The sequence below is a fragment of the Vibrio nitrifigilis genome (genome assembly GCF_015686695.1).
Taxonomy (GTDB): Bacteria; Pseudomonadota; Gammaproteobacteria; order Enterobacterales; family Vibrionaceae; genus Vibrio; species Vibrio nitrifigilis.
On sequence record NZ_JADPMR010000001.1, the window covers coordinates 576,716 to 692,058 of the forward strand.

111 protein-coding genes and 2 pseudogenes (2 of these 113 running past the window's edge) are annotated in these 115,343 nt (G+C 43.4%); 86 read left to right on the plus strand and 27 right to left on the minus strand.

From position 1 onward, the window contains the following. A protein-coding gene (gene bepA, locus I1A42_RS02620; protein ID WP_196122574.1) for a beta-barrel assembly-enhancing protease crosses the window boundary here: on the minus strand, window positions 1-627 show its beginning. It extends 840 nt beyond the left edge of the window; only the first 627 of its 1,467 coding nucleotides appear in the window; its start codon is at window positions 625-627; its stop codon lies beyond the left edge, outside the window. A gap of 482 nt (window positions 628-1,109) precedes the next feature. On the opposite strand from bepA, the gene I1A42_RS02625 reads away from it, so the two are divergent. After that, entirely contained in the window at window positions 1,110-2,180 is a 1,071-nt protein-coding gene (locus I1A42_RS02625) for an AI-2E family transporter (RefSeq protein ID WP_196122575.1), read from the plus strand. Between the two features lie 163 nt (window positions 2,181-2,343). Beyond that, complete coding sequence (locus tag I1A42_RS02630; protein ID WP_161153351.1) at window positions 2,344-4,215, plus strand: methyl-accepting chemotaxis protein; 1,872 nt, start codon at window positions 2,344-2,346, stop codon at window positions 4,213-4,215. Between the two features lie 87 nt (window positions 4,216-4,302). Here I1A42_RS02630 and bcp read toward each other — a convergent pair whose 3' ends face one another. Both bcp and I1A42_RS02640 read right to left on the minus strand, forming a co-directional pair. After that, the gene (gene bcp / locus I1A42_RS02635; RefSeq protein WP_196123765.1) at window positions 4,303-4,776 is read right to left on the minus strand and encodes a thioredoxin-dependent thiol peroxidase; all 474 of its coding nucleotides are present in this window, start codon (window positions 4,774-4,776) and stop codon (window positions 4,303-4,305) included. Between the two features lie 13 nt (window positions 4,777-4,789). Beyond that, window positions 4,790-5,332, minus strand: a complete 543-nt coding sequence (locus tag I1A42_RS02640; protein WP_161153352.1) for a glycine cleavage system protein R — start codon at window positions 5,330-5,332, stop codon at window positions 4,790-4,792. 280 nt (window positions 5,333-5,612) lie between these two features. Between I1A42_RS02640 and dapA the strand changes: the two genes are divergently transcribed. Continuing rightward, window positions 5,613-6,488 carry a 4-hydroxy-tetrahydrodipicolinate synthase gene (gene dapA / locus I1A42_RS02645; RefSeq protein ID WP_196122576.1) on the plus strand — a complete coding sequence of 292 codons (876 nt, stop codon included), beginning with the start codon at window positions 5,613-5,615 and terminating at the stop codon, window positions 6,486-6,488. A 69-nt stretch (window positions 6,489-6,557) separates the two neighbouring features. After that, window positions 6,558-7,595 carry an outer membrane protein assembly factor BamC gene (bamC, locus tag I1A42_RS02650; protein ID WP_196122577.1) on the plus strand — a complete coding sequence of 346 codons (1,038 nt, stop codon included), beginning with the start codon at window positions 6,558-6,560 and terminating at the stop codon, window positions 7,593-7,595. A gap of 45 nt (window positions 7,596-7,640) precedes the next feature. On the opposite strand, the gene I1A42_RS02655 is transcribed toward bamC, so the two are convergent. The 4 genes from I1A42_RS02655 to I1A42_RS02670 all read right to left on the minus strand — a co-directional run bounded on the left by I1A42_RS02655 (window position 7,641) and on the right by I1A42_RS02670 (window position 10,155). Beyond that, window positions 7,641-7,889, minus strand: a complete 249-nt coding sequence (locus I1A42_RS02655; protein WP_196122578.1) for a DUF2897 family protein — start codon at window positions 7,887-7,889, stop codon at window positions 7,641-7,643. A gap of 28 nt (window positions 7,890-7,917) precedes the next feature. After that, window positions 7,918-8,592: a M15 family metallopeptidase gene (locus I1A42_RS02660; RefSeq protein ID WP_196122579.1), complete on the minus strand. Its 675-nt coding sequence runs from the start codon at window positions 8,590-8,592 to the stop codon at window positions 7,918-7,920. Between the two features lie 64 nt (window positions 8,593-8,656). Beyond that, the gene (dapE, locus tag I1A42_RS02665) at window positions 8,657-9,793 is read right to left on the minus strand and encodes a succinyl-diaminopimelate desuccinylase (RefSeq protein ID WP_196122580.1); all 1,137 of its coding nucleotides are present in this window, start codon (window positions 9,791-9,793) and stop codon (window positions 8,657-8,659) included. Between the two features lie 14 nt (window positions 9,794-9,807). Then, window positions 9,808-10,155 (minus strand): ArsC family reductase, encoded by a 348-nt coding sequence (locus tag I1A42_RS02670; RefSeq protein ID WP_196122581.1) that lies wholly within the window; start codon window positions 10,153-10,155, stop codon window positions 9,808-9,810. A gap of 324 nt (window positions 10,156-10,479) precedes the next feature. On the opposite strand from I1A42_RS02670, the gene I1A42_RS02675 reads away from it, so the two are divergent. Beyond that, complete coding sequence (locus I1A42_RS02675; RefSeq protein WP_161153359.1) at window positions 10,480-10,767, plus strand: winged helix-turn-helix domain-containing protein; 288 nt, start codon at window positions 10,480-10,482, stop codon at window positions 10,765-10,767. Window positions 10,768-10,810: 43 nt separating this feature from the next. Here the strand turns inward: I1A42_RS02675 and I1A42_RS02680 are convergent, their stop codons facing one another. Then, a complete protein-coding gene (locus tag I1A42_RS02680; RefSeq protein ID WP_196122582.1) occupies window positions 10,811-11,164 on the minus strand; it encodes a DUF2956 domain-containing protein in 354 nt (117 codons plus the stop codon). A 241-nt stretch (window positions 11,165-11,405) separates the two neighbouring features. Here I1A42_RS02680 and I1A42_RS02685 point away from each other — a divergent pair, with 241 nt between their 5' ends. Further along, on the plus strand, window positions 11,406-11,873 hold the full coding sequence (locus I1A42_RS02685) for a DUF2919 domain-containing protein (RefSeq protein WP_196122583.1): 468 nt from the start codon (window positions 11,406-11,408) through the stop codon (window positions 11,871-11,873). A 110-nt stretch (window positions 11,874-11,983) separates the two neighbouring features. Continuing rightward, entirely contained in the window at window positions 11,984-12,889 is a 906-nt protein-coding gene (locus tag I1A42_RS02690) for a Dyp-type peroxidase (protein ID WP_196122584.1), read from the plus strand. Between the two features lie 87 nt (window positions 12,890-12,976). On the opposite strand, the gene I1A42_RS02695 is transcribed toward I1A42_RS02690, so the two are convergent. Next, entirely contained in the window at window positions 12,977-14,107 is a 1,131-nt protein-coding gene (locus I1A42_RS02695) for a flagellin (RefSeq protein ID WP_196122585.1), read from the minus strand. Window positions 14,108-14,550: 443 nt separating this feature from the next. Here I1A42_RS02695 and I1A42_RS02700 point away from each other — a divergent pair, with 443 nt between their 5' ends. The 25 genes and pseudogenes from I1A42_RS02700 (at window position 14,551) to flhB (ending at window position 39,686) form a co-directional block, all read left to right on the plus strand. Further along, window positions 14,551-15,684: a flagellin gene (locus tag I1A42_RS02700; RefSeq protein ID WP_161153364.1), complete on the plus strand. Its 1,134-nt coding sequence runs from the start codon at window positions 14,551-14,553 to the stop codon at window positions 15,682-15,684. A 438-nt stretch (window positions 15,685-16,122) separates the two neighbouring features. Next, a complete protein-coding gene (locus I1A42_RS02705) occupies window positions 16,123-17,256 on the plus strand; it encodes a flagellin (RefSeq protein ID WP_161153365.1) in 1,134 nt (377 codons plus the stop codon). A 228-nt stretch (window positions 17,257-17,484) separates the two neighbouring features. Then, window positions 17,485-18,615 (plus strand): flagellin, encoded by a 1,131-nt coding sequence (locus tag I1A42_RS02710; protein ID WP_161153366.1) that lies wholly within the window; start codon window positions 17,485-17,487, stop codon window positions 18,613-18,615. 72 nt (window positions 18,616-18,687) lie between these two features. After that, window positions 18,688-19,149, plus strand: coding sequence for a flagellar protein FlaG (flaG, locus tag I1A42_RS02715; protein WP_161153367.1), 462 nt, complete (start codon window positions 18,688-18,690; stop codon window positions 19,147-19,149). A gap of 20 nt (window positions 19,150-19,169) precedes the next feature. Then, window positions 19,170-21,149, plus strand: coding sequence for a flagellar filament capping protein FliD (gene fliD, locus I1A42_RS02720; protein ID WP_161153368.1), 1,980 nt, complete (start codon window positions 19,170-19,172; stop codon window positions 21,147-21,149). Between the two features lies 1 nt (window position 21,150). Continuing rightward, window positions 21,151-21,456, plus strand: a complete 306-nt coding sequence (locus I1A42_RS02725; RefSeq protein WP_161153369.1) for a flagellar protein FliT — start codon at window positions 21,151-21,153, stop codon at window positions 21,454-21,456. A gap of 11 nt (window positions 21,457-21,467) precedes the next feature. Next, entirely contained in the window at window positions 21,468-21,866 is a 399-nt protein-coding gene (gene fliS / locus I1A42_RS02730) for a flagellar export chaperone FliS (RefSeq protein ID WP_161153370.1), read from the plus strand. 239 nt (window positions 21,867-22,105) lie between these two features. Continuing rightward, window positions 22,106-23,578 (plus strand): sigma-54 dependent transcriptional regulator, encoded by a 1,473-nt coding sequence (locus I1A42_RS02735; RefSeq protein ID WP_161153371.1) that lies wholly within the window; start codon window positions 22,106-22,108, stop codon window positions 23,576-23,578. A 142-nt stretch (window positions 23,579-23,720) separates the two neighbouring features. Further along, entirely contained in the window at window positions 23,721-24,773 is a 1,053-nt protein-coding gene (locus I1A42_RS02740; protein ID WP_161153525.1) for a sensor histidine kinase, read from the plus strand. Next, the gene (locus I1A42_RS02745; RefSeq protein ID WP_161153372.1) at window positions 24,773-26,215 is read left to right on the plus strand and encodes a sigma-54-dependent transcriptional regulator; all 1,443 of its coding nucleotides are present in this window, start codon (window positions 24,773-24,775) and stop codon (window positions 26,213-26,215) included. The genes I1A42_RS02740 and I1A42_RS02745 overlap by 1 nt, the downstream gene beginning before the upstream one ends. Before the next feature lie 104 nt (window positions 26,216-26,319). Further along, window positions 26,320-26,631: a flagellar hook-basal body complex protein FliE gene (gene fliE, locus I1A42_RS02750; RefSeq protein ID WP_161153373.1), complete on the plus strand. Its 312-nt coding sequence runs from the start codon at window positions 26,320-26,322 to the stop codon at window positions 26,629-26,631. 73 nt (window positions 26,632-26,704) lie between these two features. Beyond that, complete coding sequence (gene fliF, locus I1A42_RS02755) at window positions 26,705-28,402, plus strand: flagellar basal-body MS-ring/collar protein FliF (RefSeq protein WP_202436324.1); 1,698 nt, start codon at window positions 26,705-26,707, stop codon at window positions 28,400-28,402. Further along, window positions 28,395-29,441, plus strand: a complete 1,047-nt coding sequence (gene fliG, locus I1A42_RS02760) for a flagellar motor switch protein FliG (RefSeq protein WP_161153375.1) — start codon at window positions 28,395-28,397, stop codon at window positions 29,439-29,441. The genes fliF and fliG overlap by 8 nt, the downstream gene beginning before the upstream one ends. A gap of 63 nt (window positions 29,442-29,504) precedes the next feature. Beyond that, window positions 29,505-30,311, plus strand: a complete 807-nt coding sequence (gene fliH, locus I1A42_RS02765) for a flagellar assembly protein FliH (protein WP_196123766.1) — start codon at window positions 29,505-29,507, stop codon at window positions 30,309-30,311. Continuing rightward, entirely contained in the window at window positions 30,311-31,639 is a 1,329-nt protein-coding gene (gene fliI, locus I1A42_RS02770; RefSeq protein ID WP_161153376.1) for a flagellar protein export ATPase FliI, read from the plus strand. The genes fliH and fliI overlap by 1 nt, the downstream gene beginning before the upstream one ends. 43 nt (window positions 31,640-31,682) lie before the next feature. Continuing rightward, a complete protein-coding gene (fliJ, locus tag I1A42_RS02775; RefSeq protein ID WP_161153377.1) occupies window positions 31,683-32,132 on the plus strand; it encodes a flagellar export protein FliJ in 450 nt (149 codons plus the stop codon). Window positions 32,133-32,339: 207 nt separating this feature from the next. Continuing rightward, on the plus strand, window positions 32,340-34,172 hold the full coding sequence (locus I1A42_RS02780) for a flagellar hook-length control protein FliK (RefSeq protein WP_230389330.1): 1,833 nt from the start codon (window positions 32,340-32,342) through the stop codon (window positions 34,170-34,172). A 46-nt stretch (window positions 34,173-34,218) separates the two neighbouring features. Beyond that, window positions 34,219-34,716: a flagellar basal body-associated protein FliL gene (fliL, locus tag I1A42_RS02785; protein ID WP_196122587.1), complete on the plus strand. Its 498-nt coding sequence runs from the start codon at window positions 34,219-34,221 to the stop codon at window positions 34,714-34,716. 7 nt (window positions 34,717-34,723) lie between these two features. Continuing rightward, window positions 34,724-35,785: a flagellar motor switch protein FliM gene (gene fliM, locus I1A42_RS02790; protein WP_161153380.1), complete on the plus strand. Its 1,062-nt coding sequence runs from the start codon at window positions 34,724-34,726 to the stop codon at window positions 35,783-35,785. A 17-nt stretch (window positions 35,786-35,802) separates the two neighbouring features. Then, window positions 35,803-36,213: a flagellar motor switch protein FliN gene (gene fliN / locus I1A42_RS02795; RefSeq protein ID WP_161153381.1), complete on the plus strand. Its 411-nt coding sequence runs from the start codon at window positions 35,803-35,805 to the stop codon at window positions 36,211-36,213. Between the two features lie 3 nt (window positions 36,214-36,216). Further along, entirely contained in the window at window positions 36,217-36,609 is a 393-nt protein-coding gene (gene fliO / locus I1A42_RS02800; protein WP_196122588.1) for a flagellar biosynthetic protein FliO, read from the plus strand. 187 nt (window positions 36,610-36,796) lie between these two features. Continuing rightward, window positions 36,797-37,471, plus strand: a pseudogene (gene fliP / locus I1A42_RS02805) (flagellar type III secretion system pore protein FliP); the annotation flags it as partial. A gap of 13 nt (window positions 37,472-37,484) precedes the next feature. Beyond that, entirely contained in the window at window positions 37,485-37,754 is a 270-nt protein-coding gene (gene fliQ / locus I1A42_RS02810; protein ID WP_161153384.1) for a flagellar biosynthesis protein FliQ, read from the plus strand. Between the two features lie 9 nt (window positions 37,755-37,763). Beyond that, the gene (gene fliR, locus I1A42_RS02815; RefSeq protein ID WP_161153385.1) at window positions 37,764-38,546 is read left to right on the plus strand and encodes a flagellar biosynthetic protein FliR; all 783 of its coding nucleotides are present in this window, start codon (window positions 37,764-37,766) and stop codon (window positions 38,544-38,546) included. Window positions 38,547-38,555: 9 nt separating this feature from the next. Then, complete coding sequence (gene flhB, locus I1A42_RS02820; protein WP_161153386.1) at window positions 38,556-39,686, plus strand: flagellar biosynthesis protein FlhB; 1,131 nt, start codon at window positions 38,556-38,558, stop codon at window positions 39,684-39,686. A gap of 11 nt (window positions 39,687-39,697) precedes the next feature. On the opposite strand, the gene smrB is transcribed toward flhB, so the two are convergent. After that, window positions 39,698-40,252 carry an endonuclease SmrB gene (gene smrB, locus I1A42_RS02825; protein ID WP_161153387.1) on the minus strand — a complete coding sequence of 185 codons (555 nt, stop codon included), beginning with the start codon at window positions 40,250-40,252 and terminating at the stop codon, window positions 39,698-39,700. Window positions 40,253-40,315: 63 nt separating this feature from the next. Here smrB and prmB point away from each other — a divergent pair, with 63 nt between their 5' ends. The 7 genes from prmB (at window position 40,316) to I1A42_RS02860 (ending at window position 47,674) form a co-directional block, all read left to right on the plus strand. Then, the gene (gene prmB / locus I1A42_RS02830; protein ID WP_196122590.1) at window positions 40,316-41,248 is read left to right on the plus strand and encodes a 50S ribosomal protein L3 N(5)-glutamine methyltransferase; all 933 of its coding nucleotides are present in this window, start codon (window positions 40,316-40,318) and stop codon (window positions 41,246-41,248) included. A 194-nt stretch (window positions 41,249-41,442) separates the two neighbouring features. Continuing rightward, on the plus strand, window positions 41,443-42,528 hold the full coding sequence (gene aroC / locus I1A42_RS02835; protein WP_161153389.1) for a chorismate synthase: 1,086 nt from the start codon (window positions 41,443-41,445) through the stop codon (window positions 42,526-42,528). A gap of 124 nt (window positions 42,529-42,652) precedes the next feature. Next, window positions 42,653-43,183, plus strand: a complete 531-nt coding sequence (locus I1A42_RS02840; protein ID WP_161153390.1) for an elongation factor P hydroxylase — start codon at window positions 42,653-42,655, stop codon at window positions 43,181-43,183. 31 nt (window positions 43,184-43,214) lie between these two features. After that, on the plus strand, window positions 43,215-43,484 hold the full coding sequence (locus tag I1A42_RS02845) for a YfcL family protein (RefSeq protein ID WP_196122591.1): 270 nt from the start codon (window positions 43,215-43,217) through the stop codon (window positions 43,482-43,484). A gap of 212 nt (window positions 43,485-43,696) precedes the next feature. Further along, window positions 43,697-44,224 (plus strand): NADPH-dependent FMN reductase, encoded by a 528-nt coding sequence (locus I1A42_RS02850; protein ID WP_161153392.1) that lies wholly within the window; start codon window positions 43,697-43,699, stop codon window positions 44,222-44,224. 390 nt (window positions 44,225-44,614) lie between these two features. After that, window positions 44,615-45,550: a TAXI family TRAP transporter solute-binding subunit gene (locus I1A42_RS02855; protein WP_196122592.1), complete on the plus strand. Its 936-nt coding sequence runs from the start codon at window positions 44,615-44,617 to the stop codon at window positions 45,548-45,550. Window positions 45,551-45,778: 228 nt separating this feature from the next. Beyond that, window positions 45,779-47,674, plus strand: a complete 1,896-nt coding sequence (locus I1A42_RS02860; RefSeq protein WP_196122593.1) for a TRAP transporter permease — start codon at window positions 45,779-45,781, stop codon at window positions 47,672-47,674. Window positions 47,675-47,724: 50 nt separating this feature from the next. Here the strand turns inward: I1A42_RS02860 and mnmC are convergent, their stop codons facing one another. After that, window positions 47,725-49,737, minus strand: a complete 2,013-nt coding sequence (mnmC, locus tag I1A42_RS02865) for a bifunctional tRNA (5-methylaminomethyl-2-thiouridine)(34)-methyltransferase MnmD/FAD-dependent 5-carboxymethylaminomethyl-2-thiouridine(34) oxidoreductase MnmC (protein WP_196122594.1) — start codon at window positions 49,735-49,737, stop codon at window positions 47,725-47,727. Between the two features lie 127 nt (window positions 49,738-49,864). Here mnmC and fabB point away from each other — a divergent pair, with 127 nt between their 5' ends. The 3 genes from fabB to I1A42_RS02880 all read left to right on the plus strand — a co-directional run bounded on the left by fabB (window position 49,865) and on the right by I1A42_RS02880 (window position 53,375). Next, entirely contained in the window at window positions 49,865-51,076 is a 1,212-nt protein-coding gene (gene fabB / locus I1A42_RS02870; RefSeq protein ID WP_196122595.1) for a beta-ketoacyl-ACP synthase I, read from the plus strand. A 155-nt stretch (window positions 51,077-51,231) separates the two neighbouring features. Continuing rightward, the gene (locus tag I1A42_RS02875; RefSeq protein ID WP_196122596.1) at window positions 51,232-52,362 is read left to right on the plus strand and encodes a 4-phosphoerythronate dehydrogenase; all 1,131 of its coding nucleotides are present in this window, start codon (window positions 51,232-51,234) and stop codon (window positions 52,360-52,362) included. Then, on the plus strand, window positions 52,362-53,375 hold the full coding sequence (locus I1A42_RS02880) for an aspartate-semialdehyde dehydrogenase (RefSeq protein ID WP_161153398.1): 1,014 nt from the start codon (window positions 52,362-52,364) through the stop codon (window positions 53,373-53,375). The genes I1A42_RS02875 and I1A42_RS02880 overlap by 1 nt, the downstream gene beginning before the upstream one ends. 47 nt (window positions 53,376-53,422) lie before the next feature. On the opposite strand, the gene fcrX is transcribed toward I1A42_RS02880, so the two are convergent. Continuing rightward, window positions 53,423-53,872 carry a ferric iron uptake transcriptional regulator FcrX gene (gene fcrX / locus I1A42_RS02885; protein ID WP_161153399.1) on the minus strand — a complete coding sequence of 150 codons (450 nt, stop codon included), beginning with the start codon at window positions 53,870-53,872 and terminating at the stop codon, window positions 53,423-53,425. 601 nt (window positions 53,873-54,473) lie between these two features. Next, window positions 54,474-55,373 carry a LysR family transcriptional regulator gene (locus I1A42_RS02890; protein WP_196122597.1) on the minus strand — a complete coding sequence of 300 codons (900 nt, stop codon included), beginning with the start codon at window positions 55,371-55,373 and terminating at the stop codon, window positions 54,474-54,476. A gap of 127 nt (window positions 55,374-55,500) precedes the next feature. On the opposite strand from I1A42_RS02890, the gene I1A42_RS02895 reads away from it, so the two are divergent. Both I1A42_RS02895 and I1A42_RS02900 read left to right on the plus strand, forming a co-directional pair. Continuing rightward, on the plus strand, window positions 55,501-55,920 hold the full coding sequence (locus tag I1A42_RS02895; RefSeq protein WP_161153401.1) for a CidA/LrgA family protein: 420 nt from the start codon (window positions 55,501-55,503) through the stop codon (window positions 55,918-55,920). 1 nt (window position 55,921) lies between these two features. Further along, window positions 55,922-56,620: an LrgB family protein gene (locus tag I1A42_RS02900; RefSeq protein WP_161153402.1), complete on the plus strand. Its 699-nt coding sequence runs from the start codon at window positions 55,922-55,924 to the stop codon at window positions 56,618-56,620. 63 nt (window positions 56,621-56,683) lie between these two features. Here I1A42_RS02900 and fldA read toward each other — a convergent pair whose 3' ends face one another. Further along, window positions 56,684-57,211 carry a flavodoxin FldA gene (gene fldA, locus I1A42_RS02905; RefSeq protein WP_196122598.1) on the minus strand — a complete coding sequence of 176 codons (528 nt, stop codon included), beginning with the start codon at window positions 57,209-57,211 and terminating at the stop codon, window positions 56,684-56,686. 354 nt (window positions 57,212-57,565) lie between these two features. Then, window positions 57,566-58,333: an alpha/beta fold hydrolase gene (locus I1A42_RS02910; protein WP_196122599.1), complete on the minus strand. Its 768-nt coding sequence runs from the start codon at window positions 58,331-58,333 to the stop codon at window positions 57,566-57,568. Between the two features lie 92 nt (window positions 58,334-58,425). Between I1A42_RS02910 and seqA the strand changes: the two genes are divergently transcribed. Next, window positions 58,426-58,980 carry a replication initiation negative regulator SeqA gene (gene seqA, locus I1A42_RS02915; protein WP_196122600.1) on the plus strand — a complete coding sequence of 185 codons (555 nt, stop codon included), beginning with the start codon at window positions 58,426-58,428 and terminating at the stop codon, window positions 58,978-58,980. A gap of 110 nt (window positions 58,981-59,090) precedes the next feature. Continuing rightward, a complete protein-coding gene (gene pgm / locus I1A42_RS02920) occupies window positions 59,091-60,740 on the plus strand; it encodes a phosphoglucomutase (alpha-D-glucose-1,6-bisphosphate-dependent) (RefSeq protein ID WP_196122601.1) in 1,650 nt (549 codons plus the stop codon). A gap of 57 nt (window positions 60,741-60,797) precedes the next feature. Here pgm and I1A42_RS02925 read toward each other — a convergent pair whose 3' ends face one another. Beyond that, the gene (locus I1A42_RS02925; protein ID WP_196123767.1) at window positions 60,798-61,559 is read right to left on the minus strand and encodes a DUF1853 family protein; all 762 of its coding nucleotides are present in this window, start codon (window positions 61,557-61,559) and stop codon (window positions 60,798-60,800) included. A gap of 75 nt (window positions 61,560-61,634) precedes the next feature. Here I1A42_RS02925 and I1A42_RS02930 point away from each other — a divergent pair, with 75 nt between their 5' ends. Next, the gene (locus tag I1A42_RS02930) at window positions 61,635-62,393 is read left to right on the plus strand and encodes a Nif3-like dinuclear metal center hexameric protein (protein ID WP_196122602.1); all 759 of its coding nucleotides are present in this window, start codon (window positions 61,635-61,637) and stop codon (window positions 62,391-62,393) included. Between the two features lie 114 nt (window positions 62,394-62,507). Here I1A42_RS02930 and I1A42_RS02935 read toward each other — a convergent pair whose 3' ends face one another. Continuing rightward, window positions 62,508-63,800 (minus strand): citrate synthase, encoded by a 1,293-nt coding sequence (locus I1A42_RS02935; protein ID WP_161153408.1) that lies wholly within the window; start codon window positions 63,798-63,800, stop codon window positions 62,508-62,510. A 399-nt stretch (window positions 63,801-64,199) separates the two neighbouring features. Here I1A42_RS02935 and sdhC point away from each other — a divergent pair, with 399 nt between their 5' ends. The 8 genes from sdhC (at window position 64,200) to sucD (ending at window position 73,794) form a co-directional block, all read left to right on the plus strand. After that, window positions 64,200-64,592, plus strand: a complete 393-nt coding sequence (gene sdhC, locus I1A42_RS02940; RefSeq protein WP_196122603.1) for a succinate dehydrogenase cytochrome b556 subunit — start codon at window positions 64,200-64,202, stop codon at window positions 64,590-64,592. Beyond that, window positions 64,586-64,930 carry a succinate dehydrogenase, hydrophobic membrane anchor protein gene (gene sdhD, locus I1A42_RS02945; protein WP_161153410.1) on the plus strand — a complete coding sequence of 115 codons (345 nt, stop codon included), beginning with the start codon at window positions 64,586-64,588 and terminating at the stop codon, window positions 64,928-64,930. Before sdhC ends, sdhD begins: the two co-directional genes overlap by 7 nt. Beyond that, window positions 64,931-66,697, plus strand: coding sequence for a succinate dehydrogenase flavoprotein subunit (gene sdhA, locus I1A42_RS02950; RefSeq protein WP_161153411.1), 1,767 nt, complete (start codon window positions 64,931-64,933; stop codon window positions 66,695-66,697). It begins immediately after the preceding gene. 14 nt (window positions 66,698-66,711) lie between these two features. Then, window positions 66,712-67,425: a succinate dehydrogenase iron-sulfur subunit gene (locus I1A42_RS02955; protein ID WP_161153412.1), complete on the plus strand. Its 714-nt coding sequence runs from the start codon at window positions 66,712-66,714 to the stop codon at window positions 67,423-67,425. Window positions 67,426-67,536: 111 nt separating this feature from the next. Beyond that, on the plus strand, window positions 67,537-70,347 hold the full coding sequence (gene sucA / locus I1A42_RS02960) for a 2-oxoglutarate dehydrogenase E1 component (protein WP_196123768.1): 2,811 nt from the start codon (window positions 67,537-67,539) through the stop codon (window positions 70,345-70,347). A gap of 28 nt (window positions 70,348-70,375) precedes the next feature. Beyond that, window positions 70,376-71,587: a 2-oxoglutarate dehydrogenase complex dihydrolipoyllysine-residue succinyltransferase gene (gene odhB / locus I1A42_RS02965; RefSeq protein ID WP_161153413.1), complete on the plus strand. Its 1,212-nt coding sequence runs from the start codon at window positions 70,376-70,378 to the stop codon at window positions 71,585-71,587. A gap of 168 nt (window positions 71,588-71,755) precedes the next feature. After that, window positions 71,756-72,922: an ADP-forming succinate--CoA ligase subunit beta gene (gene sucC / locus I1A42_RS02970; protein WP_161153414.1), complete on the plus strand. Its 1,167-nt coding sequence runs from the start codon at window positions 71,756-71,758 to the stop codon at window positions 72,920-72,922. Beyond that, window positions 72,922-73,794: a succinate--CoA ligase subunit alpha gene (gene sucD, locus I1A42_RS02975; RefSeq protein ID WP_196122604.1), complete on the plus strand. Its 873-nt coding sequence runs from the start codon at window positions 72,922-72,924 to the stop codon at window positions 73,792-73,794. Before sucC ends, sucD begins: the two co-directional genes overlap by 1 nt. A gap of 62 nt (window positions 73,795-73,856) precedes the next feature. Here sucD and znuB read toward each other — a convergent pair whose 3' ends face one another. Then, a complete protein-coding gene (gene znuB / locus I1A42_RS02980; RefSeq protein WP_161153529.1) occupies window positions 73,857-74,642 on the minus strand; it encodes a zinc ABC transporter permease subunit ZnuB in 786 nt (261 codons plus the stop codon). Next, window positions 74,635-75,423 (minus strand): zinc ABC transporter ATP-binding protein ZnuC, encoded by a 789-nt coding sequence (znuC, locus tag I1A42_RS02985; protein WP_196122605.1) that lies wholly within the window; start codon window positions 75,421-75,423, stop codon window positions 74,635-74,637. Before znuC ends, znuB begins: the two co-directional genes overlap by 8 nt. A gap of 79 nt (window positions 75,424-75,502) precedes the next feature. Here znuC and znuA point away from each other — a divergent pair, with 79 nt between their 5' ends. From znuA to I1A42_RS03005, 4 genes are all read left to right on the plus strand, one after another. After that, window positions 75,503-76,390, plus strand: a complete 888-nt coding sequence (gene znuA, locus I1A42_RS02990) for a zinc ABC transporter substrate-binding protein ZnuA (RefSeq protein WP_196122606.1) — start codon at window positions 75,503-75,505, stop codon at window positions 76,388-76,390. Between the two features lie 224 nt (window positions 76,391-76,614). After that, a complete protein-coding gene (locus I1A42_RS02995; RefSeq protein WP_161153418.1) occupies window positions 76,615-76,842 on the plus strand; it encodes a FeoA family protein in 228 nt (75 codons plus the stop codon). Then, entirely contained in the window at window positions 76,842-79,115 is a 2,274-nt protein-coding gene (gene feoB / locus I1A42_RS03000; RefSeq protein WP_196122607.1) for a Fe(2+) transporter permease subunit FeoB, read from the plus strand. Before I1A42_RS02995 ends, feoB begins: the two co-directional genes overlap by 1 nt. Next, a complete protein-coding gene (locus I1A42_RS03005; protein WP_161153420.1) occupies window positions 79,112-79,345 on the plus strand; it encodes a FeoC-like transcriptional regulator in 234 nt (77 codons plus the stop codon). The genes feoB and I1A42_RS03005 overlap by 4 nt, the downstream gene beginning before the upstream one ends. 69 nt (window positions 79,346-79,414) lie before the next feature. Here I1A42_RS03005 and I1A42_RS03010 read toward each other — a convergent pair whose 3' ends face one another. After that, window positions 79,415-79,840: an HIT family protein gene (locus tag I1A42_RS03010; protein ID WP_161153421.1), complete on the minus strand. Its 426-nt coding sequence runs from the start codon at window positions 79,838-79,840 to the stop codon at window positions 79,415-79,417. Window positions 79,841-79,952: 112 nt separating this feature from the next. Next, window positions 79,953-81,683: an arginine--tRNA ligase gene (gene argS / locus I1A42_RS03015; protein WP_196122608.1), complete on the minus strand. Its 1,731-nt coding sequence runs from the start codon at window positions 81,681-81,683 to the stop codon at window positions 79,953-79,955. A 311-nt stretch (window positions 81,684-81,994) separates the two neighbouring features. Between argS and I1A42_RS03020 the strand changes: the two genes are divergently transcribed. Continuing rightward, window positions 81,995-82,588, plus strand: coding sequence for a VOC family protein (locus tag I1A42_RS03020; protein WP_196122609.1), 594 nt, complete (start codon window positions 81,995-81,997; stop codon window positions 82,586-82,588). On the opposite strand, the gene I1A42_RS03025 is transcribed toward I1A42_RS03020, so the two are convergent. Beyond that, window positions 82,585-85,362 carry an insulinase family protein gene (locus I1A42_RS03025; RefSeq protein ID WP_196122610.1) on the minus strand — a complete coding sequence of 926 codons (2,778 nt, stop codon included), beginning with the start codon at window positions 85,360-85,362 and terminating at the stop codon, window positions 82,585-82,587. The genes I1A42_RS03020 and I1A42_RS03025 overlap by 4 nt on opposite strands. A 684-nt stretch (window positions 85,363-86,046) precedes the next feature. Here I1A42_RS03025 and sixA point away from each other — a divergent pair. From sixA to I1A42_RS03140, 23 genes and pseudogenes are all read left to right on the plus strand, one after another. Continuing rightward, window positions 86,047-86,514, plus strand: coding sequence for a phosphohistidine phosphatase SixA (gene sixA / locus I1A42_RS03030; protein WP_161153425.1), 468 nt, complete (start codon window positions 86,047-86,049; stop codon window positions 86,512-86,514). A 225-nt stretch (window positions 86,515-86,739) separates the two neighbouring features. Next, window positions 86,740-88,836 carry a flagellar biosynthesis protein FlhA gene (flhA, locus tag I1A42_RS03035; RefSeq protein WP_161153426.1) on the plus strand — a complete coding sequence of 699 codons (2,097 nt, stop codon included), beginning with the start codon at window positions 86,740-86,742 and terminating at the stop codon, window positions 88,834-88,836. 284 nt (window positions 88,837-89,120) lie between these two features. Then, window positions 89,121-90,368 (plus strand): annotated as a pseudogene (gene flhF, locus I1A42_RS03040) (flagellar biosynthesis protein FlhF); the annotation flags it as partial. A 12-nt stretch (window positions 90,369-90,380) separates the two neighbouring features. Beyond that, complete coding sequence (locus I1A42_RS03045) at window positions 90,381-91,268, plus strand: MinD/ParA family protein (RefSeq protein ID WP_161153428.1); 888 nt, start codon at window positions 90,381-90,383, stop codon at window positions 91,266-91,268. Then, window positions 91,261-91,995 carry an RNA polymerase sigma factor FliA gene (locus I1A42_RS03050; RefSeq protein ID WP_196122611.1) on the plus strand — a complete coding sequence of 245 codons (735 nt, stop codon included), beginning with the start codon at window positions 91,261-91,263 and terminating at the stop codon, window positions 91,993-91,995. Before I1A42_RS03045 ends, I1A42_RS03050 begins: the two co-directional genes overlap by 8 nt. 45 nt (window positions 91,996-92,040) lie before the next feature. Continuing rightward, window positions 92,041-92,409, plus strand: a complete 369-nt coding sequence (gene cheY / locus I1A42_RS03055) for a chemotaxis response regulator CheY (RefSeq protein ID WP_161153530.1) — start codon at window positions 92,041-92,043, stop codon at window positions 92,407-92,409. Window positions 92,410-92,525: 116 nt separating this feature from the next. Continuing rightward, a complete protein-coding gene (locus tag I1A42_RS03060; RefSeq protein ID WP_196122613.1) occupies window positions 92,526-93,281 on the plus strand; it encodes a protein phosphatase CheZ in 756 nt (251 codons plus the stop codon). A 9-nt stretch (window positions 93,282-93,290) separates the two neighbouring features. Next, window positions 93,291-95,573, plus strand: coding sequence for a chemotaxis protein CheA (locus I1A42_RS03065; protein ID WP_196122614.1), 2,283 nt, complete (start codon window positions 93,291-93,293; stop codon window positions 95,571-95,573). 28 nt (window positions 95,574-95,601) lie between these two features. After that, complete coding sequence (locus I1A42_RS03070) at window positions 95,602-96,750, plus strand: protein-glutamate methylesterase/protein-glutamine glutaminase (protein WP_196122615.1); 1,149 nt, start codon at window positions 95,602-95,604, stop codon at window positions 96,748-96,750. A 9-nt stretch (window positions 96,751-96,759) separates the two neighbouring features. After that, the gene (locus tag I1A42_RS03075; protein ID WP_161153433.1) at window positions 96,760-97,536 is read left to right on the plus strand and encodes a ParA family protein; all 777 of its coding nucleotides are present in this window, start codon (window positions 96,760-96,762) and stop codon (window positions 97,534-97,536) included. Continuing rightward, the gene (locus tag I1A42_RS03080; RefSeq protein ID WP_196122616.1) at window positions 97,529-98,608 is read left to right on the plus strand and encodes a chemotaxis protein CheW; all 1,080 of its coding nucleotides are present in this window, start codon (window positions 97,529-97,531) and stop codon (window positions 98,606-98,608) included. Before I1A42_RS03075 ends, I1A42_RS03080 begins: the two co-directional genes overlap by 8 nt. A gap of 35 nt (window positions 98,609-98,643) precedes the next feature. Beyond that, window positions 98,644-99,138, plus strand: a complete 495-nt coding sequence (locus I1A42_RS03085) for a chemotaxis protein CheW (protein ID WP_161153435.1) — start codon at window positions 98,644-98,646, stop codon at window positions 99,136-99,138. After that, on the plus strand, window positions 99,138-99,638 hold the full coding sequence (locus I1A42_RS03090) for a DUF2802 domain-containing protein (RefSeq protein ID WP_161153436.1): 501 nt from the start codon (window positions 99,138-99,140) through the stop codon (window positions 99,636-99,638). The genes I1A42_RS03085 and I1A42_RS03090 overlap by 1 nt, the downstream gene beginning before the upstream one ends. A 382-nt stretch (window positions 99,639-100,020) precedes the next feature. Further along, a complete protein-coding gene (gene ccmA, locus I1A42_RS03095; RefSeq protein ID WP_161153437.1) occupies window positions 100,021-100,644 on the plus strand; it encodes a cytochrome c biogenesis heme-transporting ATPase CcmA in 624 nt (207 codons plus the stop codon). Continuing rightward, window positions 100,641-101,309: a heme exporter protein CcmB gene (ccmB, locus tag I1A42_RS03100; RefSeq protein WP_161153438.1), complete on the plus strand. Its 669-nt coding sequence runs from the start codon at window positions 100,641-100,643 to the stop codon at window positions 101,307-101,309. Before ccmA ends, ccmB begins: the two co-directional genes overlap by 4 nt. Window positions 101,310-101,430: 121 nt before the next feature. Beyond that, entirely contained in the window at window positions 101,431-102,177 is a 747-nt protein-coding gene (locus I1A42_RS03105; protein WP_161153439.1) for a heme ABC transporter permease, read from the plus strand. 1 nt (window position 102,178) lies between these two features. Next, window positions 102,179-102,385, plus strand: a complete 207-nt coding sequence (gene ccmD / locus I1A42_RS03110) for a heme exporter protein CcmD (RefSeq protein WP_161153440.1) — start codon at window positions 102,179-102,181, stop codon at window positions 102,383-102,385. Next, a complete protein-coding gene (gene ccmE / locus I1A42_RS03115) occupies window positions 102,382-102,861 on the plus strand; it encodes a cytochrome c maturation protein CcmE (RefSeq protein ID WP_161153441.1) in 480 nt (159 codons plus the stop codon). The genes ccmD and ccmE overlap by 4 nt, the downstream gene beginning before the upstream one ends. After that, window positions 102,861-104,819 carry a heme lyase CcmF/NrfE family subunit gene (locus I1A42_RS03120; RefSeq protein WP_161153442.1) on the plus strand — a complete coding sequence of 653 codons (1,959 nt, stop codon included), beginning with the start codon at window positions 102,861-102,863 and terminating at the stop codon, window positions 104,817-104,819. Before ccmE ends, I1A42_RS03120 begins: the two co-directional genes overlap by 1 nt. Then, a complete protein-coding gene (locus tag I1A42_RS03125; RefSeq protein WP_196122618.1) occupies window positions 104,816-105,370 on the plus strand; it encodes a DsbE family thiol:disulfide interchange protein in 555 nt (184 codons plus the stop codon). Before I1A42_RS03120 ends, I1A42_RS03125 begins: the two co-directional genes overlap by 4 nt. Then, a complete protein-coding gene (locus I1A42_RS03130; protein WP_161153444.1) occupies window positions 105,367-105,846 on the plus strand; it encodes a cytochrome c-type biogenesis protein in 480 nt (159 codons plus the stop codon). Before I1A42_RS03125 ends, I1A42_RS03130 begins: the two co-directional genes overlap by 4 nt. Continuing rightward, the gene (ccmI, locus tag I1A42_RS03135) at window positions 105,843-107,057 is read left to right on the plus strand and encodes a c-type cytochrome biogenesis protein CcmI (RefSeq protein ID WP_161153445.1); all 1,215 of its coding nucleotides are present in this window, start codon (window positions 105,843-105,845) and stop codon (window positions 107,055-107,057) included. Before I1A42_RS03130 ends, ccmI begins: the two co-directional genes overlap by 4 nt. Window positions 107,058-107,140: 83 nt before the next feature. Next, window positions 107,141-107,887, plus strand: coding sequence for an MlaA family lipoprotein (locus I1A42_RS03140; protein ID WP_161153446.1), 747 nt, complete (start codon window positions 107,141-107,143; stop codon window positions 107,885-107,887). A gap of 25 nt (window positions 107,888-107,912) precedes the next feature. On the opposite strand, the gene I1A42_RS03145 is transcribed toward I1A42_RS03140, so the two are convergent. The 3 genes from I1A42_RS03145 to sodB form a co-directional block, all read right to left on the minus strand. Beyond that, the gene (locus I1A42_RS03145) at window positions 107,913-108,581 is read right to left on the minus strand and encodes an SDR family oxidoreductase (protein ID WP_196122619.1); all 669 of its coding nucleotides are present in this window, start codon (window positions 108,579-108,581) and stop codon (window positions 107,913-107,915) included. Between the two features lie 266 nt (window positions 108,582-108,847). Next, window positions 108,848-109,351: a VC2046/SO_2500 family protein gene (locus I1A42_RS03150; RefSeq protein ID WP_196122620.1), complete on the minus strand. Its 504-nt coding sequence runs from the start codon at window positions 109,349-109,351 to the stop codon at window positions 108,848-108,850. A 159-nt stretch (window positions 109,352-109,510) separates the two neighbouring features. Then, window positions 109,511-110,092: a superoxide dismutase [Fe] gene (gene sodB, locus I1A42_RS03155; RefSeq protein ID WP_161153449.1), complete on the minus strand. Its 582-nt coding sequence runs from the start codon at window positions 110,090-110,092 to the stop codon at window positions 109,511-109,513. Window positions 110,093-110,501: 409 nt separating this feature from the next. Between sodB and I1A42_RS03160 the strand changes: the two genes are divergently transcribed. Together I1A42_RS03160 and I1A42_RS03165 are read left to right on the plus strand one after the other, a co-directional pair. Continuing rightward, window positions 110,502-110,840: a Grx4 family monothiol glutaredoxin gene (locus I1A42_RS03160; protein ID WP_161153450.1), complete on the plus strand. Its 339-nt coding sequence runs from the start codon at window positions 110,502-110,504 to the stop codon at window positions 110,838-110,840. Between the two features lie 88 nt (window positions 110,841-110,928). After that, window positions 110,929-112,908 (plus strand): DNA topoisomerase III, encoded by a 1,980-nt coding sequence (locus tag I1A42_RS03165; protein ID WP_196122621.1) that lies wholly within the window; start codon window positions 110,929-110,931, stop codon window positions 112,906-112,908. A gap of 45 nt (window positions 112,909-112,953) precedes the next feature. On the opposite strand, the gene I1A42_RS03170 is transcribed toward I1A42_RS03165, so the two are convergent. Further along, entirely contained in the window at window positions 112,954-113,640 is a 687-nt protein-coding gene (locus I1A42_RS03170) for an SDR family oxidoreductase (protein ID WP_196122622.1), read from the minus strand. Window positions 113,641-113,783: 143 nt separating this feature from the next. On the opposite strand from I1A42_RS03170, the gene I1A42_RS03175 reads away from it, so the two are divergent. Then, window positions 113,784-114,722, plus strand: coding sequence for a histone deacetylase family protein (locus I1A42_RS03175; protein ID WP_196122623.1), 939 nt, complete (start codon window positions 113,784-113,786; stop codon window positions 114,720-114,722). On the opposite strand, the gene I1A42_RS03180 is transcribed toward I1A42_RS03175, so the two are convergent. After that, window positions 114,712-115,343: the final stretch of an HD-GYP domain-containing protein gene (locus I1A42_RS03180; RefSeq protein ID WP_230389331.1), read on the minus strand. The gene runs 769 nt beyond the window's last position; only the last 632 of its 1,401 coding nucleotides appear in the window; the start codon falls outside the window, past its right edge; it ends in the stop codon at window positions 114,712-114,714. The genes I1A42_RS03175 and I1A42_RS03180 overlap by 11 nt on opposite strands.

Consider the following 115,343-nt stretch of genomic DNA (forward strand, 5'->3'; position numbering starts at 1 on the left):
CATGCCAAAACGGTCGGCTTCTTTTTCATAAGCTCGAGTATAGTTCAGTTTGCCTTGCAGGCTGCCAGCAGTGGTTGCCGTTATCGCCGCGATACCTGCCGTTGGTGCGGCAATAGCGAGCAATAATGAACCAGCCAAAGCTGCAATGGTCGCGGGCGTTTGTTTCGCTTGATCTTCCATGCTGCGGGCAAGATGGCGTTGAGTGACATGGGATATTTCATGGGCCATCACCGATGCTAATTCACTTTCAGATTGGGTATAAAGAAATAAACCGGAATGTAGCGCCACGTAGCCGCCAAAAAAAGCGAAAGCATTAATTTCTTGATCGTTAATCAAAAAGAAATGGAAAGGAGTTTTTACGTTTTGTGCATGAGAGACTAAGCGATGACCCAGAGTATCGACATATTCACTCATGACCGGATCATTAATGACTGGCTGAGTACCTCGAATAATACGCATATACGCATCACCGTATTGTAGCTCTTGGTCTATCGAAAGCGTTGCTCCTGCAACAGTACCTATGTCAGGCAACTCATTTCCTTCAGCGTAGCTCAGCATTGGGTTGAGCGAGCAAAATGCAGTTGCCGTGTATAAACTGAGCAAAGAACGGGTACGTTTGGCAAACATAATTATGGGTATAGCTCCTCATCGAACTCTATTTTTTGACACTATGCAACCGTAAAGGTTTCTTTGCTTTTTTACAAAGCACTTTCCTACGATATCGCTTAGGTGCTTTACGTTTAAAAAGATCGCTTAGACCTAACATATCATAATGATTAATCGTTACTTTTGCTTAAATTCTTTTTGAAATTCAGACATAACGTGACTCATATCATTGGTTTACTATACGTGGGGCTGTACTTTTAAATATCAATGAGGAGTCAATAAAGTTTCCTCAATCATCTTTGTCATATTCGCTCACGATTTAGTGCTTTACTCACTAATGATTTATTTCATAATCGGAAAGCCTCTGCCCGTCTAACTACTGGCACTGTGATTAGCGCAACGCTATGCTTCTTGAAAGAAAACCAGCACAACGATGTTGTGGGTTATCTGATCCCATTGTGTAGCATTCCCCAAGTATTTACATTTAAAGGAGTTAGGGATTCATGTTTGAAATGGTGAGTCGTTGGTATCAACGGCGTTTTTCCGATCCCAATGCTGTCAGTCTCATTGCCATTCTGCTATTCGGATTTATTGTTATCTACTTTTTTGGTGATTTGATAGCACCTTTACTCGTTGCCGTTGTGCTTGCTTATTTACTTGAATGGCCTGTGGTACAGCTGCGCCGTCTAAAATTGCCGCGGACTGTAGCAGTTGTGTTGGTGTTACTGCTTTTTATAGGTGTGATGTTAATTGCGCTGTTAGGACTGGTACCTACCATGTGGAAGCAGATCGCGAATTTGGTTAATGATATTCCATCAATGTATAACGGGCTGCAAAAATTTATCGCGACGATTCCCCAACGTTATCCAGAACTAGCGGATTTAGATATCGTAGAACCCATAATGAATAACGCAAAAGACAAGGCGTTAGGGGTCGGTGAATCGATTGTCACTGAATCTCTCTCATCATTAGTCAGTATTGCCACATTAGCGATTTATCTGATTTTAGTGCCTTTATTGGTGTTCTTTTTTCTTAAAGATAAAAACCAAATGATGGGATCTGTGAGTAAATTGATGCCTCGGAATCGAGTGCTCGCTAAACAAGTCTGGGTAGAAATGAACCAACAAATTTCTAACTATATCCGTGGTAAGGTATTGGAAATTCTCATTGTTGGTCTTGTCAGCTATGTTACTTTTGCGGTGCTTGATTTGCGTTACTCGGTACTTTTGGCCGTGGCGGTTGGTCTATCGGTATTAATTCCGTACATAGGGGCCGCTGCGGTGACGGTACCTGTTGCGATTGTTGGTTTATTCCAATGGGGCATGAGTCCTGAATTTTATACTCTGTTGGTGGCCTATGGAATTATTCAAGCGCTAGATGGAAACGTGCTTGTGCCTATCTTATTTTCTGAAGCCGTTAATCTCCATCCCGTGGCTATTATCGCAGCGGTACTGATTTTTGGTGGGCTATGGGGTTTTTGGGGGGTATTTTTTGCTATTCCACTCGCAACCTTAGTCAAAGCTGTTTGGCATGCGTTACCCGCTCAGGATGATGAGGTGGCTAATACACCGTGATCTTGACCGAGTACATCGCACCATCCACTCAGTTTGATGCGAATAATTCGTAAATTATTGTCATTTCATTCAAGTATTTGCATAACCTTGCCGATAGTACTTAACGGTGAGCTAATAATGCGCGCGAGAACTAAATTAGGATAGTAAGTTGTAGAGGGAATATATGAAATTTAGTCAAAAAATCGTTGCTGCTTCGTCAGTATTGCTATTAGTAACAATAGCTTTACTGTCGATTCAGCAGTTGTCGACTGTGCGGACTCAAGTTGAGTCATTGGTAAATACAAGTTTGAAAGAGATGGTTAATGGGGTAGAAAACACCATTAGCTCTGAAATGCAAAGCAAGAAATCGATGGCCCAAGCGGCTACAGAAATATTAGCTATTGATCCTACCAATCGTGATTATGTTAAAAATGTGATTGAAAAGCCGACGTTAAAAAGTAACTTTCTTGCCATAGGGTTAGGTTACCAAAGCGATGGTAAAACGGTCGAAAATGATGATGGATGGGTTCCAGCAGCAGATTATGATCCTCGTGTTCGTCCTTGGTATAAGGATGCTAAAAATGCAGGTAAGATAACAATTACCCAGCCTTATCTTGATATGTCGACCAAAAAAATGATCATATCAATCAGCACTCCAGTGGAAAAAGATGGGCAATATATCGGTTCGATGTTTTATGACCTAGAGTTGAGTAAGCTTGCGAAATTAGTCAATTCTGTGAATCTATTTGATGCCGGCTACCTTTTCCTTATCACTTCTAATGGTACCACAATTGCTCATCCTGATATTAAAAACAATGGTAAAAACGTCAGCGAATATTTACCTGGTGTGAAGGTTCAACAGGGCTCACAAGAGGTCACTCTCAACGGTAATAAGTATCTGGTTGGTTTAACGCCTATCCCATCAGAAGGATGGTATGTGGGTTCTATTGTGGATGAGTCGGTCGCTTTTTCTGCATTAAGCAAATTGAGAAATAGCTCAATTATTTATGCTGTTATCGCGTTAGTGATTAGTGTTGTTTGCTTGACGTTACTGATTCGTTTCTTGATGCGACCTCTGGTTGTATTACGTGATGCGATTAAAGATGTGGCATCTGGGCACGGTGATTTAACTCAGCGTATCGATACCAACACGGATCCAGAATTTGCCGAACTTGCCGAAGGTTTTAACACCTTTAATGGTACCTTGCAGCAACTTATCCAGCAATCCAAAGCGATTGGTCAAGAAATTATTCATGGTACAGAGCAAACGCTGCAGGGCTCTCGGCAATCAGTAGATGCTTTACAACAACAGTTACAAGAACTTGAACAGCTTGCAACGGCAATGCATGAAATGTCAGTGACGGCGACGCAGGTGGCAGGTAATGCTCAAAGTGCGGCCTCCGCAGCTAAAGAAGCGGATATTGCAACTGAAGAGGGAACCAATGTGGTAAATGATACCACTCGTTCTATCGATGAATTGTCCGCCCGCATTGATCAAGCTGTTGAAGAAGTTCATGGCCTTGAATCCGCGACAGCTAACATTGAAACTATTTTGAAAGTGATCAGTGAAATTGCTGAGCAGACTAACCTTCTTGCGCTTAATGCGGCGATCGAAGCCGCTCGAGCGGGAGAATCTGGGCGTGGATTTGCCGTCGTAGCTGATGAGGTCCGAACTTTAGCATCACGAACTCAACAGTCGACGACGGAAATAAAAACAATGATTGAACAGCTGCAAGCTGGAGCTAGTTCAGTTTCTGTTGCGATGAATGAGAGTAAAACGACTGCTATCGATGCTGTTGAGAAATCAAAACTAGCAGATACGGCATTACAAACGATACGAGCGGCTATTTCTCAAATCAATGATATGAACATTCAAATTGCTTCAGCGGCAGAAGAGCAAAGTTTAGTCGCGGAAGAAATTAATAATAACACTGTGAAGATTAAAGATTTATCTACTCAAGTTGCGGATATCGCTGAAGGGTCCAACGTGTCCTTAGAAGCTCAAACGGAAAATGTCCGAGAGCAAGCGGCGATCATGAGTAAATTTATTGTGTAATCTTGATTCATTTTTCAATAAAAACGTCGCCAATTGGCGACGTTTCTTTTGAATAACTATTCATTTTTTATGATGAGTGATTAGTTGTTATTTGGTTCCCTGGTTAAGGTAGTCGAGAACAACTTCATGGTGAGTTTTCGTTTTGAATTTATTAAACACATGTTCAATCTCACCTTGCTCATTAATTAAAAAGCTGATGCGATGTAAGCCATCATAGACTTTGCCCATGAACTTTTTTTCACCCCAAACGCCAAATTTTTCAGCGACTGCATGGTCTTCATCAGAAAGAAGCGTGAAGTTTAGGTTATCGCGTTCAATAAATTTTCCTAAGCGTTTTACTGGATCGATACTGACACCAAGTACGACCACGTTCAGTTCGTCGAGCTCTGCTTTTACATCACGCATGCCTTGAGCTTGAACGGTACAACCTGGCGTCATTGCTTTCGGGTAAAAATAAAGTAGAACTTTTTTACCAGGAAAATCGCTTAAAGATATCGCCTTTCCGTCTTGGTCTGGGAGAGAAAAAGCTGGAGCTTTATCTCCTGCTTGCAGTGTATTCATCATGCTTCCTTTATTACTGACTATTTTTAATGAAATTTAAAGAGCCTTGTACATTGAGAGTGTCACATAACTGACCGAACTCCTCCTGTAACTGCATTAAGTTATACTCGCCGTCCACTTTTGCAGTAATTGCAATATGGAATTGATCGGTGGTGCTAGATACTTTATCTTTGTTGATGGTTTGGGCACTCAGGGATTCCATTCCAATATTTTGATTTGCAAAGAAATTTGTGAATTTTTCAGTTAAGCCTGGTTTATCTTCAGATTCGATAAAGACTTCAACTAAATAACTATTATCTAGGCTTTCATGCGGCGTTGTACGTTTCATCATTGTGATCAGATCATGCTCTTGGCCTAGAAGAGGCAGTCTAGTTTCGATACGTGACAGGGCGCTAGGGCTCCCTGAGACTAACATGATTAGCGTAAATTCCTTTCCAAACAACGCAATACGGCTATCGACGATATTTAGCTCTGATTGCGTGACGAGCCGGACTATTTCGTTACAAATGCCGGGGCGGTCTGTCCCTACCGCAGTAATCACTAAGTGTTGAGTCATGCTATTTCTTCACAATGTCTTTTTCGTTAATGTTATCACACCTGATGTATAGGGAAAGCGCGAGCAAAAGGCTTTTTAGTTTCGCTTTGCATCAAAATGGCATAAGACTGACATTGACTACAAGCCTTTGTTAATTAAGTATGTTAAAACAGTATTCTTGCTTTAGTTCTAACATCTGATAAATATTCATAAAAATGGTCTGTTTAAGCGTGTTTAATCTCTTGTGTTGCACAACGACGATGCAGTACCATGCAGAGAGTATTCATCTAGGGAGATAGACATGTTTTCAGGAAGTATCGTAGCGTTAATTACCCCCTTTACCTCAGCTGGCGAAGTGGATTATGCAGACCTCAAGAAGTTGGTCGAATATCATATCGCTTCGGGGACTGACGCTATTGTTTCTGTAGGGACGACAGGTGAATCTGCCACTCTGACCGTTGAAGAGCATGTCAAAGTCGTAGAAAAAACCGTGGAGTTTGCTGCAGGGCGTATTCCAGTGATTGCTGGAACTGGCGCTAATGCAACACATGAAGCTGTAGAGTTTTCTCGTTTGCTTGATAAAACGGGCATTGCCGCGTATTTAAGTGTGACCCCTTACTACAATAAGCCAACTCAAGAAGGTTTGTTCTTGCACTATCAGGCGATCGCTCAGGGCACTGATATCCCAATTATTCTATACAATGTACCAGGTCGTACTGGTGTTGATATGAAGCCAGAAACGGTGGCTCGTTTATCTGAAATTAACAATATTATTGGTTTGAAAGATGCAACGGGTGATTTGAGCCGTGTATCGCTACATCGTGAAATGTGTGACAAAGATTTTCTTTTGTTCAGTGGCGATGATGCAACGGGTTTAGATTCTATTAAATTAGGCGGTAACGGCGTTATCTCTGTTACCAACAATATTGCAGCAAAAGATATGGCGACAATGGTCCATGCCGCACTCAATGGTAACAATGCTGAAGCCGATGCAATAAACCAACGCTTAATGGCTCTACACAAAGGTTTATTCGTTGAATCAAGCCCTATCCCTGTAAAATGGGCTGCCCACAAGTTAGGTTTGATTTCAAATGGTGATCTACGTCTACCTTTGACGGAACTATCTGAACTAGCTCGACCAACTGTTGCCGAAGCGATTACCGCTGCCAAAATTTAATTATTGAGGCACTTTCGATTACAATGCCGAGGTATCAATTCTGTACCTCGGCTATTTTTAGGAGTTTCAATGAAGTTTTCGCGTCAGCTAGTTATTAGCTCACTAGCTGTGTTAGTGTTAAGCGCTTGTTCAAGCACCCCAGCAGAACGCCGTCAAGCAAAAGACGATTATGCCTATTTGGATGCCAAAGATTTTCATCAGTGGGCGATGCCAGAAGGTACTACTATCCATTTCTACCCTGATTATCAAATCCCACAAGGTAACTACCATGGTAGCGTAGGCGATAAAGTAGATATTCGTCCTCCGCAACAGATCCTCGAATTAATTCCTGGAGCTCGCGCGGAAGTGTCGAATGGCGATGCTTTGTTATGGATGGTTCGTCAAGATGAAGCGGATAAAGTGTGGAACACAACCAAACAAGCACTAACAGATAATAAAGTTCCTATGGTGAAAACCACGGATACTTTGTTAGAAACGGCATGGGTTCGTTGGGTTTCTAAGGATGAAGACGGTGAAATTGATGCTCGTTATCAAATTTCTCGTGTTCAAGCGAATCATCGCTTTGGGATCAAAGTGCACTTAGTTGATTTTCGTAGTGAAGGTACGCAAAAAACACCAAGTCCTGAGTATAAATCACGCTATACGGCCTATATGGCTAATATGATCACCACTCGTTATGATTCAGATTTACGTCATGAAGAGATGCGTAAAGCGCAGCGTTTAGTGAAACATATTCCAATTACGTTTGGTTACGATCGTAGTGGTTTGCCTGTGATGATAGCTCGTGCTGAGTATGATGTTTTCTGGCAGCGTTTACCGCAAATCCTAACACCAATGGGCTTCAATATTACTGACCGTAACCGTTCTCAAGGTACGGTAAAAGTGAAGTATAACGAACCGGATAGCGATTTCTGGACAGCACATAATACTCAACCTATTGATCTTGATTCTGGAGAGTACACCTTACTGTTAGGTGATTTAGGTAACCGTACATCGATAAACCTTACCGACTCAAAAGGTAAGCCAGTTAAAGAAGACATTTTGAAAGCACTAGTACCGCTTTGGTCTTCTGTGGTGGCTAAATCTCCAGCGCCTGCTGAAAAATAATTGCCATCGAAGTGATAGAAAAAGGATGCTTGTTTGCATCCTTTTTTATTGCTTATTCTTTGATGATGTTTCGTCGTTGTTTAATTGTTCGTGTGTTTTCTGCTCACTGTTCACTGATTCTGTTTGGTGTCCATCACATCGTTCTTTGTCTAACTGATTGAGACGGTCGAGGTCTTTTTTCTTCATGAATTCTTCGTATTTTATTTGTGAAGTGTATTTCAACGCCGCTATGTTTCCTACGATCACACAAATCACGACAATACTGATAACCCATGGGTTAAATAGTAAATCCATTTAGAATCACCTGAGCTTAAGGGAAAGCCTAATCGCTAATATTGACAATATACTGATTGTAGATCGAGGGTAGCTGATTAAGGATTGCTTGTTGTCCCAAAATTGGCGTTAAAGAGATCTGTTGAGTGAGCATCTCAAGCGAAAAGTTTTGCAGATAATGCGTTGCGGTTGCTCGATGGCTAATATGCCAAGGTTCAAATGCTACTCCATGGTTTTTTCCTTGAAATGGAAAGAAGAAACCATATTGTGCCGCATGTTGTTTTAACCATAGATAGAAGGAGTGTTGATGTCCGTTAAGGTACTCTTCTGGTTCTAGGTTTAACGTAACCCCGTCAGGTAGGGCATCTTTGTCAAATACATCAAAGTCAGATCCCCAATGATGCCGACTTGCGCCAGGTAAAGCAGACCAACGTAAAATCGCTTGAATCTGTTCTTCTTCACTGAGCGAATGAATATCGATAGGGTGGCTATTTTCATCCAGCACCGCCAGTTCACCAGACATTTTGCGATTCCAAATGGATAATTGGCGCTCAAATGAACGAAAACCACTAGCAATATGGAAATTGAAGCCATCGTTTAATGCGGCTTGGCGAAGATGGTGTAAATCGTCAGCAACACTAGATGCGACTAAAAAAGTTTTTTGGCCTATCTGTTCAGGTTGCAAATGGGTGTCTGTTTGACCTGTCAATTGCTTTGGTGTCATGACGTTACCGTTTATAGAATCAAAGAAAGCCCAAGTTATCGGAAAAGATAACTTGGGTCATTCATTACTTAGCCAATAAATGGTTAAGAGTATGTTGGTACATATCCGTCAGTTTCTCAAGGTCTTCAACTTTAACGCACTCATTGACCTTGTGTATGGTGGCGTTCACAGGACCAAGCTCGACAACTTGAGCTCCCATGCGAGCGATAAAGCGACCATCTGATGTTCCGCCTGTGGTCAGTAACTGAGGTGCTTCTTCATTGACTTCTGTCACGCCGCTCACCACAGATTTCAGTAAAGAACCTTGGTCAGTTAAAAATGGGTGGCCGCTTAGGGTCCATTTCAGGTCATAATCCAACGCATGTTTATCGAGAATAGCGTGAACTTTTTCTTTTATCGCCACATCAGTGAGTTCGGTGCTAAAGCGGAAATTGAACTGAACGTCACATTCCCCAGGAACCACGTTAGAAGCGCCTGTGCCAGCATGAAGGTTAGGAATTTGAAAACTGGTTGGAGGAAAGTAGTCATTCCCCTTATCCCATTCTGTTGTTGCGAGTTCAGCTAATGCAGGTAGGGCATGATGAACAGGGTTTTTTGCCAAGTGTGGATAAGCAACGTGACCTTGTACCCCTTTCACTTTTAAGTCACCAGTAATTGAACCACGACGACCATTTTTTACCACATCGCCGACATAGTTGGTGCTGGATGGTTCACCCACAATGCACATATCAATGGGTTCATTGCGAGCCATTAGAGTATCCACGACGCGAGTGGTGCCGTTAATGAATGGACCTTCTTCATCTGAGGTAATTAGGAAGGCGATTGATCCATTATGATCAGGATGCTCGGCAATAAATCGCTCGACTGCAACGATCATACAAGCAAGGGAGCCTTTCATATCTGCAGCGCCCCGGCCATGCAGCATACCGTCAATGACAGTGGGCTCAAATGGGGCGGTATCCCAGTGATCGAGATTACCCGCGGGTACGACATCAGTGTGGCCAGCAAAGGCAAATAATGGCGCTTGTGTGCCACGGCGGGCCCAAAAGTTGGTGGTATCTTCAAATACCATGACTTCTATTTCAAAGCCTAAAGCTTTGAGACGCTCAATCATTACTTGTTGGCAACCCGCATCTTCAGGTGTTACTGATTTACGGCTAATGAGGTCTTTGGCGAGAGCCAATACAGGGCTGTCCGTCATCCTTGAATTCCTTGTTAAGCAAAAATAGAAGAGTATTGTTCAGGTTTAAAACCAAGGTGTAGATCATTGTTAACGCGTAAAATAGGGCGTTTGATCATCGCGGGTTTTTCCACGAGTAGTGCAACAGCATTAGTTTCATTCAACGATTCTTTTTGTTCAGCTGTCAGTTGGCGGTAAGTCGTGCCACGTTTGTTTAAAACATTTTCCCAGCCAAGGTTTGAACAAAACTCCGCGACCATATCTGCATCCACACCTTGCTTACGGTAATCATGGAATTGATAGTCGATGCCTGCTTGTTCTAGCCATTTACGTGCTTTTTTTATGGTATCGCAGTTTGGGATGCCATACATGGTAATACTCATAATTATCCTTGTGAGACTGAATTATTATGCCCCTAGCAGATGTTGCTGCCGGGTGTTACTTATTTGGGTAAATCCTAACAGGAAGCAGGCCATGTGACAAAGTCTATCCCCACGGTTGTTTGGTTATTAATGCTTAACTTGAGGCGAATAAAATTGCATTAATAGCCGCTTTACATAGCATCACCAAAACATTCCACGTGATAATCAAGGCTGAGGCACAAATTTTACGATAAAGACCCTATCGATCGTAGAGTTATTGATCAATCTCAACACTCTGAAAATTAAAACAGAAATAATGGGTGCTGCACAACTTAGGAGGTATCAATGGAATTGAGTCCAGTTTTTGCGAGGCGACTGTATTTAGCATTGTTGGTTGAGAGCCTTGAACGACCAAATGTGCCCAAGTTGATTGAAAAGACCGGTTGGCCACGTCGTACTATTCAAGACGTGATTAAAGCATTACCGGGTATTGGTATTGAGCTCATGTTTGTTCAAGATGGGCGGCGTCATAACGATGGCTATTATCAATTATCAGATTGGGGACCATTCGATAGTCAATGGGTGCTAGACCGTAGAGGTGATATTGCAGAAAGCCTTGGATTCAGAGCATAAAAAGCCAGCCCATGCTGGCTTTTTCTTATTAAACAGCACTAATTTAGGCTTTGTTTATTAACAGGTAAGCGATAAAACCAACCCAGCTTATTGCCAATAAAGCCCATGGTAGGAAGCGACTACGTTGTGAAGCGTGTTGCGGATCTATATCTTGCTGAGTGGTCGCATTAGAATCTATCGCTTGTTCTATCTGTTTTTGTTTTTGAGCTCTTTTTTTGGCTTTATCTGCCTGTCTACTTTTCTCCTTTTGCTGTTTTTTATAAAGAGCAATGCCTTTTTCTATTCCTTGAGCAATCAATTTGGTTTGTTCTTTCGTTTGTCCTGGTTTCTGTGTTGCTTTGGCGATTTGTGCTGCTTCATTTTGCGTTTCAACAGAGGGGACTGACTTGTTTTTCATAAGATTATCCAATTGAATAGTAAATGTATCAGTGCTGAATCCTGCAGCTTAAGATTATCTGGGGATACAATATTTTTCTTTATAGATTAACATGATACCTATTCCTAAGTAACAGTAGAATGAGGTTACTTGGCGGATAATACATAGCAGTTTCTCGTGGAAGCCAAGAGATAGTTATATTTGGCATAGAAATTAACCACATGAAATGGTAATAAGTATTGTTAAAATCATTAGGTGGTTAGTGAAATATTCAATTGATAGATATAATGCGGATGGTTATCTCAGTCCGCCGATTTGGTTGTGGCTAGGGTGGGGTTGGTTAGCAAAAGCTTGGGTTGTACTTGTTATGGCTGGAGTAAGCCGAGATACAGGATCTCAATTATTAGAGTTGTTCTATCCACAAAAGGGTCATTTATACATAGAGTTAGTACTTGGGTTGCCCTCGTTGGTATACATGTGGTTGGTGCATTTGAGGGGGCCTGATAGACAAGCTTTGACCCATTTTATCCAAGCTTCGGCGAAGCCTATTACAATTATCATCACGCTAGTGCAATTTGGAATAGGCGTCTACACCATCTTGTTACACTATGGTCAGTTTTATTGGTTTAGTGGGCTTTCCTTAATGCTACTTTTGTGGTTTGGAATGTATTTACAACAAAGTCGAGTTGTTAAGGTTTGTTTTACTGGGCCATTTAAAGAAAAGGGATAGTCACCAACGTCATTCGGACTCCACTAATAAATGATGTTAGGTGACCATATTTATTTATTGCTATGACGAATGGCAATAAACACTGAAAGCAATATAAGTGAGCACACTCAATGTCACAATCACAGTCTGCAATCCTGCCGGAAGCAGGTCCTTTTGCATTATATGCAATGTTTAATATCACACAGAACCGAACTAAGGTGCTGGATAAGTTACAAGCATTACCTCGTTTGGTTGAAGAATTGAATCAACAACAGCCGGGTGCCAACTTGGTGGTGTCTATTTCATTTTCTCACGCGTTTTGGCAGCATCTAAATGCGCCTATGCCTCCTGAGTTGGTTGATTTTCCTCAGTTGGGCAGTGATAAGGTAACGGCACCTACTACCGAGATGGATTTCTTAATTCACTGTCATTCTACTCGCCATGATTTACTGTTTTATGTTTTACGCAATTGCTTATCTGACATCGCTGATGACGTTGATGTGGTTGATGAGGTTTATGGGTACCGTTATCTCGATTCGAGAGATATGACGGGCTTTATTGATGGAACAGAAAACCCTAAAAATGAAAAACGCCAAGAAGTCGCCATTGTTCCGGAAGGTGAATTCGCTGGTGGTAGTTATGTCATGGTTCAGCGTTATATTCATAACTTACCTGCGTGGAACCGTTTAAATATGTCTGCTCAAGAAAAGGTGATTGGAAGAACTAAACCTGATTCGGTTGAGCTAGATAATGTTCCACCGGCATCTCATGTTGGCCGTGTCGATATTAAAGAAGATGGCAAAGGCTTAAAAATTCTTCGTCATAGTTTGCCATATGGCTCAGTAACCGGTGATCACGGCTTATTATTCATTGCCTATTGTAATACTCTGCATAATTTCCAAGTGATGTTAAATAGCATGTTTGGTGAGTCTGATGGTAAAACTGACCAAATGCTTCGTTTTACTACTCCGGTAACAGGGGCTTACTTTTTTGCTCCATCACAAGAGATGTTAAATTCATTAGCGATTGAATCGTAAGATTGTGGTTGAATTAGATGATGAAAACAAAGGGCTCATTGGAGCCCTTTATTTTTTGGATAGCAAATATGTCGGATAGTAGCTAATTTAACGTAATAGACCTAATGCTGCCTGAGGTAACTGTTTCGCTTGCGCCAGAATAGCGCTTGATGCTTGCGATAAAATCTGGTCTTTAGTCATATCTGTGGTTGTCTTGGCAAAATCTGTATCACGAATCCGGCCATTGGAAGCGATGATATTTTCATTAATTTTAGTTAAATTATTGATGGTGTGGTCAAACCTGTTTTGTAATGCACCGAGCTGCCCTCGTTGCTGATCCACAAATTTAAGCGCGGCATCAATGACGCCAACAGCTTGCTGTGCTCCACCAACAGTCGTGACTTGAATGTCATTGACCGTTGTATCTTTACCTTGTTTGATGCCTAGTTCATCCGCTAATGACCCAGTAATTTTTACTGAGCCGTTTACGTTACTATTACCAGCAAATAATTGCAGTTGGCCATGCTCGTTAACTGACGCTTGTAACTGGTCGGTTTGTCCATTGATATAAGAGGCAAGCTCTTCAATGTTATCCCCTTTTTTAGCTGAAATGTTAATGGTTTGGGCTCGGTCGCCTCCGCCTAAAGTGATAGACAAGTCATTTTTACCACTAGAAACTTCCCAGTCTTGATCGGCTTCTTTCGTCGCTTGAAAGGTTTTTCCTCCCATCATTGCGACGTCTGAACCCATATTCTCCAGATGCAAATGTACTGCAGTACCGCCATCATTACCGATTTGGAATGATTTGGTCCCATAGGTGCCATTGAGTAATAAATCACCAGCAAAGGTAGTAGTTTTGGCAATATGATTTATTTCGTTATTAATTGCGGTAACATCTTGCTGAATTGCTTTACGGTCATCTTGAGAGTTTGAACCATTGGAGGCTTGTAATGATAAATCGCGCATGTTTCTTAGCAATTGGCTTGTTTCATCTAATGCACCATCGGCCGTTTGAGCAACAGAAATACCGTTGTGCGCATTCTGTATCGCCATATTTAAGCCACTACTTTGTTCCATAAGGCGATTAGATATTTGTAACCCAGCGGCATCGTCTGTTGCATTGTTTATGCGGTTACCTGAGGCTAATTTTTCCATGGCAGCCTCTTGACTACCACTTGATTTATTTAAATAGCGCTGGGCGTTTAGGGCAGCAACGTTACTGCGTATCCCGATAGTCACTTTCTAATTACTCCGACATATATTCATTTGATACACGGAATCCCCTGTATCAAAAATAATTAACGTATGATGTACCCATAATTAGCGGAGAGATTAAGGAAACCTTTAGTAATAAAACTTAAAAAATAGCATTTAAGTTCTGTTTGATTGAAAAATGCTCAAAATTAGTGATTTAAATACCTAACATATTAAATAATAATCATAATAAATAAATATTTACTTAATTAGTGTTTGGTTTTTTAGGAGGTGTTGCGCGATATTTTGTCGAGGTTATATATAAAATAAGTTGCTTTGTGTTATTTATATTAGAAAGGGCTTATTTTTACAGGTAAGAGAAAATAAGGCTTTTCTCGTCACAATAATCAAGTTTTTTCTAAAGTTTTTCTTGTTAGGCACGATAAGAGAATTAATGAGATTACTCTCTTATATAGTGCGGATAGCTTATGGCCATTACGGTAAATACGAACGTGGCAGCATTAGTCGCACAGAGACATCTTGCAAATTCAACGAATCTGTTAAATCAGTCGTTGGAGCGCTTATCTTCGGGTAGCCGTATTAACAGTGCTAAAGATGATGCGGCGGGCTTACAGATTTCTAACCGTTTAGAAACTCAGATGAGCGGGCTGGATGTGGCTGTACGGAATGCCAATGATGGAATATCGATTATGCAGACTGCTGAGGGGGCGATGAAAGAGTCGACGAACCTGTTGCAACGTATGCGTGATCTCTCTTTACAGGCTGCTAACGGTTCAAATAGTGATGATGACCGTCAATCTTTACAAGAAGAAATGGCGGCCCTTAATGATGAAATGAATCGAATTGCTGAAACAACATCATTTGGTGGACGGAAGTTATTAAATGGTTTATTTGGCTCTCCATCATTTCAAATTGGTGCTGGAAGTGGCGAAGCGGTTCAAATACCACTGAATAATATGCGAACTGACAGCATTAATATGGGTGGTTTTAGTTACATTGCAAAAAATGAAGCGGACAAGGGTTGGCGCGTCGAATCCGGGCAAAATCAGTTAACCATTCATTATACCGACGCGAAGGGACACTCCCAGACCATTAATATCAGTGCTAAAGCGGGTGATGATATTGAGCAAGTAGCGACTTATATTAATGGTCAAACTGACAAAATTTCTGCTTCTGTCAATCAACATGGGCAGTTACAGATTTATATGGCAGGGGCGAAAACCTCCGGTACGTTGTCATTTAGTGGTAGTTTAGCGAGTCAGCTTGATATGGGACTGGCAGGGTATGAATCTGTAAACAATATCGACATTACGTCCGTTGGTGGGGCGCAGCGTGCTGTCTCTGTTATTGATACTGCATTGAAGTATGTTGATAGCAATAGAGCAGGTATTGGTGCATTGCAGAACCGCTTCGGGCATGCAATTAGTAATCTGGATAATATTCACGAAAACTTAGCGGCTTCAAATAGCAGGATTAAAGATACGGATTACGCCAAAGAAACAACTGAAATGGTCCGACAGCAGATCTTGCAGCAAGTTGGCATGTCTATCTTAGCGCAAGCTAAAAAGCAGCCAAATCTCGTTGTCGCCTTATTGCAATAGTAAACGACATAACTAAAGCCGATTTCAACAGCCACTATTGAATAGTGGCTGTTTTATTTTAAAAGCTAATCGCGAACACTTATACCCAAGTAACCTCAAGATGCTGTTGCAGCGAGAATGGTTTCGCTCTTAGGTAAGGCTCTGCTGTGGATGAAGACTATTTTCGCTCATTATTTAGGCAAAATAAACGGTCTGAATATGAAGGGGGGAATGTATCGACACGGGAATCTATAGCTTTAGAAAAAATTTAAAAATAGCGTGAAATATGGTGATGTAATCACGTTTTTCAACGGGACGAATCTTTTTTTATTAAATTAGAAAAAAAACATTAAAGGTTCTGAAATTCATGCCGTTACAGAAAGTAACTTTGAGAGGACTACTTGGTTTTCCGAGACGTCGGAAACCGGAAACATCGGAAAATCAATTGGAGATATCAGCATGGCAGTTAATGTAAACACTAACGTATCAGCGATGACCGCACAACGTTACTTAAATAAAGCAACCGATGCACAACAAACAGCAATGGAACGTTTGTCATCAGGTTACCGTATCAACAGTGCAAAAGATGATGCGGCAGGTCTACAAATTTCTAACCGCTTGACAGCACAAAGTCGCGGCTTGGATGTAGCTGTACGCAACGCAAACGATGGTATTTCCATTGCGCAAACCGCTGAAGGTGCGATGAAGGAAACAACCAACATTCTGCAACGTATGCGTGACTTATCATTGCAATCATCGAACGGTTCAAACTCTACAGATGACCGTAAAGCGATTCAAGAAGAAGTAACAGCGTTAAATGACGAACTAAACCGCGTCGCAGAAACAACATCTTTTGGTGGTAATAAGCTACTTAATGGTACTTACGGTACTAAGTCATTCCAAATTGGCGCAAATAACGGTGAAGCGGTTATGTTGAACCTAAAAGGAATGCGTAGCGATAACGAATCTATGGGCGGCACTGCATTCAAAGCTGCTAATCCAAAAGATAAAGATTGGACTGTGCAAGCGGGGAAAAATGACTTAACCATTAATTTGACAGGTAAAGATGGCACTGTTCAAAATATCGATATCAAAGCTAAGAAAGGTGATGATATTGAAGAATTGGCTACTTATATCAATGGTCAGACTGATATGGTTCAAGCATCAGTTGATGATGACGGTAAACTACAAATCTTTGCTGGTGATGATAAAGTGAAAGGCGATGTCTCTTTCTCCGGTAACTTAGCTGGTGAACTGCAACTTCAACCAGGTAAGAAAGTCACAGTAAACGATATTGATGTTACTTCTGTTGGCGGTTCACAAGAAGCTGTTGGTGTTATCGACTCTGCATTGAAATACGTAGATTCTCAACGTGCTTCACTGGGTGCATTCCAAAACCGCTTTGGCCACGCTATCAGCAACTTGGATAACATCAACGAAAACGTTAATGCTTCTCGCAGCCGTATTCGTGATACTGATTTCGCGAAAGAAACCACTGCAATGACGAAAGCACAGATTCTTTCTCAAGCATCAAGTTCAATCTTGGCGCAAGCGAAACAAGCACCACAAGCGGCACTTAGCTTATTACGTTAAGTTATCAGCTAGAAAATTAGCTCTATATCAAAAATCCAGCTTCGGCTGGATTTTTTTTGCATAAAAAAAGAGGTGATAATCACACTTTTAATACAGATCAATAAATAAACACTATTTTATCTAAAGGATGTATAGAAGGGGCCGTTATAGACTACGAGAGAAATGAGATGTATCGGAGAGAGGTGAGAGACTCGAAGATGCATCAACTATCCGCCAAAGGAGATCACTATGGCAATTAACGTAAACACAAATGTGTCTGCGATGACTGCTCAGCGCTATTTAAATGGCGCGGCAGACAGTTCGCAAAAGTCCATGGAACGGTTGTCGTCTGGATATCGCATTAATAGTGCGAAGGATGATGCGGCCGGGTTACAGATTTCCAATCGTTTGACTTCTCAAAGTCGAGGATTGGATATGGCTGTTAAAAATGCGAATGACGGTATTTCTATTGCGCAAACAGCAGAAGGTGCAATGGGTGAAAGTACCAACATTCTTCAACGTATGCGCGATCTTGCGTTGCAATCATCAAATGGATCCAACTCTCGATCTGAGCGTGATGCAATTCAGGAAGAAGTCTCTGCGCTAAACGATGAATTAAATCGTATTGCTGAAACAACTTCTTTTGGTGGCAACAAACTTTTGAACGGCAAATTTGGTAGTAAGTCGTTTCAGATTGGTGCCGATTCTGGAGAAGCTGTGAAACTGAGCATGGGTGATTTACGTTCAGACAATATTGAAATGGGTGGACGAGCATACCATACCAAACAAGCCCTAGGCTCTGATTGGAAAGTGGGTGATGCTCGAGACATCACTTTTAGCTACACTAATTCATTAGGTGAAGCTAAAAATGTTTCGATCACGGCCAAAAAGGGTGATGACGTAGAAGAATTAGCGACATTCATCAATGGTCAAAGTGACGATATCAACGCTTCGGTCGGAGAAGGCGGTAAATTACAACTGTTTGCTTCTTCGCAAAAGATCACAGGCGATGTGACGATTGGTGGTGATCTAGGTTCTTCACTTGGCTTTGAACAAGGTAAGAATGTGACGGTCAAAGATATTAACGTATCAACGATCGGTGGATCACAAGAAGCGGTATCGGTTATTGATAGCGCGTTGAAAGCGGTTGATAGCCATCGAGCATCACTCGGGGCGTTCCAAAACCGTTTTGGGCATGCGATCAGTAACCTCGAAAATATCAACGAGAACGTCAATGCGTCTCGTAGTCGCATCAAGGATACTGACTACGCTAAAGAAACGACTGCTTTAACGAAAGCTCAGATATTGCAACAAGCAAGTACATCTGTGTTGGCGCAAGCTAAGCAGTCACCATCTGCGGCTCTAAGCCTACTGGGTTAAACCAGTAGACTTATATGGGCTTATAGGTGGCATATAGCTGTCTAGTCACCTAGAGGTGGAAGGGAGATTGTTATGGAAGTACCGTCCTACGCATCGAACATCCAGCCTTACGGCTCACAAAATGGCATTAAACTTGCTTCAGAAAACGATAGCGTGAAACGCGTTTCGAATTCGAAGGATGAACAACCCTCTGTCGGAGGTGCAGGCTCGATGCCCGATCCTGCAACTGAACAGATGAGAGAACGTCGCCGGCGTGCTGTTGACGCAACCAATGAAATGGTGCGTAAACGGGAGCAACTCAATGAGGAGCAACGCGCTAAAATGATGGAACAGATGCATGATTTTGTTAATTCCATTAATAAGGGGCTTTCTTTCAGAATGGACAAGGAATCCGGTCGAGAGGTAGTAACGATTTATGAAGCGTCAACAGGCGATGTCATACGTCAAATTCCTGAAGAAGAAATGCTTGAGGTACTGCGCCGCTTAGCGAAAGAGCAAGACCATAAATCTGGTCTTGTAAATGCCAAAGTGTGATTGTTTTATGAGGTGATTGAATGAGTGTCGGCCCAATGGGTATGAATACTGGCATGGATATAAATGCCATGGTGAAGAAAATTGTCGGTGCTGAGCGTGCTCCTAAGCAGCAACGCATCGATAATGATCGCGCCAAGGTGACCGCTAGTATTAGTGCTTATGGTCGTCTCAGAGAGTCGTTGGATGCCATGAAGAATTTGATGAGTGACTTTCGTCAGAATGAAATATTCGCTTCACGAAAAGTTGACTCATCTGATTCAAAAGCAGTCTCGGCAACAGCGACTACTGATGCCATAGCTGGCAAGTATTCAGTCGATGTGTTGCAGCTTGCTCAAAGCCATAAGTTGGCGTCAAATCCTTTTGACGAGCGTCAACAATTCGGACCGGGCAAGCTGCATATTTCCTTAGGTAACCGTTCATTTGATGTCAATATTTCATCCTATTCACGTTTGATGGATGTTGTTAATGGCATTAATAGTAATAAAGCGAACCCTGGGGTTCGCGCGGCAGTCATTAAAGATACTAACGGTCCACGTCTTATTTTAGCGTCAGACCAAACAGGTAAAGATCACCGGATTGGTATTTCTGTTGAAGCTAAATCGGGTGATGCACTAAAAAGTCTTGAATTCAAAACGCTGGCTGATCGAGTAAAAGATCTCGAAACAGCTCGTGCCCAAGCACAGCAATTGTTGCATCCACTGACACCACAGCAGCAAAAAATTGCCGCAAAGGTGGCTGAAAAAATTGAGAATGCAGCGCACATCGTGGATAAAGATGTTGCCCAAGAAATTGAAAAAGCATCTCAAACAGCTCAACCAGCTGGTGAAGCAGTTGATCCAACCAATCCAGAAGCAAGCAGTACAGTAAATGGTTCGAATAAATATGTTCGACCACAAGATCGTATTCCGGGTTGGAGCGAGACTGCATCAGGCACGTTACTTGACTCTTACAAAGAGCCAGAACCAGAACTCGACCAAAAAGCTCAAGCAAAATCCAAGGATGTACCCGGTTGGACAAATACGGCCTCAGGGACTTTGTATGACTCCTACGTCACCCCTAAAGAAGCTGAGAAAAAACTGCAGGCAGTTTTAAATAAAGAGCAGCAAAAAATTGAGGCGGCAGTTCAAAGCGGCAAAATGACGCCGGAACAAGCAAAAGATGCGGAAAGAGCCAAGTTAACGCCTGACGAACGTGCTTATTTAGACAAAGTAGAAACTGCGCAGAATAACCTCAAAGCCGCGCAAGATTCTTTTGATCACTACAATGGTTTAAGCCAAGTTCAAGAAGCCCAAGATTCAGAGGTCATTCTTGATGGCGTCGCTAAGTTATCGAGTAATAACAATACGATTGAAGACGCTATTGCAGGTGTCGATTTGACGTTAAAGGCGAAGACCGATCCAAATCAGCGTCCGCCTGATGTCGATGTAGAATATGACCGTGACACGGTACGCTCTTACATTGAAAAATTTGTCAGTGCCTATAATCAGTTTTATCAGGTCAACCAAAGTTTAGGTAACGTCGATCCAACCACAGGGAAAGCAGGGCCTTTGGCAGGGGATAGTATTACTCGTAGTGCAGATGCTCGTTTGAAAGCGGTTTTTTCTGAACCAGTGAATGATGCTCCTGAAACCATGAATTCTCTAACTTCGCTTGGTATTACCACCACTCGTCAAGGTAACTTAGAAATCAATTATGATTTGCTCAACCGTCAATTAGTGAATAACTTTGATAAGTTAGGAGAATTTTTTGGTGGTCGAGATGGATTTGCCAAACGTATCGAAGACGCCATTCAAAATATGACAGGAGTGACTGGCTCTATTCGTACACGAGAACGAACCCTCTCAGAGCAAACTCGTCGTTTACGTGATGACCAAAGTACGTTAGACCGCCGTATGTCAGATTTAGAGAAACGTACGCACAACAAATTCGAAGCTATGCAAGATGCAACCAGTAAAATGCATTCTCAATTAGCTGGAATGATGAATGCGTTAGGTCAGTGAGATGACGGACCAACTTCAAAAATTATGTGATTTAGATCACCTAATTGAACAAACTCTTAAGACTAATGATTTTGACGCTGAAGAAATTGTGCAAATGGTCGATAAGAGAGAACAGTTATTGCAGAGTTTAATACCTTACGTGGCCGAACATCCACAGGTAGCCGAATCAAAACAGTGGCGTGATGCAATAAGTCATACACAACAGCTTGTTGAATTGATGCAGTCAAAGACGTCGGTAATCGGTGAACAATTACGTCGATATCGTCATGGGAATAAATCCGTTCAGCAATACAAAAAATTTTTATGAAGAGGAAGACTATGCGTGGTTCTTTACAGGCGTACAAAAAAGTATCAGTGGACAGCCAGCTAAGTGCGGCCTCACCGCATAAAGTCGTTCAGATGCTAATGGCTGGCGCTATCGAGCGTTTAATTCAAGGTAAAGCAGCTATGCAGCAGGGGAATATCCCTGTAAAAGGTGAACGTCTTGGTAAAGCTTTAGATATCATCATTAGCTTGAGAGGCTGTTTGTCGATGGACGATGGTGGTGACATCGCAAAAAATTTGGATCAATTGTATGAATTTATGATTGGTCAGATTACGACTGCCAATCAACAGAATATTGCTGAGCCAATTGATGACGTCATCGATATCGTACGCGAAATTAAGTCAGCTTGGGACCAAATACCTACTGAGTATCACAATTTGACAGCTCAGTAATTGGGTAGTTCGTTAACAAAAAAACAATAATTCGCTGTCTCAACTTATAAGCGATTGGTTGTATTTAAATTTTTATCACATACAATAAAAGCCACGTAGTAGCCACGTGGCTTTTTTTGTTGCTGTTTTCATATTATTGACTATCGTTAAAACGGATGTGACAGAAAATTGTCAGATTAAGTGACGGTTTTCAATCGACAGAGAGCAACTTCCCAGAACTAAGGCAATTATTCTCACCTATGCAAGGTTTAGCAAAATTAATTGTGATTGAAGATGATGCAGCGACGCGTCACAGTCTCAATACCATATTAGAATTTGTAGGAGAGCAATGTGAGTCCATATCGTCTTCTCAGATTGAGCAAATTGAATGGTCATCTGTTTGGGCTGGCTGCATTCTTGGATCCATCAGTGGTAATACGCTACCCGAATCTTTAGCCGATGTATTACTAAGAACCAATCATATTCCTCTGCTTGTTGCAGGTAAGCAGCCTTATTCTATTGCTGATTACTCTAATTTTTTAGGCGAGCTTGAGTTCCCCCTGAATTATATTCAAGTGTGTGATGCCTTACGTTGCTGTAAGGAATTCTTAAGTCGCCAAGGAATACAAGCTAACTTACCGCTGAAAAATGACAGTTTATATCGCAGTATGGTTGGACAAAGTCATGGCATTCAGCATATCCGTCATTTGATTGACCAGGTAGCCAACACAGAAGCGAATGTTTTGGTACTAGGTGAATCGGGGACAGGGAAAGAAGTTGTTGCTCGAAATATCCATTACCATTCATCACGTAAAGATGGCCCTTTTGTCCCGATTAACTGTGGTGCCATCCCGGGTGACTTACTGGAAAGTGAACTATTCGGCCATGAAAAAGGTGCTTTTACAGGAGCGATTACTTCTCGAAAAGGGCGCTTTGAATTAGCCGAAGGTGGCACACTCTTCCTTGATGAAATCGGTGATATGCCGATGGCGATGCAAGTTAAGTTATTGCGCGTGTTACAAGAACGTAGTTTTGAAAGAGTTGGCGGGAATACAACGATTAAAGTTAATGTGCGTATCGTTGCTGCCACTCATCGCAACCTTGAACAGATGATTGCTGAAGAGTCTTTCCGTGAAGATCTTTTTTATCGCTTGAATGTATTTCCGATTGAAATGCCTGCTCTGAGAGATAGAAAGGAAGACGTACCTTTGTTGCTACAAGAGCTTATGTCTCGTATGGAGTCGGAAGGCAGTCAACCGATCAGTTTTACTCCTCGAGCGATTAACTCATTGATGGAGCATCATTGGCCCGGGAATGTGCGTGAATTAGCGAATCTTGTTGAACGGATGGTCATTCTGTATCCAAACAGTTTGATTGATGTAAACCACTTGCCAGCTAAGTATCGTTATAGTGATGTTCCTGAATTTTCTCCGCAATTGCATGATACCGATATTCAATCAGTGGAGGAGCAGGAGAGAGATGTGTTAGCAAATATCTTTGCTGAAGATTTCTCTCTTGATGATACGGATGATTTTATGGCTGGCGTTGATGCTCCTCAGTCTTTACCTCCCGAAGGGCTTAATCTGAAAGAAATGTTATCAGATCTAGAAGTGAGCATGATAAATCAAGCACTTGAAGCGCAAGCTGGTGTTGTTGCCAGAGCCGCAGACATGTTAGGTATGCGTCGAACTACTCTAGTGGAAAAAATGCGTAAATATAATATGCAGCGCTAGTCAAAGTGTGATCGAGTTGGCACTTAATGGTTGTTGTCAATAAATTGTCACCTAGATAACCAATTGTAAATAAAGAAAAATAGTCTGGCATGACTCTTGCGTGTTAGACTATTGTTTATTTGTATTAGGCGGTTTTTCGACGATGGACAATGCGATGGAGCAACATTCACACTTTGACTCTCTAGAAGAGCAGGTGACTCGCTATCAGCAAGTACTTGATGTGATGCCTGCTGGTGTGATCCTTTTAGATACACAGGGCATTGTTCGGGAAGCGAACCCAGAAGCGCAACGGTTGTTAGATGTGCCATTAGTGGGTGAAAAGTGGTTCACCATTATTCAAACGGCGTTTGCCCCACGTGATGACGATGGGCATGAAATTTCGTTACGCAATGGCCGTAAGGTTCGTTTGGCGATCTCAGCTTCAGCGACCGGGCAATTAATTTTGGTCACCGATTTAACGGAAACCCGCCTTTTACAAGCTCGAGTGAGTGATTTACAGCGTCTTTCTTCATTAGGACGTATGGTTGCCTCACTGGCTCACCAAGTGCGTACACCGCTGTCTAGTGCAATGTTGTACGCTTCCAATCTAGGTGCTCCTAATTTACCAGCAACAACTCGAGAGCGATTTCAAACTAAGCTGGTTGATCGACTCCATGATCTCGAAAAGCAGGTCAATGACATGTTGCTGTTTGCCAAGGGGGGCGATAACAAAGTGGTGAAGCCTTTTACAATTGGTGAATTGGTGAATGAATTTCATCCTATGGTGGAAACCGCGTTACGTAACAACCAGATTGATTATGTGCAGGAAGTAGAAGAAGAGCAGACTATGTTATTGGGTAATGCCAATGCGATTGCGTCAGCGCTCAGTAACTTAGTTATGAATGCGATTCAAATTGTGGGCAAAGGTGCCCAAATTGATGTGTTCTTTCGTCCTGTCAATGGTGAACTAAAGATTTCCGTACAAGATAACGGTCCCGGTGTTCCCAAAGAATTACAGAGCAAGATCATGGAGCCGTTTTTTACTACTCGCTCACAAGGCACTGGGCTGGGTCTTGCTGTCGTACAAATGGTATGCCGAGCGCATGATGGGCGCTTGGAACTGATCTCATCTAATGAAGAAGGGGCATGTTTTACTATGTGCATTCCTCTTGAACGTCAGATCAGCCCCGACTCAACAGAAACTGGAGAAGCATAATGGCTCAAAGTAAAGTCTTAATCGTTGAAGATGATGAAGGTCTACGCGAGGCGTTAGTTGACACTTTAGCTCTTGCTGGTTACGAGTGGCTGGAAGCAGATTGTGCAGAAGATGCCCTAGTGAAACTTAAAAGTGACGCTGTGGATATCGTTGTTTCTGATGTGCAAATGGCGGGAATGGGTGGGCTTGCTCTGTTGCGTAATATCAAGCAGCACTGGCCAAACCTACCTGTGTTACTTATGACAGCTTATGCCAATATAGAAGATGCAGTGTCAGCAATGAAGGAAGGAGCCATTGACTATATGGCTAAGCCATTTGCTCCCGAAGTGCTGTTAAATATGGTGAGTCGCTACGCTCCAGTGAAGTCTGATGATAACGGCGATGCGGTTGTGGCTGATGAAAAAAGTCTTAAATTACTTGCGCTTGCTGATAAAGTAGCGAAAACAGATGCAAGTGTCATGGTACTTGGCCCTAGTGGTTCAGGAAAAGAAGTGATGTCGCGTTACATACATAACGCTTCATTGCGCAAAGATGGTCCGTTTGTCGCGATTAACTGTGCCGCAATTCCTGACAACATGCTGGAAGCAACTCTATTTGGGTACGAAAAAGGGGCGTTTACTGGTGCGGTTCAAGCGTGCCCTGGTAAATTTGAACAAGCGCAAGGCGGAACCATTTTACTCGATGAAATCAGTGAAATGGATCTTAACCTGCAGGCTAAACTATTACGTGTGTTACAAGAACGTGAAGTGGAGCGTCTAGGTAGTCGTAAAAGTATTAAGTTGGATGTACGGGTATTAGCAACGAGCAACCGAGATCTCAAGCAGTATGTCCAAGAAGGACATTTCCGTGAAGATTTATATTATCGTTTAAACGTATTTCCAATTGCTTGGCCAGCACTGTGTGACCGCAAGGGAGATATTGCTCCTCTTGCTAACCACTTAGTGGAGCGTCATTGTAAAAAACTCGGAATGCCAGTCCCTAATTTTACTCAGGCTGCTATTAACAAGTTATTACAGTATCAATGGCCAGGTAATGTGCGTGAGCTTGATAACGTGGTGCAGCGTGCACTTATTTTAAGTGAGCAAGCCGAAATCGATGCTGAACACATTTTGCTTGAAGGTTTGGATTGGCAAGATGCGTCAAGTTTACAGCAAGCTGTACAAGCTGAAACTGCAGTTGCACCCACGGTTAAACCCATAGCAGATCCTGAACTATCCAAAGCACTTGGTGGCTACTCAAACACTGACGATCAGCCAGTTGCTCAATCTTCTGTGGGGTTGGGTGATGAACTTCGTGATCAAGAGTTCGCGATCATTATGGACACATTAGTTGAATGTAATGGTCGCCGTAAGGAGATGGCTGAAAAGCTAGGAATTAGCCCAAGAACATTACGTTATAAGCTGGCAAAAATGCGTGATGCGGGGATTGATATCCCAGGCTAATCTGTTCGCCACCGCCGGTGGGCGATTCGTAATGGTATGGCATGTAACTTGCTCCTTAAAGAATAGTGAATAAATTTTAGTCAAACATTTGGCACGAGGTTGTGATGAGATTAGACGGTTTACAAAGTGAAATGCAGACAATGAAGCTTGAAGCTGCGAGTTCTCGTCCAGCAGCAACGGGTCAAAAGGTTGGCGCAGACTTCGGTGAAATGCTGTCACAGGCGATCAATAACGTAAATGGACTGCAGAAGACCTCTGGGGATATGCAAACTCGTTTTGACCGTGGGGATGAAAACGTGTCACTTGCCGATGTCATGATTGCACGAAATAAAGCGAGTGTGGCCTTTGAAGCCACGATACAAGTACGCAACAAACTTGTTGATGCGTATAAAGAATTGATGAATATGCCCGTTTAACAAGTAGGTAGTAATTGTGGCTGAAGAGAATCATACCACTGATCTTGCTGTGAGTGGCGGCGGTGATAATGCAATGATGCCGAGCACTGAACAGGCAGCTTTGAGTGGGGAAACACAAAACCCTGATCTTGAAGAGAAGCGCTCGAACAAATTGGATTTTGGGATGGGCGATCTGGATTTATTACGTCAGATCGTACTGGTTCTGTCGATTTCGATTTGTGTTGCTTTAATTGTAATGCTGTTCTTTTGGGTTCGAGAGCCTGAAATGCGTCCACTTGGTGTATATCAAACGGAAGAATTGATACCTGTCCTTGATTATCTTGATCAGCAAAAACAAGATTACAAGCTTGATGGTAATACTATTCTCGTCCCATCTTCTGATTACAATAATTTGAAATTAAATATGGTCCGTTCCGGGCTAAATACTAACACTGACTCTGCTGGCGATGATATCTTGCTAAAAGATATGGGGTTTGGTGTTTCTCAGCGTCTTGAGAAAGAACGCCTAAAACTGAGTCGTGAAAGGCAGTTAGCAACGACTATTGAAGAAATGCGTCAGGTGCGTAAAGCACGGGTACTTCTGGCTATGCCGAAAGAGAGTGTTTTTGTTCGCCAAAATCAGCCAGCCTCTGCTTCGGTCTTTTTAACACTTAATATGGGAACATCACTTAAACAAGAAGAAGTCGATTCTATCGTCGATATGGTTTCTAGTGCTGTTCCTGGGATGTCTCCAACTCGAGTAACGGTGACAGACCAACATGGACGATTGCTTAATTCAGGCTCCCAAGACCCTATTTCTACAGCGCGTCGTAAAGAACAAGAACTCGAACGTAAACAAGAACAGGACGTACGACAAAAAATTGATTCTGTCTTGATTCCAATTTTGGGCTTGGGTAATTACACAGCACAAGTGGATATTGATCTTGATTTCAGTGCTGTAGAGCAGACTCGTAAAAGTTTTGACCCGAAAACACCGTCAACTCGTAGTGAATATACGTTAGAAGATTATAACAATGGTAATACTACGGCTGGTGTGCCTGGAGCGTTAAGTAACCAACCTCCTGCGGATGCTTCTATTCCAGAAGATGTAGCTCAAATGAAGAATGGCAGTATGGGACAAGGTTCAGTACATAAAGAAGCCACTCGAAACTATGAGTTAGATACTACAATTAGTCATGAGCGTAAACAAACAGGGGTGATTGCTCGTCAGACGGTTGCTGTCGCAGTAAAAAATCGTCAGACAGTTGACCCTACGACTGGGGATGTCACCTATACACCGCTGAGCGAAGCGGAACTAAATTCAATTCGCCAAGTTCTGATTGGGACTGTCGGTTTTAATCAAAATCGTGGTGATGTGTTAAACGTGCTGAGCATGCAGTTTGCTAAGCCTGAAGTTGCAGAAGCTCAAGATGTTCCTATCTGGGAGAATCCGAACTTCAGTGACTGGGTTCGTTGGCTAGCAAGTGCTCTCGTTATTATTGTAGTTGTGCTCGTACTGGTTCGCCCAGCACTGAAAAAACTACTCAACCCTGCTTCTGTGGGCGACGAAGATACTTTGTATGGTCCTGATGGGTTACCGATTGGTGCTGATGGTGAAACAAGCCTAATTGGTGGTGATATTGATGGTGGCGAACTATTTGAGTTTGGTAGTGGTATCGATTTACCAAACTTGCACAAGGATGAGGACGTACTGAAAGCCGTACGTGCCTTGGTTGCCAACGAGCCTGAATTGGCGGCTCAAGTAGTTAAGAACTGGATGCAAAATGCCTGATACAAAAGAAAATGGTGGAGAAGTGGTAGAATCAACCGTTGATATTTCGGAGATCTCTGGCGAAGATCGCGCAGCAATTCTGTTATTGAGTTTAAATGAGGAAGATGCGGCGGGGATTATTCGTCACTTAGAACCGAAACAGGTTCAACGTGTTGGTAGTGCCATGGCGAAAGCGAAAGACCTCAGCCAAGAAAAAGTGGGGTTAGTTCACCGTGCATTTCTGGAAGATATTCAGAAATACACCAATATTGGTATGGGTAGTGAAGACTTTATGCGTAATGCATTAGTCGCTGCGTTAGGTGAAGATAAAGCAAATAACTTGGTCGATCAGATCCTGTTGGGTACGGGGTCGAAAGGTCTGGATTCACTCAAATGGATGGATCCGCGCCAGGTGGCGAGCATTATTGTCAACGAACACCCACAAATACAAACTATTGTTCTTTCCTATTTAGAGCCGGATCAATCAGCAGAAATTATGGCTCAGTTTGCGGAGCGTGACCGTCTCGACCTGATGATGCGTATTGCAAACCTAGAAGAAGTTCAACCGTCTGCGTTGGCAGAATTGAACGAAATCATGGAAAAACAATTTGCTGGTCAAGCGGGTGCTCAAGCCGCGAAAATTGGTGGTCTTAAAGCGGCTGCTGATATCATGAACTACTTCGACAATAACGTTGAAGGCTTGTTGATGGACCAAATGCGTGAGCAAGATGAAGACCTCGCAACGCAGATTCAAGATCTTATGTTCGTCTTTGAAAACTTGGTTGAAGTGGATGACCAAGGTATTCAAAAACTGCTGCGCGATGTACCTCAAGATGTATTACAACGTGCATTGAAAGGCGCCGATGACGCTCTGCGTGATAAGATCTTCAAAAACATGTCGAAACGTGCGGCTGAATTGATGAAAGACGACTTGGAAGCGATGCCTCCAATCAAGGTGTCCGATGTCGAATCGGCACAGAAAGAAATTTTGGCAATTGCTCGTAAGATGGCCGACCAAGGCGAAATTATGTTGTCTGGTGGTGCTGACGAGTTCTTGTAATGCCTTCAGGAGGTGCGCTCGTGCCTCCTTCTCGTTCTTTTAGTAATTGACTTAGGATTCATGATGCCTGTTGAAAGAAAACGAGGGTTTATCCGCCCAGATTCCAACGCCGCAGAAGAGCAACAAGCAAAACGTTGGGGCCTACCTGACTACGGTGCGGAATCGGCGAAAACTGCTAAAGAAACAGCCATGAATTATGACCCTGGCTGGATGCCTTCGTTTGATGAACCCGAAGTCGAAGAACCTAAACCTCTCTCAGTTGAAGAAATTGAACAAATCCGTCAAGCCGCCTACCAAGAAGGACTTGAACAAGGAAAAGAGGAAGGATTTCAAACGGGTTTAGAGCAGGGTAAAGAAGCCGGGTTCCAATCCGGTCACGAAGAAGGCTTAGTTGCTGGTAAAGAAGAAGGTATCGCCGCCGGTCAGGAACATATTCAAGAACAAGTTGAACGTTTTGTCCAACTGGCTAATCAGTTTGCTCAGCCCCTTGAGTTGATGAATGCCCAAGTTGAGAAACAGCTGGTGGATATGGTGCTAACGCTAACTAAAGAAGTCGTGCATGTTGAAGTGAAAACCAATCCACAAATTATCCTCGATACCATTAAGCAATCGGTAGAATCACTACCCATTGCAGGTCATGCCATCACACTTAAATTGCATCCGGATGATGTTGTAATTGTTAAGCAAGCCTATGGGAACCAGGAGCTGGATTTCCGTAATTGGACTCTTGTGGCTGAACCTGCATTAGATATTGGTGACGTACAAATTGAAGCGAGTGACTCCAGTGTCAATTACCGGTTAGAAGAGAGAATTCGTACCGTTCTTAATCAATTTTGTGCAGCTAACCGTCATCACGCAGGAATTGAGTAATGCTGTCTCTATCTGAGCGACTTTCCAATTATAAAGTCCAAGGACTGACGAGTCGGCCGATTGCATCGGGTAAGTTAGTTCGTGTAGTTGGACTCACTCTGGAAGCTACTGGATGCAAAGCACCTATTGGTAGTTTGTGCCAAATAGAAACCATGAATGGTGATATGGAAGCTGAGGTGGTTGGATTTTCAGGTGATAACCTCTTCCTCATGCCAAGTGAACAAATCAATGGCATTTTGCCAGGTGCAAAAGTCACACCGCTTACTCAAGAAGCTGGAATGCCTGTAGGAATGGAGCTTCTCGGTCGGGTTGTCGATGGTGTGGGTAATCCCCTTGATGGATTAGGTCCGCTTTATACCGAAAATCGAGCGTCCCTTAGTGCTGAGCCTATTAACCCTTTAGCAAGAAAACCCATTGATGAACCATTGGATGTTGGTATTAAGGCGATCAATGGATTATTGACCGTGGGAAAAGGGCAACGCATCGGGCTATTTGCAGGTTCAGGTGTGGGTAAATCGGTCACTTTAGGCATGATGACGCGAGGCACCACCGCGCAAGTTGTTGTCGTGGGTCTGATTGGTGAACGTGGTCGCGAAGTAAAAGAATTCATTGAAGAAATTTTGGGTGTAGAAGGTCGTCAGCGTTCGGTTGTTGTTGCTGCTCCTGCCGATTCTTCACCGCTAATGCGTTTGAAAGGGTGCCAAACCGCACTGACTATCGCTGAATATTTTCGCGATCAAGGCTTAGATGTATTACTGCTCATGGATTCGTTAACTCGTTTTGCCCAAGCCCAACGTGAAATTGCCCTTTCAGTAGGTGAACCGCCTGCAACAAAAGGTTATCCGCCTTCAGTATTTGCTAAATTGCCTGCGCTCGTAGAGCGAGCGGGTAATGGTGGTCCGAATCAAGGTTCTATCACGGCATTTTTTACCGTACTGACGGAAGGGGATGATTTACAGGACCCAATTGCAGATGCCTCTCGAGCGATTCTTGATGGTCATATTGTGCTATCGCGTGAAATGGCGGATGCTGGGCATTATCCAGCCATTGATGTGGAAAAATCAGTGAGCCGTGTTATGCCGCAGGTCACCAATGAAGAACACGTTCTTATGTCGAAAGCGGTGCGCCAAGTACTGTCTATTTGCCGTAAAAACCAAGATTTGGTGTCGATTGGTGCTTATAAGCCTGGTACGGATCAAGCGATTGATAGTGCCTTTACTCTTAAGCCACAGTTAGATCAATATCTGCAGCAAAGTATGAAAGAGTCTGTACCTTATGATATGTGCTTGAGTATGTTACGTAATGTGCTAGGTGTGCAAAGTGAATAATTGTAGCTTGAGCATCTTGTGCTAAAGCTGAAGGAGAAATGAAATGGATAGTGCGTTAGAGTTTCTTCTACAGCAAGCCAAAGATAATGAAGATAAAGCGGTTATGGCGCTTAATCAGTCTAGAACTGAGCTTGATAATTACTATCAACAGCTTAAACAAATTGAACAGTATCGAATGGATTACTGCCAACAGTTGATTGATCGTGGTAAAGAAGGGTTAACGGCGAGTCAGTACGGGCATCTACAGCGTTTTCTCAACCAGTTAGATGAAACACTGTCTAAGCAGCGTGAGGCAGAAAATCACTTTAAGCAGCAAGTAACTAACTGTGAACAACATTGGTTAGAAGTTCGAAAAAAACGGCGTTCTTATGAATGGTTGATCGAGAAAAAACAACACGAACAGCAACTTGCTGAAGAGAAGCGCGAACAGAAAATGATGGATGAATTCTCTACACTGAGCTTTAATCGCCGTCGTCTAAATTCTGATTCGTAGCATTATTTACGTTGTTCCTATATTCGTTTCCCTCCCCATTAATATGTGGCTTGAATCTTGCAAAAATCTCATTGAATAAAGATTTTCTGATTGCCGTTTGATGTTTCGTTCTTACGGTTTATGGTGGTCAGGCCATGGCTACCCCATCTAAGTTACTGAGCATTAGTGATATTTAGCTACTAAGCGCATGAATACGAGATAATGGATATGAATGTCAATACAACCCCAACAGTAGATACGTCAAAAGCAACGGTTGCTGTCAAAGGCAAAGGGGCTGAAGCAGTCGACAAAAGTGAAAGTGCTGATGATCATCAAGGGTTTTTCGATAAGCTCATCTCGTTAATGTTTGGTGGAGCGGAGGACGAATCTGTACAAGTTACCGGTAAACCAGATGCCAAGGGCGATGTGAAGAGCGACGTAAAGAGTGAAGGAAAATCGGCGGTTAGCGCAGATGACTTATTGAAACAGGCTCTCACGGATAAAGATGGAAAACTGCTTGAGTTATCAGTTAAGCAATTACTACAACTTGATAGCTCACAACTAACCCATTTAGCAAACAGTAAGGGTTTGAATCTAAAACAGTTAGAGCAAGCAATAGCAGCGCAACTGAAAGAAAAACCGCAATTAGAGACATTTAGACAGGACGTCGCAGCAGCAAAAGCTGAACCGAGTGCTAAAGAAAAAACGGCTCAAGTGATGGCTAAGGGCAGTGAACTGCTAGGCAAACTGCAACAAGCGAATCAAACGTTGACGAAAGGTTCAGACGGCAATTCATTGCCTCTAGGTAATGAGCATTCGGCAATTAAAGTATCGCCTCAATCATTGGTTAAAGCAGGACAGCACAATGGGCAGGATGAATCTAAACCAGAGATTGTGTTAAGTAAACAAGAACTCAGTGCTTTAAAACAATGGCAAGCGTTGCATTCTAGCTCAGCAACAGCAGAAGCAACCGATGTATTAGCTGAAAAGCCAATTACTGAGCAAGAGTTAGCTCAGTTAATTCAAGTGAAAAAAGAACACCCAGAACTCACCGATGATCAGCTGAAACAGCTGTTAGTGGCAAAAAGAGAGCAAGAGCAGCAGCAAGCGGCGTTACCTCAGGTTGAAGCGCAGTTAGGTGCTTTGGCCGCAGGACATATGACCCCCCAAGCTCAAGAGTTAGCCGCGTTATCAGATAAACAAAAAATACAGTTAATTCAAGAAGCAGCGGCTCGACAAGGACAGCATTTGTCTCCTGCAGCGTTGCAACAAGCTCTACAGCAACTGAATCAAGGTGAGAATAAGACGGCTTTAGCAGCACAATTGCAAAGTCATAGTGCAACCCATGTGGCTCAGCAAGTCGATAGTAATCAAACCGTGGCTGGAGCGTTTAATCCTGCTGCAGGGGTGAATCTTCTCAAAGAAAAAGCGCTGAATGAATCGGCACTAAAAGAAGCGTTAGGAGCAAAAGCATTAGCTGGTGTGACTGGGAAAAACTCGGTGTTAAGCGGTAAAGAATCCCAATTAGCAAATCAACTAGCGGCTGCTGCTGGAGGGCAAGGTTTGCATTCTTTACAACAGTTACAGCGAGCCGATGGTACGCAGCAAGCGCAGCAAGTCGCTTCATCTCCGCTACAATTGTCTAAAGACTCTGCTGATCAATTAGCAGAGCGAGTACAGATGATGATGTCTAAAAACTTGAAAAGTGTCGATATTCGTCTCGACCCACCAGAGCTTGGTCGTCTACATATCAAAATGAATATGCATAATGACGGTGGTGCATCTGTGCATTTTACCGTTGCTAATCAACATGCTCGAGATGCACTTGAGCAATCAATGCCTCGCTTGCGTGAAATGATGTCTCAACAAGGTGTCCAGCTGGGGGGAACCTCTGTACAGCAGCATTCAGGGGGGGGACAACAACAGCAACAGAGTTTTGCTTCTGGAAATGGTCAAACTAACAGCAGTCAGTTGCCAGGACAGCAAGAAAATCTTGATGGAGACGTCAAAGTTGATTTGAATGTCACATCAAAGCGTGATGGAATTAGTTATTACGCTTAAAATAAGAAAAATGAATAACATAACCGCGTAGGAACATAGAAAGACTATGGCAGATGAAGACGTACAAGACGCGCCCAAGGGCAAAAGTAAATTACTGATCATTATTATCGCCGTTGTGGTGTTACTTGCTGTTGGTGGTGGCGCGGCTTTTTTCTTGATGGGGGATGATGGTGGCGACGAAGCGGCTAACAGTGCTCCTAAAGAAGAGGTTGTGACACCTGTTGAACCAGTTGCTTATGTCAATATTGCCCAACCGTTTGTATTTAATGTGACGGGTGACCAGCGTAATCGGATGGTTCAAGTAAAAGTACAACTGATGGTGCGTGGCTCGAAAAATGAAGATCTTGCTCGTTATCATTCACCATTGATCGAAAGTACGATTCTCTCCACTTTTGCAGCTGCGACGGTAGAGCAACTTCGTACCCCTACGGGACGAATAGAGTTACGCGATAAGGCGACGGAAGATATCAAAATGGCATTGTCAAAAGCAGTAGGCAGCCCAGTGATTGAACGTGTCTTATTTACTGATTTTGTAATGCAATAGGTGTGCTGTGACCGATCTATTAAGCCAAGACGAAATTGATGCGTTGTTGCATGGCGTTGACAGCGTCGATGATGCCGAAGATGAGGTAGAGGAACAGGGAGCCGATACGGTTTCGTTCGACTTTTCATCGCAAGATCGTATTGTCCGTGGTCGCATGCCGACCTTGGAATTGATCAATGAACGTTTTGCGCGTCACATGCGGATCAGCTTGTTTAACATGCTGCGTAAAACCGCTGAGGTATCGATTAACGGCGTACAGATGATGAAATTTGGTGAATACCAAAACACTCTGTATGTACCAACCAGTTTAAATATGGTGCGCTTTCGTCCCCTAAAAGGGACGGCATTAGTTACCATGGAAGCTCGTCTCGTTTTCATTCTTGTAGAAAACTTTTTTGGCGGTGACGGGCGCTACCATGCACGTATTGAAGGGCGAGAATTTACTCCGACAGAGCGTCGAGTCATTCAACTGCTGTTGAAAATTGTGTTTGGCGATTACAAAGAAGCATGGTCGCCGGTCATGGGCGTTGAATTTGAGTACTTGGATTCAGAAGTTAACCCAAGTATGGCGAACATTGTTAGTCCGACGGAAGTGATTGTTGTCAGCTCGTTCCATATTGAAGTTGACGGTGGTGGCGGTGATTTTCACGTGGTGATGCCATATTCGATGGTTGAACCAATTCGCGAGTTGCTCGATGCGGGTGTTCAGTCCGATAAAATGGAAACGGACGTACGTTGGAGCTCGGCGCTGAAAGAAGAAATCATGGATGTTCCAGTTAACTTTCGCGTCAATTTATTGGAAAAAAATATTGCATTGCGAGATTTGATGGAATTGCAACCTGGCGATATTATACCGATAGATATGCCAAAACATGCTGTTATGTTTGTTGAAGAATTACCGACTTATCGCGTAAAAATGGGGCGGAGTAATGACAAGCTAGCGGTACAAATATCAGAAAAAATCCGCCGCCCAGATGTAGTTAAAACTGATCTGGCATTTTTAGGTAAGGATATTATTGCCGAACTTGAAAATGAAGAGGCCGAAGATGAGTCTAACGGCTTAGATTAAGAAAAAAGGTAACACAAATGTCAAAAAGCGAAGATCAAAAGCTAGCCGATGAGTGGGCTGCTGCCTTAGGTGAAGATCCTGATGCGCCTGAAGTAGATGTCGACGAAGTCTTAGCTGCGCCTCTTGATGAGTTGAAAGATACTTCAGCGCCAATCAGTGATGATGAGCGTCGAAAACTGGATACCATCATGGACATTCCTGTCACTATTTCTATGGAAGTCGGGCGTTCAAAAATCAGTATTCGTAACTTACTGCAATTGAACCAAGGTTCAGTTGTTGAGTTAGATAGAGTTGCAGGCGAATCGTTAGATGTGATGGTCAATGGTACTTTGATTGCTCACGGCGAAGTGGTTGTCGTGAACGATAAGTTTGGTATTCGTCTCACTGATGTTATCAGCCAAACTGAACGCATTAAGAAACTGAGATAGCGAATGAAGAAAATCATTGGCTTAACGGTCGTTTCTTGCCCCGTATGGGCTCAAAGTGAAGCACCGGAACCGTTTGATATAGCGACCACGTTAGGGTCGCTATTGTTCGTTATTGCGTTGATTTTATTTTTAGGCTGGTTACTTAAACGTATGCGTCTGCCAAGTATGGGGCAGCAGAAAGGTTTAAGCATTGTGCGCCAACTACCTGTTGGGACCAAAGAGCGTGTCATGATTATTCAAGCCGGAGAAGAGCAATTTTTAATTGGTGCTACAGCTCAATCTATCCAACTTATTGCTAAATTAGAAACCCCACTTGCGCAAGAGGAAAGCTCGACTGCTCCTTTTGCTACGCAACTTTCCCAACTGTTGAAAAAGCATGATAAATCATCTTCTTAAGGCTATAAACCAGCATCTCAAACAAGGGTGTTTACTGTTCAGCCTCAGCGTGGTCATACTCATGACGCCATTTGCGAGTTATGCTCAGCAAGAGCAAGATTCTGCTGGTGGTCCAACGATGAGTATGTCGACTAGCACGACACAAAGTGCTAATGGTGCAAAGTCTATCGCAATCACTAATAAAAATGGCGGTATTCCGGCGTTAACAGTGACGACTAATCCTGATGGCAGTGAAGATTATTCGATTAATCTGCAAATCTTAGCGTTAATGACCATGTTAGGTTTCTTGCCTGCCATGGTGATTTTAATGACCTCGTTCACGCGTATTGTCGTGGTGATGTCGATTTTACGCCAAGCGATGGGACTACAACAAACACCATCAAATCAGGTCATTATTGGTATTGCTCTGTTTCTGACTTTTTTCATTATGGCACCAGTATTCAATCAAATTAATGATCGTGCAATTCAGCCCTACTTGAATGAGCAAATTAATGCGCGCCAAGCGTTTGCTCAGGCTGAGCAGCCGATGAAATCTTTTATGCTTAAACAGACCCGTATAAAAGATTTGGAAACCTTTGTACATATCGCCGGCGCTAAGGTCGATCAGCCAGAAGATGTATCAATGGCGATTCTGATTCCCGCTTTTATTACATCGGAATTAAAAACGGCTTTTCAAATTGGGTTTATGCTGTTTTTACCTTTTTTGATCATCGACTTAGTCGTGGCATCTGTGTTGATGGCCATGGGTATGATGATGTTGTCACCTATGATTGTTTCTTTACCATTTAAACTGATGCTATTTGTATTAGTTGATGGCTGGAACCTAATTCTGTCGACGTTAGCCGGCAGTTTTGTGATGTGATGGAGGACAGATAATGACACCAGAAATATTTGTTGAGCTTTTTCGTCATGCTCTATGGATCGTCCTCATCATGGTGTCGGCTATTGTTGTACCTAGCTTATTAATCGGTTTGGTCGTTGCTGTATTTCAAGCAGCCACATCCATCAACGAACAGACATTAAGCTTTTTACCTCGTTTGATTGTGACGTTACTGGCGCTGATGTTTTTCGGCCACTGGATGACGCAAATGCTGATGGAGTTCTTTTATTCCATGATTGAACGCTTGCCGCAGGTTTTGCACTAAGGTTTCGATATGGAATATCCTGCGAGTGTGATTCTCGACTTTATTGCCAACTATTTCTGGCCCTATACCCGCATATCGGCCATGTTAATGGTCATGTCTGTGACAGGTGCCCGCTTTGTGTCATCGCGAATTCGACTGTTTTTAGGTCTAGCGATTACCTTTGCTGTGATGCCTGCTATTCCGGCTATCCCCGGTAATATCGAATTATTTTCGTTGCAAGGTCTGATTATTACCTTTCAGCAGATTTTAATTGGTGTTGCAATGGGGATGATTACCCAGTTTATGATTCAAACTTTTGTGCTACTCGGGCAAATTTTAGGTATGCAGTCTAGCTTAGGTTTTGCGTCTATGGTCGATCCTGCGAATGGGCAAAGCACACCATTGCTTGGTCAATTATTCATGTTCTTAGCAACCATGTTTTTTTTGGCGAGCGACGGACACTTAGAAATGATCCACTTAGTGGTGCTCAGTTTTAAAACCATTCCTATCGGTAGTGGTTCGCTAACAGCTGTCGATTTTCGTGAATTGGCTTTGTGGTTAAGTACTATATTTAAAGTAGCGTTGAGTATGTCACTCGCAGGAATTGTGGCTTTATTGACGGTGAACTTATCGTTTGGTGTCATGACCCGTGCAGCACCGCAATTAAATATTTTCTCTTTGGGTTTCTCGTTTGCCCTTTTAGTTGGTTTATTACTGTGCTGGTACATTATCGGCGGGTTATATAATCAATACGATCTCTTCTGGTCCCATGGTGAACAGCAATTGTGTCGCCTAATTCATTCCAGTTGCTAGGAGGCTGAGATGGCAGAATCAGACGGTCAAGAAAGGACCGAAGAAGCCACCCCCCGAAGGCGACAGCAGGCCAAGGAAAAAGGCCAGGTTGCCCGCTCGAAAGAACTCGCATCTGTTGCTGTCTTGGTGATGGGAGCTGTCTCCTTAATGTGGTTTGGGGAGTCGCTAGCCAAAGGCTTAATGGTGGTGATGAAACGCTTATTTAGTTTGAGCCGCGAAGAAGTGTTCAATTTAAGTAAGCTATTTGATATTGCACTTGGCGCCTTAACTCATTTAATTGGGCCGCTATTGCTGATTCTTATTACGTTATTTGTTTCTGCTGTGATTGGGGCTATCGGCTTGGGGGGGATCAGTTTTTCCGCACAAGCCGCAATGCCCAAATTTAATAAAATGAATCCACTGAGTGGGTTTAAACGCATGTTTGGTATGCAGAGTTGGGTGGAGCTTTTAAAATCAATTTTAAAAGTGACACTGGTTGCTGGCGTTGCGTTTTATTTGATTGAAGCATCAAAGCAAGACTTATTCGAACTGGCTACAGATTCATTTCCGTCCAATATTTTCCATGCCTTATCCATTCTGCTTAATTTTATCTTAATGATCAGTTGTTCACTGTTGGTTGTTGTGGCGATTGATATCCCATTTCAAATTTGGCAGCACGCCAATCAGTTGAAAATGACTAAGCAGGAAGTGAAAGACGAATACAAGGACACTGAGGGTAAACCGGAAGTGAAAGGACGTATTCGGCAGTTACAACGTGAAGCGGCGCAACGACGTATGATGGCAGATGTGCCACAGGCCGATGTCATAGTGACTAACCCTGAGCACTTCTCGGTGGCTTTGCGTTATAAACAGAATACGGATAAAGCGCCGGTGGTGGTTGCCAAGGGGGTAGATCATATTGCAATGAAGATTCGTGAAGTGGCACGTGAGCATGATATTGCCATTGTGCCAGCGCCACCTCTTGCCCGTGCTCTGTATCATACCACTGAGCTAGAACAAGAAATTCCAGATGGTCTCTTTGTTGCTGTGGCACAGATTCTGGCCTATGTATTCCAGCTCAAACAATTTCGTCGTAAAGGTGGGAAAAGACCTGTGCTGGATGAAAATAACATGCCAATCCCTCCTGACTTTCGTTATTAGGCTTCGTCGCGTTATTTTTCTGGAATGGATAACAGCACTAACAATGCTCCGTTACCGCCAAATTCTAAAGGCGCTTGGTGAAAAGCCAGTACTTCTGGATGTTGTGCTAACCACAAAGGCACTTTCTGCTTAAGAATATGCTTCCCGATACCATGCTGAACGCAGGCACAATGGACACTATTTCTAATGCAGTAAGCCACCATAGCACCTAATTCTCGCTTGGCTTCTTGCTGTGTCATACCATGCATGTCGAGAAAAACGTCCGGCACGTATACGCCACGGCGCAACTTTTTTAGCTCATATTTAGAAATATCACTGCGAGAATAACGGGTTGGACCATCATCGCTGAGCAAAGGGACGAACTCATCTGAGAAATAAAAGTCGTTATCGCTGGCTTCTCGTACAGAACGGCGAATTTCTTTCTGTTTAATGTTTCTTTTTGGCGGCTGGATTATGGTATCCTGACGCAACTTTTTTACGCCCTTTACTGCATCCTTAAATAACGCGAAATCGTCAACGCCATCGAATTCATTCTGGTTTTTGAAGTCGGTGTCTTTTTTGCTCATTGGGGATAGATAAACTTTAATTAATCGAAACTGGCAGTATTGTAGCGCTTTTTGGAGGCAAATTTGGATAAGATTTTCGTCGATGAAGCGGTTTCTGAACTGTATACGCTTCAAGATATGATTCGTTGGACGGTCAGCCGTTTTAATGCAGCGAACCTATTTTATGGCCACGGGACTGATAATGCGTGGGATGAAGCGGTGCAATTGGTTCTACCAACCCTATATTTGCCGATTGATGTGCCTCCCCATGTATTGAACTCTCGCTTAACAAGCAGCGAGCGTTTACGTGTTGTTGAACGCGTTATCAAACGTATTAACGACCATACTCCGGTTGCTTATTTAACGAATAAAGCTTGGTTTTGTGGCCTTGAATTTTTCGTTGATGAGCGTGTACTTGTGCCACGTTCACCGATTGGTGAGCTCATTCAAAACCAATTTCAACCGTGGCTAGTAGAAGAGCCTACTCGCATTATGGATTTATGTACCGGAAGTGGCTGTATTGCTATTGCCACAGCCTATGCGTTCCCTGATGCAGAAGTTGATGCGGTTGATATTTCGCTGGATGCGCTGCAAGTGGCAGAGCAGAATATTCAAGATCACGGTCTTGAGCAGCAAGTGATTCCTATGCGTTCTGACTTGTTCCGCGACTTGCCAGAAGTGAAATACGATCTGATTGTGTCTAACCCTCCATATGTGGATGAGGAAGACATGGCGAGCTTGCCTGAGGAATTCCGTCACGAACCTGAACTTGGTTTGGCCGCTGGTTCTGATGGCTTGAAACTAGTACGCCGTATGTTTGCTAACGCACCTAAGTACATGAGTGAAAATGCCATTTTGATTTGTGAAGTGGGTAATTCTATGGTTCACCTGATGGAACAATATCCAAATATCCCATTTACTTGGATTGAATTTGAAAATGGTGGTCACGGTGTCTTCATGCTAACTCGCCAACAGTTAGTGGATTGTGCTGATGAATTTTCGTTGTATCTAGATTAATTTAAGATACTTAGCAATCTAAATGATTTTATAACGCCGACCTTAGGGTCGGCGTTATTTGTTTTTACTCTCTTTGTCGGAGAATAAGGCTTTACATCAATTCGTAATAAAGCGACTATTGAGCCACGAAGAATAGTAATGTTGGTTAGAAACTCATCGCCAAATAGGTTTCTAACCACTTAATTGAGGAACGAATGGCAGGAAATAGTATCGGACAACACTTCCGGGTCACTACCTTTGGAGAAAGTCACGGTATCGCACTGGGATGTATTGTTGACGGGTGTCCACCAGGACTGGAAATTAGCGAAGCCGATTTGCAGGGAGACTTAGATCGTCGTCGTCCAGGCACTTCTCGTTATACCACTCAACGCCGTGAACCGGATCAAGTGAAAATTCTTTCTGGGGTGTTTGAAGGTCAAACGACAGGGACTTCAATCGGGTTACTGATTGAAAACACCGACCAACGCTCTAAAGATTATTCTGAGATTAAAGACAAATTCCGCCCAGGCCATGCCGACTATACCTATCATCAAAAATATGGCATTCGCGATTATCGTGGTGGTGGCCGTTCTTCAGCCCGAGAAACGGCGATGCGAGTGGCCGCGGGGGCAATTGCTAAGAAGTATTTAAAGCAAGAATTTGGTATTGAAATTCGTGCTTACCTTTCGCAAATGGGTGACGTGACCATCGATAAAGTCGATTGGGATGAGATTGAAAACAACGCGTTTTTCTGTCCAGATGTCGATAAGGTTGAGCAATTTGATCAGCTTATTCGTGATCTGAAGAAAGATGGTGATTCTATTGGTGCTAAGATTGAAGTCGTCGCTACACAAGTGCCTGTAGGCTTGGGCGAACCCGTCTTTGATCGTTTAGATGCCGACATTGCTCATGCTCTTATGAGTATTAATGCGGTGAAGGGGGTTGAAATTGGTGATGGTTTTGCTGTTGTGAATCAACGAGGCAGCCAACATCGCGATCCACTCAGCCCTCAAGGCTTTGGGAGTAACCATGCTGGCGGTATTCTCGGTGGGATTTCGACCGGCCAAAATATTGTTGCGAGTATTGCACTTAAGCCAACGTCGAGTATTACCGTGCCTGGTGATACGATAACCAAACAAGGCGAAGCGACTCAGTTGATTACGAAAGGTCGTCACGATCCTTGCGTAGGTATTCGAGCGGTACCCATTGCAGAAGCGATGTTAGCGATTGTACTGATGGATCATTTATTACGCCATCGCGGTCAAAATGCGAATGTGACGACTGAAACACCGCAAATTTAACCGTCGTTAGTTCGTTACAAAAGGCATCCATTTGGATGTCTTTTTTGTTTCTCCTTTACCTTGGCGAGAAAATCTGGAAAATGCTCTCCGTCTATGTAGACGGAAATTTTATACCCATAAGTCCATGACCCATCAAAATACCGATATTATCCAAATTTTTAATAATACATTTTACGCTGAATACCAAACGCGATTAGAGCTAGGTGGCGATGAGCCGATTTATTTACCGGCAGATGAATCCCATCCAGATCACCGTATTATTTTTGCTCGAGGCTACTATGCTTCAGCATTGCATGAAATTGCGCATTGGCTGGTGGCAGGGCCGGAAAGGCGTTTACTGGAAGATTTTGGTTATTGGTACGAACCTGATGGACGAACTGCAGAAGTGCAGGCCCAGTTTGAAAATGTAGAAGTTCGTCCGCAAGCGTATGAATGGATTATAGCGATGAGCGCAGGATTCCCATTCAATGTCAGTTGCGATAATTTGAACGGGGATTGTGAGCCTGACAGATTAGCGTTCATGCAGCGCGTACATCGTGAAGTGATGGGAATATTAGAACAAGGGTTACCTACTCGGGTGGCACAGCTTTCCCAAGCTTTACGCGAGTTTTATCACACGCCACCATTGTCAGCCGAGCAATTTTTAGTGGCTTAATTTGCCTATAAAGTGGATTAACGAGAAAGATATGATTATTGAATTTGAAGAGAAATTGTTAGATATCATCGATCAACGCATCGCGACTGCTAATGATGATGAGTTGTTTGCTGGTGGTTATTTACGTGGTCATATCTCTTTATCAGCAGCGTCATGTGAAGACGAAAATATCTGTGATGTGGATGTTCTAAAAGAGCGTATTGAAGCAAGTTTGAACGATGCTCGTTCAGAGCTGACACCCGCTGATCGAGTGATCGTGAATGAGCTTTGGCAGGAGTTATTGGCGAACGTTTCCGCTTAAAATAGTCAATCAAAGAATTCAAATGGAGCCAATTAGGCTCCATTTTTATTTATGGTGTAAGAGAAAATAAAACACTTCATTTGGGAATCTGGTTTTAATTTATAAAAATTGAAGTTTTAAATTTTTGAATAATAACGTGGAAAATTTATGGTTGTTGCAAACCGTAAGTCGGACTAATCTTTTTATATTCAACCATTAACGAGGTTAATCAAATGAAGGTTATCGCTTACGGAGCAAGTACCAGTTCTACTTCCATTAACAAGGCGTTGGCAACATATGCAGCCAACCTTATCCCTGGCGCGGATGTAACCGTGTTAGACATCAACGATTATCCAGTCCCTATGTTTAGTGAAGACAAAGAGAAAGAAATTGGCCAAGCAGAAGCCGCCAAAGCCTTTCTCGATGCAATTGCCACCGCTGATGCCTTGGTCATTTCTTTTGCTGAACACAATGGTCATTACCCAGCGGCTTATAAAAATCTATTTGATTGGTCAACTCGTATTGATCAAAAGGTCTTTAAAGATATTCCCGCTGTCTATTTAGCCACTTCACCTGGCCCAGGTGGAGCACAATCTGTTTTAGCTGCCGCAAAAGGGTCAGCGCCTTTCTTTGGTGGTAATGTAAAAGCAACCGTTTCTGTCGCAAGTTTTTACGATAATTTTGATCTCGAAAAAGGTCAGCCAACGAATAGTGCTGTCGCTGATGAGATCAAAGCTGCTGTGGCAAAGTTAAACGCTTAAATAAATAACTAATCACTAAATATGAATAAAAACCCTAATATGTGGGTTTTTATTCTATTTAAATTCCCTCATACCTCTCATTTCTCGTTTTGTCTGATTGACGAAAAACCGAATCTCTTTCATAAATAAATGCACTATACCCATAAAGGATTATAAATATACCCAAGTAACCTCAAGATGCTGTTTCAGCGAGAATTGTTTCGCCCTTAGGCAAGGCACTGATTTGAAGACATAGTCATTCTACGTTGAAAATCAGTCACACAGCCTAGAAGCGAATAAAACTCGCCCTTCGGGAGCTCATCTTGAGGTCATTTGGGTATACAGCTCAGCAACATGTTGTATTTGGACGAAATTTGCTGGGTTACCTACCTATAAAAAAGGAGTACATGTATGTACCAGTCGATCAAACGAGGATTGTTAGTTCTAGCCGCAACATTGTTTGCGCTGCCTGCATTTTCAGCGAGTTATACCATTGGCACCGGGAGTCAAAGTGGAACCTATTATCCGCTAGGTGGCATGTTAGCGAAGGTATGGAGCGAAAATATTCCAGATTTTAATATGCGTGCCGAAGTGACTGCTGCATCGGTGGAAAATACGATTAAGGTGGCAACTGGTAAGCAATTAGTTGGCGTATCGCAAGGTAATGTTGTGTTACAAGCCGCAAATGGGCAAAAGCCTTTCCCTCGTAAGATGGGCGTGTCTGTTTTATTCGCTCTGTATCCTAACGTGGTTCAGTTTATCGTGCCTGCTGATTCAGATATTCATTCGATTCAAGATTTAAAAGGCAAAAAGGTCTCATTGGGAGCGCCTGGCTCCGGTACTCGTGTAAGTGCGACCAATATTTTGCAAACACTCGGCATTTCTACCAGTGATATTCGCGCTCAATCACTTAATTACACCGCGACGACAAACGCGATTGCTAATGGTCAGATTGATGCGGGAGTGATTGTGGGTAGCCTTGGCGTGGGCGCGATTACAGAATTAGCGTTGACTCATGATGTTCGTATTTTGTCCTTTACTGCCGATGAATTGAAAAAAATCACCGCTGCCAATCCATCTTATATCGAACAGGATGTACCGCAAAATAGTTACAATAAAGTTCCTGCTTTTAAAGCACCTGCAGTATGGAATGTGTTAGTAGTGAACAAAAATCTTGATGACAAACTGGCTTACCAGATGACGAAAATCGCTTTTGAACATATGGATGAGATTCGTAAAGTGATTAATGTTACTCAGTTCACCACCATTGATAATATGAACAAATTAAACGGTATCGCTTTGCATCCAGGCGCAGAGAAATATCGTCAGGAGCAACTTGCTAAGTAGTTCGTGTTTTTCTAAACACTATGTTGATCAGCCGTATTCGTACGGCTGATGGCGTTTTTTATGTAATCTAGCCATGTATGATTTCAATTCTATTCCTTATCTAATCATTTTTCCTGCGTAATAATATGTAGTTACTATTATGGGGAATAGTATTAAAACCAATGACTTCACATCGCTATGATGTAGCTGGCTAGACAATATTTACTGACATAATGCATGGAGTTAGCAATGAGTCAGATCAGTACCACAAACCGTAAGACGACGGAGCTAGTTATGGTGATTGCCGCCATTGCAGCGGTCGCTTTTTCTATTTTTCAACTTTGGCAGAGTATTTCTGCGCATCTTGCTGCACCAGTATTTCGCCCTGTTCATCTCAGTTGGGTATTGGTGTTGGTGTTTTTAACTCACCCACTATTTAAGCTCCAAAAAAATGTCATGGTTTACCTTTTCGGGAGAGCCATTGATCTGGCGTTAATCGTGATTACGTGCTGGGCAACACTGAGAATTGCTGAATTTGATTACGATGACATTAGCTTCTTATTGGATGGTTTGCAGCCGCTTGATCAATGCGCTGGAGTCGTCATGCTCGTTGCTTTAATGGAGGCCACTCGCCGCACCGTTGGTTGGGTGATGGTGTTTATTGCGGTGTTCTTTCTTGGATATGCGTTATTTGGTGACGCGTTACCAGCGACAGTAGCCAGTAAAGGATTTTCTTTAGAAGAAATTATCCGTTTCCATATTTTTTCCACCAATGGTGTTTATGGCGCGCCATTAGCTATTGCTGCTGGCGTGGTGTTTATATTTGTTCTGTTCGGCGCTTTTTTACAAGTGACAGGAGCGGGGCAATTTTTTATTGATATGGCCTTTGCGGTTGCGGGCAAATATCGAGGTGGTCCGGCAAAGGCAAGTGTGATTGCATCTGCTGCATTGGGGTCTATTTCAGGTAGTGCGATAGCGAATACGGTAACAACGGGTGCTTTAACCATTCCTATGATGAAAAAGCTCGGCTATAAAGCAGAGCAGGCGGCAGGGATTGAAGCGGCAGCGTCTACGGGGGGGCAGATTATGCCTCCTGTGATGGGCGCTGGAGCGTTTGTCATGGCGCAATTTACCGGTATTGCCTACAGCGATATCTTGCTTGTGTCCATTGCGCCTGCCATTTTGTATTTTATGTGTACCTTGCTCTACGTCCATTTGATGGCTTGTAAACTCGGCCTAGAAGGAATGAGTAAAACAGAGCAGATGCGTACTGTAATGGCACAGGGGTGGCACTTTTTAGTGCCATTGGTACTCATTACCGTCTTGCTGCTCATGAGTTACTCGCCAGTCTTAGTTGGGGTTGCTGGCTGTGTCGCAATATTGGTGGCTGCCATGTTACGCCGCTCAAGCCGGATAGGGCTAAAGCCGATTATTTTAGGTATGCGTGAGGGCGCTTTATTAGCGTTACCAATTTCAGTTGCTTGCGCTACAGCAGGTATCGTGGTTGGGGTCGTGGGGCAAACGGGGATTGGACTGCAATTTACGCAGTTTCTTATTGCGATGTCAGGCGGCTATTTGTGGTCGGTATTAGCGCTGATTGCTCTTGCTGCCGTTATTTTGGGAATGGGACTACCTGTTACCGCCGCCTACATTGTGTTATCGATTATGGCGGTACCTGCGTTAATGAAATTTGGTGTAGGGCTACTTGCAGCGCATATGATTGTATTTTGGTTATCTCAAACCTCGAATGTGACTCCTCCGATTGCTTTGGCGGCGTTTGCTGGGGCTGGGATCGCCAATGCATCACCGATGAAGTCGGCAGTGCAAGCGTTTAAATTGGCACAGGGTTTCTTTTTAATCCCAGCGATGATGGCATTTTCTGGATTGATCTTTATCGGTGACGAATCTATTTGGCACTTTCTGGTATCGATTATTGCCACTATTACACTGTTCGTTGCCTTTGCTGGTGGCATTGAAGGTCGTTTAGTTAAAGTGTTGAGCCTTCCTGAGCGATTAATCCTTTTGGTGATGGCATTAACAGTATTATTTGCGACTGATACGATTCGTATTGTGGCGATGTTAGTGGTTATAGGGTTAACTTTCTATAACGCGAGACACCATATTATTGGGAACCCTGCATCTTAAGGTCATTTGGGGATAAGTAAAAAAGGACCAAATCTGGTCCTTTTCACTTGTTAACGCTCAACGATGGCTTTGCCTTTTCTCAGTTTTCTTACCCACATTCTACTTGGATGGAGGGTTTCTAATACCGAATTTGGCAAGGGGAGTGGCTCTTGGCACATTTGCGCCGCAAGCATTTCTGCCATCAGTGGTGAGGAGCTCAAACCACGCGCGCCTAAACCAAGAAACGCGTATAAATCTGGGTATTGGGCGACCGGCGATACTTGGTTTTCTTCCATATAGTGTAAATTCTGATAGTCAGAGATTATGGTGTCATAGATACCGACATTACCGACAAAAGGGAGATGATCGCGACTGACACAACGCACACCCTGACGAGATTCATTGCTACTGGTATCAGCATGGGTTGCCCATTCTTTACCGGGTAAGCAATGGATTAAACGCTGCGCGTTTTCCTCTTGAGCTTGAGGATCAAACTCGGTATCGGTTTGGCAACGATGATAACTCGCGCCGATACAGTGATGTCGGTTTTTGGGGTTCACTGGTGTCATATACCCGTCGTAGCAGAGAACCGTTTTAAGTGCGCCAATCTGCTCATTGGTTGGAATGTGACTGACCTGACCTTTCACTTTACTCAATGGAATGGCTTGGGTTTGTTGAAATGCATCAAAATGATGCCCTGTCGCCACGACAACCGCTTGATGATGAAACACCTGTTCGCCATTGGATAGTTGCCATTGCCCATCTTTATGGGTTAAATCGGTCACAGGGCACTGATAACGAATGCTTAACTGACCACTGGTTTCAAGTTGAGTGATTAAGCCTTGGGTCAACTGTGCAGGTGACAGCCAGCCGCCTAATGGGTAGGAGATAGCAGGCATGCCAATATCAACACCGGTTACACGATCGGTGTCTGCGGGGGTTAATCCGGTTACTAGCTCATGATCGAATTGGTCATTGAGCAGGTGAGATAACTTTTTACTCGATTTCTCATCCCACATTAATTGCGTTACGCCGCACCAGGCGTGATCATATTCGATGGATTTAGCTAATTCAGAAAAACGTTGGTGAGCGTAAAGAAACGCGGGGGCGAAAACGCGCGACACATCTTTATGGTTTCCATTAAGCAGTGGATAGACTGCTCCTTGGCGGTTACCTGACGCACCTTGTGCTGGTTTAGAATCTGCACAGTAAAGCGTCACTTTAATATTGCGTCGTGCCAGTGCCTCAGCCAGAGTTGCACTGGCAATACCGCCACCAATAATGGCGACATCTGATAAGTCGTCAGTGCCATGACGTTCAAACCAAGGTTTGATATTGGTATACGGTTTTTTTTCGTTAAGGCTACCAATGATCATATCGCGTTTTGTGCCGAAACCTTTGGCTTTTTTCATTGTAAAACCAGCTTCAATTAGGCCTCGACGTACAAAACCAGCTGCGGTGAACGTGGCGACAGTACATTCTTGGCGAGCCATTTTGACCATGCCGTTAAATAGCTCCTGATTCCACATCTCAGGGTTTTTACTTGGCGCAAAGCCATCTAAAAACCAAGCGTCGACCAGACCTGTTTTAGGTGTTGGTACACTCGGGAGACAATCTTTAATATCACCAAACCATAAATCTAGCGTGATGGCACCATCGGCAAGGATTATTCTGTGACACTCAGGAACCGCGGGTGGATAGTATTCTTGTAATTGTTTGGCGTAATCAGCCAACTCAGGCCATGATTGATGTGCTTTAATTAAATCATCTTTACTCAGCGGATACTTCTCAAAGCTGATAAAATGTAAAGACTCAACAGAGGAATCTGGATGTTGTGCTTTGAAGGCATCAAACCATTGCCATAAAGCCAAGAAGTTTAATCCGGTGCCAAAGCCAGTTTCGGCAACAACGAAGTGTTTGCGTTCAAAGGTTAACCATCGTTCTGGAAGGTGGTTTTGGGTAAGGAAGACGTAGCGCGTTTCTTCTAAGCCATTAACGTTAGAAAAGTAAACGTCGTCGAATTGGTCTGAGACAGGTGTGCCAGCATCGTTCCAGTCGAGCTGAGCATGTGTAATGGAAGTCATAATCGATGATTTCTATGAAAACAGGCAAAAGATGGTTAAGATTGTACGGATTTATGGGAAAGCTGACCACTTTTGTTATCCTTTCTCTGTTATCATCTAGCTGAATTTTGAATTATAGGAATGTCACATGAAACGAGTCGTAATCACCGGTATGGGGATTATTTCAAGTATCGGTAACAACGTCGAAGAAGTTTTAGCGTCTCTAAAAGCAGGCAAATCAGGTATTACCGCTTCAGAGCAATTTAAAGAGCAAGGCCTTCGCTCTCAAGTGTGGGGCGACCTGAAAATCAACCCTGCTGAACATATTGACCGCAAGCAAATGCGTTTCATGGGTGATGCGGCTGCATACGCATACCTAGCATTAGAACAAGCGATTAATGATTCTGGTCTAGCTCCAGAGCAAGTCTCTAACGACCGTACAGGTATTATCGCAGGTTCTGGTGGTGCTTCATCATTAAACCAAGCTGCTGCTGTGGACACATTACGCGCTAAAGGCGTTAAACGTATCGGTCCATACATGGTGCCACGTACCATGTCTTCAACAGTTTCAGCTTGTTTGGCTACACCATTCAAAATCCGTGGTGTTAACTACTCAATCAGCTCTGCGTGTGCTACTTCTGCACACTGTATTGGTAATGCAATGGAACTTATCCAATTGGGTAAACAAGACGTTGTGTTCGCTGGTGGTGGTGAAGAACTTGATTGGACTCTAACCATGATGTTCGACGCGATGGGCGCTCTATCAACTAAATATAATGAGACACCAGATAAAGCGTCACGTACTTACGATGCTAACCGTGATGGTTTTGTTATCTCTGGCGGCGGCGGTATGGTTGTGCTTGAAGAGCTAGAGCATGCTTTAGCGCGTGGAGCAAAAATCTACGGTGAAGTTGTCGGTTACGGCGCAACATCTGATGGCTACGACATGGTCGCGCCATCTGGTGAAGGTGCTGTACGTTGTATGAAGATGGCAATGCAAAATGTCGATAGCGTAGATTACGTAAACACTCACGGTACTTCTACTCCTGTTGGTGATGTGAAAGAACTGGGCGCTATTCAAGACGTGTTCGGTGGCAATAGCCCAGCGATCTCTGCAACTAAAGCGATGACTGGTCACGCATTGGGTGCAGCTGGTGTTCACGAAGCTATTTACTCAACGCTAATGCTTGAGCATGGTTTTGTTGCACCAAGCATCAACGTAGAAGAACTTGATGAAGCTGCGCAAGGTCTAGATATCGTGACTGACATGCGTGAGCAAGAGCTAACCACTGTTATGTCTAACAGCTTTGGTTTTGGCGGTACTAACGCAACGCTTATCATCAAAAAATACCAAGCTTAATATATAAGCTGCTCATCATCAGGTAGAAATACCTTATCTACTTTGGTGATTGACTGTATTTATGCCCGTTACCTTTTGGTAACGGGCATTTTTATTCTCGACACTTTGCATGCTTTTTTGCACAATGCCTCCAGTATCAATGAATAGAAGCAATTATGAAAATACTAATCGATGAAAATATGCCTTATGCCGAGTCACTATTCAGTCAGCTTGGTGAGGTTATTTTAAAGCCTGGACGCACCTTGTCAGCCGAGGATTTGGTTGATATCGATGCTTTAATGATTCGCTCTGTAACGAAAGTAGATGAAGCGTTACTGGCTAAAGCGAATAAACTCAAATTTGTCGGTACTGCTACGGCAGGTATGGATCACGTTGACCAAGAATTACTTGCTGAGCGGGGCATTTTCTTTACTGCTGCTCCTGGTTGTAACAAAGTTGGCGTGGCTGAGTACGTAGTGAGCGTGTTGATGGTATTAGCTCAGCAACAAGGATTTTCAATTTTTGATAAGAAAGTTGGCATCATTGGGGCAGGGCAAGTCGGTAGTTATTTGCATGATTGTTTGACGGGCTTAGGCATTGAGGTTTTTCTTAACGATCCACCTAAGCAAGCTCAAGGCGACACGCGCAATTTTACGCCATTAGCTACACTATTAGAGCAAGCTGATGTGATTACGGTGCATACACCAATTACGACTGATGGTGAATGGCCGACTCATCATATGTTTGATGAAACGGTGCTGAACCAACTACGCGCTGATCAAATTTTAATTAATGCTGCGCGTGGTCCTATCGTCAACAATGACGCGTTAAAACAACGTTTATTGGCCTACGATGGTTTTACTGCAGCGTTAGATGTCTTTGAGTTTGAACCAGAAGTTGATATGGAGCTATTACCTTTGGTCGCTTTCACTACTCCTCATGTTGCAGGATATGGTTTAGAAGGGAAAGCGCGTGGTACAACCATGATTTTTAACTCATACTGCGAGTTTATTGGTAGCGATTTAACTGCTAATGCGAGTGAGTTATTGCCAACAGCACCTGTTCCAACCATGCATCTTTCCCGTGAGTGGGATGAAGCAGCGCTGTTTTCACTGACTCAACTGATTTATGATGTGCGTAAGGATGACGCGCTGTTTAGACGCGAAATTCGTCACCCAGGCGCATTTGATAAAATGCGCAAACAATACTGGGATAGACGTGAATATAGCGCAGTCACTTTGGTAGGTGATGACACATGTAATTTGTCACCACTGGCCAAACTAGGTTTCAATATTGAGGTTAAATAATGAGCCAAGAATTTAATGTTGCGATTTTAGGCGCAACTGGCGCTGTGGGCGAAACCATGATAGAAATTCTGCAGGAGCGTAAGTTTCCTGTCGGTAATTTATATTTATTGGCAAGTGAACGCAGCGAAGGTAAACACTACCGTTTTAACGGCAAAACATTGACCGTTGAAAATGTCGAAGACTTTGACTGGACTCAAGTGCATATTGCCTTGTTCTCTGCTGGTTCTGAGCTTTCTGCTCAGTGGGCACCTATCGCAGCAGATAACGGTGTGGTTGTCATCGATAACACGTCACAGTTTCGCTATGACTATGATGTACCTTTAGTCATTCCTGAAGTGAACCCAACTGCGATCGCTGAATTCCGTAACCGGAATATCATTGCCAACCCAAACTGTTCAACGATTCAGATGTTGGTCGCTTTAAAACCGATTCATGATGAAGTAGGCATTGAACGTATTAACGTAACGACTTACCAATCCGTATCAGGTGCAGGTAAAAAAGGCATTGATGAATTAGCTGGGCAAACAGCGAAACTACTCAATGGTATGCCTGCTGAAAATGAAGCGTTCCGTCAGCAAATCGCGTTTAACTGTATTCCTCAAATCGATGATTTTATGGAAAACGGCTACACCAAAGAAGAAATGAAAATGGTGTGGGAAACAGAAAAGATTTTTGCAGACCAAAGCATTCGTGTGAATCCAACGTGTGTACGTGTTCCTGTCTTTTACGGGCATGCTGAAGCCGTGCATATTGAAACTTGTGCACCAATTGGTGCTGAGCAAGTGATTAACTTACTAGAGCAACAAGAAGGCATCGAGTTATTCCTTGGTGAAGAGTTTCCAACCCAAGTACGTGATGCTGGCGGTAAAGACCATGTAATGGTCGGACGTATTCGTGAAGATATCAGTCACCACAGTGGCATTAACATGTGGGTTGTTGCTGATAACGTACGTAAAGGTGCGGCAACAAACGCTGTACAAATTGCGGAAGTGTTGGTGAGAGATTACCTGTAACGAGATGCTTTTATCGGTATAAAAAAACCACCCGAGGGTGGTTTTTTTTATTTGTTGCCTTTGTGTGCTTTAGGGTTCTCTTTGCAAGAACCATCAGCACATTTGCCGTACAAGTAAAGACTGTGGTTAGTCAATTCTACGTTGTATTCAGCGGCAATTTCACGTTGACGACGTTCGATAACCTCGTCAGAGAATTCAATCACGGCACCACAATCTAGACACACGAGGTGGTCGTGGTGATGTTGTGTTGATAGTTCAAATACAGATTTACCACCTTCGAAGTGGTGGCGGGTCACGATACCTGCATCATCAAATTGGTTTAACACGCGATACACTGTCGCGAGACCAATTTCTTCGCCGAGATCTATCAATTTCTTGTAGAGCTCTTCAGCACTAATATGCTGGCACTCAGGTTGCTGTAATACTTCTAGAATCTTAAGCCTTGGAAGGGTTACTTTAAGACCAGCATCCTTTAGCGCTTGGTTGTTATCTGACATATAGTTTCCCGTTGATGATCTGCAGTAAATAACAGAAGTCAGTGTTGCCCGTATTATAGGTGAGTAGACCAAAACAATAAACCACGAAGTTCAAAGGGTTACTACTGAGTTTCGCGTTAAAAGTCATTTTTGTGCGAAATGTTAAGCAACCAATTCCGTATTTACTCTTAAGCTCATGTAAACTGTTACAGGTATCATTTAGCGTTAGACAACCGATTTTTCGATTGGTTTATTATAGCTAAATATTATAAAACACTAATATTAAATAATTTTTTTAGTAATTCGACTATCTGAGTTCTACCGCGTTATGTGTACGCTTCCTGCTTATTTAGGTGATTAATATTCGCTAACTTTCGTGCTTCTTTTATTTTTAATAGGTTTTACCAATGACATTAATAGGTAACACTTTTTAATTAAAAATAAACACTTCAGTTTAATTGCAAATAAAACTCGTTACAGTTTAGCATTGATTAAAAAGATTGTGTGCGATTGAGTGCTAAATAACAGTAAAATTTATCGGTGTTTTACCCAAGATCAAATATGCCAGCACCTTCTTAAGGTTTAAGGTTATCTTACCTATATTGTAGTGAATTGAATGTTGTCATTCATTTTTATGGCTATGTTGAGATATATATTCTTCGCATAAGCTAATCCATGCTTCCGCCGTTTTTGAAACATAACGTTCTTTATGCCAAATAACGCCCAAACGCCATTCAATCGAGGGAGTAATGGACTTCACTAAAACGCCTTGGTCGTGTATTCGCTGGCACAGTGGTTCTGGTAAAAACGCGACTCCAATCCCACTTTTTACCAAGGCCACTAAGAAATCCCATTGGCTACTGCGTGCTAATACCTGAGGTTCAAAATGGGCTTGACGACATAAATGATGAATATAGTTACTTAAAGTAAACTCTTCAGTATATAAATAAAAAGGCTCATCTTTTAAAGACTCCCAACAAATTGTTTCATGGGAACGCCAGTGGTCATTATCTGGGAGTACAGCATTAACAGAGTAACCATCAAGGGGTAGGTTGGCTAAACAATGATTGTTATTTGGTGTGAGCATCGTCATTGCTACATCTAATTCACCATCAATTAACGCCTGTTCAATTTTTCTTCCACCATATTCCACAATGGTTAATTCAATGTTTGGATACATTTGACGATACCTGCGTATAATTCCGGCATATAAATGGCCGACCATTGGCGGGATCCCTAACCGTAAATGTCCCGTTTTTAGCTCATTTAAATCAATGAGCTCGGCTTTGAGTTGGTCCATTTGTTCAAGGATATGCAATGCTCGTTGGTAAACGACTTCACCACTATCTGTTAACCAAAAACGGCGACCATCTCGATGTAATAGCGGTTGAGTAATGGATTGCTCCAAATTACGAATCATTTTACTGATGGTAGGTTGAGTAACATACAAGCGTTCAGACGCTTTAGTAAAACTTTTTTGATTAACTAATTCGACAAAATAGCGCAGTGCTTTGATGTCCATAACACAACCTTAAACGGATTTTTAATGTATGCCATTTTGGCATGTTTTTGATAATAAAAATTCATTTTATGATGGTTTAGGGCATCCTTATACTGTGATTGAATTCACAAAATGGATATGAATAGCAATGAATAAAATGGGTGGTAGCTTACTGACGATCTTTCAGATTGTCGTGCTTTCAGGGATTTGGTTTGCCGCAGATTATTTGGTTAAATTGCTGCATTTGCCTTTACCATCTAACTTAACAGGAATGTTGCTGTTGCTAATTTTGGTGTTTAGCAAAATGGTTAACGTTAACTGGTTACGTAGAGGGGCGACTTGGTTATTGGCTGAGATGTTGTTGTTCTTTGTTCCTGCTGTCGTGGCTGTGGTGAATTACCAGCAGTTGATGGAACAAGAGGGGTTGCAGATTATCGCAGTGTTAGTGCTTAGCACGATCCTCGTTATCGCAATCACAGCGTTGGTCGTTGATAGAATTTATCGCTTAGAATTGAGTTTGTCACGACGCAAGAGTAACCGTCATGCTTTAGCTAAGGCAGGCCGCTAAAATGGATTTTTTGTCTCATTATGGGTTAGGTGCGCTTTGTTTCATTATGACCGTCTTATTTTACTATGCGAGTAAGTGGGCGTATGGTCATAAACGCACAATTTTTTTAATGCCTCTGTTTTTGTCGCCACTATTATTAGTGCTAGTGGTAATGTGTTTTCATATACCGTATCAATCTTATATTGAGGACTCGCACTGGCTCTTATGGATGCTTGGTCCTGCAACAGTCGCATTTGCTATTCCTGTTTATGATAATCGTGAATTAATCTATCGCCATTGGTTGTCACTTTCTGTTGGTGTTTGCGTGTCGGTATTAGTTGCTGTGAGCAGTACCGTTCTGTTAGCAAGATTGTTTCATTTACCAGAAATTTTGCAACGTAGCTTAGCTATGCGTTCAATTACCACGCCGTTTGCTGTTGAAGCAACGAAGTCGGTAGGTGGAAAAACAGATTTAGCGGCTTTATTTGTGGTGATGACAGGCTTAATTGGGATGGCTGTTGGTGAAGGTATCCTAACGATTTTATCTATCCGTTCTCGATTAGGGAAAGGGGTGAGCCTTGGTGCTTCTGCGCATGGTGCGGGAACGGCGAAGGCTTACCAAATTGGCAGTTCTGAAGGAGTAGTATCGAGTGTAGTTATGATGATTGCTGGCATGGTTACGGTTTTGTTAGCACCATTTCTAGGGCCTATTTTATGGTAATAGGGTAGAGTGCATTCATTCTCGATGAGCAAGAGATCCCCTGCGAGGCAGGGGATCTTTTTATTAATCTTCAAGCTCAGCAAGACACATTTCTTCGTATACTTGGTTTACCCAAGCTGAAACGCGTTGTTCAGTCAATTCAGGTTGACGATCTTCATCGATACATAAGCCGACAAAGTGGTTTTCATCAACAAGTGCTTTAGACGCTTCAAATTCATAGCCTTCAGTTGGCCATTCACCAACAATCGTACCGCCTTTTGCTTCTACGATGTCGCGAATAGTTCCCATCGCATCACAGAAGTATTCAGCGTAATCTTCTTGGTCACCACAACCAAAGATAGCCACTAATTTTGTAGAAAAATCAATTACTTCTAGTTCTGGGAAGAAATCATCCCAATCGCATTGTGCTTCGCCGTAATACCAAGTAGGGATACCTAAAAGCAGCAGATCAAAATTATCGATGTCTTCTTTACTGCTTTTGGCGATGTCTTGTACGTGAACAAGTTTTTCACCCAGCTTTTTCTGAATCATCTTTGCAACAGCTTCGGTGTTACCTGTATCGCTACCAAAGAAGATACCTACACTTGCCATAAAATCATTACCTTTAAATTGTTATGGGTTGTTTCTCTGCGGTTGTGACCAACTGGTAGCAAACCGTGAGCGACAACTCAGTTGATGCGCGGATATATTATCTACCTTGCAACAACCTGGAAAAGAAAACCATAGAGTTTGATGACAGTTGCGACATGCTTGGTCACAGCATCTATTGACTGTACAAGTCAACCTATATGTCGGTCAACGTAGATTAAGCACTGCACGGTCAAACCGTATGGCTATCCCGGATGTCAATTTTCTGGGCGCACTATACCATTGTTAATCTACAAAGTTAATGTACCGATTATGCCCATTTCTGAGTCAATAATAGCAAACTTAACTCAAGATAAGTTAAGCCTGCAAAAATTTGCGTATTACTCTTAATACTTCAGCGGGTTTTTCTGCGTGTAACCAATGACCGGTTTTGGCCACAACATGCGCTTTAGCATTGGTAAATTGTGCCTGAATAGCGGCTTGATGCTCTGGCATTAGATAGTCAGAGTCTCCACCTTTAATAAACAGTGTGGGAACATCACAAGGGTCGATATTGTCCCATCCGAGAATATTCCAGTAATTTTTTTCCAATGAAGCGACATTAAAGCGCCAGGTCATGGATTGCCCATTGTTGTAGAGAGATTTGCCAATAAATTGGCGCACGCCTTCAATCTCTATGTGCTGGGACAACACATCCATCGCATTGCGGCGGTTGAGTGGTTTGGCTTCAATCACGGCATTAAGACCAGCAAATACATTATCATGACGTCGAGTTTGGTAAGCGACAGGTGCCATGTCTAAAACGATCAAGTGCTGAACTTTTTCTGGGGCAATAGAGGCCAGTTTCATCACCGCTTTCCCACCCATGGAGTGGCCAACTAAAGTGACTGAATGGATATTCAGATGATCGAGCAGTAGGTTGACGTCTTGGGCTAACAGAGCATAATGATGGTCATCGCTGTGGAACGAAAGTCCATGGTTACGCAGATCAACGCTGAGCACCTGATGATCTTTCACAAGGTCGCGGGCAAGCAGACCGAGGTTATCTAAATTACCAAATAAACCGTGGATCAAAACAATGGTGTGACCCTCACCTTCTAGTTTGTAATTGAGAAGTGCTGACATTTTATCTTACTAGTGATTGGTTTAACGTAGAGTCTGAGCGAAGATCTCGCTATAATCCCCCAGAGTTTAAACATTGAGATTGTGAAAAGCGAATGAAAACAATTGAGGTTGATGAGGATCTATACCGTTACATTGCGAGTCAAACCCTACATATCGGGGAAAGTGCTTCCGACATTTTACGTCGTCTACTCCAAGTGGGTGAAGAAAATGTTGCAGAGCCTACCGCAGTCGTAACACAGCCAGAAGTAAAGGCTGACAAAGGTATAGTCGTAAGTAAGGATGCCGCTCAAGAGCACAAAGTTGATAGCGTGAAAGAGATGCGTTCTCTATTGATCTCTGATGAGTTTGCAGGTCTTAAAAAGGCAGTTGATCGTTTTATCCTAGTGTTGTCTACACTTTACCGAATCGATCCTGCGAGTTTCTCTGACGCAATGTCAGTAAAAGGTCGTAAACGGGTTTATTTTGCCGATAATGAACAGACGCTGTTGTCACATGGTCAAACGACCAAGCCTAAGTTAATAACAAACACACCGTTTTGGGTAATTACCAATAATAACACCAGTCGCAAACAGCAAATGGTGGAGCAAGTGATGGTTAGAATGAACTTTCCTGCTGATATTATTGAAAAAGTCACTCATGCAATTTAGCGGGTTCTGACACAAAACGGACAAAAAATCTGATTAAAACCTCATAATAAACCTTAGAGAGGCCTTATTATGGGGTTTTTGTTTGCGTAATTTTTATATAAGGATGTCGTATGGCTATGCACCCTAGAGCAGGGAAAAAGGCGCTACAGGAAGATTTACATAATATTCCTGCACTTGTAGCGAATTACTTTTTACTTCAACCTGATCCACATAATCCACAGCACAAAGTTGAGTTTGGTACTTCTGGCCACCGCGGTAGCTCTGACAAATCCACTTTTAATGAACATCATATTTTAGCGATTACTCAAGCTGTTGTTGAAGTGCGTGCTGCACATGACACAACAGGCCCAATCTATGTGGGCAAAGATACTCACGCATTATCTGAACCTGCATTTAGTACCGTTGTTGAAGTGCTAATTGCCAATGGTATTGAAGTGATTGCTCAAGAGAATAACGGTTACACACCGACTCCAGGTGTTTCTCATGCGATTTTAACCCATAACCAGAACCACCAACAAAAAGCCGATGGTATTGTTATTACTCCATCACATAACCCACCACAAGATGGCGGTATTAAATATAATCCGGTTCATGGTGGTCCTGCTGAGGCTGAGCTTACTCAAGCAATCCAAGATCGCGCAAACGAATTGATTGCAAATGATTTACAAGAGGTTAAACGCATCTCAATTCATGATGCGAAACAATCCCCACTGTTCCGTGAAATCGATCTAACTCAGCCATACATTGACGATTTAGTTAATGTGGTTGATATGCAAGCGATTCAAAAAGCAAATTTGAAAATTGGTGTTGATCCACTAGGTGGTAGCGGCATTGATTACTGGCGCCGTATTGGTAAACAGTACGACCTTGATTTAACACTGGTCAGTGAAGCGGTTGATCCAAGTTTCCAATTTATGTCGTTGGATAAAGATGGCGTGATTCGTATGGATTGCTCATCACCTTATGCCATGGCTGGACTTTTAGCGCTGAAAGATGAATATGATTTAGCATTTGGTAACGATCCTGACTACGACCGTCATGGCATTGTAACGCCAACCAAAGGCTTGATGAATCCAAATCACTTTTTAGCGGTATGTATTGACTACCTATATCGCCATCGTAGTGGCTGGTCACAAGATGTTGCTGTGGGCAAAACACTGGTTTCCAGTGCCATGATTGATAAGGTTGTCGCTGATTTAGGCCGTGAGCTATGTGAAGTTCCTGTCGGCTTTAAATGGTTTGTGGATGGCCTTTATAGTGGCCGCTTCGGTTTTGGTGGTGAAGAAAGTGCTGGGGCGTCATTCCTTCGTCTAGATGGCACTCCGTGGTCAACTGATAAAGATGGCATCATCTTATGTCTGCTAGCGGCTGAAATTACCGCTGTTACAGGTAAGAACCCTCAGCAATATTATAATGAGCTGGCTGCTAAGCACGGTGACTGTTACTACAGCCGTTTACAAGCTGTGGCTAATGGCCCGCAAAAAGAGGTGTTGAAGAAACTTTCTCCAGAGATGGTATCTGCTCAAACACTGGCTGGTGATGCGATTACAGCACGACTTACTCATGCTCCAGGTAATGGTGCAGCGATTGGTGGTTTGAAAGTGACCACTGAATTCGGCTGGTTTGCTGCTCGCCCGTCAGGTACGGAAGATATTTACAAGATTTATTGTGAGAGTTTCAAAGGTGAAGAACATCTAAAATTGATTGAGAACGAAGCTCAATCAATTGTGAATCAAGTCTTTAAAGACGCTGGTTTATAGTAAACTGAGCTTTTAATCGTAAAGTAGAAAGAGGCGTAGTACGCCTCTTTTTTTATATCAATTGATCTTGTTCCCTGTAGTTGGCCATGAGTCGGGAACGATAAACCAAAATTTGCCATTGCTATCTTGGCAGTGAACGAAGCCTTTGGCATCACCATGATATTCTGGAGATTGAGCATCTGCACCCGTTAACCATTGATGTTTTTCAAGTAGATAGAGTGGTGTGGTGATTCTTTGTTGTTGAGATTGATAGCACCAATGCCCCTGAATTTGGTCTGTGTTAATCGTAATGTTTAGGCATTGCTGAGGCACTGTTTCGGGCTCAAAAGGGTTGGTATAGAGCCGCCCTTGCATCAAAAGGTGCTGAGTAGGATCGGTGAATTCAGGATAAGCCTGAATAAACGCAGACGATTGAGAAAAGGGTAACTGTTTATTGAGCATATGGTTAAGTTTAAGATCTAGGCGATCTTGCGCGTTTGGACCATACCAATAGCCTTGATGAAGTAAGTAAAATTTAACAGCCACTTCCCAGTGTTCTAGTTGGCCCTCCGTGGTGCGTAATACGAAATCAACCGCGCCTAGTGTGCGACCTTCTTGGTTAATTTGCAGCTCTTCATAGATATCTTGATATTTTGCATGCTGGTGGAAAAGTTCTGCACATAAAAATTGGTACAGAAAGCCCAGTCGTCGGTTACCCGTGTATTCGTTCTTCAACATGGTGGTGTTTGAAGTAAAAGGCGAATGGGATTCTACGGGAGCGTTCCCCTTTAATAAGCAGGGCGTAGAAATTATCCATTGGGCGAGTTGCTGTAAGTTCATCATTACTAATCTAGTTTGGGTATTACACTAAATTGTTATAACCTGCACGTTAAACGGATGCAATGGAAGAAAACCATGAATAACTTACAACTTGAGACATTACTCAACGAGACATTGTCTCCCGAACAGATAAAAGATTTCGGTCCAAATGGCTTACAAATAGAAGGTAAAGCCGAGGTAAAAAAAATTATTACTGGGGTGACCGCCTCTCAAGCCCTGATTGAACGGGCGATTGAAGAAAAAGCAGACGCGCTGTTGGTTCACCATGGCTACTTTTGGAAGAATGAATCTCAACCTATTCGAGGAATGAAAGGTCGTCGCATTCGTAGCTTGATCCAAAATGATATTAACCTTTACGGTTATCATTTACCGTTAGATATTCACCCTGTTCTGGGCAATAATGCGCAGCTTGCTCAATTGTTGGATATCAATGTGGAAGGTGGCCTAGAAGGTCACCCTCAATCGGTGGCTATGTTTGGCTCATTTGCTAAAGCGATGAAGGGGCAAGAATTAGCGCAAAAAATTGAAACCGTATTAGCGAGAGCACCATTACATATTGCCCCAGACAATGCTGATAAACTGATCAAAACCGTCGGTTGGTGTACTGGTGGTGGTCAGGGCTTTATCGATATGGCTGCTGATCATGGGTTAGATGCTTTTATTTCTGGTGAAATTACCGAACGAACGACATATACCGCTCGAGAGTGCGATATACATTACTACTCTGCAGGTCATCACGCCACAGAGCGTTATGGTGTAAAAGCGTTAGGGGAATGGCTAGCGAAAGAGCATGGATTGGATGTGACATTTATCGACATTGATAATCCGGTGTAAGCCGCAAGATCTTGCTATAACCATCTGGTATAAAAAGAAAAGCCTCCTTGATTAACTAAGGAGGCTTTATTTATATCCACTACGTTTCAGATGATAGTTTTGCTATCTACCTGCTCATTCTTTACGGCTTTGTAGTGGTACAAAATCACGCATTGTATGACCAGAATAAAGTTGACGTGGGCGACCGATTCGGCTGCCTGGGTCATTGTGCATTTCGTTCCAGTGCGCAATCCAACCAATGGTACGAGACATCGCGAAGATAACCGTAAACATTGATACTGGAATACCGATTGCTTTCAGAATAATACCTGAGTAGAAATCGACGTTTGGATACAGTTTTTTATCGATAAAGTAGTGATCAGATAGCGCAATACGCTCTAACTCCATGGCCACGTCTAACAGTGGATCTTGAATGTTGAGCTCTTTCAAAACGTCATGGCAAGCTTCACGCATCACAGTTGCTCGAGGGTCATAGTTTTTGTAAACGCGGTGACCAAAGCCCATTAGGCGGAATGGGTCATCTTTATCTTTTGCTCGAGCGACATACTCTGGAATTTTGTCTACAGAGCCAATTTCTTCCAGCATATGTAGGCACGCTTCATTGGCACCACCGTGGGCTGGGCCCCAAAGAGATGCGATACCCGCAGCAATACAAGCAAATGGGTTCGCACCAGAAGAACCGGCGAGTCGAACGGTCGATGTCGATGCATTTTGTTCATGGTCTGCATGCAATGTGAAAATCTTATCCATAGCGCGCGCTACGATCGGATTCACCTCATATTCTTCACACGGTGTTGCAAACATCATATGCAAAAAGTTTTCTGCATAGGTTAGGTCATTACGTGGATAGATGAATGGCTGACCAACCGAATATTTGTAACACATCGCGGCAAGCGTTGGCATTTTAGATAACAGACGATACGCGGCGATTTGGCGGTGTGATGCGTTGTTAATATCTAATGAGTCGTGATAAAAAGCCGCAAGAGCACCAACAACACCACACATAATAGCCATAGGGTGTGCGTCACGACGAAAGCCATGGAAGAAACTTGCGATTTGTTCATGAACCATTGTATGGCGTGCAACAGTATAGGTAAACTCATCGTATTGCTCACGAGTTGGTGCCTCGCCGTACAACAAGATGTAACAGACTTCCAAGTAATCAGCGTTGTTTGCTAACTGATCGATCGGATAACCACGGTGGAGCAGAACACCTTTATCTCCATCGATATAAGTGATTTGAGATTCACAAGATGCAGTGGCAAGAAAACCTGGGTCAAACGTGAAATAGCCGCTTGCACCCAATCCTCGAACATCGATTACCTGAGGGCCGAGGCTCCCATCGATAATCGGCAGCTCGATTGGCGCTTTGCCTTCGATATGAAGGGTCGCTTTCTTATCTGCCATAACAATCTCCTTTGTTTATTTATTGTGTAGTCCGTCCAGGATGTTTGTGCCTGAACTATTTACGACCGATCCTAAGTAAAGTCAATTTTTCTCCCTTGTAGTGTGCACTTACTTGGATTTTTCATAAATGGAAAGTTAAAAATCTGTGCTAAGTAACAAAAATTGTTACATCCATTGTACTAAAATGTAGCGAGTCCTATATTGGCTAAGTAAATGAAGATAAAAGCCTTATTAATTCTAGCCTGAACAATCATTTTTTTTCTTTTTTTAGTCTGGAATTTTTGCACTAGTTAATCACTATTACGTTCTATTGTGTGGATAATTGTTAATTAATTGTTGCGAAATATAAGCTTTGTGTCTGATTTTTCTTCAATAACTATAAATGCTCAATGGAGCTGAGTGAGCAAGCCCGTGAAAGAAAGAAAGTTACGTCCTGTAAATTTAGATCTACAGACCATTCGCTTTCCGATCACCGCAATAGCATCTATTTTGCACCGTGTCACCGGTGTCATTATGTTTGTTGCGGTCGGAATTCTGCTTTGGTTACTCTCCTTATCTTTATCCTCCCCAATGGGTTTTATGGATGCGAATGAAATTATTGATAGTTTCATCGTTAAATTCATCCTATGGGGTATTTTGACAGCTTTGGCCTACCATATTGTAGTGGGTATTCGCCACCTCATGATGGATATGGGCTATTTCGAAGAGCTGGATACTGGTGCGTTGAGTGCGAAAGTGAGTTTCGGTATCACTATCGTACTCTCTGTGCTAGCAGGAGTATTGGTATGGTAAAAAATGTTTCATCCCTAGGTCGTAATGGGGTGCACGATTTCTTATTGGTTCGTGGTACCGCCATTATCATGACTTTGTATGTCATATACATGGTCTGTTTCTGCGCCTTTACTGATATCACTTATGTTTCGTGGACTTCCTTCTTTAGTGGAACGTTTACGAAAGTCTTCACTATGCTGGCGTTGGTTTCGGTTCTTATTCATGGCTGGATCGGGCTATGGCAAGTACTGACCGATTACGTCAAATGCGCGAAACTGCGGAGCCTACTTCAATTAGTGGTCATTGCAGTATTACTTGGCTATTTCTTTTCCGGCCTTTTCGTTTTGTGGGGTGTATAAGTGACTATTCCAGTTCGTGAATTCGACGCCGTTGTGATCGGCGCAGGTGGTGCAGGTATGCGTGCTGCACTGCAAATCTCTGAACAAGGCCTGACTTGTGCTTTGTTATCAAAAGTGTTTCCAACTCGTTCTCATACTGTTTCAGCTCAAGGTGGCATTACGGTTGCTTTGGGTAATTCCCATAAAGATAACTGGGAATGGCACATGTATGACACAGTCAAAGGTTCTGACTACATCGGGGACCAAGATGCGATTGAATACATGTGCAAACATGGTCCTGAATCAGTAATTGAATTAGAAAAAATGGGTTTACCATTTTCTCGATTTGAAAACGGAACAATTTACCAACGTCCATTTGGTGGACAATCAAAAGAATTTGGTGGCGAGCAAGCGGCGCGCACTGCTGCTGCTGCGGACCGTACCGGTCACGCATTGCTGCACACGCTGTATCAACAAAATATCAAGCATAAAACCACCATTTTCTCTGAATGGTATGCCTTGGATCTGGTGAAAAACCAAGATGGTGCCATCATGGGGTGTACCGCCATTTGTATGGAAACAGGTGAAATTTCTTACTTTAAATCCAAAGCAACCGTATTAGCGACAGGTGGTGCGGGACGTATTTACGCATCAACCACTAATGCTCATATCAACACGGGGGATGGCGTTGGAATGGCGCTGCGTGCTGGTGCTCCAGTGCAAGACATGGAAATGTGGCAATTCCACCCAACCGGTATTGCTGGTGCGGGGGTCTTAGTCACAGAAGGGTGTCGCGGTGAAGGTGGTTACCTGCTCAACAAAGACGGTGAACGTTTTATGGAACGTTACGCGCCACGTGTGAAAGACTTAGCTGGTCGTGATGTGGTTGCTCGTTCTATGATGCAAGAAATTCGTGAAGGTCGCGGTTGTGAAGGGCCTTGGGGAACACACATTAAGTTGAAATTGGATCACTTAGGTCGTGATGTTCTTGAGTCTCGCCTGCCAGGTATTTGTGAATTATCTCGTACGTTTGCTCACGTTGATCCAGTGAAAGAACCAATCCCAGTCATTCCGACTTGTCACTACATGATGGGCGGTATACCAACCCAAATTTCAGGACAAGCTTTAAAGCAAACCAGTTCTGGTGATGATGTTGAAATCCAAGGCTTGTTTGCCTGCGGTGAAATTGCGTCTGTTTCAGTTCACGGAGCTAACCGTTTAGGTGGCAACTCCTTGCTTGACCTCGTTGTATTTGGCCGTTCAACTGGTTTACATCTTGGCGAAACATTGGCAGCTCATGCTGAATCCCGTCCTGCATCTGAATCTGATATTGAAGCGTCTTTATCTCGAGCCATGCGTTGGGAAAATAGCACCGGTGGTGAAGACCCTGCGCAAATCCGTAAAGACCTACAACAGTGTATGCAACATAACTTTTCTGTATTCCGCGAAGGGGCTGCAATGGCCGAAGGGCTGGAAGAGTTGAAGCAAATTCGTGAACGTTTAGAAGACGGACACCTTGCAGATAAGTCAAAAGAGTTCAATACTCAACGTGTTGAATGTCTGGAATTGGATAACTTAATGGAAACCGCATTCTCTACAGCGGTAGCGGCTAACTTCCGCACTGAAAGTCGTGGTGCTCATGCGCGATTCGACTTTACAGAGCGTGATGATGAAAACTGGTTATGCCACTCAATTTTCAATCCTGAAACGGAAGAAATGAGTAAACGCCATGTGAACATGCAGCCAATTTCCCGTGATGCATTTCCACCAAAAGTACGTACATATTAAGGGAGGGCTAACTTATGAAACTTAACTTCTCTTTGTACAGATATGATCCAGATAAAGACAACAAACCGTATATGAAAGACTATTCCCTTGAAGTAGACGAGGGTTCAGATATGATGGTGCTTGATGCATTGATTTTGCTTAAAGAACAAGATCCTAGCATTGCGTTCCGTCGTTCTTGCCGCGAAGGTGTTTGCGGCTCGGATGGTCTAAATATGAACGGGAAAAACGGATTGGCTTGTATTACGCCATTATCTGCCCTCGCGGACAGTAAAAAGATCGTAATTCGACCTCTTCCTGGACTACCAGTGATTCGCGATCTGATCATTGATATGACTCAGTTTTACGATAACTACGCAAAAGTGAAGCCGTTCCTTATGTCTGATGGCGACTTACCACCATCAAGGGAGCACTTGCAATCCCCTGAAGAAAGGGCGCATTTAGACGGTTTGTACGAATGTATTATGTGTGCATGCTGTTCGACTTCTTGTCCATCATTTTGGTGGAACCCAGATAAATTTATCGGTCCTGCTGGTTTGTTAGCGGCTTATCGTTGGCTCATTGATAGTCGAGATACAGCCACAGACGAGCGTTTGTCTGAGCTTGATGATGCGTTTAGTGTATTCCGTTGCCACGGCATCATGAATTGCGTAAGTGTATGTCCGAAAGGTCTCAATCCGACCAAAGCGATCGGGCACATCAAATCGATGTTGCTTAGCCGCTCGGTGTAACAAAATACAGCAGGCTTTCGAGCCTGCTTCTTATACCAATCACGGAGATTGGTATAACAATAGCTCGGCGAAAGACCGCAGCAACTGTAAACTACTGGTAAAGGGAAAATGATGCACAACGGCGTGATGAAGGCATGGCTCGAGTCTTCACACTTGGCTGGCGCCAATGCAACTTATGTAGAGGAACTCTACGAAACGTATCTAAGTGATCCCGAATTGGTAAGTGAGGAATGGAGACGTGTGTTTGAAGGGTTGCCTATGCAACCTGACAATGTGGTTGAACAATCACATACGCGCATCCGTGATTACTTCCGGCGACTCGCTCAAGAGACTAAGCATTACAGTGTCCAAGTTAGTGATCCTGAAGTCGATGCAAAACAGGTAAAAGTACTCCAGCTTATAAACGCGTACCGTTTCCGCGGTCACGAAGCTGCTCAATTGGACCCTCTTGGATTATGGCAGCGTCCGCCTGTGGCGGAATTAGAACCAGCTTTCCATAATCTAAACAATGATGACATGGAAGAAACTTTTAACGTAGGCTCGTTCGCCATTGGCAGCGATACGATGCAGTTAAAAGATATTTATCAATCACTCAATAATATTTACTGTGGTTCAGTTGGTGCAGAATACATGCACATTACTGACACAGAACAAAAGCGTTGGATTCAACAGCAAATCGAACCTATTAACGGGCATCCCCAATTTAGCCTTGACGAGAAAAATACGTTTCTTGAAGAGTTAACGGCTGCAGAAGGGCTAGAACGTTATTTAGGTGCGAAGTTCCCAGGTGCTAAACGCTTTTCGTTGGAAGGGGGCGATGCTCTTATTCCAATGACCAAAGAATTAATCCGTTATGCAGGTTCAAAAGGCATGCGAGAAGTGGTTATCGGTATGGCTCACCGTGGTCGATTGAATATGTTGGTGAACGTGCTCGGTAAAAAACCGCAAGGCTTATTCGATGAATTCGCTGGCAAGCATGATGAAACATGGGGTACTGGTGATGTGAAATATCACCAAGGTTTCTCGGCTGATTTCGCCACTGAAGGTGGTGATGTTCACTTGGCGCTTGCGTTTAACCCATCTCACCTAGAAATCGTTAACCCCGTGGTTATGGGGTCGGTACGAGCTCGTCAAGATCGTTTAGGTGATAAAGAAGGCGCCAAAGTTCTGCCAATTACCATCCACGGTGATTCGGCGATCGCAGGGCAGGGCGTTGTGGCTGAAACATTTAATATGTCTCAAGCTCGTGGCTTCCGAGTTGGTGGTACGGTTCGTATCGTTATCAACAACCAAGTGGGGTTCACAACGTCTAATCCTACTGACACTCGTTCAACTATGTACTGTACCGATATTGCAAAAATGGTGCAGGCTCCTATCTTCCATGTCAATGCTGATAACCCAGAGGCTGTAGCCTTTGTAACGCGTATTGCACTGGACTACCGTAATACTTTCAAACGCGATGTTGTTATCGATTTAGTGTGTTATCGCCGCCACGGTCATAACGAAGCTGACGAGCCAAATGCAACGCAGCCTTTGATGTATCAAAAAATCAAGAAGCACCCAACACCTCGGAAATTATATGCTGATGTATTAATGGATCGTGGTGAGAGTGATATTGAAACAGCAACTCAGTTAATTAATGAGTACCGAGATGCGCTGGATCACGGTGAAGTCGTGGTGAAAGAGTGGCGTCCAATGACCATGCATTCAGTAGATTGGGAGCCGTACCTCAATCACGACTGGAACATGGAATGGCAAAATCAATTCGATTTTGAGCGTCTTAAAGAATTGGGTAATCGTCTATGTACTTGGCCGGAAAGTCATAAATTGCAAAGTCGAGTAGCTAAAATTTATGAAGATCGCCGTGCTATGGTGTCGGGCGAAAAAATGCTGGATTGGGGGATGGCAGAAATTTTTGCATATGCCACGTTAGTGGATTATGGCAAGCGTATCCGTTTATCTGGACAAGATTCCGGCCGTGGCACGTTCTTCCATCGTCATTCAGTACTGCATAATCAAACTGATGCGAGCACTTATGCGCCACTTAAGCATATTCATGATAAACAAGGTCCATTCCAAGTGATTGACTCGGTATTATCTGAAGAAGCGGTACTCGCGTTTGAATACGGTTATGCGACGGCGGAACCTAGTGGCTTAACGATCTGGGAAGCGCAATTTGGTGATTTTGCCAACGGTGCTCAGGTTGTCATTGACCAATTTATCTCTTCTGGTGAGCAGAAATGGGGCCGTTTATGTGGCTTAACAATGTTGCTACCACATGGATATGAAGGCCAGGGGCCTGAACACTCTTCTGCTCGTTTAGAGCGTTATCTACAGCTTTGTGCTGAGCAAAATATTCAAGTCGTGGTGCCATCAAGTCCGGCGCAGGTCTATCATATGCTCCGTCGTCAGGTGGTACGCCCTATGCGTCGACCACTGATAGTGATGTCACCTAAGTCTTTGTTGCGTCATCCATTATGTGTTTCTAGTTTAGATGAACTCGCCAACGGTAATTTTATGCCAGCGATAGGTGAGGTCGACGAATTAGATCCTGCTAAAGTCAAACGCGTAGTGTTCTGTTCTGGCAAAGTGTATTACGACTTACTTGAGCAGCGTCGGGCGAATGAGCAAGACGATGTCGCCATCATTCGTATCGAACAGCTTTATCCGTTCCCTATTGATCATGTTCGAGAACTGATAGCGCCATACACCAATGTTGTCGATTATGTTTGGTGTCAGGAAGAGCCACAAAACCAAGGTGCATGGTATTCAAGTCAGCACAATTTCGTTGCAGCGATTCCTGATGGAGCAAAATTGAAATATGCGGGCCGTCCAGCTTCTGCTTCTCCAGCAGTAGGTTATATGTCGGTACACTTGAAACAACAGAAAGCATTAGTTGAAGACGCATTGACGATCAATTAAGAACTAGAAGAGAAAGGAAGACCAAAAGATGACAATAGAAATTCTGGTTCCAGATTTACCTGAATCTGTAGCCGATGCGACCGTGGCTACATGGCATAAAAAAGCGGGTGACCCAGTCGATCGCGACGAAGTCATTGTTGAAATCGAAACCGATAAAGTCGTATTAGAAGTGCCTGCGCCAGAAGCTGGCGTGATGGCAGAAATCGTTGAAGATGAAGGCTCCACCGTGCTTTCTAAACAGCTGCTTGCGCGTCTCAAACCGGGCGTAGTAGCTGGTGAACCAACCAAAGATAAAGCGGAGTCAGCAGAGCCTTCTCCAGACAGCCGTCATAAGACATCGCTCACTGAGGAAAGCAATGATTGGCTAAGCCCAGCCGTTCGTCGTTTACTCGCTGAAAATAATCTAGAAGCGAGCGATGTGAAAGGCACTGGCGTTGGTGGACGTATTACACGCGAAGACGTTGATTCGTATCTTGCTAAGAAAGCGAAAGCAGCACCTGCGACGAAAGAAGCAGAACCGATTGCGCCCGTCGCTTCTGGTCGCAGTGAAAAACGTGTGCCTATGACGCGTTTACGTAAACGTATTGCAGAGCGTCTGTTAGAAGCCAAAAACAGTACAGCAATGCTGACTACGTTTAACGAAGTAAACATGAAACCGATTAAAGATCTGCGTAAGCAATATCAAGATCTGTTTGAGAAAAAACATGATATCCGTTTAGGTTTTATGTCTTTCTATGTTAAGGCGGTCACAGAAGCACTGAAGCGTTATCCAGAAGTGAATGCGTCACTTGACGGTGATGACATTGTGTACCACAACTTCTTTGATATCAGTATTGCCGTATCGACTCCTCGTGGGTTGGTAACACCGGTATTACGTGATACTGACACATTGAGTCTGGCTCAAATCGAGAAAGGCATTAAAGAACTTGCGCTAAAAGGGCGTGATGGCAAATTGACAGTGGATGAATTGACCGGAGGTAACTTTACTATTACTAACGGTGGTGTATTTGGTTCATTGATGTCTACGCCAATCATTAACCCGCCACAAGCAGCAATTTTAGGTATGCACAAGATTCAAGACCGTCCAATGGTTGTTGATGGCAAAATCGAAATCTTGCCAATGATGTACCTAGCTCTGTCTTATGACCACCGTTTGGTTGATGGTCGTGAATCAGTAGGTTTCCTAGTAACCGTAAAAGAATTGCTAGAAGATCCTGCGCGCTTACTTCTTGATGTATAAATGTTTATACGTTTAGATTTCTAGACGTCTAAAACTTTTCGGGTTAGACTAGCTCAACGTCTAACCCGGTTAAGTCACTGAAAAGTGGCGCTCATCTGAGTCTCCCTACAAGACGTGAAGCCCTGTTTACAGGAGCTATGGATAAAAACGAACAGACGGAACAACACAATGAATTTGCATGAATATCAAGCCAAACAGCTGTTTGCAGAGTTCGGACTGCCAGTACCTGAAGGTTATGCCTGCGATACTCCACAAGAAGCTGCTGAAGCTGCTGGTAAGATCGGTGGAAGTAAGTGGGTCGTAAAATGTCAGGTGCATGCTGGTGGCCGTGGTAAGGCAGGCGGTGTCGAACTGCATGATAACAAAGAAGGTATCCGTGATTTTGCGCAAAAGTGGCTAGGTAAAAACCTTGTGACCTATCAAACAGACGCAAATGGACAACCTGTTTCAAAAATTCTTGTTGAAGCGGCTTCCAACATCGCGAATGAGCTCTATCTCGGTGCTGTTGTCGATCGCTCTACACGGCGTATCGTGTTTATGGCATCGACAGAAGGTGGTGTGGAAATTGAAAAAGTAGCGGAAGAAACTCCAGAACTGATTCATAAAGCAGCGATTGATCCGTTAGTAGGGCCTCAGCCATATCAAGGTCGTGAATTGGCGTTCAAGCTTGGGCTTGAAGGTGACCAAATTAAACAGTTTACTAAGATTTTCCTTGGGTTAGGCAATATGTTTACCCAATATGATCTCGCTCTGCTAGAGATCAACCCATTGGTGATTACAGGCGAAGGCAATTTATTGTGCCTAGACGGTAAGATCAATATCGATTCCAATGCGTTATATCGCCAGCCAACATTACGCGATATGCACGACACGACTCAAGAAGATGCTCGCGAAGCTCATGCTGCAAAATGGGAACTTAACTATGTTGCGCTTGATGGCAATATTGGCTGCATGGTCAACGGCGCGGGTTTAGCAATGGGGACGATGGATATCGTAAACATTCATGGTGGTCATCCTGCTAACTTTTTGGATGTTGGCGGCGGCGCGACGAAAGAGCGCGTTACGGAAGCATTTAAAATCATTCTTTCTGATAACAATGTCAAAGCGGTATTAGTGAATATCTTTGGTGGTATCGTTCGTTGTGATTTAATCGCAGAAGGGATTATTGGAGCAGTAGAAGAAGTTGGCGTCAAAGTACCAGTAGTAGTACGCCTTGAAGGGAATAACGCAGAACTCGGTGCGAAAACATTGGCCGACAGTGGCTTAAATATTATTGCAGCCACTTCGCTTACCGAAGCTGCAGAAAAAGTTGTTGCGGCAGCGGAGGGTAAATAATGTCAATTCTTATCGATAAATCGACTAAAGTCATCTGTCAGGGATTCACCGGCGGACAAGGGACATTTCACTCTGAGCAAGCTCTCGACTATGGTACGCAACTTGTTGGCGGCGTTTCACCCGGTAAAGGTGGCACTAAACATTTAGGTTTACCTGTGTTTAATACTGTCCGTGAAGCGGTTGAAGCGACAGGTGCGAACGCATCTGTGATTTATGTACCCGCTCCTTTCTGTAAAGATGCAATATTGGAAGCCGTCGACTCAGGTATCAAACTGATCGTCACCATTACTGAAGGTATTCCAACGCTAGATATGTTAGACGTTAAAGTACGTTTAGATGAAGCGGGTGTACGGATGATCGGTCCTAACTGTCCGGGAGTCATTACGCCGGATGAATGTAAGATTGGTATCATGCCTGGACATATTCATAAGAAAGGTAAGGTGGGCATCGTATCTCGCTCCGGTACTCTAACTTATGAAGCAGTAAAACAAACAACGGATGAAGGTTTCGGCCAAACAACCTGTGTTGGTATCGGTGGTGACCCAATCCCGGGCTCTAATTTCATTGATATTTTGGCGCTGTTTGAAAAAGATCCAGAAACTGAAGCGATTGTGATGATCGGTGAAATTGGTGGTACGGCTGAAGAAGAAGCAGCGGCATACATCAAAGAGAATGTGACTAAACCTGTCGTCTCATATATCGCGGGTGTGACTGCGCCTCCGGGTAAACGTATGGGTCATGCTGGAGCTATTATTTCTGGTGGGAAAGGGACTGCGGATGAAAAATTTGCAGCACTTGAAGCCGCGGGCGTTAAGACCGTGAAAAGCCTAGCTCAAATCGGTAGCGCATTGCGTGAAGTGACCGGCTGGTAATCTTCTAACCAAATGGTTGTGAATACCTAAAACCCTAAGCAATGCTTAGGGTTTTTGTTTATTCAGGCTTTACGTTTTACTAAGTGACTTAAGATAAAGAGTGCCGCTGCACTGATCACCACCGATGGGCCAGCTGGAGTATCATAATGCCAAGAAAGGGTGATACCACTAAGCACACTTACACAACCGATTAACGAGGCAAACAATGCCATTTGTTCTGGGGTCGAAGCTAAACGGCGTGCGCCAGCTGCAGGAATAATAAGGAGAGATGTCATAATCAGCGCCCCCACAAATTTCATACCCACAGCAATCACAGTACCAATAAGTAGCATTAAGATGAGGCGCATTAAATCGACGTTAATGCCATCGACTGTCGCTAAATCTTCATTAATGCTGCTTGAAAGTAGTGGCCGCCAAAAGTAATAAAGTAAGGCCGCGACAATAATGACGCCAGACCAAATAAAGGTCAGGTCAGTCGGTGTGACTGAAAGCAGATCGCCAAAGAGATAACTCATCAGGTCGATACGAACATTATCAAGAAAACTGACAGCGATAAGCCCTAGTGACAGGGAACTATGTGCCAGAATACCTAATAAGGTATCGGTAGCGACCAGTTTTTGGCGCTGCATGACCACTAGTACGACGGCAAGCCCAAGGCAACACACTAATAAAGCAAGGTAAAGGTTAATATCGAACAAGAAACCTAATGCGATGCCGAGTAAGGAAGCGTGAGCTAAGGTATCGCCAAAGTAGGACATTCGGCGCCAAACCACAAATGAGCCTAGAGGCCCAGAAATGAATGCGATACCGAGTCCTGCCAATATCGAAGGTAGAAGAAACTCAATCATGTTGATGATGCCCGTGATCATGAGAGTGGCAATGATCGCCATCGCCACTGACGGGGTTACCCGATAAGTCATGATGATGATGATTGTGATGGTGCTGATAAAATGCGAGGTTTTCTTGAGTTTGGCGACCAAACAAAGAAAGGTACTCAGGGTGCTGAGTGATGGCTTCTGGTGTACCAGAACAACAGATATGATGCTGCAGACACACTACGTCATCGGTTTGAGCCATGACCAAATGTAAGTCATGGGATACCATAAACACAGCGCATTGAAAACGAGAGCGAATATCGTTGATTAATGCGTACAGATCTATTTGTCCTTGAACATCAACACCTTGTGCGGGTTCGTCTAGTACTAATAACTGTGGGCGAGGGAGTAAGGCTCGAGCAATCAGTACGCGTTGGTTCTCTCCACCGGAAAGCTGATGCATGTCATTATGAAGTAAATGTTCAGCACCAACTAAACGCAGGGCTTGCTGAATTTCACTCGCGCTAAAACGGCCTGCAAGTTTAAGAAAACGTTCGACGGTTAACGGGAGTGTTTCGTTGAGCTTTAATTTCTGTGGAACATAGCCAATTTTAAGATTTTTTGCTCGGCTAACGACACCTGAATGGGACTTTAATAGATTAAGTAGCACTTTAACTAATGTGGATTTTCCCGCGCCATTTGGTCCGATTAGGGTAGTGATTTTGCCTTGCTCTATAGTTAGAGATATATGGTCTAAGACATGTTTTTGATTGTAAGTGACACAAATATTTTGTAACTCAATAAGAGTCGGCATGAAAGAAACTCATTTGCTAAGACACGATGTTATAATGTAACATCTCGGCAATTTTTTCGCTACAGGTTAGAATTCAAATATGTTAGCTAGACTCTTATTGACGGTCACTTTGCTGATTATTTCAGCAACATCATGGGCGAATGGTATCTTAACCAGCATTAAACCCATTCAATTGATTACCAACGAGCTCACTCAAGGTATTGAGACACCGGATGTGTTACTTGGTACTAACGCTTCTCCGCACGATTATGCTTTACGTCCTTCTGATGTAAAACGTATCCGTCAAGCATCGCTTGTTATTTGGTTTGGTCTTGATCTAGAGCCTTTTTTAACTAAGATTTTGTCAGAACAAAGCAATGTACTAACGCTTAGTGATATTCCTAATTTGAAGCTTCGTAAATTTGGGCCAGAAGAGCATGACGAACATGAGGAGGGGCATCACCATCATGGCGAGCATGATCCGCATTTTTGGCTGGGCGTAAAACAAGCTGCGACTGTTGCGCAAGCAATTACTAATAAGTTAATTGCGATGGATAGCGCCCACTCACAGCAGTACCGGACAAATCTAAAGCAGTTTTTGCTATCTCTTAAGCAGACAGATAAAGACATTCAAGCTCAGCTTAAACCGGTGCAAAAGATTCCTTACTATGTTTTCCACGACGGTTATGCTTATTTTGAACAACATTTTGGCTTAAATAACCAAGGTCACTTTACTGTCAGTCCTGAGCGTAAACCTGGAGCGAAAACGCTGATAAAAATTCGTACCTTACTCACTGAGAATAAAATTCAATGTGTGTTTGCGGAACCTCAATTCCAACCTGCTGTAATCAAAAGTGTTGTACGTGGTACAAAAGCGACGATTGGGATTCTTGACCCACTTGCTACCGATATTCCGGTAACCTCTGGCGGATATTTCCAATTTCTCCGTCATTTAAGCCAAAGTTATTATGACTGCTTATCTCAATAGAAAGTGATACAAATAGAATAAAAAAGCGACGGTAAGTCGCTTTTTTTATATAAGTAATATCTTATTTTTTGAAAATAATAAATAAATTGCCAGATGGTTAAACACACATATATTACGTGGCTTTTTTTGATGTTGAACATTCTCAACCCGTATAAATTTAACTATCATACTTAAACTAAATAAAAATATTTCTCATTAAGAATACTAAAACCACTGGCATGGCAATGAAATTATCAGAATTAAAAAGCGGCGAAGTTGGGTGTGTGACCACTTTGCAAAAATTATCGCAGGACGCTCGTAAGCGACTTATGACAATGGGGATGTTACCGAATACCAACATCACACTTGTTCGTCGCGCCCCGATGGGAGATCCGTTACAAGTTGAAGTCCGTGGTGTATCAATTGCACTGCGTGTCAGTATCGCAGATGATATTGAAGTGGAGCGAGTATAATGCAGTATCAAGTTTTAACCGTTGGTAACCCAAATAGCGGCAAAACCACACTATTCAATGGGTTAACGGGGGCTCGTCAGCAGGTGGGTAACTGGGCTGGGGTCACTGTCGATAAGAAAACAGGCCGTTACGTGCACTCCGGTGATGAATTTCATTTGACGGATTTGCCAGGGATCTATGCACTTGATAGTGGTAACGATGCTAATAGTATTGATGAATCAATCGCCTCTCGTGCGGTATTAAGTCATCCCGCAGACATTATCATTAACGTAGTCGATGCCACATGTTTAGAACGTAGTCTGTATATGACATTGCAGTTGCGTGAGTTAGGTCGCCCTATGGTTGTGGTACTTAACAAAATAGATGCGTTGAAACGGGAACGTCAAAGTCTTGATGAGAAAGCGTTACAAAAAGTATTGGGTTGTCCTGTATTTGCCATTTCTGCGCACAGCCGCGGTCAAGTAAATGAATTTAAAGAACAGCTCCATCGCACTTTGGTTCAAGGTGTCAAATTAGATGCGTTTAAACTGACTTACAGCGATGTATTCGAGCAGTCTATTACAGAAATTGAGCCGCTATTTACTGGCAAAGTGGCAGCAGCGCGTGCATTAGCAATTCGCGCGTTAGAAAACGATCGTCTAGTGATTAATGAATTACCAGCAGCACAACGTGCTCAGATTGAGGCAGTTCAAAAGAATTGCGCTGAAGACATCGATTTACATGTCGCGGATGTAAAATATACCTTGCTACATAAGCAGTGCCAAAAAGTTCGCACCAACGAAGGTAAGTTAACACATAACTTTACTGCTCAAGCTGACAAACTGATTTTGAACAAATGGTTTGGTATTCCGTTCTTCTTTATCGTGATGTACTTGATGTTCATGTTCTCTATTAACATTGGTAGTGCATTTATTGATTTTTTTGATATCAGCTTTGGCGCTGTTTTAGTCGATGGTGGTCACTATTTGCTCGATAATCACTTACCACAGTGGTTAGTGACAGTTATCGTAGATGGTATTGGCGGAGGTATTCAAACCGTCGCGACATTCATCCCGGTTATCGCGTGTTTATATCTGTTCTTAGCTGTCCTAGAAAGTTCTGGGTATATGTCTCGCGCGGCATTTGTCCTTGATAAAGTCATGCAAAAAATCGGCTTACCGGGCAAAGCATTTGTCCCTTTGGTGTTGGGTTTTGGTTGTAATGTACCAGCCATCATGGCGACTCGTACGCTTGATCAAGAACGTGAACGTAAATTGGCGGCATCAATGGCTCCATTTATGTCATGTGGTGCTCGTTTACCAGTGTACGCCTTGTTTGCTGCTGCATTCTTCCCTAATAGTGGTCAAAATATCGTCTTCTTACTCTATATCCTTGGTATCGTTGCAGCGGTATTCACTGGACTCTTTATGAAGAAAACGCTATTTCCGGGGTCAAGTGATTCTTTAATCATGGAAATGCCTGATTACGAAATTCCAACATTGCAAAACGTGTTAATTAAAACTTGGCAAAAACTAAAACGTTTTGTTCTAGGTGCGGGTAAAACCATCGTTCTTGTCGTTGCCGTGTTAAGTTTCTTTAATTCACTCGGTATGGATGGCTCATTTGGTAATGAAGACAGCCCTAACTCTGTGTTATCTCGTGCTGCTCAGGTAGTGACTCCTGTGTTTGAGCCACTAGGTGTTGAAAAAGACAACTGGCCTGCAACCGTAGGTATCATTACCGGTATCTTCGCAAAAGAAGCGGTAGTCGGAACGTTAAATAGTCTGTACAGCTCTAATGAGGCCGCTGGTGGCGACGATTACGACTTAATGGGCAGCTTAAAAGACGCGGTTATGTCGATTCCGGAAAACTTAGCTGGACTTAACTTCTCAGATCCACTTGGTATCGAAGTTGGGGATTTAAGTAACAGCCAAGAAGTCGCCACAGAGCAAGATGTCGACAGTTCTATTTTCAACAACTTAAATAATTATTTCAGCGATGGTTATGCGGCGTTCTCATACTTGTTATTAGTGTTGTTATACACACCGTGTGTGGCTGCCATGGGTGCTTATGTCCGTGAGTTTGGACCTAAGTTTGCTCGCTTTATCGCGGTGTGGACATTTGCATTAGGTTACGGCGGTGCCACTTTCTTCTATCAAGCAACACGTATTCACAGCAACCCTGTAGAAAGTATTGCTTGGTTAGTCATCATTATTGCAGGTTATGTTGCGACGTTCTTCTACTTGAGGAAACAAGGATCTAAACCTCAAACTATTCAGGTGGGGGCAGTATGATTTTGACCGAACTAAAAGATTATATTAGCCAACATCATGGCGCGAGCCGTACTGAATTAGCACAGCGTTTTGCACTCAGTGAAGATGGTGTTGACGCCATGCTGCATGTTTGGTTGCAAAAGGGCGCGATTTCACGCTTGGAAGATAAAACACCAGGCAGTAAAGGTCGAGTTCGTGTTCGTTATAGGGTTAATAGTAGTGATTCATTGGCGATTAATGTCACCATGTAATATCTGCTACCCATAGAGAAAAACAGGCCCTCGCAATGAGGGCCTGTTTTTTAGTCTTAGCCTTATTATTTATAAAGAGAATAATGGGCTTTTAGCAAATTCTTGGCGCAATGTTTTTACCAGTTGCTGCTGCTCTTCAGCTGCGCGTACGGCACCTTTGGTGTTGCCCCACACTGGTCCCGGCCAAGCTACGTCAGTTTTAAAACGGGCAATGTGATGAATGTGCAGTTGTGGCACCATATTACCCAATGCACCGAGGTTAATTTTGTCTGGGCTAAAGAGCTGTTCAATCGCTTCACTGACTACTTGGGATTCGAGTAGAAATTGTTGCTGCTCTTCCATTGGTAGATGGTGGAGCTCTTTCAATGCTTCTTTTTTAGGAACGAGAATAACCCAAGGAACAGCATCATCTTTATGTAATAGGGCGATACACAATGGAAAATGACCAATAACGTCAGTGTCTTTGGCTAATTGTGGGTGGAGTTCAAAACTCATGGGTCATGTCCTTAGATATATAAATTATTGATTCCAATAAAACAAAAGGTTGGCAATTTGCCAACCTTTTTACTGTCATGATTTCAACAAGACTCTAAAACTGGAACGATGTTTACATGCGTTCTAGTGTGTTGATACCAAGAAGCGCTAAACCTTGCTTAATGGTTTTTGCGGTCAATGCTGCCAATTGTAAACGGCTGTTTTTAACATTGTCTTCAGCACTTAGAATTGGGCATGCTTCGTAGAAACTTGAGAATTGGCCAGCAAGTTCGAACAAGTATGCACATAGCAAGTGAGGTTGACCTTCACGAGCAACAGCTTGAACTGCTTCTTCAAATTGCAGTAGTTTAGCAACCAAAGCTTTCTCTTTATCATCAGTGATCTGGATAGAACCGCTTAGGTTGTCCATTGATACACCTGCTTTCGAGAAGATAGAAGCAACACGAGTGTAGGCATACTGCATGTATGGTGCTGTGTTACCTTCAAAAGCAAGCATGTTATCCCAGTCAAAGACATAGTCTGTCGTACGGTGCTTAGAAAGGTCCGCGTATTTTACTGCCGCCATAGCGACAGTTTTTGCGATGTTCGCTTTCTCTTCTGCGCTCCATTCAGAGTTCTTCTCTTCGATCAGTTTAGCTGCGCGTTGCTCGGCTTCATCTAGCAGTGCAGCTAGACGAACAGTACCACCAGCGCGAGTCTTAAATGGGCGACCATCTTTACCAAGCATCATACCGAATGCATGGTGTTCTAAACTGACTGATTCTGGTACATAGCCTGCTTTACGAACAATCGTCCAAGCTTGCATTAGGTGTTGATGTTGACGTGAGTCGATGAAGTACAATACGCGGTCTGCACCGAGTGTTTCATAACGGTATTTTGCGCAGGCAATATCAGTGGTTGTGTAGAGGTAACCACCGTCGCGTTTTTGAATAATAACGCCCATAGGGTCGCCATCTTTGTTTTTGTATTCATCAAGGAATACAACTTGAGCGCCTTCTGATTCATGTGCTAACCCTTTTTCTTTAAGGTCTGCAACAATGCCAGGAAGCATGTCGTTGTACATGCTCTCGCCCATTACGTTTTCACGAGTCAGTGATACATTGAGGCGATCGTAGTTGCGCTGGTTTTGTACCATAGTGATATCAACCAGTTTCTTCCACATGTCTAAACAGTATTGATCGCCGCCTTGCAGTTTTACGACGTAGTTACGCGCTTTCACTGCAAACTCTTCGTCTTCGTCGTACAGCTTCTTAGATTCGCGGTAGAAGGCTTCAAGATCAGACAGCTCCATTGAAACTTCACCGCTCTCTTTTTGCACACGCTCTAGGTTGGCAATCAACATACCAAATTGTGTACCCCAGTCACCGATGTGGTTAGCACGGATAACTTTGTTTCCTAAAAATTCAAGGGTACGAACAACAGCATCACCAATGATGGTTGAGCGAAGGTGACCAACGTGCATTTCTTTTGCTACGTTTGGTGCAGAGTAATCAGCAACGATAGTTTGTGGGGCTGATTGAGCAACGCCCAAGCGTGCGTCAGCGAGTGCTTGCTGTGCTTGAGTTGCTAAGTAGTCTTCACTTAGGAAAATGTTAATAAATCCAGGGCCTGCAATTTCAGTTTTGCTTGCGATGCCATCAAGATCTAAAACGTCCAAGACTTTTTGCGCAAATTCGCGAGGGTTAGTGCCTAATTTTTTGGCCGCGCCCATGACACCGTTAGCTTGGTAGTCACCAAACTGTGGTTTTGCTGATTGGCGTACTGCAGCTGGAGTGCCTGCTGGTGCGCCTGCGGCTTCGAGAGCCTGAGAAACTTTGTCATTAATCAGTGCTTGGATATTCACACGCTTTTCCTTCAATTCCGGGAATTGGCTGGGTATACGTTACTTTACTGAGTTTTTAACGAGTGAACGTGATGTTTTAGTCGATAAAATGACGTTAACACTTCGTAGTTATGGGCTGTTTAAGCGCTAGTCAGTAGCCAAATGCCTGAGGCATTTGGGAAAGTGTTCGTATATCTCAATCTGGTTCATAAATTGGCGCACATGATAGCAATTTTATTGTCAGTCTTATAGTGAGTAATTTAGTTAAATTTCTACTTTTCAGCCAATTCCTGCTACTATCGCCGAAAAAACAGCGCGATGGACTCTATTTTATGTCTACACCACTTATTCAAGCAGGCCTAGCACCTCATCAGATGTTGTCTCGTTTAGACAGTTTTATCGAGAAAATTGCCGCCTTTTCTGGTCATATAAAGTTTGATTTCCTTCCTTATCAAATGGATCACATTGCTTTGCGTATTAACGATGTGCAATTGGCTCAATCAGCACGAGAAGAATGGGGGGAATATGGGCAGGAAATTTCGGCAGCGCAGATTAATGGTCGTCCGATTGTGGTATTCAAGTTTTTCCAGCCAATACAGACAAAAGAATGGCGAATAGAATGTTTAGAGTTACCTTTCCCAGCGCAAGGGAAAGTGTATCCAACTCAAGATTGGGAGCATGTCGAGTTTGTAGTGCCCTCTGATGCTCAAACAGCCGAAGCCTATCTCAATGATCTTTTTAAACGCTTTCCCGAATTTGCAAAGTGCTGGCCAGAACTCGAGGCAAAAAGCATTAAAACAAAACTCTCGAGCCCTAAAGGTGAGGGAGAGCGCTTGGCAAACCCGACCGTCGCTTTCAAATGGCAAGAGGTGACCATAAAGCTTCACCCCCATCCATTAAAACGAGTTATTGAATCCGAAAGTTAACCGATATCGTAGGCTTTCGGGCGCAGTTGAAATTCATCAATTGATCCCACTTCTTGACCCGAGGTTAATGGCTCTTCATCCTGATGAGCGTTACCTTGGGTGTGCATAATCAACCGGTTAGCTTTACGCGGTTTGAGCTCATTCATGACAAAGCGCAACATGTCACTACGAGTGAGTGTTTTGAGTTCTTCCAGTACTTGTTCACGTTGTTTGAATTCCCAATCTTTGTTGCCAATGGCAACCCAAAAGCGTTGAGCTCGTGAACGCAAAGTTTGGTCTGGGCTGGCTATCTGATTCCAAAGCCCTCGTTTACTACTGTGCCACTCATATTCACTTAACTCTAATAGTACTAGATGCAATGCATTTAAAAACTCGTCAATAGCAAACAGGAGATCGGCTGGCCCGACATTGGGGGATTGAACATAAAGGACAATTCCGGGGTGTCGGTTTAATGGCATGTTTCCGGTGCCTACCATATATCCAAGCTGCTGTTTGGTTCTAATCTCATTAAAAAATGCGGCAGACATCAGATGGTTTGCCAATGAATACAAGGCGATACTGCGTGGATCCATAGAGCCTGACTGATAGTAAACCACAATAGCGGAATCTTCTTGATGGCAATGCACTTCCCGTTGGAAAGAACCATTGTTACCCAACATCACGAGTGGACGTAACGATTCTTCATACGTTTGATCTTTAACACGCAACGCATTTTTCAGTGATTCACCCATATGCAGCGCATCTTCTTTGCGCCAATCACCAAACACAAACATTTCAATGTGCAATTCCGCCAATATTTTATCGACAAAAGCTTCTAGTTCCGTAACTTGAATATCTTCAAGTGCCGCTAAAAGAGTCGCGTACGGTGGATTGTTGGGTTGCAACAACCCCGTCATAGCATTGAATAATTGTGAAATGGGACGGTCATGCGCCGCATTACGCCAGTTACGTTGTAGCTGGGCTTTAATAGGAGCAAAGCGTTGTTCACGAAAATGTCGGTTGGCAAATTTATCCAAGATCATTTTCATTAACTGCGGCTGTTTCTGACTAAACCCTGATATTGAAAGCGTGACACCACCTTGATGAGCGTAAATGTTATAACCCATGCCGGCGATTTCAGCTTGGTACGTCTCTTTCGTTAGGGAGTCCAAAAACATTTCTACACACAGACGTGTCATAACAATATGACGGGGGTTAGCGACAGAGTGCGGACTATCAATAGCGATATAAATGACGCCCTTAGGGACCGGAAATTGTTGATCCTGCATGTGCCAAAGGCGAAAACCAGGCAACTCTTCGATAATTTCTGGATGTTGCTGCTCCGAACTCAGTGGTTTCGGCGCGAGGTCGTAACAAATAAATGGGTTAGGCGCTGGCAGTTCAATCGGTAAATCACGGATTGGCTGTTGCCATTGCATACGTTGGGCACCGCTAAATGGACGAACTGAATAAGGGGTAAAGTACCAATCGGCGGTTTGGTTATATTCCAGCCCTTGAGCAATGAGTGTTGCCCGTAAATTATCGGGTGAAAAGTATGTCAGTAAAGAGCGCTGAAGGGCTTCATCATAGCCCGCCATCATGTAATCACCGTAAATGGTATCGTCAGGAGCGTAATGTTGCATATTGACCACTAAGTGACTGACTAAATCCATTGGACGTGATGTTTCCTGGAATTGAAATGCAGACTCCAGCACTGCGCGTTTTTCTTTATAACGCCAATCAGATAAGCCTTGTTCGCCAATCAACTTGAGAGTCTGAAATAGTGACTGAATAATCTCATCAACATGTTGCACCCCTTCTTCTGTCAGTGAACAACCCACTGAAAACTCACGGTAGTTGCTACCACTGGTACCACCTCCGGCAGATAGGGCGGTAATCCATCCTTTGTCTTTCAGTGCGAGCATAAGACTGCCATCACCTTCATAGCCTAACAAATGCGCAAAGTAGGAGAGGGGTTTAATTTGATAATGAGATTCTGTTCCTGGAAGAGGAAAGCTTAAAATAAGCTTGCGTATTTCCTTAAGCGGCTCTACTTGAATGAGTATGCCTGTTTGTTCTTCAGTAACAAACGGTTCTGTAATCTGTTTGGTGTTTTGATGGTGATTAGGAATGGTCGCGAAACCTTCATTGACCCATTGTTCCATTTCATCAAGACTGTGCGGCCCGATCATTGCCAAAGTCATGATATCGGCAGAATAATGACGTTGGTGAAAGTGGATGATTTCATCGCGGATGTTTGAACCTTCACGATCGCCCAGTGTGTCAATGTTGCCCACTGAAAATTTAGCAAATGGATGGGCAGGGTTGCAGGTTTCTTTTTGTACCTGATATAGACGACGGGCATCGTCATTTATCTTCATTTTGTATTCTGAATCAACAGCTTGTCGTTCTTTGTCTAAAGCTTCTTCATTAAATAATGGGCAAGTGAAAAATTGGCTAAAACGATCGAGAGCTTTATCAAATGCGTTGGGAGTGACGTCAAAGAAAAAACAGGTATGTTCTGTTCCCGTCCAAGCATTGTTAGTGCCACCGTGTTGGTTTATAAAATTTTGGAAATCGCCGACACGAGGGTACTTCTCTGTTCCCAAAAACAGCATGTGCTCAAGATAATGCGCTAACCCTTCCCGATCTGTTGGATCGTCAAAATGCCCCACATTGACAGCTAAAGCTGCTGATGAACGTTGCGCATCATCACTGTGGATAAGGAGTGCGCGTAATCCGTTCTCTAGCGTAAGGTACCGATAGGTATTGTTGTCATTTGGGCTAATGTGCACGTGGACTCTCCGAAGCGACATTGAGATGTAAAGTATGGTTATCACACCATGAGGCGCAAATTCTAAACAAGCAATCTGCAAACGGCATAACTCTTCAGTGATTCCATTTTGTCAGATAAGTACGGATTTATGTCGTATCTCACAATCAGTTAAGTATATACCTAAATAACGTTAACTTGCAGAATTCAGAGCGCCATCAATGGGTTTCTGTACCAATAAGATAATGGCGAGAAACCGGTTGTTGCTCTATGGTTGAAACCTGTATTTTGAGTCATTAAAGTGGAGATATAAACGAAATAAAACAGAATCAAGAGATTGCTTAGTGGCTACATTTTAACGGTTTAGCACCATTTTTAACAGAGTGTTAAGGGCGTCTGATTCTTCATATTTGTTGCTGTTATAATCCCCAATTCCTTTTTAAACCGTTCATTGAGAGTGAAAAAGGTCTCAAGAAAGTATCAAATAGTGAGGTCTGTTTTTTTGAACCCAGTCGTTTGTTGCAGAGGATAGTCCAGCCAAACGTCGTTATTGTGGCTACTGTTGGATATGAAAAAGTGCGTTATGAGTCGTGATTTCCAATTGTCAGAGAAAGAATGTACCATGCACGCGCTGATTTAGAGGCAATTTAGTACATCAACCTCCCTGAATCCAACGTGGCTGGGACAGTGAATATAGGTAAACATAATGAAAATATTTATTATGCGTCATGGGGAAGCAGAAGCGTTGGCTGAAAGCGATGCTCAACGTGCTCTCACAGAACGTGGCCAGAACGATTCTATTATCGTTGCCAAAGCATGCGCGAGCCAATATGGTCCAATGGATTTCGATAAAGTCTTAGTCAGCCCATATCTTCGTGCTCAAGAAACATGGCAAGCCATAGCACCTTACGTTTCTGGTCATTGTGTTGATGTATGTGATGACATTACACCGTATGGTCAAGCTGATGATGTATTTGATTATATTCTTGCTATCTCAGAGCATGAATCATTAGAAAACGTGTTACTGGTTTCTCACTTACCTCTTGTTGGCTATCTTGTTTCTGAATTTGTTAAAGATATTCCAGCACCGATGTTTACCACATCGAGTTTGTACTGTGTTGAGTACGATCCGAAGAAACGTAAAGGCGAGGTGTTGTGGTCTGTGAGGCCATAACAACAGACTTTTGACGTTGTTAAATGATTGAAAAGCTTCCTTAAGGAAGCTTTTTTACTATGTAACGTCGGAATAACCAGTAGCTCACTGTTGGTATAAAACCTGACGAAAAATTGACATATTAGTGTGGACTGAAAATTGCATGTTCGGTCCTGCTATACATTATTTTCCTGTATACAACATCTCTACTGCTCAAGATTTATTACTCGGTGTTCAATAAAGCCTATGAAGTTTAATCTGCCATTTGCGGACAAGTTACCTCCTATACCAAAACGGGCAATGCCTGCGATCGGCGCTCCAATTATGGTTTTGGCAACCTTGGCCATGGTCGTTTTGCCCATGCCTGCCTTTTTGTTGGACTTGTGCTTCACCTTCAATATCGCACTGTCTTTGGTTGTGCTTTTAGTGACGGTTTATACCCGTAGACCACTTGAATTTGCTGCGTTTCCAACAGTTCTTCTTATTGCAACCTTGTTGCGCTTAGCCCTAAACGTCGCGTCTACCCGGGTCGTATTATTGAAAGGTCATGAAGGTGGTGATGCCGCTGGTAATGTGATTGCTGCGTTCGGTAACGTCGTTATTGGTGGTAACTACGCGGTTGGTTTAGTTGTGTTCCTCATTTTGATGATCATCAACTTTGTGGTTGTGACCAAAGGTGCAGGACGTATTTCTGAAGTAAGTGCACGTTTTACTTTGGATGCGTTACCCGGTAAACAGATGGCGATCGACGCTGACTTAAATGCGGGACTTATCGATCAAGAGCAAGCGCGCACACGCCGAAATGAAGTGACCAAAGAAGCGGATTTTTACGGCTCAATGGACGGTGCGTCAAAATTCGTTAAAGGGGATGCGATCGCAGGTATATTAATCCTGTTTATCAACATCATTGGTGGCTTGACCATTGGGATGATTCAGTACGATCTTAATTTTGGCGATGCCATTCAGATTTATACTCTGCTAACGATTGGTGACGGCTTAGTGGCGCAAATTCCGTCGTTACTACTGTCTATCGGTGCAGCCATTATGGTGACGCGTCAAAATACCGATGAAGACATGGGGCAGCAAGTTGTCTTCCAACTGTTTGATAATCCGAAAGCATTAGCGATTACCGCAAGTATTTTAGGTGTGATGGGTATCGTTCCAGGCATGCCACATTTTGCCTTTTTACTGCTTGCTATTTTGGCTGGTGGTGCTGCTTATCTTATGCATCGTAAGCAATTAGAAGCGAAAGAAAACACCGACAAGTTACCCGCGACAAGTGATCAAGATGCCCCAACGCATAAAGAGCTTTCTTGGGATGATGTTCAACCTGTCGACATGATTGGCCTAGAAGTTGGCTATCGCCTTATTCCCTTGGTTGATAAAGACCAAGGTGGGGAATTACTTGAACGGGTAAAAGGGGTACGGAAAAAACTCTCACAAGATTTTGGCTTTTTGGTTCCTCCAGTGCATATTCGAGATAACCTAGAGCTGACTCCAAACAGTTATCGAATCACTCTTATGGGGGTGGCTGTTGGTGAAGCAGAAATTCGCCCGGAACAAGAGCTCGCGATCAACCCTGGCCAAGTTTACGGCATGATTGATGGTGAACAGACTTACGATCCAGCTTTTGGCTTAGAAGCCGTCTGGATTAGGGAAGAACAGCGTGAACATGCTCAAGCACTGGGCTATACCGTCGTCGATTCTTCAACTGTTCTTGCGACCCATCTAAGCCAATTACTAACGAACAATGCTTCACAATTGCTAGGGCATGAAGAGGTTCAGAACCTGTTGGAAATGTTGGGCCGTTCGGCACCAAAACTCGTCGAAGGATTTGTGCCTGATCAACTGGCATTAGGTGTTGTTGTGAAGGTGCTACAAAACTTACTGAACGAAGCGATTCCAATTCGAGACATTCGTACCATTATCCAAACTTTGGCGGAGTATGCGAGTAAGAGTCAAGAACCTGACATATTAACAGCAGCGGTTCGAATCTCGCTACGACGTTTAATCGTACAAGAAATCAATGGAATAGAGCCTGAACTGCCGGTTATCACCTTGATACCTGAGCTGGAACAAATATTGCATCAAACCATGCAGGCGGCTGGCGGAGAGTCTGCTGGCATTGAGCCTGGATTAGCTGAACGATTGCAAGCTTCGCTAAGCCAAGCAACCCAAGAGCAAGAGTTGAAAGGCGAGCCCGCCGTGTTACTCACCTCTGGGGTATTGCGTTCAACGTTAGCGAAATTCGTTAAAAATACGATTCCTAACTTACGGGTTCTTTCTTATCAGGAAATTCCCGATGAAAAACAAATTCGCATAGTGCAGGCCGTCGGTAACTAAACGGCGCACCCTAGATACGGATAGCTGCTTTGAAGATAAAACGATTTTTTGCCAGAGACATGAAAACAGCATTGCTCCAAGTGAAAGAAGAACTTGGTGCTGACGCTGTGATCATGTCCAATAAAAAAGTCGCTGGTGGCGTGGAAATTGTGGCTGCGGTCGATGGAGATACGGCGATGCCAAATCGTTCGTCTTCCACCAGCAGTTATTCCAGACCACAACCCCAGCGGGCAAATAGTACGCAAGCGTCTAAGCCTGCGTTAGCTCCCATTTCTAGATCGAGTAATCGTGAACTCGCCGAAGATCGCGTTAACCTGAAGTCTAGCGAGTCTGAAGGTCGTTCAATGACCCAGCGGTTTGCTAATATGCTCAAGCAATACAGCAATACTCAAGTTGATCATGCTAACGATCCCGACCCAGACGAAAATGCGGATTCATTAACCGCTCTTCTCAAACGTCAAAACGAGTCTTCAGGGCAGAAAGGTCAGTCTCCTTTATCTCGTATGTTAGAGGGGAATGAATTGGCGGGGCAGCGTCAAAATGGCAATTCGCAACGTTTGGACCCAACGCGTTACGAACGTTCACGTCGTGATGAAGAATCAACATTAGCAGCGGAAGAGCTAGAAAATATGCGCGAAGAGATGATTTCAATTCGTCGCTTATTAGAGCATCAAGTTTCCGGGCTCATGTGGCAAGAAGTTGAGCGGCGAGAACCGTTACGAGCGATGTTAATTCGTCGTTTAGAACGGATGGGATTATCGCTTGACTTGGCCGATCAATTAGCTTGTTACATCCCAGAGGATACGCCTCCGCCAAAAGCGTGGAAAGCGTTGCTGCGTCTGGTAGCCGACCAAATCCCAGTCTCAAAGCAAGATATTTTAAAACGTGGTGGTGTTGTTGCACTGCTTGGTCCTACAGGTGTGGGTAAAACTACATCAGTGGCTAAGCTTGCTGCACGTGCTGCCATGGAATTCGGCGCGGATAACGTCGCACTCGTGACAACCGATACCTATCGTATCGGTGCTCACGAACAATTGTCCATATACGGACGAATTATGGGGTGTCCTGTAAAAGTTGCTAAAGATTCCAAAGAGTTAGCCGATGTAATATATCAGTTGAGAAATCGTCGCCTGATTTTGGTTGATACCGCGGGTATGGGACAGCGAGATGTTCGTCTGTCCGAGCAACTTGATACCTTAATGCAAGAGAGCGGTGAAGTGATTCACAGCTACTTGGTATTACCTGCAACGGCACAGCGTAAAGTGTTGCAAGAAACAATTGAGCACTTCAGACGGATCCCATTGTCTGGGTGCATTATGACCAAGCTCGATGAGTGCTTGAGTTTAGGGGAATTTGTCAGTGTTGTGGTACAAAATGCTCTTCCTGTGGCTTATATCGCCAATGGTCAGCGTGTACCCGAAGATATCGTGATAGCCCAACCGAAATACATGGTATCTAAAGCTAACGAGTTACTGGAGAAGTCGACAGAAAACGAACCTCACTACTGGGCTAGTGACGTAGAAAAATTCTAGGCGGCGACTGATATGACGAATAAAATGATATATGACCAAGCTAGCGGGCTACGCCGCTTAACCCAGCCTTCACTTACCAAAGTTATCGCAGTAACTGGAGGTAAAGGTGGAGTGGGGAAAACTAACGTCACTTTGGGAATGGCCATTTGTATGGCTCGCCAAGGTAAAAAAGTTATGGTACTTGATGCTGACCTTGGGTTAGCCAATGTTGATGTCATGCTCGGAATTCGCCCTAAACGCAATCTCGGACACGTTCTCGCTGGTGAGTGTGAGCTAAAAGATGCCATTGTCGAAGGTCCATTTGGCGTTAGAATTATTCCTGCGACATCAGGCACTCAATCGATGACAGAGTTGTCACATGCTCAACATGTTGGTTTAATTAGAGCTTTCGGATCTCTCGAAGATGAAATGGATGTATTGTTAGTTGATACAGCCGCAGGTATTTCTGATATGGTGGTAAGCTTCTCGCGAGCTGCGCAGGACGTTGTTGTTGTGGTATGTGACGAACCTACTTCGATTACAGATGCTTACGCATTGATTAAATTACTGAGTCGGGAACATCAAGTACAGCGCTTTAAAATAGTGGCTAATATGGTCAGAAGCTATCGTGAAGGTAGAGAATTGTTCGCAAAATTGACATTAGTCACAGAGCGGTTCTTGAATGTGAGTCTTGAGCTCGTAGCATGCATACCTTTGGACGATAATGTTCGACAAGCGGTGAAAAAACAAAAAATTGTGGTCGATGCCTATCCACGTTCACCTGCTGCACTTGCAATTAGCTCATTAGCGAACAAAGCTATAACATGGCCGATCCCAAGAACGCCAAGTGGGCATCTTGAGTTCTTTGTGGAAAGATTGCTAAATCGAACTGAAATAGTAGGGGAACCTTTCGGTGAATAAAGCGCTAACTTATGACCAATATGGAAATGTGAAGAGCCAGCAGCTCTTCCTTGAAAAGTATTCCGTGCTGGTCAAGCGTATCGCTCATCATTTAATTGGACGCCTCCCCCCTAGTGTCCTTATAGAAGATTTGATTCAAGCAGGCATGATTGGCCTGCTTGAAGCACAAAAAAACTACGATGGAAGTAAAGGCGCCAGCTTTGAAACCTATGCAGGAATTCGAATTCGTGGAGCTATGCTCGATGATATTCGACGTGGTGACTGGGTGCCACGCTCGGTTCACAAAGTGAATCGAGAAATCAGCCAGGCAATTTCGATCTTGGAAGGCGAATTAAATCGAGACCCAACGGATTCCGAAGTTGCGAAGTATTTGGAAATGTCGCTAGATCAGTATCACACTGCCTTAACTGACATTAACTGTTCACGTATTGTCGGGATAGAAGATTTAGGGGTTGCTGATGACGCTATATCGCCGATCGATGATGACGAGGATAACTCTCCATTTAAGGGAGTTGCCGATGAATCATTCAGAAAAGCATTAGTTGAATCAATAAAATCGCTTCCCGAGCGTGAAGCTTTGGTACTTTCACTCTATTATGATGAAGAACTAAACTTGAAAGAAATTGGTGAAGTAATCAGTGTTAGTGAATCTCGCGTTAGCCAAATACTTAGCCAATCAATGCAGCGTCTACGAACAAAGTTGAGTTCTTGGACAGAAAACGACTAAATATCACTGATTTCGAACTCAGTGGAGGCAATTTTGAATAAAAACATGAAGATCCTTATTGTTGATGATTTTTCAACAATGCGCCGTATTGTTAAGAACCTTCTTCGTGATCTTGGCTTCAATAACACCCAAGAAGCAGATGACGGTTTAACGGCTTTGCCTATGCTTAAAAAAGGTGATTTTGACTTTGTAGTAACAGACTGGAACATGCCTGGCATGCAAGGTATTGATCTACTTAAAAACATTCGTGCAGATGATGAACTAAAACATTTGCCTGTTCTGATGATCACTGCTGAAGCTAAACGCGAGCAGATTATTGAAGCCGCTCAAGCGGGCGTAAATGGCTACATTGTTAAGCCTTTTACTGCAGCAACGCTAAAAGAAAAATTAGACAAAATCTTTGAGCGTCTATAACGCCATTGTTTCTGACTAGCGATGTTTAGTGTCAACGCTGCTTAGGCTGGAGTTGTTACCAAACTTCGATTGGACAATAGGTGATCTATTCATAACGCGTAAAAAGGCTACTCAGGATGATTTCATTAGAACAAGCCAAAGAACTCGTTCAACTCGTTGAAAACGGCCTCCAAGATGAAGCCAGTGCATTAGTGGCACACATGCATGTATCTACTCAAGACACTGGTGCTTTTGAAGATGCTCTCAAACACGACCCGATGCTTCAAGAAATCGGTACTCTGACTCGTGAACTGCATGACTCTCTAAAGCATTTTCATATTGATGATCGTATGACAGAGCTCGCAAACGACGAGATTCCCGATGCTCGTGATCGACTCAATTATGTTATTGAAAAAACAGAAGTAGCAGCGAATAAAACGATGGATGCAGTGGATTGCTGTATGCCTATCGCTGATCGTATGCATGAAAGTTTGCTTCAGGTTCGTCCTCAATGGAACCAGTTAATGAATGGTAAAATTGATCTCGCTGAGTTTAAGGCCCTATGTCATCGCATTGATGAGCTACTGTGTTTGGTAGAGGGAGACAGCAGTCAATTACGTGGACAACTGACAGAGATTTTAATGGCTCAGGATTTTCAAGACTTAACAGGTCAGATTATTCGTCGAGTCATTTCGTTGGTGACTGAGGTAGAAAAACGCCTAGTTGATATTTTGACCGTATTTAGCGGTAATCAGGTTGAATCAACTAAAGCGGAAGATAAGGATAATTCAGCAACTGAGGCAGAGGGTCCAATTATGAATCCTCATGAGCGCGAAGATGCTGTGGCATCTCAAGACGAAGTCGACGATTTGCTGTCGAGTCTTGGTTTTTAGGGGTAACGTATGAGCTACGAATTAGACGAAGATATTCTTCAAGACTTTCTGGTTGAAGCTGGGGAAATCCTAGAATTGCTTTCTGAGCAGTTGGTTGAACTTGAGAACAACCCTGAAGACAAAGATTTACTTAACGCTATATTCCGCGGATTCCACACAGTTAAAGGTGGTGCGGGATTCTTATCGTTGACCGAATTGGTTGAAACTTGTCACGGTGCAGAAAACGTGTTCGATACATTACGTAACGGCCAACGTAGCGTATCGTCAAGTTTAATGGATACCATGCTCAGAGCACTCGATACCGTTAACGAACAATTTAGTGCAGTGCAAGAGCGTGAACCTCTCGTGGCCGCAGAACCTGATTTGCTTGAAGAACTTCATCGTTTATGTAAACCCGAATCTGCCGATGAAGCTGAAGAAGAAGTGGTTGCAGAAGCGGAAGAAGATACTTTCGAAGAAGACGAAGACATTGCTGTTGAAGATGAAGTCGTCGATGTTGTCGAAGAGCCGGTAGTGGCTGAGTCCGAAAATGAATCACAAGGTGTTGTTGATGCAGGCTCAATCGATGAAATCACTCAAGATGAATTCGAAAAACTTCTTGATGAACTGCATGGCAAGGGGGCCGCTCCTAGCAAGAAAGAAGAAGTTAAACCAGCGCCAGCCGCAAGTACTAGCTCTGATGCTAGTGGCGATATTACCGATGATGAGTTTGAAAAATTATTAGACGAATTGCATGGCGCGGGTAAAGGGCCTGCTAATTCTGGTCATCCTCCAGAAGAAAAAACACCTGCTACCGAAAAACCAGCCGCACCAAAAGCTGCAACATCAGCATCTTCCTCTGGTGGTGATGATCTGATGACGGATGATGAATTCGAAAAACTGTTAGATGAATTACATGGTTCAGGTAAAGGCCCTTCAATCGAAGAATTGGAAGCTGCAACTAAGCCTGTATCTCAAAATCCGGCACCTAAGCCTGCAGCAAAACCAGCGGCAAAACCGGCAGCTAAAGCCGCACCAAAAGCAGCGCCAGCCGCGAAGAGTGCTCCTCCCGCTCCTGTTGAAAGTAAATCGACAGCTGTAGAAGAAAAGCATGCCGCGAAAAAAGCGCAACAAGCGGATGCCACCGTGCGTGTTGATACCTCAACTCTTGATACCATCATGAACATGGTTGGTGAATTAGTTTTGGTTCGTAACAGATTGATTAGCTTAGGTTTGAATAGCAACGACGAAGAGATGTCGAAAGCGGTATCTAACCTAGATGTGGTGACGGCAGATCTGCAAGGCGCGGTGATGAAAACGCGCATGCAACCTATCAAGAAAGTATTTGGTCGTTTCCCTCGGGTCGTACGTGACCTAGCTCGTAGCCTAAAGAAAGACATTAACTTAGAACTGCGCGGTGAAGAAACGGATTTAGATAAGAACTTGGTTGAAGCGCTTGCCGATCCATTGATCCACTTAGTGCGTAACTCTGTTGACCACGGCGTTGAAATGCCAGATGTTCGTGAGAAAAGTGGCAAATCTCGTACCGGTAAAGTTATTTTGTCCGCATCGCAAGAAGGTGACCATATTGAATTGGCTATCGTCGATGATGGTGCTGGTATGGATCCTGACAAACTGCGCGGTATTGCTGTGAAGAAAGGGTTGATGGATGAAGATGCTGCATCTCGCCTTTCTGATAAAGAATGTTTCAACTTGATCTTTATGCCGGGCTTCTCCAGTAAAGAACAAATTTCTGATATTTCAGGTCGTGGTGTAGGTATGGACGTGGTTAAAACTGCGATTAATACCTTAAATGGCTCAATCGATATTGATTCTGAAATGGGGAAAGGGACTAAGATTACTATCAAGGTACCTTTAACATTAGCTATCCTACCAACACTAATGGTCGGGGTTGCAAATCACCCATTTGCACTGCCTTTGGCAAGTGTGAACGAAATTTTCCACTTAGATTTAAGTCGCACCAACGTCGTAGACGGGCAATTGACTATTATCGTTCGCGATAAGTCTATCCCATTGTTCTACTTGCAAAACTGGTTAGCACCTAAAGCAGGACGTGTTGAAGCGCGTCAAGGTCACGGCCATGTTGTTATTGTTCAATTAGGCAGCCAACGAGTAGGTTTTGTTGTTGATACACTGATTGGTCAAGAAGAAGTGGTCATTAAACCGCTTGATAAATTGCTGCAAGGGACACCAGGTATGGCCGGCGCAACTATCACAAGTGATGGCCATATTGCTCTTATTTTGGATGTGCCAGACTTATTGAAACAGTATGCAGCTGCGTCGCGTATCTAAGTGATGATATATATTTATAAGGATAGCTATGGCGATTAGAGTATTAGTTGTTGATGATTCAAGTTTTTTTCGACGTCGCGTTAGTGAAATCATCAACTCCGAATCGCGACTTGAAGTGATTGACGTTGCAACTAATGGCAAAGAAGCAGTAGAAAAAGCGCTGAGTTTGAAGCCAGACGTTATCACCATGGATGTTGAAATGCCAGTAATGGATGGCATCACAGCAGTCCGTGAAATCATGGCTAAAGGTCCTGTGCCGATTTTGATGTTTTCTTCGTTGACCCATGAAGGGGCTAAATCAACGTTGGATGCACTTGATGCTGGCGCATTAGATTTTTTACCTAAAAAGTTTGAAGACATTGCTCGTAATCGTGATGAAGCGGTAGCCGTACTACAGCAACGAGTGTTAAGTATCGCCTCTAAAAAGGGGTTGATGCGACGCCCAGCACCGACGTCTCGTTCGACTACTACCAGTTCAACAAGTGTCTTTGATCGTACTTCACGTCCGACTACGACCACAACTCGTCAGGCTGCCCCAGCGACACCTCGTCAAGTGGTGTCGCACAGCGCTCCTGCGGGACGATTTAAAGCCACGGGGAAAAAGTACCAGTTGACAGCAATTGGTACTTCAACAGGTGGACCGGTAGCGTTACAGAAAATTTTAACTAAATTACCAGGTAACTATCCTCATCCGATTGTTTTGGTGCAGCATATGCCTGCTACGTTTACCGCTGCTTTTGCTAGCCGACTGAACTCGTTATGCAGTATTGAAGTTAAGGAAGCTCAAGACGGTGATGTATTGCGTCCAGGCGTTGCGTATCTCGCTCCCGGCGGAAAGCAAATGATGTTAGAAGGGCGTCCTGGCGCTGCTAAATTACGCATCATCGATGGCGGTGAGCGTATGAACTATAAACCATGCGTAGATGTTACCTTTGGTTCAGCAGCTAAGGTATTTGGTGACAAGGTACTGTCAATGATATTGACAGGAATGGGTGCCGATGGTCGAGACGGGTCACGCATGCTCAAAGAAGCTGGGGCAACGATTTGGGCACAGGATGAAGAAAGCTGTGTCGTTTATGGTATGCCTCAAGCCGTAGCAAAAGCGGGTATCTCGTCGGAAGACTTGCCTCTAGATCGAATATCCGAACGTATGTTGGTTGAAGTAGGTCTTGGATAAGGGTACTGAATGATCGTTTGGAGTGTTGCAAATCAAAAAGGTGGGGTCGGTAAAACTACGACGACTATCACATTAGCTGGCTTACTGAGTAAGCAAGGCAAACGTGTGTTACTCGTTGATACGGATCCTCATGCATCTTTAACTACCTATCTTGGTTATGATGCTGATGACGTTCCATCCAGCCTGTTTGATTTGTTTCAACTAAAAGAGTATACGGAGAACAGTGTCGCACCGTTAATTCTGAGAACAGATATTGAAGGTATCGATATTATTCCGGCTCATATGTCGCTGGCAACGCTAGATCGTGTCATGGGTAATCGCAGTGGCATGGGATTGATTTTGAAACGCGCATTGCTGGCGTTGCGTAAGAATTACGACTACGTATTAATTGATTGTCCGCCAATTTTAGGTGTCATGATGGTTAATGCTCTAGCGGCCAGTGATCGCATTTTAATACCGGTTCAAACAGAGTTCTTAGCTATGAAAGGGCTAGAACGTATGATTCGAACTTTAGCGATTATGCAAAAATCACGTAATCGCTCGTTTAAAGTCACGATTGTTCCAACGATGTATGACAAGCGAACTAGGGCATCGTTACAAACATTAACTCAGCTAAAACGGGATTATCCGGATCAGGTTTGGACATCAGCGGTGCCGATTGATACCAAATTCCGTGATGCCAGTTTAAAACGCTTACCAGCGTCGCATTTTGCTGAGGGAAGCCGTGGTGTGTTTGCATATAAGCAATTGTTACTGCATTTAGAGAGGCTAGCTATCGATGAGTAGTGCGCCACCACTATCAAGTGAACAAGCATTAGATGAGTACTTTGATGCGTTGCTTTGTGAAGAATGGGGTGACGAAGAGACAGTACCCGAAAAAGACTCTGAATTAGAGCCTGAACTTGCACGCCAACCAATCGCGGCTCGTTCAAGCGGTTCTCCTATGTTTGCTGATGAAGACATCGAAGAACTTCCAGGGGCTAATCTTGAAGAAGTTCAGCGATTGTTAAATCAATTGGAACAGAGCAATCCAGTTGAGGAGCTCCATCTTGAAGAAGTGATGGAGCAAAATACCACAGATATCGCTGTGGAAACGGCAACCATAGAAGAAACAGTGGTTGAAGAGCAAGTGATTGAGCCTGTTGTTGAAGAAATTCAAGAATGGGATGTGACAACTCTTACTGAAGAAGACGAGGGCGAACCTCATCATCATGTCGATGCAGTAGAAGAGGAAGAGGTCGCCACCGAGAATTTTATTGAGGAACCTCAAACCGATACGGACATTGATGTCGACGTCGATGTTGCAGTAGCGAGTACAACTGAACAAGAAGTAGAACAGCAGGTCGATACAGCCCCTCAGACTCAAACGGGCGGGTTGAATCCAGAGAATTGGAAAGATCCTATTCGCAGTGAAGCGTTTCAAGTGTTGTACTTTGATGTGAACGGGGTCACGTTTGCGGTTCCTTTAGACGAATTAGGTGGTATTCACCGAATGGGTGAACTGAGTCATTTGATTGGTCGACCAAAGTGGTATTTGGGACTTCAAGCTCAGCGTGATGCTCAGCTTGATGTCGTGGACACTGCAAAGTGGGTGATGGCAGAGAAACTCAGGGATGACAGCTATAAAGAGGCATACCAATATATTGTTATGCTCGGTGAAAGCATGTGGGGGTTGGCCTGTTCTCAACTGATGGGAACCGAGTTACTGCAGAGTGAAAAGGTTCGTTGGAGAGAGCAAGTCGGCAAGCGTCCATGGCTCGCCGGAATGGTAAAAGAAAAAATGTGTGCTTTAATCCATGTAGAGGCATTAATTGCAATGCTAAATGCTGGGCTAGATGTGAAGTCACTCGATAATTAGTTTTTAGGTCGGAGACGACGTAGAGAGGAAAAGGTATGTCTCAAAACGAAGTGGTAGAAGTGAGAAAAGAGAAATCAAATGACGAAGTGCTTCAGTGGGTGACGTTCCAACTTGAAGAAGAAACTTACGGCATTAACGTAATGCAGGTACGTGAAGTGCTGCGTTACACTGAGATCGCTCCTGTCCCTGGTGCGCCAGATTATGTTCTAGGTATCATCAATCTTCGTGGTAGCGTTGTAACAGTCATCGACACTCGTTCTCGTTTTGGTTTGGTGCAAGGTGAAGTTAACGACAACACACGCATTATCGTGATTGAATCTGAACATCAAGTGATTGGTATCTTGGTGGATAGCGTTGCGGAAGTTGTTTACCTACGTACTTCAGAAATCGATACAACACCAAGTGTAGGTACTGATGAAAGTGCTAAATTCATTCAAGGCGTCAGCAACCGTGATGGCAAACTTCTTATCCTTGTGGATTTGAATAAACTATTGACTGACGAAGAATGGGAAGAAATGGCTCATCTATAATGGGTGATTGGTCTTGGTTACATCCTTCAGTGATCGCTGGAGGATTTGTTCTCATTATCTGCTTGTTGATCTTAGTTGTGATTCAGGTGAGACGTGAAATGACCAAGCAGTCAGATGCTCTGCGCCAACAAAATCGCGCGTTAGATAAAGAGCTAACTAAAGCCAATAAGCAGTTGCTTGAAGTTCGCTCTGTAGTGGTTGGGTTAGGGCAAAGAGTGTCTGAGCAGCAAGATATTATCGGTCATTTAAATGAACGCATCATGGCTTTGGAAACAGAAGATAATGATGCCCGTTTATATAGTCGTGCCAGTAAAATGGTGAAGCTTGGTGCTGACTTAGATGAGTTAATCTCTGAGTGTGAATTGCCCAAAGCTGAAGCTGAATTGATGATGTCGCTGCAAAATAAATTAGCCGGACGTGAAGCGGTCCCTCCGCTTGCGAGTGATCCGGATAACCAGCAATCATCGGCAACGCGAAGACGTGTAAAACGTTCTAGATAAATTGTTTGAAAGCCGTTCTTTATTACATAAAGAGCGGCTTTTTCTTATCCCTACTTTTTTAATCTGAAACATTACCTATCAGGTAAGACCCATTCTATCGATTATCTTATCTAGGTTGATGTTGTGTTGATGATTTTACCTACCCAATGACGAGTTCGCATTATGAGTCGGAGAAGTATCGTGATGGTTAATGCATCCCGGTTAGTTGCACAAATAGTGTTAAAATCATAATTTTCTGATAAATAATTGTTGTTAATAATTGTTGCAATGAATTATTAACAAAAAAAACATCTACAAATCAATAATTGTATTACTTGAAACACTATTTTGACGCTTTTAGCCTGTGTTAAGATGTGCGCTCTGTTTTTAAAGCGAGATTGCTATGCTCACTGTTGATAACCTCAGTGCTGTTCGAGATGAAAATGAACTCTTCCACCAACTGTCATTTGAACTTCAATCCGGTCAAATTATGCAAATTGAAGGGCGCAATGGTTCAGGCAAGACCACGCTACTGCGAATCATTGCAGGTTTGGGGAATCATTTTCAAGGCAAGGTATGCTGGAACGGGGAATCGATAGAAGAGCAGCGAGAAAGTTATTATCAAGACATGCTGTATTTAGGGCATCTAGCAGGTGTAAAGCGGGAACTCACCGCATTAGAAAACTTACAATTTTATTTGTCCTTACACGGTGGTGATAATCAGCGTGATACTTTGTACAAAGTATTAAGCCAAGTTGGGTTAGCCGGGCGGGAAGATGTGCCAGTTGCTCAACTTTCTGCAGGACAGCAACGCCGTGTTGCTTTAGCTCGTTTATGGCTAAGTGACCACTCACTATGGATACTAGACGAACCACTAACGGCAATTGATAAACAAGGGGTAAAAGTGTTGGAATCCTTGTTTATACGCCATGCTCAACAGGGTGGAATGGTATTATTAACCACTCATCAGGACATGCTAACGGAACATCCTCTGTTAAGAACTGTCAGACTGGGTGACAAAGCATGATTAAAATGATGTGGGCGATCATTCGTCGTGAGCTAGTAGTTGCATATCGTCGTCAAGCCGATATCTTTAATCCGTTATGGTTTTTCATTCTAGTTATCACACTATTCCCATTAAGTGTCGGACCGGATCCAACCTTATTGTCGCGTATCGCCCCTGGTATTATTTGGGTGGCCGCTTTATTAGCCGCACTTCTATCATTAGAACGACTTTTTCGAGATGATTTTTATGATGGTACGCTTGAACAGTTAATGGTGATGCCTATCCCTCTCTCTATCAGTGTGGTTGCTAAAGTCGTCGCTCATTGGCTTCTAACTGGCTTGCCCCTGATTATTATCAGCCCTCTTTTAGCGATTTTGCTGTCTTTTGATCTCCAAACATGGGGGGGAGTGGTATTAACGCTATTGCTTGGAACACCAACACTTAGTTTTATTGGTTCAATCGGTGTTGCGCTGACAGTAGGGCTAAAAAAAGGTGGTGTACTACTGAGCTTAATCGTGTTGCCACTGTATATTCCTGTTTTGATTTTTGCTACATCGGCAATCGATGCTGCATCTATGGGGATGGATTATAGCGGTCAATTAGCCATTATTGCGGCTATGTTTATAGCTTCTGCAACCTTATCACCATTTGCGGTTAGTGCTGCGTTGCGTGTAAGTGTTCGCTAACTTAAAGTAAGGCAGATTTCATCTGGATGTTATGTCCGCAAAGGATAGTTGCCCCAATATTTAATAACAAAATTAAGCTAAGCAGTGATGACTTAGCAGAAAGTAAAAGTGAGATTCAACAATGTGGAAATGGCTTCATCCGTATGCCAAACCAGAAAACACTTACCGGTTATGTGGTAAGTGGGTTCCTTGGTTTTCGAGTTTGGCAATACTGCTTATTATCATCGGATCTGTGTGGGGATTGGCGTTTGTACCCGCTGATTACCAACAGGGCGATAGCTTTCGAATTATTTATATTCATGTGCCAGCGGCTATCTGGTCGATGGGGGCCTATATGGCCATGGCCATTTCTGCCTTAATAGCATTGGTATGGCAACAGAAAATGGCTTCTTACGCTGCTCAAGCTATTGCCCCTATCGGCGCCGTGTTCACCTTCGTGGCATTGGTCACTGGTTCGATTTGGGGCAAACCTATGTGGGGCACGTGGTGGGTTTGGGATGCGCGGTTAACTTCTGAATTGATTCTTCTTTTTTTATACCTTGGTGTAATCGCTTTATACCACGCTTTTGATGATGCGCGTTCGGGCTCTGATGCCGCTGGTATTTTGGCGTTAGTCGGGGTGATTAATATTCCAATTATTCACTACTCTGTTCAATGGTGGAACACACTGCATCAGGGCGCTACTATCACGAAATTTGCTAAGCCTTCCATCGCGCCAGAAATGCTATGGCCATTACTGATAAACATTTTGGGGTTTGCACTTTTTCTTGGGGCATTAACCTTGATTCGTTTACGTAATGAAATCTTAAGTCGAGAAAGCCGCCGCCCTTGGGTCATCGAACTTGCCAAACAGGAAGGAAGCCACTGATATGTTTTTTAATTCTTTTCACGACTTTCTCGCCATGGGTGGCTATGCCGGTTATGTGTGGAGCGCTTTTGCGATTACATTTATCGCGATGGCAGCCATTTGGTGCATGAGTGTTAAACGTCGCAAGCAGATTTTGACCGAAGTGCGTAACAAGTTAGAACGTCAAGCGCGTATTGATGCTGCGAAAAAAATGGAGAACACCCTATGAATCCGAGACGACGTAAACGCCTAACTATCGTCACCGCGATTGTCATAGGCATGGCGATTGCTATTGGCTTAGTTCTCTATGCTCTTAATCAAAACATGAACTTATTCTATACTCCAAGCCAAATTGTCTATGGCCGTGATGGGCATATACCAACGATTGGAGAACGACTACGCATTGGCGGAATGGTGCAGGTTGGATCGGTAAAGCGTGATCCGCAATCACTTAAAGTCGAATTTAAACTGAGAGATGTAGGCCCAACAGTAACGGTAGAGTATGAAGGTATTCTTCCTGACTTATTTAGAGAAGGCCAAGGTATTGTCGCTCAGGGTAAATTGATTGGTAAAACCACAGTAAAAGCGACTGAAGTGTTAGCTAAACATGATGAAAATTACATGCCGCCAGATGTTAAAGAGGCGATGAAAAATAATCATGCCTTTATGGAAGCTCAAGCAAAACAAACGGAGGCATCTCAATAATGATTCCTGAATTAGGTCACTTTGCCTTAATTATTGCTTTAGTATTAGCTCTCTTCTTAAGTGTGCTGCCGTTAATTGGTACACGTTTGCAACAGCCTCGTTTAATCTTGACTGCACGGCCACTTGCTTGGGGTGTGTTTACCTTCATTTTGCTTGCATTTGTTGCCTTACTATGGGCTTTTTACACCAATGATTTTACCGTGCAATATGTCGCGCAAAACTCCAACAGTCGGTTACCTTGGTATTATCGTCTAACCGCGCTTTGGGGAGCTCATGAAGGTTCGTTACTGCTGTGGGTATTTATACAGAGTTTATGGACCATCGCTGTCGCAACATTTAGTCGCTCATTACCTAATGATGCTGTCGCGCGTGTCTTAGCCATCATGGGGATGATTAGCTTTGGCTTTTTGATTTTCATTATTGCCACGTCAAATCCATTTCTGCGTACATTGCCTTATTTCCCAGTGGATGGCCGTGATCTTAACCCACTGTTACAAGACCCTGGTTTGATTATTCACCCACCGATGCTTTATACCGGTTATGTCGGCTTCTCGGTTGCTTTTGCGTTCGCTATTGCAGCGTTAATGACAGGAAAGTTGGACACCGTTTGGGCTCGCTGGTCACGCCCTTGGACGACCGCGGCTTGGATGTTCCTCACTGTCGGTATTTGTTTAGGATCTTGGTGGGCATACTACGAATTGGGTTGGGGAGGCTGGTGGTTTTGGGATCCGGTAGAAAATGCCTCTTTAATGCCATGGCTTGCGGGTACCGCGCTACTGCACTCTTTAGCAGTGAGCGAAAAACGAGGCACTTTTAAAGCTTGGACGGTGTTATTGGCAATCTGTGCTTTTTCTTTAAGTTTATTAGGCACATTCTTAGTTCGTTCGGGCATTTTGGTTTCTGTACACGCATTTGCTTCTGATCCATCCCGTGGCATCTTTATTTTGAGCTTGTTGGTTATAGTGATTGGCGGATCATTATTGTTGTTCGCCCTTAAAGGCGCAGCGATTCGTGAACAAGGTAACTACGAACTGATCTCTCGTGAAAACGCATTGCTATCTAACAACATTTTATTGATGTGTAGTTTAGCCATTGTGCTGATCGGTACACTGCTGCCACTGATTCATAAACAGTTGGGTATGGGGTCAGTCTCCGTCGGAGCCCCGTTCTTTAACCAAATGTTTGCTTGGTTAATGATTCCCTTCGCTTTCCTTCTGGGTGTCAGTCCGTTAGTCCGCTGGAAACGAGAGCAGCTCAATACGCTCGTTAAGCCAATGTGTATTGCTGGTGTTTTGTCTCTCGTGCTTGCTGGCGTTGCGCTATGGCTGGCAGGGCAAGCGTACACACTGATGGCTTATTTAGGTTGGGTGATGGCCATTTGGATTATTGTCCTTCACTGCTATGAAATGTACTTACGTGCAACCCATCGACATCATTTTTGGCAAGGTATTCGTAAACTGCCACGTTCACACTGGTCTATGGTGACCGCTCACATTGGACTTGCTGTGACTATCATCGGTATTGCGATGATTCAGAACTATGGGGTAGAAAAAGACGTGCGTCTTGCCCCTGGAGACAGTTTTGAACTTTCCGGCTACCAATTTAATTTTGTTGGGTTACGTAATATTACTGGTCCTAACTATGATGGCTATGAAGGTGAGTTTAAAGTTCTGCGTGCTGGTGAGGTCGTGAATACGCTAATGGCGCAAAAACGCTATTACCCAGTCTCTCGTTCAATGATGACAGAAGCAGCCATCGATAAAGGGTTAACGCGTGATCTATATCTAGCACTTGGTGAACCCCTTGAGAATAGCAATGCGTGGGCCGTAAGAATCTACTATAAACCCTTTATTCGTTGGGTATGGGGGGGCGGTTTATTGATGGCTATTGGTGGCTTACTTGCTATTACTGACAAGCGTTATCGTTTCAAGAAACAGCGTGAGGAGAAGGTGTCATGAACAAGAAGCTATTGTTTATCCCATTCATTTTCTTTGTGGTGTTGGTCGGTTTTTTTGCCGTGCAGCTAAATGATAACTCTAAGGGTGATGATCCCACTAAATTGGAATCCGTATTGATTGGTAAACCTGTTCCAACGTTTACCCTGCAAGATCTGTTTGATAAAAATCGTCAATACGATCAGTCGATTTTTAAAGGCCAGCCATTATTACTAAACGTATGGGCAACATGGTGTCCTACCTGTCATGCAGAACATAAGTTTTTGAATGAGTTGACTAATCAAGGGGTAAAGATCATCGGTATGAACTATAAAGATGATCGTGCTAAGGCGATTGATTGGCTTAATCAAGCTGGCGATCCTTACATGACTAATTTGTATGATGGTGATGGCATGTTAGGACTTGATCTCGGTGTCTATGGTGCACCAGAAACCTTTATGATCGATGCAAACGGCGTGATCCGTTATCGCCATATTGGGGATGTCAATGCAAAGAACTGGCAGAATAAATTATTGCCAATGTACAGAAAGCTTGAACAGGAGGCGCAGCAATGATTAAGCGATTGATCCCGTTTGTTCTTGCTTTAGTTATGAGCCTGCCTGCTATGGCAGCCATTGAAGTGTTTAACTTCGATTCACCACAACAAGAAGAGCAATTTAAAGAGCTGAGTTCGACATTGCGTTGTCCAAAATGTCAGAACAATACTATCGCTGATTCAAATGCGGCCTTGGCTCAAGACTTACGTGAAAAAGTTTATCACATGACGAAAGAGGGTAAATCTAAGCAAGAAATCGTCGATTACATGGTCGCCCGTTATGGAAACTTTATTACGTATAAGCCGCCTTTTAATGCCAGTACATTACTGTTATGGCTAGGGCCAATCCTAGTGATTTTCGTCGGTTTTACGCTATTAATTATGCGTTCAAAGCGTCGTCGAGAGTTAATAACAGAGAAAGAGTGGAACGAAGAGAAAGAAGCGCAGCTTAAAGCGCTCTTTGAACAAGACAAGCAAGGAGAAAGAGACCAATGACATTGTTTTGGTTAGTGTCACTACTGCTTATATTACTTGCTTGTGCCTTTATCGGATTCCCGTTATTGAAAGGCAAAGCGCATATTGATAGTCACCGTCGTGATGAGCTCAATAAGGCTTTTTATCTTAATCGATTGGATGAGTTAAAAGCAGAAAACGATCATGGCGTGGTCGAAAATGAACAGGAAATGGTTGCTGAGCTAAAGCAGTCGTTACTTAATGATGTCCCGCTTCACTCTAGTGCGAATCAACCGGAAAAAACGGTATCTAAAGGGTTTGTGTTTGGAGGTATTGCCGTAGTTCTTACCTTATTAAGTGTTGGTTTATACAGCATTTTTGGTGATTATGCTGATGTGAAACATTGGCAAAATGTCAATCATTCGATGCCACAGCTAACGCAGAAGTTGCTTAGCTCACACGGCAATCTCACTGTGCAAGAGATGGAAGATCTGACATTAGCTCTACGTACCCGATTGCATGAGCATCCTCAAGACTCAACCGGTTGGTTAATGTTAGGACGCATTGCTATGGCTGGTCAGAGTTCGAAGATGGCTGTAGGAGCCTTAGAACGCGCTTATCGGTTATCTCCGGATAAGATCGATATACAGCTGACGTATGCTCAGGCGCTCATTGTTTCAAAAGATAAAGGTGACCAGCAACAAGGTCGAGAGCTGTTAAAAAAGATGGCTAAGCAGCATAAAGTTGATTTTAAGGTCTATTCACTGTTAGCCTTTGATGCCGCCGAACATAAGCAATATCAGCAGGCCATTGATTATTGGCAAGATATGCAAAATCTGATTAAGTCTGATGACCCTCGATATGCTATGCTGGCACAAAGTATTGACCAAGCTAAGCGCTTTTTAGGTAACAACACATCAATCGGCGTGCCTGTTACTGTTAAACTCAGCTCGGCAATATCTGCTTCGAAAGGAGCAGTATTAATCGTTTCAGTTCATTCAGCAGATGGCGCTCCCATGCCAGTTGCCGCAGCGAGATTTAGTGGTTCTCCATTTCCTCAGCATGTTGTGTTGACAGACGATAATAACCTGACACCAAACCGCCGTTTATCTGATTTGAAACAAGTCATTGTTAAAGCTCGGGTCGATATGGATGGTAATGTGTCAACCAAACATGGCGACTGGGTCGGTGAAAGCGCCGTCCAGAAAATAGGGGATCCAATAAAGGTGACCATTAATAAACAACAGCCATGATACGTTAGTTGTGTTTACTCAAGTACGATACCCATTGTTATATCAATAGCTGTGGGTATTGTGCCTTAATGACGGAAAATATAATGAATAACCGCATCATTCGCTTACTATTATTAGGTGTGATTTTGGCGTTAGCTGGGTGTAGTTCGGCACCCAATCAAGGTGGCCAAGCGAGCACTAATGATCCATTTGAAGGCTTTAACCGTGCTATGTGGACGGTTAACTACGATTATTTAGATCCTTACGTCTTAAGACCAACCGCAATGGCTTATGTCGATTACGTACCGACGCCTGTGCGGAGTGGTATCTCAAATTTCTTTGGCAATCTAGATGAGCCTGCCAGCATGATTAACAATATAATTATGGGTAATGGCAGAAAAGCGTTGGATCACTTTAACCGTTTTTGGATTAACTCTACGTTTGGCATTTTAGGCTTGTTTGACATTGCCTCGGCTGCAGGTATCAAAAAAGACGATCAGAAAGAATTTGGTGACGCAATTGGTCATTATGGCGTAGGTAAAGGTCCTTACGTGATGGTACCAGGCGCTGGACCTTATGCTCTACGTGACTCGGCTGATTTTGTCGACAGCACCTACGCCCCTCTTTCTTACTTAAATATTTGGGCTGCTGTAGGTAAATTTGTATTCCAAGGTCTAGAAAGCCGGGCATCGTTGGTTTCTCAAGAGCCGATGTTGAAAAACTCTCCTGATCCATACGCCTTTACTCGTGATGCCTATATGCAGCATCTCGATTTTAAAGCGGAAGTGATGAAAGATACTTATAACGCGCAAGACGAAGAAAAAATGGACGACTACCTAGATCAATATTAGGAGTCAGCTTAAATCTGAGTAGTCTCTATGCGGAGACTACTCGGCCACTAAAGTACTCATTAGCGACAATATATTCTGTATGTCGTGTTAACTCATCACACTGCATCATCCCATGACTAAATTCTGGCTCAGTGACTAACTGAGGTATTACGCCCCCCACTCGAATATTGAATGGCGTCAGCTCTTTTGCCCAGCTATGAGTAAAGCCAGCTACCATCGACGCAGCACTTTCAATTCCGGCCATTTCTAACGTTTCATTGTAAGAAATCACATTAACAATGACGCCTTTAACACCACTTAAGCGCATACGTTCTGCACATGTATAACCAAATGAAAAGAAGTTGGCGGTAAGCCTGTTCCATTGATCGACAAATTGTGTGGAAGCATGTTCAGATAAAAAGGATGGGAAAGGGGCGTTTGGCCAATGATTGATGAGCACATCCGGTGTTTGTTGATAGGTTCGTTCAATGTAATCGAACAGTGCATCCACCTCTTGTGCCGAGGTCGATAACATCGGGTAATAGTGAGCATCAGGATTGATCGTTTGGCATTGGAGAGTGATCTGTCGCAGAGAAGTTTCATCTTGATCGCATAAAATTAACCGCGCACCCAAACGAGCATAGTGGAGCGCTAGGGCTCTACCAAATATTGAGCTAGCTGACGTAATTAAAATAACAGCGCATTTGATATCCATTGATTGATCCTCATACCACAGTACTCCCCCTTGACGATAAGGGGTTATTTCATGATGGTTGATCTAAATCAAACTCAATGTGAATAAGATCAAAATTAGCCAGTCTTCTAATTTTGATTTGTATTTTTTCAGTGTCGTTTCACATTCGAATCACCAATACAGCAAAGGTGTTTCATTATTCGGTGATGAAACGATACGAAACATAGTATTTATATTAAATATCAATGACTAATATTAACTATCTATTGAATATAGTTTAAAGAAAATCACGCTTGTGCACGAATTTGATCGTGGCGATTAGCATCAACCAGCTCTCGATAAAGGGTGGCTGGGATAAGCGTTGGTGGGGTTTTTTCTGCAAGGTGGCGGCGATCGTGTCCAGATAAATTACTGTAGATTTCTTCCGGAAGATCGAACGTATCCTCTGGCATATAAGTGAGTGGATCTGGCGTCAGGTAGTGACTCAGTTTTGCACTCGATAAACCACCGTCATGAAATTGACGTGCATGTTCTGATGAGATGGCATAACTGCTTTGATCATTGCGTAACGACTGTGGTTCTTGCAGTTGAAAGCGGCGGCGTAAGACCTGATCGGTGGTGACGGGTGTCTCAACTTTTTCGGCGGGAGTGTTATCTCGCACATCGTTTGAGAACATTGCAAGCAGTAATGAAAAATCGGCACGACGACTCTGGTGCACTGCTTGGTTAATACCAGTGCCGACCTTAATCTCGTTAATTAATCCTGCTTTGTCTAAAGTATGAACTTGCATAATGCTCTCCGTTTAACAATTAACTTAACGGCAACACACAGAAAAACTTTAGGTTTTTTCGATAAATCTCTATACGACAATTCACTGAATAGAAAATAAAAAGGCCTACCCGAGGGTAGACCTTAATGTTACATACTTGGTTTAAACCAAATATGAAGCTTATTTAGCTAGGTTTTCTGCAACGAATTCCCAGTTTACAAGGTTCCAGAATGCTTCCATGTAGTTTGGACGAGCATTACGGTAATCGATGTAGTAAGCGTGTTCCCAAACGTCAACAGTTAGCAGAGGAGTGAAACCTTCTGTTAGTGGAGTTGCTGCGTTTGAAGTATTAACGATATCTAGAGAACCGTCCGCTTTTTTCACAAGCCAAGTCCAGCCTGAACCGAAGTTCGCAACTGCTGAGTCAGTGAATTTAGTTTTGAATTCTGCGAAAGAACCGAATGCTGCATTGATTGCTTCTGCAACTGCGCCTGTTGGTTCACCACCTGCTTTAGGCGCTAGACAGTGCCAGTAGAAAGTGTGGTTCCAAACTTGAGCTGCGTTGTTGAAGATACCGCCAGTAGACGTCTTGATGATCTCTTCCAGAGTTTTGCCTTCGAACTCAGTACCAGGAACTAGGCCATTTAGTTTCACCACGTAAGTGTTGTGGTGTTTACCGTAGTGGTATTCCAAAGTTTCTGCTGAGATATGTGGTTCTAGTGCATCTTTTGCGTAAGGAAGAGCGGGTAGTTCAAATGCCATTGCTCAATTCTCCATTAGTGTTTGAAAGAGTTTTCTCTTTCGTTGATTGCTTCCAGTGTTTTTTATTTATGCCTCATGGGTGAAGAATGTGCTTCATTCCATGGGTTTTTCGTCGTTTACGACTGACTTGAGATCTATTTTAGCAACTTTTTACTTTATTAAAACCCTAAACTGAATAAAAATAAGTAAGAGGTTGAAGATTATTCTCTCAGTACAAGGAAATATAGAGTTACTATTTATCCATGTATGGTCGAGAATACGCTTTTCAAGTCCAATATAATTCGTGATGTATGGCATTTTGGTGACTTGATAGAATGAAAAATTATAACCATATTGATTGTGGGCTTTTTATTCTCATCTAATGATTTAGAATGTCTCCAATCACTAAAACGTCTTCAATGAGGAAGCAATGGAAACCATCGACAAAATTAAACAGCAAATTTCTGAGAACCCAATCCTTCTTTACATGAAAGGTTCACCAAAACTACCTAGTTGCGGTTTTTCTTCTCAGGCAGCGCAAGCGTTAATGGCTTGTGGTGAAAAATTTGCTTACGTAGACATTCTGCAAAACCCGGATATCCGAGCAGAATTGCCTATCTATGCTCAGTGGCCAACTTTCCCTCAGCTATGGGTTGAAGGTGAATTGGTTGGTGGTTGTGACATCATTTTGGAAATGTTCCAAAAAGGTGAACTACAACCATTAATCAAAGAAGCGGCTGCACGCATTGCATCAGATGATGCGGAGTAATACTGTATAAAATTACAGTTTTTCTTGCTTTTCCTAGGCCACATTCGATAATGTGGCCTTTGTTGTTTTTAGGGTTGCTGTTTTTAATATGTCACGTTTATTCATAGCCGAAAAACCAAGCTTAGCGAGAGCGATAGCGGATGCGTTGCCAAAACCGCATAAGAAAGACCAAGGATTTATCACGTGTGGTAACGGTGACATCGTCACTTGGTGTATTGGTCATTTACTCGAGCAAGTTGAGCCGGATGCTTATGATGAACGTTATAAAAAATGGAACCTGGCTGATTTGCCGATTATTCCGGAGCAGTGGCAATTGCGCCCGAAGAAGACGGCGAGTAAGCAGCTTACAGTGATTAAAAAATTGGTAAAACAAGCCGGGCAACTTATTCATGCTGGCGATCCCGATCGAGAAGGCCAATTACTCGTCGATGAAGTCATTGATCACTGCAAAGTCTCCAAAGCAAAAAAAGAGTCGGTAGAACGATTGCTGATCAGTGATTTGAACTTACCTGCGGTAAAAAAAGCATTATCCAAACTACGCTCAAATCGAGATTTTATTCCATTATCTGTCTCTGCCTTGGCGCGCTCTCGAGCGGATTGGCTCTATGGAATGAATATGTCTCGTGCTTATACTTTGCTCGGGCAAAAAGCGGGGTATCAAGGGGTGTTATCGGTAGGGCGAGTACAAACACCAGTGCTTGGTTTGGTGGTTCGGCGTGATGAAGAGATAGAGCAGTTTATCCCTCGAGATTTTTTTACCGTTGATGCACTTATTCCATATCAAAATGATGGGCAAGCATTTGATATTCGAGCGCGCTGGAAGCCTAGTGATGCTTGCCAGCCTTGGCAAGATGAGGAAGGGCGCGTCTTAAGTAAAAAATTGGCCGATAATGTTGCACTGCGAATTAAAGGTCAGCCTGCGACGGTGACTGAATCAGAGCAGAAACAGACGAAGCAAGCGCCTCCATTGCCTTATTCACTCTCAGCTTTACAAATCGATGCCGCAAAGCGTTATAACCTCAGTGCTCAGCAAGTGCTGGATATTTGTCAATCGCTGTATGAGAAACACAAGTTGATCACCTATCCACGTTCTGATAGTCGCTATTTACCTCGTGGCCACCTAAGTGAAGCGGCGAAAGTATGTGAAGCGATTGCAAATAACGCTAAAGAACTGAATGGTGCAGTGCAAGACGCAGATTTATCGATCAAATCTAAAGCGTGGAACGACAGTAAAGTGGATGCTCACCACGCCATTATTCCGACACCGAAAAAATCCAGTGTTAATGGTTTGTCTGGCGCTGAAATGAATGTCTATCAGCTCATTGCTCGTCAATATTTACTGCAGTTTTATCCTCATGCGATTTTTGCTGAAGCTAAATTGGTGTTTGACATCGCTGGTGGCGTTTTTATCGCTAAGGGACGCCAATTGATTTCTGCTGGCTGGAAAACATTAATGGGGAAGCAAGAAAGTGATGATGAGGGGATAGATGCGGTTCCACCGCTAGCAAAAGGGACGGTGTTGACTTGCCGTGAAGGGGAAGTGACAGCACGTAAAACCGAACCGCCGCGCCATTTTACTGAAGCCACCTTGTTACAGGCCATGACTGGGATTGCTCGATTTGTCGCAGATAAAGATCTGAAAAAGATTTTGCGTGATACCGATGGGCTTGGAACAGAAGCGACACGCGCGGGTATTCTCGATACCTTGTTTAAACGCCAGTTATTAAAACGCCAAGGTAAAACCATACTGAGTTCACCGGCTGGACGAGGATTGATTCACGCGTTACCTGATGAATCTACCTACCCTGACATGACGGCGCACTGGGAGCATCAGTTACAAGCAATGGCGGAAAGAGGGCAAGCTTATCAGCCTTTTATGCACGCTTTAGAACAGCGTATGAGTGAACTAATGGACCATGTTAAGCAAGGGCCGGTTCCTGATTCGCTGCGCTCATTACCTAAAGTAGAGCGCCCTGCATTTAAACGTAAACGCCGAAGTTACAGTAAAACGGGAACAAAAGGGGCAAGTAAAACGAGCAGTTCTACTCGCCGAGCCAAAAAGTCTTAAGTGTTTACAATCAACGCGGTCATTTAGCGCTAAAACTTCACTAGATCACCAAGGTATATGAGTACCATCAAAATTGACGAATTGTCCGGTACGTTTCATTGTTGCATTATGTATGAAGTTATATATCTGATAAGCCGATGAGTTAGGGTTCATTTGGGCATTTGGCCCACCCATCGAGGTTTTGACCCATCCAGGATGTATCGCGAGAACGGTAATGCCGCTAGGTTCTAAATCAATGCTGAGACTTTTCACTACTGAATTTAAGGCCGCTTTACTTGAACGATAAATATAAGCACCGCCCGATTGGTTATCGGTCATGCTGCCCATTTTCGATGAAATAAAAGCCATTTTCTTATCGTTACCTTGTTTTACTAATGGCATGAACACTTCGGCTAATTTTAATGGAGCAATGGCATTAACCTCTAGGGTGCGTCGCCACTCCATTTCGTCTGTCTGACCTAGGGGATAGCCTTTCGGTCCGTAGTAACCCGCATTGCTAATGACGATATCTAACGACGCAAATTGCTGTGCTAGTTTAGCCACAGCAAAGTAGTCGGTCACATCGAGTTTATGGCAAAACAATAAATGGTTATGAAGTTTTAAATCCAGTAGCTCTTTTGATTGTTGTGTGTCTCGATACGTAGCATGAACTTCAGAACCATTGGCTAGATAGGTTTTGGCTAGCGCGAGTCCGATTCCTCGATTCGCACCTGTAATGAATACCCGGCTCATGTTTTAATCCTCAAAGGCGTCTATACCCAAACAATAGTTTGGTACTGGATAGGCTGAGTTGCAATTTTTCTCTAGTTGCACCACTTTTAACCTCTGTTACCCTATCGCCTCATTTATTTATCTTTCATGTTGGATGTGACCTTATGCTTCCTCTTGTTTATCACTCGATTTATTCACAACTTGAGCTTTCGCCAAATCACCGCTATCCGATCAATAAGTATCGTTTGTTGAGAATAGAATTAGAGAAACAAGCAGAGCAAGATCCCACATGGGGTGAACTGTTTGAATATTTTGAACCGAAACCAGTATCGGTCGATGAGGTAAAACGTGTTCATGCCAGTGAGTACGTCGATGCATTAATAAACGGGGATTTACCCGCCGCAAAAATGCGGCGCATTGGTTTTCCATGGAGCCAAGCTTTAATTGATAGAACCTTGATGTCGGCTGGCGGTACACGTTTAACCGCAGAGAAAGCGCTAGAGCACGGTCTTGCAATTCATCTTAGTGGTGGTTATCACCATGCTCACTACGATTTTGGTAGTGGGTTTTGTTTATTTCATGACTTAGTGATTGCAGCCGATTGGGCACTTCAGCAAGAAGGCGTCGATCGAGTGCTCATCATTGATAGTGATGTTCATCATGGGGATGGAACAGCGGCGTTATGTGCACACCGAGATGACATCATCACGCTTTCTTTCCATTGCGATAAAAATTTTCCAGCGCGCAAGCCCGATTCTAATATCGATATTGGGTTACCTAAAATGGCTGGCGATGAGATTTTTCTGAGTCATTTTATGTCGGTGGTACCAATGGCTATCAATCTGTATCAGCCAGATTTGATCATTTATGATGCTGGTATTGATATCCATGAAGATGATGAACTGGGGCATTTAGCGGTGACAACTGCGGCTATCTACCAGCGCGACTATTTTATGCTTGAGGTAGCGAAAGAAAAAGAGATTCCGATGGCCTGTGTGGTTGGTGGTGGATATCGAGACCAACATGAGAGTTTGGTCCCCATTCATATGCAGCTATTTAAAGCGGCGCATGAGCACGCTCGTCAGAATAAACCTAAAGGGTAGGAGAGGGGCGGATTGCCTCTTTACCAACGTTATCTATATACTTAGTAGGCAGTTTTTTTAGTCCTTGTTTGAGAGCATTAAAACAAGTTTCATCAATAGCAGTGCCAACGTTTTCTGCCATTATTTCTAATGTTTTAGGTATGGGGATAGCTCCGCGATAAGGGCGTTCAGCCGTAATGGCATCAAAAATATCCGCAGTAGTAATGATTCGCGTCATTATAGATATTTCTTCAGCAATTAATCCATCAGGGTAGCCGGTACCGTCTAGTTTTTCATGATGGGCGGCGGCCATTTTAGCGAATTTCTTCAGTGGCGATATTTTCTCGATAATCTCCCTAGTAAAAACGGCGTGCTTTTGAATTTGTGCCCATTCTTCTTGATTCAACTTTCCGGGTTTATCCAATATTGTGTTACTGACGCCGAGCTTACCTAAATCATGCAGCAGTGCCGCACGTTTTAGCCATTGGCAATCTTCTTGGTCTAACCCCATTTCTTGAGCAATGATAGTGCTAAACACGGCCACGCGAGCACTGTGACCTGCGGTAAATGGACTTTTGGCATCGACGATTTTGCCAAAAGCAGCGACAATACTGTCGAAGTACTCATCATCGAGTGGAATCA

Coding starts and splice junctions, on each gene's coding strand:
- I1A42_RS03070 (WP_196122615.1), top strand. CDS start 95,602: ATGGCGATTAGAGTATTAGTTGTTGATGATTCAAGTTTTTTTCGACGT.
- fliS (WP_161153370.1), top strand. CDS start 21,468: ATGCGTGGTTCTTTACAGGCGTACAAAAAAGTATCAGTGGACAGCCAG.
- sixA (WP_161153425.1), top strand. CDS start 86,047: ATGAAAATATTTATTATGCGTCATGGGGAAGCAGAAGCGTTGGCTGAA.
- I1A42_RS02660 (WP_196122579.1), bottom strand. CDS start 8,592: ATGACACCAAAGCAATTGACAGGTCAAACAGACACCCATTTGCAACCT.
- I1A42_RS02630 (WP_161153351.1), top strand. CDS start 2,344: ATGAAATTTAGTCAAAAAATCGTTGCTGCTTCGTCAGTATTGCTATTA.
- flaG (WP_161153367.1), top strand. CDS start 18,688: ATGGAAGTACCGTCCTACGCATCGAACATCCAGCCTTACGGCTCACAA.
- I1A42_RS02875 (WP_196122596.1), top strand. CDS start 51,232: ATGAAAATACTAATCGATGAAAATATGCCTTATGCCGAGTCACTATTC.
- I1A42_RS03020 (WP_196122609.1), top strand. CDS start 81,995: ATGTCTACACCACTTATTCAAGCAGGCCTAGCACCTCATCAGATGTTG.
- sdhD (WP_161153410.1), top strand. CDS start 64,586: ATGGTAAAAAATGTTTCATCCCTAGGTCGTAATGGGGTGCACGATTTC.
- I1A42_RS02675 (WP_161153359.1), top strand. CDS start 10,480: ATGGAATTGAGTCCAGTTTTTGCGAGGCGACTGTATTTAGCATTGTTG.
- odhB (WP_161153413.1), top strand. CDS start 70,376: ATGACAATAGAAATTCTGGTTCCAGATTTACCTGAATCTGTAGCCGAT.
- I1A42_RS02890 (WP_196122597.1), bottom strand. CDS start 55,373: ATGGACATCAAAGCACTGCGCTATTTTGTCGAATTAGTTAATCAAAAA.
- I1A42_RS02655 (WP_196122578.1), bottom strand. CDS start 7,889: ATGGATTTACTATTTAACCCATGGGTTATCAGTATTGTCGTGATTTGT.
- I1A42_RS02625 (WP_196122575.1), top strand. CDS start 1,110: ATGTTTGAAATGGTGAGTCGTTGGTATCAACGGCGTTTTTCCGATCCC.
- I1A42_RS02780 (WP_230389330.1), top strand. CDS start 32,340: ATGAATGTCAATACAACCCCAACAGTAGATACGTCAAAAGCAACGGTT.
- cheY (WP_161153530.1), top strand. CDS start 92,041: ATGAAGATCCTTATTGTTGATGATTTTTCAACAATGCGCCGTATTGTT.
- I1A42_RS02845 (WP_196122591.1), top strand. CDS start 43,215: ATGATTATTGAATTTGAAGAGAAATTGTTAGATATCATCGATCAACGC.
- dapE (WP_196122580.1), bottom strand. CDS start 9,793: ATGACGGACAGCCCTGTATTGGCTCTCGCCAAAGACCTCATTAGCCGT.
- flhB (WP_161153386.1), top strand. CDS start 38,556: ATGGCAGAATCAGACGGTCAAGAAAGGACCGAAGAAGCCACCCCCCGA.
- fcrX (WP_161153399.1), bottom strand. CDS start 53,872: ATGTCAGATAACAACCAAGCGCTAAAGGATGCTGGTCTTAAAGTAACC.
- I1A42_RS02745 (WP_161153372.1), top strand. CDS start 24,773: ATGGCTCAAAGTAAAGTCTTAATCGTTGAAGATGATGAAGGTCTACGC.
- znuB (WP_161153529.1), bottom strand. CDS start 74,642: ATGATTGAGTTTCTTCTACCTTCGATATTGGCAGGACTCGGTATCGCA.
- I1A42_RS02910 (WP_196122599.1), bottom strand. CDS start 58,333: ATGTCAGCACTTCTCAATTACAAACTAGAAGGTGAGGGTCACACCATT.
- fliL (WP_196122587.1), top strand. CDS start 34,219: ATGGCAGATGAAGACGTACAAGACGCGCCCAAGGGCAAAAGTAAATTA.
- fliH (WP_196123766.1), top strand. CDS start 29,505: ATGCCTGTTGAAAGAAAACGAGGGTTTATCCGCCCAGATTCCAACGCC.
- I1A42_RS02690 (WP_196122584.1), top strand. CDS start 11,984: ATGTCACAATCACAGTCTGCAATCCTGCCGGAAGCAGGTCCTTTTGCA.
- fliG (WP_161153375.1), top strand. CDS start 28,395: ATGCCTGATACAAAAGAAAATGGTGGAGAAGTGGTAGAATCAACCGTT.
- I1A42_RS03150 (WP_196122620.1), bottom strand. CDS start 109,351: ATGCAAGTTCATACTTTAGACAAAGCAGGATTAATTAACGAGATTAAG.
- I1A42_RS02680 (WP_196122582.1), bottom strand. CDS start 11,164: ATGAAAAACAAGTCAGTCCCCTCTGTTGAAACGCAAAATGAAGCAGCA.
- I1A42_RS02955 (WP_161153412.1), top strand. CDS start 66,712: ATGAAACTTAACTTCTCTTTGTACAGATATGATCCAGATAAAGACAAC.
- fldA (WP_196122598.1), bottom strand. CDS start 57,211: ATGGCAAGTGTAGGTATCTTCTTTGGTAGCGATACAGGTAACACCGAA.
- I1A42_RS03010 (WP_161153421.1), bottom strand. CDS start 79,840: ATGAGTTTTGAACTCCACCCACAATTAGCCAAAGACACTGACGTTATT.
- I1A42_RS02925 (WP_196123767.1), bottom strand. CDS start 61,559: ATGAACTTACAGCAACTCGCCCAATGGATAATTTCTACGCCCTGCTTA.
- ccmE (WP_161153441.1), top strand. CDS start 102,382: ATGAATCCGAGACGACGTAAACGCCTAACTATCGTCACCGCGATTGTC.
- fliE (WP_161153373.1), top strand. CDS start 26,320: ATGAGATTAGACGGTTTACAAAGTGAAATGCAGACAATGAAGCTTGAA.
- I1A42_RS03065 (WP_196122614.1), top strand. CDS start 93,291: ATGAGCTACGAATTAGACGAAGATATTCTTCAAGACTTTCTGGTTGAA.
- ccmD (WP_161153440.1), top strand. CDS start 102,179: ATGTTTTTTAATTCTTTTCACGACTTTCTCGCCATGGGTGGCTATGCC.
- seqA (WP_196122600.1), top strand. CDS start 58,426: ATGAAAACAATTGAGGTTGATGAGGATCTATACCGTTACATTGCGAGT.
- fliJ (WP_161153377.1), top strand. CDS start 31,683: ATGGATAGTGCGTTAGAGTTTCTTCTACAGCAAGCCAAAGATAATGAA.
- ccmB (WP_161153438.1), top strand. CDS start 100,641: ATGATTAAAATGATGTGGGCGATCATTCGTCGTGAGCTAGTAGTTGCA.
- bcp (WP_196123765.1), bottom strand. CDS start 4,776: ATGAATACACTGCAAGCAGGAGATAAAGCTCCAGCTTTTTCTCTCCCA.
- flhA (WP_161153426.1), top strand. CDS start 86,740: ATGAAGTTTAATCTGCCATTTGCGGACAAGTTACCTCCTATACCAAAA.
- I1A42_RS03125 (WP_196122618.1), top strand. CDS start 104,816: ATGAACAAGAAGCTATTGTTTATCCCATTCATTTTCTTTGTGGTGTTG.
- I1A42_RS02710 (WP_161153366.1), top strand. CDS start 17,485: ATGGCAATTAACGTAAACACAAATGTGTCTGCGATGACTGCTCAGCGC.
- ccmI (WP_161153445.1), top strand. CDS start 105,843: ATGACATTGTTTTGGTTAGTGTCACTACTGCTTATATTACTTGCTTGT.
- I1A42_RS02995 (WP_161153418.1), top strand. CDS start 76,615: ATGAAATTATCAGAATTAAAAAGCGGCGAAGTTGGGTGTGTGACCACT.
- I1A42_RS03130 (WP_161153444.1), top strand. CDS start 105,367: ATGATTAAGCGATTGATCCCGTTTGTTCTTGCTTTAGTTATGAGCCTG.
- I1A42_RS02700 (WP_161153364.1), top strand. CDS start 14,551: ATGGCCATTACGGTAAATACGAACGTGGCAGCATTAGTCGCACAGAGA.
- I1A42_RS02740 (WP_161153525.1), top strand. CDS start 23,721: ATGGACAATGCGATGGAGCAACATTCACACTTTGACTCTCTAGAAGAG.
- I1A42_RS02725 (WP_161153369.1), top strand. CDS start 21,151: ATGACGGACCAACTTCAAAAATTATGTGATTTAGATCACCTAATTGAA.
- pgm (WP_196122601.1), top strand. CDS start 59,091: ATGGCTATGCACCCTAGAGCAGGGAAAAAGGCGCTACAGGAAGATTTA.
- I1A42_RS03090 (WP_161153436.1), top strand. CDS start 99,138: ATGGGTGATTGGTCTTGGTTACATCCTTCAGTGATCGCTGGAGGATTT.
- I1A42_RS03005 (WP_161153420.1), top strand. CDS start 79,112: ATGATTTTGACCGAACTAAAAGATTATATTAGCCAACATCATGGCGCG.
- fabB (WP_196122595.1), top strand. CDS start 49,865: ATGAAACGAGTCGTAATCACCGGTATGGGGATTATTTCAAGTATCGGT.
- I1A42_RS02840 (WP_161153390.1), top strand. CDS start 42,653: ATGACCCATCAAAATACCGATATTATCCAAATTTTTAATAATACATTT.
- feoB (WP_196122607.1), top strand. CDS start 76,842: ATGCAGTATCAAGTTTTAACCGTTGGTAACCCAAATAGCGGCAAAACC.
- fliQ (WP_161153384.1), top strand. CDS start 37,485: ATGACACCAGAAATATTTGTTGAGCTTTTTCGTCATGCTCTATGGATC.
- I1A42_RS02850 (WP_161153392.1), top strand. CDS start 43,697: ATGAAGGTTATCGCTTACGGAGCAAGTACCAGTTCTACTTCCATTAAC.
- fliO (WP_196122588.1), top strand. CDS start 36,217: ATGAAGAAAATCATTGGCTTAACGGTCGTTTCTTGCCCCGTATGGGCT.
- sucA (WP_196123768.1), top strand. CDS start 67,537: ATGCACAACGGCGTGATGAAGGCATGGCTCGAGTCTTCACACTTGGCT.
- I1A42_RS02640 (WP_161153352.1), bottom strand. CDS start 5,332: ATGACTCAACACTTAGTGATTACTGCGGTAGGGACAGACCGCCCCGGC.
- fliR (WP_161153385.1), top strand. CDS start 37,764: ATGGAATATCCTGCGAGTGTGATTCTCGACTTTATTGCCAACTATTTC.
- fliD (WP_161153368.1), top strand. CDS start 19,170: ATGAGTGTCGGCCCAATGGGTATGAATACTGGCATGGATATAAATGCC.
- I1A42_RS03075 (WP_161153433.1), top strand. CDS start 96,760: ATGATCGTTTGGAGTGTTGCAAATCAAAAAGGTGGGGTCGGTAAAACT.
- I1A42_RS03045 (WP_161153428.1), top strand. CDS start 90,381: ATGACGAATAAAATGATATATGACCAAGCTAGCGGGCTACGCCGCTTA.
- I1A42_RS02935 (WP_161153408.1), bottom strand. CDS start 63,800: ATGGCAGATAAGAAAGCGACCCTTCATATCGAAGGCAAAGCGCCAATC.
- I1A42_RS02930 (WP_196122602.1), top strand. CDS start 61,635: ATGAATAACTTACAACTTGAGACATTACTCAACGAGACATTGTCTCCC.
- I1A42_RS03170 (WP_196122622.1), bottom strand. CDS start 113,640: ATGAGCCGGGTATTCATTACAGGTGCGAATCGAGGAATCGGACTCGCG.
- I1A42_RS03085 (WP_161153435.1), top strand. CDS start 98,644: ATGTCTCAAAACGAAGTGGTAGAAGTGAGAAAAGAGAAATCAAATGAC.
- I1A42_RS02705 (WP_161153365.1), top strand. CDS start 16,123: ATGGCAGTTAATGTAAACACTAACGTATCAGCGATGACCGCACAACGT.
- I1A42_RS03105 (WP_161153439.1), top strand. CDS start 101,431: ATGTGGAAATGGCTTCATCCGTATGCCAAACCAGAAAACACTTACCGG.
- ccmA (WP_161153437.1), top strand. CDS start 100,021: ATGCTCACTGTTGATAACCTCAGTGCTGTTCGAGATGAAAATGAACTC.
- I1A42_RS02855 (WP_196122592.1), top strand. CDS start 44,615: ATGTACCAGTCGATCAAACGAGGATTGTTAGTTCTAGCCGCAACATTG.
- I1A42_RS03175 (WP_196122623.1), top strand. CDS start 113,784: ATGCTTCCTCTTGTTTATCACTCGATTTATTCACAACTTGAGCTTTCG.
- I1A42_RS02895 (WP_161153401.1), top strand. CDS start 55,501: ATGAATAAAATGGGTGGTAGCTTACTGACGATCTTTCAGATTGTCGTG.
- sucD (WP_196122604.1), top strand. CDS start 72,922: ATGTCAATTCTTATCGATAAATCGACTAAAGTCATCTGTCAGGGATTC.
- I1A42_RS03145 (WP_196122619.1), bottom strand. CDS start 108,581: ATGGATATCAAATGCGCTGTTATTTTAATTACGTCAGCTAGCTCAATA.
- znuA (WP_196122606.1), top strand. CDS start 75,503: ATGTTAGCTAGACTCTTATTGACGGTCACTTTGCTGATTATTTCAGCA.
- fliN (WP_161153381.1), top strand. CDS start 35,803: ATGTCAAAAAGCGAAGATCAAAAGCTAGCCGATGAGTGGGCTGCTGCC.
- I1A42_RS02735 (WP_161153371.1), top strand. CDS start 22,106: ATGCAAGGTTTAGCAAAATTAATTGTGATTGAAGATGATGCAGCGACG.
- sucC (WP_161153414.1), top strand. CDS start 71,756: ATGAATTTGCATGAATATCAAGCCAAACAGCTGTTTGCAGAGTTCGGA.
- I1A42_RS02900 (WP_161153402.1), top strand. CDS start 55,922: ATGGATTTTTTGTCTCATTATGGGTTAGGTGCGCTTTGTTTCATTATG.
- I1A42_RS03080 (WP_196122616.1), top strand. CDS start 97,529: ATGAGTAGTGCGCCACCACTATCAAGTGAACAAGCATTAGATGAGTAC.
- mnmC (WP_196122594.1), bottom strand. CDS start 49,737: ATGACTTCCATTACACATGCTCAGCTCGACTGGAACGATGCTGGCACA.
- I1A42_RS02860 (WP_196122593.1), top strand. CDS start 45,779: ATGAGTCAGATCAGTACCACAAACCGTAAGACGACGGAGCTAGTTATG.
- I1A42_RS03160 (WP_161153450.1), top strand. CDS start 110,502: ATGGAAACCATCGACAAAATTAAACAGCAAATTTCTGAGAACCCAATC.
- znuC (WP_196122605.1), bottom strand. CDS start 75,423: ATGCCGACTCTTATTGAGTTACAAAATATTTGTGTCACTTACAATCAA.
- bamC (WP_196122577.1), top strand. CDS start 6,558: ATGAAGTTTTCGCGTCAGCTAGTTATTAGCTCACTAGCTGTGTTAGTG.
- dapA (WP_196122576.1), top strand. CDS start 5,613: ATGTTTTCAGGAAGTATCGTAGCGTTAATTACCCCCTTTACCTCAGCT.
- aroC (WP_161153389.1), top strand. CDS start 41,443: ATGGCAGGAAATAGTATCGGACAACACTTCCGGGTCACTACCTTTGGA.
- I1A42_RS02670 (WP_196122581.1), bottom strand. CDS start 10,155: ATGAGTATTACCATGTATGGCATCCCAAACTGCGATACCATAAAAAAA.
- fliF (WP_202436324.1), top strand. CDS start 26,705: ATGATGCCGAGCACTGAACAGGCAGCTTTGAGTGGGGAAACACAAAAC.
- I1A42_RS03140 (WP_161153446.1), top strand. CDS start 107,141: ATGAATAACCGCATCATTCGCTTACTATTATTAGGTGTGATTTTGGCG.
- I1A42_RS03060 (WP_196122613.1), top strand. CDS start 92,526: ATGATTTCATTAGAACAAGCCAAAGAACTCGTTCAACTCGTTGAAAAC.
- I1A42_RS02880 (WP_161153398.1), top strand. CDS start 52,362: ATGAGCCAAGAATTTAATGTTGCGATTTTAGGCGCAACTGGCGCTGTG.
- I1A42_RS03120 (WP_161153442.1), top strand. CDS start 102,861: ATGATTCCTGAATTAGGTCACTTTGCCTTAATTATTGCTTTAGTATTA.
- I1A42_RS03165 (WP_196122621.1), top strand. CDS start 110,929: ATGTCACGTTTATTCATAGCCGAAAAACCAAGCTTAGCGAGAGCGATA.
- fliI (WP_161153376.1), top strand. CDS start 30,311: ATGCTGTCTCTATCTGAGCGACTTTCCAATTATAAAGTCCAAGGACTG.
- smrB (WP_161153387.1), bottom strand. CDS start 40,252: ATGAGCAAAAAAGACACCGACTTCAAAAACCAGAATGAATTCGATGGC.
- sodB (WP_161153449.1), bottom strand. CDS start 110,092: ATGGCATTTGAACTACCCGCTCTTCCTTACGCAAAAGATGCACTAGAA.